We start from the raw sequence: 114,945 nt of genomic DNA, 5'->3' as shown, positions 1-114,945 counted from the left end.
CGCCCACCCGGCAGCGAGCCGCCCGCTACCCCAGGCGCGGCTGCCTGCGGCCTCTCCGCCGGCCCGGCCCCCGCCGGCCGCCCATCCACCTCCGGGCCACCTGCCCGCGCGGCCTCCACCGGCCCACCCGGCAGCGAGCCACCCGCCGCCTCGAGCTCGTCTGCCTGTCGGACCGCCGCCCACTCGCCCAGCCGTAGCTCCCGTTCGGCCGCGGCCGGTCCGCTCCGCCGCGCCTCCGCCGGAGGGACCACCGCGACCAGGCCCGTCACGTGCCGGCCGCCTTCGTGGCCGGCCAGTGCGCCCCTCGCCGCCGCCACCGCGGCGCCCGTTCGGTCACCCGGGCCCGGCCACTCCGCCGGGCCGGGTTCGTGGGCCGCGATCACCACCACTCCGCTCCTCGTGAACACCAGCGCGTCCACCCGGCGCGGCCCCAGGCGGCTCTGCAGGGTGATCCCGGCCAGCGCCAGCCCCGTGAGGTGCTGCGGGCCCGGGCCCCACGATCGCAACACCGCCACCAGGTGCTCCGCCGCCGGTGGGAGCGGATGGTCTTCGCCGGTTCGCTGGAGGGCCACGAGCACGCCGGTCACACCTCCCACGACGCCTACGGCGAGCACTCCCTCGACGGTAGGAGGCAACCCCGCCTCTCCCCCAGCAGCCGAACGAGTGGTCGATCACCACCGTGCGTAGCCGGGACAGCGGCGGCCCCGGCCCGCCAGACCGTCCACAGTGGATCGCTAGGGCCGCGGGGCGTTGCGCAGGTTGGCCCGCGCCAGGTCGACCATCTTGCCGACGCCGCCGTTGAGCACCGTCTTCGTCGCTCCCAGCGCGAACCCGCGCACCATCTCACCGGTGATGCGCGGCGGGATCGACAGCGCGTTCGGGTCCGTCACCACTTCGACCACCGCCGGGCCGGGGTGCGTGAACGCCTTCTCCAGCGCGCCGCGCACGTCGTCCGGGTCCTCGACCCGCTCGGAGTACACGCCGCAGGCCGCGGCGATCGCCGCGAAGTTCACCGGGGCGTGGTCGGTGCCGAAGTCCGGGAGGCCGTCGACCAGCATCTCCAGCTTCACCATGCCCAGCGTGGCGTTGTTGAACACCACCACCTTCACCGGGACGTCGTAGGCCGGCAGCGTCAGCAGGTCGCCCATCAGCATCGCGAGCCCGCCGTCGCCCGAGAGCGACACCACCTGGCGGCCCGGCTGGGCCAGCTGGGCGCCGATCGCGTGCGGCAGCGCGTTCGCCATGCTGCCGTGCCGGAACGAACCCAGCACGCGGCGGCGGCCGTTCGGCGTCAGGTAGCGCGCGGCCCAGACGTTGCCCATGCCGGTGTCGACGGTGAACACCGCGTCGTCCGCGGCCACCTCGTCGAGCACCGAGGCGACGTACTCCGGGTGGATCGGGCGGCGGTGCTCGATCTTCGTCGTGTACGCGCCGACGACCTTCTCCAGCTTCCGCACGTGCTCGCGCAGCATCCGGTCGAGGAACGCCCGGTCCGTGCGAGGCCGCAGCAGCGGGAGCAGGGCACGCAGCGTCTCGCGCACGTCGCCGTGCACCGCCAGGTCCAGCGGCGTGCGGCGGCCGAGGCGCGAGGCGTCGTGGTCGAGCTGGATCGTGCGCGCCTGCGGGAGGAAGTTGTCGTACGGGAAGTCCGTGCCCAGCAGCACGATCCGGTCGGCCTCGTGCATCGCGTCGTAGCAGGCGCCGTAGCCGAGCAGGCCGCTCATGCCGACGTCGAACGGGTTGTCGTACTGGATCCACTCCTTGCCGCCGAGCGAATGCCCGACCGGCGCGGCGAGCTTCTCCGCCAGCGCCATGACCTCGTCGTGCGCGCCGCGGACACCCGCGCCGGCGAACAGCATCACCTTCTCGCCGGAGTTCAGCAGGTCCGCGAGCTCCTGGACGACCTCGGCCGTCGGCACGGCGGGCGACGGCGTCACCAGCGGGAGGCGCTCGGTCAGCGGGCCGGTCGCCTTGCGGTCGGCGAGGTCGCCCGGGATGGTCAGCACGGCGACGCCGCCCTTGCCGACGGCGGCCTGCGTGGCGATCCGCAGCAGGCGCGGCAGCTGCGCCGGGTCCGCCACGACCTCGCTGAAGTGGCTGCACTCCGCGAAGAGCCGGTCCGGGTGGGTCTCCTGGAAGAACCCGGTGCCGATCTGGTTCGACGGGATGTGCGACGCGATCGCCAGTACCGGGGCACCCGAGCGGTGGGCGTCGAAGAGGCCGTTGATCAGGTGCAGGTTGCCCGGCCCGCAGCTGCCCGCGCAGACGGCGAGCTTGCCGGTGACCTGCGCTTCGGCCGCCGCGGCGAAGGCGGCGGTCTCCTCGTGGCGGACGTGCACCCACTCGATGCCGCCGGTGCGGCGGACCGCGTCGACGATCGGGTTCAGGCTGTCCCCGACGATGCCGTAGATGCGCTCGACCCCGGCGTCGCGCAGGGTCCTGACCAGTTGTTCTGCGACGGTAGCCATACCTCCAGCCTGAACCCGGATGATCGATGCGTCCAATGCCTGATTGGCTGAAAATCCATACACTGGAGGCATGGACGTCCAGACGCTGCGGCTCTTCCGCGAGGTCGCGGCCGGCGCCACCGTCACCGAGACCGCCGCGCGGGCGCACCTCACCCAGCCGGCGCTGTCGCGGGCGCTGCGGCGGCTCGAGCACGACACCGGAGCCGAGCTGTTCCGCCGGTCCGGCCGGGTGCTGCGGCTGACACCGGCCGGGCACGCGTTCAAGCGGCACGTCGACCTCGTGCTCGACCAGCTCGACCAGGGCCTGCGCGAGGTGGGCGAGATCGTCGCGCCGGACACCGGGGTCGTCCCGCTGGCGTTCCTGCACACGTTCGGCACCTGGCTGGTGCCCGCGGTGCTCACCGGCTTCCTGCGCGAACACCCGGGCACCCGGTTCGAACTGCGCCAGCACGGCGAGGCCGGGCTCGAGGCGGAGCTCCTCGACGGCACCGCGGACCTCGTCATCACCAGCGGCGACCCGGGGCACGCCCAGCTGCGCTGGTCCCGCCTGCTCGTCGAACCGCTGCGGCTGGCGGTGCCGCCGTCCCACCGGCTCGCCGGGCGGCGGCGGGTGCGGCTCGCCGACGTCGCGGACGAGACGTTCATCCTCCTGCGGCCCGGTTACGCCCTGCGCGAAACGACCGAGCGGCTGTGCGGCGAGGCCGGGTTCGTCCCGCGGGTCGGGTTCGAAGGGGACGAAGTGGAGACGCTGCGCGGGCTCGTCACCGCCGGGCTCGGGGTGTCCGTGCTGCCTTTGCCGCACACGGCGGCGTTTCCGGCACCGCACCTGGAACTGACCGATGTGGACGCTGCCCGCGACATCGGGCTCGCCTGGGCGGTGGGGCGGAATCTCCCGCCACCCAGCGAAACCTTCCGACGGCACGTCCTCGCCACCGTGCCCACCGCCTTCGACCGTCCACATCGGACTACGCCGGAAATGTGAGAATTCCGGCACGAGCACGCACGGTGACCGGCGGTGTGCGAGGGTGGAGGCATGGTCGCCGCGCTGAGATCCTTCCTGCTGTCCTGGACCTCCGTCACCCCGGTGCTCGGGGTGCTCGTGCTGGCGCTCACCTGGGGGCGCGACCTCGGCCCGGTCTTCGTGGCCGTCGTCGCCGTCGCGCTGGGGGCGACCGTGCTGGCCGCGGTGCACCACGCGGAGGTCGTCGCCCACCGCGTCGGGGAACCGTTCGGCTCGCTGGTGCTCGCGGTGGCGGTCACCGTCATCGAGGTCGCGCTGATCGTCACGATGATGGTGTCCGGCGGCCCGGAGGCCGGTTCGCTGGCGCGGGACACGGTGTTCGCCGCCGTCATGATCACGACGAACGGCATCGTCGGCATCTCGCTGCTCGTCGGCGCCCGCCGCTACGGCTCCACGCTGTTCAACTCCGAAGGCAGCGGCGCGGCGCTGGCGACGGTCGCGACCCTGGCCACGCTGAGCCTGGTGCTGCCGGCGTTCACCTCCAGCACGCCGGGGCCGGCCTTCTCCCCCACCCAGCTGACGTTCGCGGCACTGGCGTCCCTGGTGCTGTACGGGACGTTCGTGCTGACGCAGACGGTGCGCCACCGCGACTTCTTCCTCCCGGTGGCGGCCGACGGCGCGGTCAAGGCCGACGACCACGCCGAACCACCGTCGAACCGCGCGGCGCTGGGCAGCCTGGCGCTGCTGCTCGTGGCGCTGATCGCGGTGGTCGGGCTGGCGAAGGTCGAGTCGCCGGCGATCGAGGCCGGGGTGCGGGCGGCCGGGTTCCCGCAGTCGTTCGTCGGCGTGGTGATCGCGCTGCTGGTCCTGCTGCCGGAGACCCTGGCGGCGGTCCGCGCGGCCCAGCGCGACCGGATGCAGATCAGCCTCAACCTGGCGTACGGCTCAGCGATCGCGAGCATCGGCCTGACGATCCCGGCGATCGCGCTGGCGTCGGTGTGGCTGCCGGGCCAGCTCCTGCTCGGCCTGGGTTCGACGCAGATCGTCCTGCTCGCGCTGACGGTGGTGGTCAGCGTCCTGACGGTGGTCCCCGGCCGAGCCACCCGCCTCCAGGGCGGCGTGCACCTGGTCCTGCTGGCGGGCTTCCTCGTCCTGGCCATCAACCCTTGACCGCGTGTCGTCCCCGCAATCACGCGTGATGCCCCGGCAATCACGCGAGATGCCCCGCGGAACACGGCCGATGCCCGCCTCGGTCCGCCAGTCTGCGGCCGGGCAAGAAGCCCCGCCCGTGCGGGAGGGGACATCACCCGTGATCAGGGGGGCATCGCGCGTGATTGGAGGGGCATCATGCGTGATGGGAGGGGCGACACGGGTCAGGCGGTGGTGACCTCGATGCCCACCACGCAGGTGTCGTCGTCGGTGTCGGCCGTGCTGTAGGTCAGGAGCCGGTCCAGCTGGTGCTCGAGGCCGCCGTCGTGGCCGTCGACCAGCGTCACCAGGCGGGACACCGAATCCTGGACCGGGCGGTCGCGGCGCTCGATCAGGCCGTCGGTGTAGATCAGCAGGATGTCGCCTTCCGCCAGCTGGAGCTCGTCCTCCTCGTACGTCACGTCGCGGACCGCGCCGAGCAGCGAGCCGCGGATCAGGGGCAACGTCGTCGCCGTGCCGTCGCGGTGGCGGACGATCGGGGGCAGGTGGCCCGCCCGCGCCCAGCGCAGCTTCCGGTGCGCCGGGTCGTAGACCGCGGTGACCGCCGTTGCCGTGACGTGGTCGGTCAGGTGGTAGGCCACCAGGTTCAGCCACGTGAGCAGCTGGGCCGGACCGGCGCCGGTCGCCGCGAGACCGCGCAGGGCGTTGCGCAGGCTCACCATCCCCGTCGCCGCGTCGATACCGTGGCCGGCGACGTCGCCGACGCACAGCAGGACCTCGCCGGTCGGCAACGCCACCGCGTCGTACCAGTCGCCGCCGACCAGGTGCTCCTTCTCCGCGGGCCGGTACCGGACGGCCGCGCGCAGGCCCGGCATGTCGATCGGGCCCTTGGCCGGCGGCATGATCGCGTGCTGCAGCTGCAGGGCGAGCCGGTTGCGCTCGATCGCCTGCTGCTCGGTCTCGGCCAGCCTGTCCCGCGTCGCGGCCAGCGCCACCTCGGTCCAGTGCTGCGACGAAACGTCCTGGTAGGCGCCCCGGACCGCGACCAGCTCGCCGCGGCCGTCGACGACCGGCTCGGCGACCACCCGGATGTGCCGGGCCACGCCGTCGGAACGCTGCAGCCGGAACGCCGTCGACGACGGGCGCTTGTGGTGCAGCACCGCGCGCAGGAACCGGCCGATCGCCGGCGCGTCGTCGGGGTGGGCGTTCGCGGCCAGGTCGTGCAGCGACAACGGCGTGGCGGTGGGCGGCAGGCCGTACAACGAGAACAGCTCGATGTTCCAGGTGATCGCCCCGGTGACGACGTTCTCCTCGAACCCGCCGATGCGCCCGAGCCGCTGGGCGTGCTGCAGCAGCACCGCCAGCTTCGCCGCGTCGTCCTGGATGCGCAGGATCAGCAGGACGTTGCCGGCGAAGCGGGTGACGCTGACGTCGGTGAGCACGGTCAGCGGCACCTGGTCCACCAGCGTCGTGACCGCCATGCTCTCGGCCCGGAACGGCTCCCCGGTCGCGTAGACGCGCTGGATCTTGTCGAGCAGGCCGCTCTCTTCGGCGGCCAGCGGGTACGACTCCAGCAGCCGGGTGCCGACGATCCGGCTGCGCGGCCGCCCGCCCGGGTCGGCGAACCGGACGTTGGCGTGGTGGATGCGGAAGTCGTTGAGCCGGTCGCCGCCGTCGACGCACGGCGACAGCAGCACGGCCGGGTCGTGCAGGCCGTCGATGAAGTCGACCAGCTCGCCGAGGAAGTCGCCGCCCGCCACCGGCGCGACCACGCCGTCCCAGGTGTCGAGGGTGTGCGCGCAGAGCTCGGCGAGCGCCTCCAGCTGACGGCGCTGCCGCCCCGGTTCCGCGGGCAGCGGCTCCGGCCAGCACATCTCGACGACGCCGATGATCCGGCCGCCGGTGCCGGTCGGCACCGTCACCCGGCCGCCGCCGGAGAGCGTGTGCTGCCCGATCGACGGCAGCCCGGCCGCCGCGAGCGCCGGGAGCCAGACGGTGTCGCGTTCGATCAGCGCGCTGCGGGCGGGTGTCGCCACGCCGGGCGGGACGTAGCACCAGCGCGCCGCCTCCTCGGCGGAGAACCCGGCCGAGCCGGCCAGCGTCAGCGACCCGTCCGGCCCGGCGAGCCACACCGCGACCGCGGTCGCGCCGAGCGGCCGCAGCGCGTGCTCCAAAATGGACTCCGCGACGCGCTGGGTGTCCCCCGCCGCGAGCACCCCGCTCTCGGCGGTCCGCAGCCGCACCGCGACGGACTCTTCGTCCTCCGCACGGGCCAGGAACTCCTGCGTCACCTCGGTGATGCGGTCCTCGGCCGCCTCGCCGACGACGTCCGCGGCGAACTCCAGCGGCGTCATCCCCGAGCGCTCGGCCAGCGACTCCAGCTGCTTCGCCGCGTCCGACGGCGTGCAGTGCAGGCGTTCCATCAGCACGCCCTTGGCCAGCTCGATCAGCCCGCGGCCGTCGGCGACGGCGTGCGCGTGCTCGACCTCGCCGCGCAGGCGGGCGACGGTGTCGGCGAGCCGGGCGAGGTTGGCCGACACCTCGGCCGGCGGGGGCAGCACGGTCTGGTCCTCGGCGGGCAACCGGTCGTCGCCGATCACGCCGTCACGTGCCGCTTGATGCGGGTGATCAGGTCGTCCGCATCGACCGGTTTCGTGACGTAGTCGGTCGCGCCCGAGGCGAGGCTCTTCTCCCGGTCGCCCGGCATCGCCTTCGCCGTCACCGCGACGATCGGGATCCCCGCGTGCTCCGGCATCGCGCGGATCTTCGCGGTCGCGGTGTAGCCGTCCATCTCCGGCATCATCACGTCCATCAGGATCAGGTCGATGCCCGGGTGCGCCGCGACCGTCTCGACGCCCTTGCGGCCGTCCTCGGCGTGCAGCACGTGCATCCCGTGCAGTTCGAGGATCCCGGTCAGCGCGTAGACGTTGCGCGGGTCGTCGTCGACGATCAGCACCGTGCGCCCGGCCAGCGTGGTGTCGACGTCGGCCGCCCGCACCGGCGCGGCCGGCTCGTCCTGGCGGACCAGCGGCAGCACGGCGCCGGGCTCCTCCGCCGACAGGTGCAGCGCGATCCGCTCGCGCAGCTCGTCGAGCCCCGAGAGCACTTCCAGGGACGGCACGTCCGCGCGGGACTGCACCAGCTGTTCGAGCTCGCCGTCGAGCCGGCGGCTGTTGTGGGCGAGCACCGGGACCAGCCGCAGCGCGCTGTCGCCCTGCATCGCGTCGAGGAAGGTGAACGCGGTCCGGTCCGGCAGGTCCAGGTCGAGCACCACGCAGTGGTAGGCGTCGGTGGCGAGCGCGGCGGCCGCCTCCTGCGTGCCGACCGCCGTCACGACTTCGACGTCCGCGGGCGACAGGCCGATGTCCCGGCTGTCGGCCAGGTCCGCCGCCGCGCTCTCGGCGACGAGTGTCAGCAGCCCGTGCTGGCGTTCCTCGACGACCAGCAGCCGCCGGTGGGCCCGCGGGCCCGACGCCGGGACCGGGGTACCGGGCTCGGTCGTCGCCAGCGCGGTACCGGGGTGCTCCCCGGCGGGCAGCGGCGCGAAGTCCGGGCGCGCGACCGGCAGCGTGAAGGTGAAGGTGCTGCCCTCGCCCAGGATGCTTTCGGCGGTGATCACGCCACCGAGCAGCTGGGCGATTTCGCGGCTGATGGACAGGCCGAGCCCGGTTCCGCCGTACTTGCGGCTGGTCGTGCCGTCGGCCTGCTGGAACGCGCCGAAGATCGATTCGAGCTGGTGCTCGGCGATGCCGATGCCGGTGTCGGTGACCCGGAAGGCGACCGCGGGCCCGTGCGCGCGCAGCGGCCGCGGCAGGGTGTCCGGGTCGACCGCCTCGATGTGCAGCTCGATCCCGCCGACCTCGGTGAACTTGACCGCGTTGGACAGCAGGTTGCGCAGCACCTGCCGCAGCCGCGAGTCGTCGGTGAGCAGCTCGGCGGGCGAGCCGGGCGCGACGGTGATCCGGAAGTCCAGGTTGCGCTGCGAGGTCATCGGCCGGAACGTCGCCTCGACGTAGTCGATGAGCTGGCGCAGCGACACCTGCTCCGGCGTGACGTCCATCTTGCCGGCCTCGACCTTCGACAGGTCGAGGATGTCGTTGATGAGCTGCAGCAGGTCCGAGCCCGCGGAGTGGATGATGCCCGCGTACTCGACCTGCTTCGCGGTGAGGTTGCGGGTCGGGTTCTGGGCGAGCAGCTGGGCCAGGATCAGCAGGCTGTTGAGCGGGGTCCGCAGCTCGTGGCTCATGTTGGCCAGGAACTCCGACTTGTACTTCGACGCCAGGGTGAGCTGCTGGGCGCGGGCCTCCAGCTCCTGGCGGGCCTGCTCGATCTCCAGGTTCTTCGTCTCGATGTCGCGGTTCTGCGTGACCAGCAGGGCTGCCTTCTCCTCCAGCTCGGCGTTGGAGGACTGGAGTTCCTCCTGCCGCGCCTGCAGTTCCTCCGAGCGGGCCTGCAGCTCCGCGGTCAGCCGCTGGGACTCGCCGAGCAGCTCGTCGGTGCGGGCGTTGGCGACGATGCTGTTGACGTTGACGCCGATCTGCTCCATCAGCAGCTCGAGGAACGCGCGGTGCACCGTGGTGAAGCCGTGCACCGACGCCAGCTCGATGACGCCGAGCACCTGGTCCTCGACCACGATCGGCAGCACGATCAGGCTGGCCGGCGCGGTGCTGCCCAGCCCGGAGGAGATCGTGGCGTAGCCCGGCGGGACGTCGTCGACCGCGATCGCGCGGCGGCTGCGGGCGGCCTGGCCGACCAGCGACTGGCCGACCCGGAACCGCACGGTGGGGCCGTCGCCGACAGCGCCGGACTCGGGGTGGCCGTACGCGCCGACCAGCCGCAGCTCGGGCACCTCGGCGGTGTCGTCGGCCAGGTAGAAGGCGCCGTACTGGGCGTTGACCAGCGGGACGAGCTCGTCCATCACCGCGGCCGCGACGACGGCGAGGTCACGGCGGCCCTGCATCAGCCCGGTGATCGTGGCGAGGTTCGACTTGAGCCAGTCCTGCTCCTGGTTCGCCCGCGTGGTCTCGCGCAGCGACTCCACCATCGAGTTGATGTTGTCCTTCAGCTCGGCGACCTCGCCGGAGGCGTCGACGGTGATCGAGCGGGTCAGGTCGCCCTCGGCGACCGCGCTGGTGACCTCGGCGATCGCGCGGACCTGCCGGGTGAGGTTCCCGGCCAGCTCGTTGACGTTCTCGGTCAGCCGCTTCCAGGTGCCGGACACGCCCTCGACCTCGGCCTGGCCGCCGAGACGGCCCTCGCTGCCGACCTCGCGCGCCACGCGCGTGACCTCCGCGGCGAACGCGGAGAGCTGGTCGACCATCGTGTTGATCGTGGTCTTGAGCTCCAGGATCTCGCCGCGGGCGTCGACGTCGATCTTGCGGGTCAGGTCGCCCTGGGCGACGGCGGTGGTCACCTGGGCGATGTTGCGGACCTGCCCGGTGAGGTTGTTCGCCATCGAGTTGACGTTGTCGGTGAGGTCCTTCCAGGTGCCGGCGACGTTCGGCACGCGGGCCTGGCCGCCGAGCATGCCCTCGGTGCCGACCTCGCGGGCCACGCGGGTGACCTCGTCCGCGAACGCCGAGAGCGTGTCGACCATCGTGTTGATGACGTCGGCCAGTGCCGCGACCTCGCCCTTGGCCTCGACGGTGATCTTGCCCGAGAGGTCGCCGCGGGCGACCGCGGTGGCGACCTGCGCGATCGAGCGGACCTGGCCGGTCAGGTTGGACGCCATCACGTTGACGTTGTCGGTCAGGTTCTTCCAGGTCCCGGACACGCCGCGGACGGTGGCCTGGCCGCCGAGGTTGCCCTCGGTGCCGACCTCGCGCGCCACCCGGGTGACCTCGTCCGCGAACGCGGACAGCTGGTCCACCATCGTGTTGATGGTGTCCTTCAGCTCGAGGATCTCGCCGCGGGCGTCGACGCGGATCTTCTGCGACAGGTCGCCGCGGGCGACCGCGGTGGTGACCTGCGCGATCGAGCGGACCTGCGCGGTGAGGTTGTCGGCCATGACGTTGACCGACTCGGTGAGGTCCTTCCAGGTGCCGGAGACGCCCTTGACGTCGGCCTGACCGCCCAGCCGGCCCTCGGTGCCCACCTCGCGCGCCACCCGGGTGACCTCGTCGGCGAACGCGGACAGCTGATCAACCATCGTGTTCAGCGTGTCCTTGAGCTCCAGGACCTCGCCGCGGGCGGTGACGTTGATCTTCTGCGACAGGTCGCCCTTCGCCACCGCGGTGGCGACCTGGGCGATGTTGCGGACCTGGTCGGTCAGGTTCCCGGCCATGAAGTTCACCGAGTCGGTGAGGTCGCGCCAGGTGCCCGAGACACCCTTGACGTCGGCCTGACCGCCCAGCCGGCCCTCGGTGCCGACTTCTCGCGCGACGCGGGTGACCTCGTCGGCGAAGGACGACAGCTGGTCGACCATCGTGTTGATCGTGTTCTTGAGCTCCAGGATCTCGCCGCGGGCGTCGACGGTGATCTTCTGTGACAGGTCGCCCTTCGCCACCGCCGTCGTCACCTGGGCGATGTTGCGGACCTGGTCGGTCAGGTTCCCGGCCATGAAGTTCACCGAATCGGTGAGGTCGCGCCACACGCCGCCGACGCCGGGGACCTGGGCCTGGCCGCCGAGGCGGCCTTCGCTGCCCACCTCGCGCGCCACCCGGGTGACCTCGTCCGCGAACGACGACAGCTGGTCCACCATCGTGTTGACGGTGTCCTTCAGCTCGAGGATCTCGCCGCGGGCGTCGACGTCGATCTTCTGCGACAGGTCGCCCTTCGCCACCGCGGTCGCCACCTGGGCGATGTCACGCACCTGGGTGGTCAGGTTGCCGGCCATGGCGTTCACCGAGTCGGTGAGGTCCTTCCACGTGCCCGACACGCCGGGGACCTTCGCCTGCCCGCCCAGCTGGCCCTCGCTGCCGACCTCACGGGCGACGCGGGTGACCTCGGAGGTGAACAGCGAGAGCTGGTCGGCCATGCCGTTGAACACCGTGGCGATCTCGCCGAGCAGGCCGTCGGCCCCGCCGGGCAGCCGGATGCCGAAGTCACCGTCCCGGACGGCGGTCAGGCCGGCCAGCAGCCGGCGCAGCTCCTGCTCCCCGGCCTCGCCCACGCCTGCGACTGCGACTCCGGCACCCGGGCGCGTCCCCTCGACCATTGCCCCACCCATCCGCCACCCGTTTCTCCGTTTGCCGGCGCCGCGGCGCCGTCCCGCCGCCTGCACACCGGGTGGCTCAGCATAGTGCAGCTGCACTATGCTGAGCGGCAACGGTTGAGCAACCAGCCGCGCCCGTGTCCACGCGCGCTCACCAGGCGGTGCTCGAAAGCCTTTCCTTCTCCCCCAGGCCATCCGGCCACGTTGACCCGTTCGGCTGAACGCCGCGGCGGGGTCCGGTGACGAGCGCGCGGCCGCCGTCGCCGCGCTTCGCCGTGCCCGGAATCAGCGTCCGGTGTGGACACTCCATTGTGGATCGGAAAGGCCCCGGCTCAGAGCCAGTCCTTGCGTTTGAACAACGCGTACAACCCGAACGACAGCACCACCAGCAACACCGCCGACGTCCAGAACCCGCTCGGCGCGCCGCTGCCCGGGTACGGCACGTTCTGGCCGTAGAACCCGGTCACCGCGGTCGGCACCGCGATCACCGCGGCCCAGCCGGTGACCTTCTTCATGATCAGGTTCAGCCGGTTGCCCTGGAGGTTCAGCTGGGTCTCCCGCACGGTCGCGATCAGCTCGCGCAGGGCCTCGGTCTGCTCGGCGGCCTGCCGGGCGTGGTCGTGGACGTCCTCGAAGTACGGACGGGTCAGCTCGTCGGCCAGCCGCAGGTCCGGGCGCATCAGGGAGCTGATGACCTCGCGCATGGGCAGCACGACCCGGCGCAGCGCGGTGAGGCTCTTGCGCAGCCGGAACGAGCGGCGCTGCAGTTCCGAGGAGTCCGGCCGGTCGGCGAAGACGAGGTCCTCCAACGCTTCCACCTCGTCGTCGAGTGCCTGCACGGCCTCGTACTGCCCGTCGACGACGTGGTCGAGCAGGCCGTGCAGCAGGAACGGCACGCCGGACTTCGCCAGCTCCGGCGTCCGGTCCCAGGCACGCACGACCGGTTCGATGTCGAAGCCGTCGTCCTTGCGCACGGTGACCATTGCCCGCGGCGTGACGAAGGCGCCGAGCTCCGCCGTGGTGACGACGCCGGTGCCGGCGTCGAACCGCACCGCGTAGGCGGCCAGGAAGGCGTGGCCTTCGTAGCGGTCGAGCTTGGGCCGCTGGTGTTCGGACACGGCGTCCTCGACGGCGAGCCGGTGCAGGCCCAGTTCCTCGGCGAGCTCGGCCAGGTCCGCTTCGGTCGGCTCGCAGAGGTCGACCCAGACCGCCGTGTCGTCTTCGGCCAGGAACTCCGACACGTCCTCGACCGGGAAGTCTTCCTTCTGCAGCACACCGTCGCGGTACACCCGGGTTCTGGTCATCCCCCTCGGTTACCCCGCGGCGGCGGGGTTCAAGCTAGCCGAGGAAGCGGGCGAACCAGGCTCGGCTGCGGTGCAGGAAGTCGAGCTGGTGGCCGCGTTCGCGCAGCGAGTGGCCCTCCCGTGGGTAGACCACGAACTCGTGCTCGCGGTCGCCGAGGGCGTGGTGCAGGAGTTCGGCCTGCGAGAGCGGGACGTTCGTGTCGTCCTCGCCGTGCACGATGAGGACCGGGGTCGCGATCCGGTCCGCGTGGGTGATGGGGCTGTTCTCCCGGCCGCCGAGCGCGGATTCGAACCGGGAGTGCTCACCGGTCGCGGCGAGCAGCGGCCAGTCGATCACCCCCGCGCTGACGAGGGCCGCCTTGAAGCGGTCCGTGTGCCCGACGGCCCAGGCGGCCATGAACCCGCCGTGGCTCCCGCCGCTGATCCCGAGCCGGTCCGGGTCGGCGACGCCTTCGGCCACGAGGAGGTCGATGCCGGTGAGGAGGTCGGTGAACTCCGCGCCGCCGACGTCCCCGGCGACACTCGCCGCGAAGGCGTGACCGTGGCCGAGGCTGCCGCGGGGGTTCGGGTGGAACACCGCGAACCCGGCCGCGGCCAGCCACTGACCGCAGCGGAACCAGTTGAGCTGGAACCCGTCGGCGTGGCGGTCGTACGGGCCGCCGTGCACCAGGGTGATCAGCGGGAAGGGCCCGTCGGCGCGGGTCCGGCCGGGCGGGAGGACCAGGAGGCCGTCGAGGTCCAGACCGTCTTCGGCCCGGTAGGACAGGCGTTCCTGGGCGCCCCACCGGATCCCGCGCAGCCGCGGCTCGCCGAGCCGGGTGCGCGGGCCGCCGGCTGGTCCACAGTGGACTGCTTCGGGCTCGGTGGCGGTGCTCCCGACGACGGCGACGCGGCCTCCGCCCGCGCTCAGGCCCTGCAGGCTGCCGGTCGCGCGGTCGAGCTCGGTGAAGGCGCCGGAAGCGGGGTCGAGGCGCCGGATCGTGGTGTCGAGGCCTTCGGCGAACAGGGCCAGCAGCGAGCCGTCGCCGGCCCCGGCCAGTTCGATCGGGCAGCCGCTCAGCCCGGCGGTGCGGTTCCGGTGGCCGGCGGCGTCGAAGACCGCGGTACCGCCGATCAGGCCGGGCGGGGTGAGGCCGAGGTAGGCCAGGTGCCAGCCGGCGTCGTCGCGCCACCAGGTGAGCGACCCGGCCTCCAGCGCCGGGGCGCCGAGCTCCTGCCGGGCACCGGTGACCGGGTCGACCAGGTGAAGACGGGGGTCGAAGAGCCCGGGCTCCCGATCGGCGACGGACCAGGTGAGCACGGCGAGCGTGTGGCCGTCCGGCCGGACGGCGGCTTCCACGACGTGCCGGCGGCCGAAGTCGGCGAGCGGGCGGACGGCGCGGGTCGAGGTGTCGAGCAGCCAGAGCCGGCCGGGCGGGGCGGCGGTGTCCCAAACGGGCGCCTCGGCCGCGCCCGGCCGTACCACGCGCACCCGGGGGTCGGCCGTCGCTTCCTCCTCCGGCGCGACGAGCACCACCGCACCGCCGCCGGGGAGCGGCCGGTGATCGCCGACTCCCGCGCGCCGGTCCGTCAGCCGCTCCGGTGCGCCGCCTTCGGGACCGACGCGGTGCAGCTGCGCCGTCCCGCGTTCAGCCCGGTCCGAGAGGAAGTACACCCACGCGGAATCCGCCGACCACCTCGGTTCCCGGTCCTCCGCCGGCGCGGCGGCGAGCTCCCGGGGCGGCGCGCTCCCGTCCGCGGGCGCGATCCACAGCCCGCTTTCCGGGTGCTCCCCCGCGCGCCCCACCGGCGCCTCGACGAACACCACCCACCGCCCGTCCGGCGATACGCGCGGCGTCTTCGGTACCTGCCGGTCGACCACGGCCTCCGCCGTCAGCTCCCCCACGCCCCCAGTCTGGCATCACCCGGCGCCTTCGCCGGGAACCGGCGAGCCCGCGTCCGGGTCGTCCGCGCGGACCGCCGCCAGGAAGCGGACCACCGCACGGGGTTCGGGGAAGACCTCGCCGCCCAGGTGGGTCAGGACCGTGGCGCCCGCGGCGTCTTCGATCGCCGCCGCCCAGCCGTGGGTTTCGTCCCAGACCAGGGCCAGGTCGTGACCCGGGAAGCGGGACAGGCGCCAATCGAGGGCGATGTAGGCCGCCGCCGGACTGCCCGCGTCGAGCGTGCAGGACTCGAACCCCACCCCCACCGCCCGGGCCACCGACCCCACGTAGTCGCGCAACCGCCGCTCGAACGAGAACTCCGTGTCGCGCTCGAAGTCGATCAGAATGCTCAACGCCGCCTCGCTTTCCCCGTCCCGCCGCGGGATCCTCCGCGGTCGCCCGATCGGGTACCCCACCCCCGTGTCCCTCAATCCCGCCCGATCCCGGCGAACCGGACAGCGATTGTCGTCCACTCGGTGACATTTCACTTGTCATCGTTTGGATGACATGTTAGAACCGCGGTATCCGAAGAGAAAGGTGAAGCACCCCCGTGACCGCATCGATCGAACTCCCGACCGGTTACCGGCACCCCGCCGTCCCCGCGCTGCTCGAGTACCTCCGCGACGTCACCGCCGAGCTCGGGATCGGCCTCGAGTCCTGCACCATCGACCACGACCGCCCGGTCTCGGCCTACGTCGCCCTCGACACCCGGCTGCCGCACTACCCCGACCGCGACCTGGCCCTGCTGTGGGACGAAGAACGCGGCTGGGCGGCGGCGATCGAGACGCACTCCGGCGAGGACCTGATCGTCCTGCGCCACCTCGGCGGACCGGCGGTCGCCCCGGCACCGAGCCGGGTCGCGAAGTTCGTCACCGCCCTGCACGAAGGCGACCACTCGATCGGCCGACCCGACCCGGTCCGCCTCCGCACCGCGGGCGACGCCGCCGCAATCGCCGCCCTGCTGCGCCGGCCGGCCCTGACCCGGTGACGAGCTGCGCACGGCGGCTCGAACAGGCCAGGTCCGGCAACGCCGGGCCGCGGGCTCGAGCCGGCCGCCGGTGCCGCGGCTCCGGACGATCGACGCGTTCCGGGCAGCGCCGGCCGGGCCCCGCGAAGCGGACACCCGCCTGAACCGTTCCCACCACCCGGGACGGGCCGGAAAACCGGGCCCCGGCGGCGCAGTGCGTCCGCCGTCGGCGTGAGGCAGGATCGACTTCGTGACCATCGATCAGGCCGGGGCGCCGGAAGCCCCGCCGTTCCCCGAACACGAAGCCCGCGTCGACGCGCTGAGACGGCAGCTCACCGCGATCGACGGCGAAGCGACCGTCCGGCTGGCGAAACGGACCTCCAACCTGTTCCGCTCCCGGGCCGCCGCGAAACACCCCGGGCTGGACGTCTCCGGCTTCACCCACGTGCTGCACGTCGACCCCGCGACCCGCACCGCCGACGTCGAAGGGATGGTCACCTACGAGCAGCTCGTCGACGCCACCCTGCCGCACGGGCTGATGCCGCTGGTCGTGCCGCAGCTGAAGACGATCACCCTCGGCGGCGCGGTGACCGGCCTCGGCATCGAGTCCTCGTCCTTCCGCAACGGGATGCCGCACGAGTCGGTCCTCGAGCTGGAGATCCTCACCGGGGACGGGCGGATCGTCGTCGCCACCCCGGACAACGAGCACCGCGACCTGTTCCACGGCTTCCCCAACTCCTACGGCACCCTCGGCTACGCGCTGCGGCTGAAGATCCTCCTGGAACCGGTGAAGCCGTTCGTGAAGGTGCGGCACGTCCGCCACCACGACCGCGAGAAGTTCTTCGAAGCACTGGCCGAGGTCTGCGCGAAGAGCGAGCACGACGGCGAGCACGTCGATTTCGTCGACGGCACGGTGTTCGGCCCGGACGAGTTGTACCTGACCCTGGGGACGTTCACCGCCACCGCGCCCGCGACGAGCGACTACACCTGGCTCGACATCTACTACCGCTCGATCCAGCGGCGGCAGACCGACCACCTCACCGTGCGCGACTACCTCTGGCGCTGGGACACCGACTGGTTCTGGTGCTCGCGCGCGTTCGGCGTCCAGCACCGGTTGCCCCGGCTGCTGCTCGGCCGCCGGTTCCTGCGGTCCTCGGTGTACTGGAAGGCCGTCGCGCTCGACCGCCGGTTCCGGATCGCCGAGCGCCTCCTGAAACTCCGGCGGCTGCCGCCGGAGGAGACGATCGTGCAGGACATCGAGGTGCCGGTCGGCCGCGCCGCGGAGTTCCTGGCGTTCTTCGAGCGGGAGATCCCGATCAGCCCGGTCTGGATCTGCCCGCTGCGCCAGCGGCCCGGCGGCGTCCGCTGGCCGCTCTACGAACTGGACCCCGAACAGCTCTACGTCAACTTCGGGTTCTGGTCGGCCGTGCCGCTGGACCCCGGCGAGCGCGACGGTGTGCACAACCGGATGATCGAGGCCGAGGTCACCCGCCTCGGCGGGCACAAGTCGCTCTACTCGGACAGCTTCTACACCGAAGACGAGTTCTGGCGGCTCTACAACGGCGACGCCTACCGGGCGCTCAAGCGCAGCTACGACCCGCGCGAGCGGCTGCTCGGCCTCTACGAAAAATGCGTCCGCCGCCGGTGAAAGGAACGAACGTGACCCAGGAAAACATCACCGTCGGCGCCGTCTTCGAGCGGCTGCTCGGCCCGCGCGCCGAGGTCTCGATCACCGCCTACGACGGCAGCCGCAGCGGCCCGGCCGACGCGCCGGTGGCCTTCGAGGTGCGCTCGCCGCTCGCGCTGGACTACCTGATGTCCTCCCCCGGCGACCTCGGCCTCGCCCGCGCGTACGTCGCCGGCGCGCTCGAGGTCGAGGGCGACCTCTACACGGCACTGCACGCGCTGGCGGCCCAGGTCGACCAGCTGACCCCGGCCGATCGGCTGTGGCTGCTGCGCAAGCTCGGCCCGCGCCACCTGCGCCTGGTCAAGCCGCCCGCCGAAGAGCACCCGAGCCGGTTCCGGCGCGGGCTGACCGCGCTGCGGCACTCGAAGCAGCGCGACAGCGAGGCCATCGCGAGCCACTACGACGTGTCAAACCGGTTCTACGAGCTGGTCCTCGGCCCGTCGATGGCCTACACGTGCGCGGTGTTCCCGCACGAGGACGCCACGCTGGAGGAAGCGCAGGCGAACAAGTTCGACCTGGTCTGCCGCAAGCTCGGCCTCAAGCCCGGGATGAAGCTGCTCGACGTCGGCTGCGGCTGGGGCGGCATGGTCGCGCACGCCGTCCGGCACTACGGCGTCGAGGCCATCGGCGTCACCCTTTCGCGCGAACAAGCCCAGTGGGCGCAGAAGAACGTCGTCGCGCTGGGGATCGCCGACCGCGCCGAGATCCGCCACCTCGACTACCGGGACGTCACCGAAACCGGGTTCGACGCGATCTCGTCGATCGGCCTGACCGAGCACATCGGCGCGCGCAACGTGCCGGGCTACTTCCGCTTCCTGGCCGGCAAGCTCAAGCCGCACGGGCGGCTGCTCAACCACTGCATCACCAACCCGGACACCAGCGTCGCCCACCGGTCGCGGGGCTTCATCGACCGTTACGTCTTCCCGGACGGCGAGCTGGAGGCACCCGGCGAGCTGATGACGGCCATGCACGACGCCGGGCTGGAGGTGCGGCACTCGGAGAACCTGCGCGAGCACTACGCGAAGACGCTGGCCGGCTGGTGCGCCAACCTCGACGAGCACTGGGACGAGGCGGTCGCCGAGGCCGGTGCCGGGCGCAGCCGGGTGTGGGCGCTCTACCTGGCGGCCTGCCGGCTGGCCTTCGAACGGCGCGAGATCGAACTGCACCACATCCTCGGCGTGCGGACCGACAGCGAGGGCGGGATGGGCATGCCGCTGCGACCCGATTGGGGAGTTTGACCACCGGGGGTGGCCACGCGGGGCGGGTGATGCGAGGATGGTGGGGAGACCGGGTGTCCGAATGGGACATCCAGGCTCACAACAAAGAGTAGGTATGGGTATGGCTCAGGGCAGTGTCAAGTGGTTCAACGGCGAAAAGGGCTTCGGCTTCATCGCGCAGGACGGCGGGGGTCCGGACGTGTTCGTCCACTACTCCGAGATCCAGGGCAGCGGCTTCAAGTCGCTCGACGAGGGTCAGCGCGTGGAGTTCGAAATCGGCCAGGGCCAGAAGGGCCCGCAGGCCCAGCGCGTGAGCGTCATCTGAGCCACGAGGCACCCTAAGGCCCTCGCCCCGCTCCGGGGCGGGGGCCTTGCCCGTTTTCCGGGCCCCTCGCGAGTAGGCCGATCAGGCGGTCCCTCTCGACCACACTGCGGGTTCACAACGATCAGGTAACGTGAGTGGTGGCGAGAGCACCACGTACGCCGGCGTCCCCGCCGGCCCCACTCTCACCGCGCGGCCACCGCGGCAGTTCACCGGCAGGAGCGGTGACGCGCCCGGCCACCGCAGTCCCCTTTTCGCCGGGTGTTCCCGCTCCCCGGCCTTCCGCGCCCGCGCGCGGCGCCGAATTCGAAACGAGTAGTGCATGACCGCCTCCGTGAAGGCAGCCCGGCCGGCCCCGAAACCCGTGCTCTCCGGCAAGCAGACGATCCCCGAGCTCATCACCATCCGCACGTTCCTGCTGGTCCCGTTCGTGGCGCTGGCCGTCGCCGTCCCGGTGTTCTGGGGCTGGGGCATCAGCTGGGTCGACCTCGCGATCGGCGCCGCGTTCTTCGTGGTGTCGACGCTGGGGATCACCGTCGGCTACCACCGCTACTTCACGCACGGCGCGTTCCGCGCGAAGCGGGCCCTGCGGATCGCCCTCGCGATCGCCGGCGGCCTCGCCGCGCAGGGCCCGGTGCTCGTCTGGGTCGCCGACCACCGGCGGCACCACGCCTTCTCCGACCGCGAGGGCGACCCGCATTCGCCGTGGCTGTTCGGGACGTCGCCGGTGGCGCTGGTCCGCGGCTTCTGGCACGCGCACATGGGCTGGCTCTTCGGCCGCGACAAGACCAACGTCGACCGGTTCGCCCCGGACCTGGCCGCCGACCGCGACCTGCGCGTCGTCGACCGGCTCTTCCCGCTGTGGGTGGTGGTGAGCCTGCTGCTCCCGCCGTTGCTCGGCGGGCTGATCACCCTTTCGTGGTGGGGTGCGCTGACCGCGTTCCTGTGGGCGGGTCTGGCCCGGATCTCCTTCCAGCACCACGTGACGTGGTCGGTGAACTCGATCTGCCACATGATCGGCGAACGCCCGTTCGCCAGCCGCGACCGCTCGGCGAACTTCTGGCCGCTGGCCATCCTGTCGATGGGCGAGTCCTGGCACAACACCCACCACGCGGACCCGACGTCGGCCCGCCACGGCGTGCTGCGCGGCCAGCTCGACGTCTCCGCCCGGGTGATCTGGGTGTTCGAAAAGCTGGGCTGGGCGTGGAACGTCCGCTGGCCGACGGCGAAGCGGCTGGCGGCACTGGCCCGCTGAGGCCCGAAAGCCGGCCGAAAGTCCTTGACCGCCGCCTCCGTGCCCGGTGATCTTGGAGCGATGGACACGGTCGCGCTGACCTTCGACGACGGCCCGTACCCCGAGACGACCCCGGCCCTGCTGGCCGCGCTGGGCGGCACGCGGGCGACGTTCTTCCTGTGGGGCGAGCACGCCGCGGCCCACCCGGACCTGGTCCGGGCGATCGCCGCGGCGGGGCACGCCATCGGCAACCACACGTGGACCCACCCGCAGCTGACCACGCTGGCCGACGACGCCGACCGCGACCGGGAAGTCCGGCGCACGCAGGACCTCCTGACCCGGCTGACCGGGCTCCGGCCGACGCTGTTCCGGCCGCCCTACGGCGACACCGACGCCGCGGTGGCGTCGACGATCGCGGTCCACGGGCTCACCGAGGTGCTGTGGAGCGTCGACACCCGCGACTGGGCCGGCTGCACCACCGACGAGATCGTCGCCGCGGCCGGGGACGTGCAGCCGGGCGGCGTCGTGCTGATGCACGAAGGCCGCCCGGCCACCGTCGACGCGGTTCCCCGCATCCTCGCCGCGCTCACCGCGCGCGGGCTGCGTCCCGGTCCCGTCAGGGGTTGAGGGCGAAGTACGCCGGCTTCGGGCGCAGGTTCTCGTCGAAGAGGCAGGCCGCGCCTTCGCCGGGGAAGACGTCCGGGACCCACGAGTGCCGGTCCGTGAAGCCCCACGTCGTGAACTCGACGCACTTGCGGACCGCGTGGCAGCCGTCCCAGAGCTGCCCGAAGTAGCTCGCCTGGGTGGCGAGCTTCGCCGGGTCGGCCGGCGTCGGGATCCGGACGTCGGCCTCGGTGACCGCGGTCTCCACGCCGATCCTGGCGAAGCGGGCCAGGTTTTCGCGGTACTGACCCGGGAAGCCGTACTGGATCGACAGGTGGCCCTGGATGCCGACGCCGTCGATCGGCACACCCTGCCGCCGCAGCGTCTTCACCAAGTCGTACACCGCGTCGCTCTTGGCGTTGATCCCTTCGATGTTGTAGTCGTTGAGGTAGAGCTTCGCGTGCGGGTCGGCCGCGTGCGCCCAGCGGAAGACGTCGGCCACGAAACCGTCGCCGAGCTTCTGCCGGAAGACCGTGTCACGCCGGGTGCCGTCCTCGTTGAAGATCTCGTTGACGACGTCCCAGGCGCGAATCTTTCCCTGGTACCGCTTGACTTCCGTGGTGATGTGGTCGCGCAGGACCCGGCGCAGCTCGTCGGCGGGCAGCGTACCGACCCAGTCCGGGAGCTGGGAGTGCCAGACCAGCGTGTGGCCGCGGACGGTCTTGTGGTGCGTCCGCGCGTACTCGACGATCGCGTCCGCGCCCGACCAGTCGTACTGGCCCCGCACGGCTTCGACCGTGCCCCACTTCATCTCGTTCTCCGGCGTCACGTTGTCGAATTCCCGCGTGAGCACCGCCCGGTAATCGGTTTCCGCGGCCAGGTAGGCCGCGGCCACCGCGCTCCCGACGTAACGGTTCGTGGTGTATTGCAGCGGCGTGTGCGCGGATGCCGCAGGCGCCTGCCACACCGCAATACCCAGCGTGGCCGCCACCGCCAGCAGGACGCGTTTCTTAGGAATTCTTCCCGGCATCTTCATCCTCCACGAGACAATGGTGCTAACGATGCTCCGAAACTTTCCAACAGTTTCAATTCAGGTTTCGATGACCTAGAATCTCCTTCATGACAACGAAGTCTGACGAGCTCGAGCCGACCGAGTCGCGGGTGACCATCGCCCGGATCGCCGCCGAGACCGGTGTCTCCGTCCCGACAGTTTCGAAAGTGTTGAACGGGCGCCCCGACGTCGCCGAAAGCACGCGCGCCCGCGTCGAAGCCGTCATCGGGAAATACGGGTACCGGCGTCGTGCCGACGAACGGTCCCGTCGTTCCCGGCTGCTGGAGCTGATGTTCCACGAACTCGAAAGCACGTGGGCACTCGAAATCATCCGCGGGGTGGAGTGCGTCGCCCGCGAAAACGGAATGGCGGTGGTGCTGGCGGAATCGTCGGGCCGGCACACCCCCGGGCAGAGCTGGCTGGAGAGCGTCCTCGCCCGCCGGCCGGTCGGGATCGTTTCGGTGTGCTCGGACTTCACCGGCGGGCAGCTGGCGAAGCTCCGGGCGCGGGACATCCCGCTGGTGGTGGTCGACCCGGCCGGCGCGCCCGGACCGGAGACGCCCTCGATCGGGGCCACGAACTGGCAGGGCGGGCTGACGGCCACCCGGCACCTGATCGACCTGGGCCACCGCCGGATCGCGATGATCGGCGGGCCGGAAGGAGTCCTGTGCAGCCGGGCCCGGATCGACGGGTACCGCACGGCGCTGGAGACGGCGGGCCTGGCGTTCGACCCGGCGCTGGTGCGCCGCGGCGACTTCCACGTCCGGGCCGGTTACCGTGAACTGGCTTCACTGCTCACCCTCCCGGACCGGCCGACGGCGGTGTTCGCCGGCAGCGACCTGCAGGCACTCGGGGTGTACGAGGCCGCTCGGGACGCGGGTCTGCGCATCCCGGACGACCTTTCCGTGGTGGGCTTCGACGACCTGCCGATCGCCCGCTGGCTGACCCCGGAGCTGACCACGGTCCGCCAGCCCCTGCAGGAGATGGCGGCGGCCGGTGCCCGGCTGGCGATTTCGCTGGCCCGCGGGGTCGATCCGGAGAGCCACCGGCTGGAGCTGGCGACCAGCCTGGTCGTCCGGCACAGCACGTCGGCGCCGGCGCACCGGGGTTACCGGGTGCTGACCGGCGGCGCGAGGTAGGACACGCAGCTGATCCACGGCCGGCGGGCGCGGCGCCGGCTGTCGTTCAGCGACCTCCGGGCGCCGGAACTGCCGGTGCCTGCCGGTAGCGTGGAAAACGGGGGGCACCCCCGGCGGGCGCGGTCTCGTCGCCGCTCTCACCACGGCCACCGCAGGCTCTCCGGCGGCCCCAGGTAGCTCGGCCGCAGCCCACCGGTGTCGATCACCAGCTTCTGCACGACCACCGCCGGGTCGACCATCCAGAACTTGAGCACGTGCGGTCCCGGCGCCGCGATCACGTGCCGGGTCGACGTCAGGTTCACGTTGTCCGAAGTGGTCCGCTCCCACTGGCGGTTCATCGCCGTGTCGTCCGCGCCGGTGGCCGTCGTGATGTTCACGACCTGCGGTTCCGCGTCGTCGAACGACACCGCATACCTCAGCCCGTCACCTTGCAGGACGTTGCTGCGCGGGGACAGGTACGCCCACAGCGTCACCGGCCCGGCCGTGAACAGCGTCGTCCGGTACTCCAGGCGAGGCCCCGCTCCCGGTGCGCGGCTCCCCGCCGTCACCGGGAACGGGGTCATCCCCGCGCCGGTTCGTCCGATGTCCGGGATCCGCCGCCAGCCGGCCTCCGCCGTCGCGATGGCGGCGCTGCAGTGTTCCGCCTCCATCGACACGTACCCGCCGGCCTCGACGAACCCCCGCCGCCACGACGGCGGCAGCTCCGGGTTGCGCACGACCGCGTCCACCACCACCGAACCACCCGCGCCCGACACAGTCAGCGGGACGGTCGTGGTGCCCTTCGGGGCCCGGGCCCAGTCGATCCGGACGGTCATCCGCAGCTCCTCGGTCACCCGGCCGCCGCGCGGTTCGACCTGCACCCACGGCGCACCGGCGGAGACCGTGCAGCGGAACGGTTCCCGGCCGCGGTTGAAGACTTCGACGTACTGCGGCGGCGCGCTCTGGTACGGACTGAACTCCGGCAGCACCGGCTTCCCCGGCGCGCCGGGCCACGACTGCTCGGAGCCGTCGACGGCCACCCCCAGTGAAGCCGCCGACGGCAGGTCGAGGCGCTTCACCGCCGGGAAGATCACGTCCGGCAGGGCGACGTTGTCCTTCTCCGGCTGCTGCCACGGAGCGTTCGGGCCGTACCGGGCGATGTCGCCGTAGTCGATGTGCGGCTGGGTCTGGAAGCCCTGCCACTTGCCGCCGGCGATCCCGGTGTTGTACTCCTCCGCCAGCGCCAGGTCGTCGGCGAAGCGGGCTTCGGTCACGGCGGCCAGCGCGTTCGCCGAAGCCCGGCCCTGGGCCGCGTGGAGCAGGTTGTTGAACTCGGCGCGCCGCAACGCATACAGGTTCGCCGTCGCTTTCGTCGCGTACAGCACCAGTTCGTAGAAGGCATCGCGGTAGTGCGCCGGCAGCCGTGCGGAGATCTTCCCGGCCCGGGTCGCCAGGTCCTGCCACTCCTGCGTGACCCGGTCCAGCTCGCCGTGGTTGACCAGGCTGAACGGCGTCATCTGGTCGTCGTAGGCGATCGTGCCCGCGGCGTCCACCGTGATCCGCCGGTTGAGCAGCTCCGGCTTGCGCCGGGACTGCAGGCGCCCGTAGTCGTGCAGCACCCCGGCGATCTCCGCCGCCAGGGCCGCGCCGAAGTTCTCCGCGGCGAACTCCCGCTCCCAGGTGGACAGACGCTCGACCGGCAGCGCCGCCGGATCCCAGGCGTAGTCGAGGAAGAACTGCAGCGGCAGCTCGTTGCCCTTCATGTCCCCGACGTTGGCCACCCACAGCCGGTCATTGCCGTAGGCGTACGCCTGGTGCAGCTGCTCCCACGTGTTCGGCAGCAGCGCGGTGTCGACCCACTTGTAGTTGCGGCCGCCGCCGACGTAGTCGAAGTGGTAGTAGAGCCCGTACCCGCCCGGGTGCGGCGGCAGCGACAGGTCGGGCATCTTGCGGATGTTGCCCCAGTTGTCGTCGGTGAACACGACGATGACGTCGTCCGGCGGGCGCAGGCCCTTGGCCCAGTACCGCTGGACTTCCTTGTAGAGCGTCCACACCTGGGGCACGTCGGTGCTCAGTTCGCGGGCCAGGATCTCCCGTTCGGTGGCGATGATCTCGCGCATCAGCTCGATGCCGTCGCCGTCGGGCAGGCCGACGTCGCCGTTGCCGCGCATGCCGAGCGTGACGACCCCTTCGAAGTCCTCGCGGGCCATCCGGCGGATCCCGTCGGTCCAGTAGGCCTTGATCGCCTCGCCGTTGCGGCGGAAGCTCCACTCCCCCGTGCCGCCGTACGGGTCGTGGCCCGGGGTGGTGATGTTCCCGGCCGCGTCGCGGACCGCGGGCACCGCGTGCCGGTTCCACTCCTCGATGCCGCGCATCATCGGCGCCTCGTGCGAGGTGCCCATGACGATGCCGTACTCCTTGGCCGTCGCGTGGTTGAGCGGGTCGTCCTCGGCGAACGCCCGTCCCCACACCGCCGGCCAGAGGTAGTTGGCCCGCAGCCGCAGCATGGTCTCGAAGACCTTGGCGAAGAACAGGTGATTGAAGCCGTTCGGGAACCCCGGCGCCTTGCCGGGCCCGAAGTAGGCCGGGGCCCAGGTGCCCAGCGCCGGGTTCTCGTCGTTGATGAAGAAGCCGCGGTACTTCACGTGCGGGGTGCCGAGGCTGAACCGCTCGCGCGGCAGGTGCAGCTCGGCCTGCCGCCGCGGCGGGACGTCCGCCCACCAGTACCAGGGCGAGACGCCGATCCGCCGCGACACCTCGTAGACGCCGTAGATCACCCCGCGCTGGTCACTGCCGGTGAGCACCAGCCTGCCGTCGACGACCTGGCTCAGCGACGTCTCCCACTTGCCCGCGATCCCGGTGACGTCGAGCTTCCCGGCCGAGACCAGCCCGTCGACCAGGGGGCTGTGGCCCAGGGTCCCGACCACGACGACCGGGCCCTGCGCGGGGACGGTGTCGGAGACCACCGCGGGACGCACACCGGTGACGCGTTCGACGTCGGCGGCCAGGTCGCCGGCGACCCGCCGCACGCCGGGGAGGTCCCCCGAGCCGACCACGATCGTCGCGGCCCTTCCCCGCGACACCAACGGGAACCCGGTCCCGGCTTCGGCGAGGCCCGGCCCCGTCACGGACCCCGCCGCACCGGCCACGGCGAGTAGTTGCAGGAAGGTACGGCGATGTACCTCGGACGGCACGGGAGACCTCCTGAGTCAGCCCTTCACGGATCCGGTCAGCCCGCCGACGATGCGCCGTTCGGCGAGCACGAAGAACGCGAGCGCCGGGATCGCCGACAGGGCCGTGAACGCGAGCACCCGCGCGGTGTCCTGGGAGAACTGGGACTGGAACATCGCGACGCCGAGCGGCAGCGTGAAGTGCCCGGAGTCGTTGAACACCAGCAGCGGCAGCAGGTAGGCGTTCCAGCTGGTGACGAAGGCCAGCACGGCGACCGTGGTCAGCGCGGGCGTCGACAGCGGCAGCAGGATCCGCCAGAAGAACCCGAGCCTGGTGGCGCCGTCGAGCACGGCCGCGTCCTCGATCTCGCCCGGGATCGCGTGCATGAACGGCCGCAGGATCACGATCGTCACCGGCAGCGAGAACGCCGCCTCGGGGATCGCCACGCCCCAGAAGCTCTCCAGCATGCCCAGCTGGCGCAGCCACAGGTACAGCGGCAGCGTCGCCACCGTCAGCGGGAACAGCAGACCGATGGTGAACAGCGTGTACAACGCCTCGCGGCCCTTGAACTGGTACCGCGAAAGGGCGTACCCGGCCATCGACCCGAGCGCGACCGCGAGCGCGGTCGCGATCACGGCGATCAGTGCGCTGTTGCCCAGGAACGTCCAGAACGCGCTCGAGCCCAGGACCGAGGCGTAGTTGTCGGTCACCCACGGGCCGGGCAGCCCGGCCGGGTCGGTGTTGATCTGGGCGTTGGTGCGGAACCCGCCGAGCACGACGAACAGCAACGGCACCACCGTCACGCCGACGATGACGATCGCCGCGAGGTAGCCCATCGACAGGCCGAACTTGCCGGACCGCATCAGCCCACCATCCTGGTCAGGGCGCCCTGGGTGTCCCGGCGCAGCGCGAACCGCTGGTACAGCAGGGCGAACAGGAAGCAGATGACGAACAGGATCACCGCCACCGCCGAGCCGAACCCGAACTCGTAGCGCTTGAAGCCGTGGTCGATCAGGTAGGTCGCCATCGTCGTCGAGGCGTTCGCCGGGCCGCCGGTGGTCATGATCCAGACGACGTCGAACAGCTGGAGCGAGCCGATCACCGACAGGAAGATCCAGATCCGGATGGTCGGGCCGAGCAGCGGCAGCACGACGTGCCGGGTGGTCTGCCACGCCGAAGCGCCGTCGAGCGCCGCGGCTTCGCGCAGCTCGGCAGGCACGCCCTGCAGGCCGGCGAGCAGCAGGATGATGCCGAAGCCGATGTACTTCCAGGTGATCACCGCGAACATCGTGTAGAGCACGATGCCCGGGTCGGCCAGCCAGTTGTGCACCAGCCCGCCGAGCCCGGCGCTCCTGAGCACTTGGTCGACGAAGCTGTTCGGCTGCAGCATGAGCGACCAGATGACCGCGGTGATCGCCTCGGACAGCACGTAGGGGGCGAATACCAGAGCTCGCAGCACGGCGCGGCCCCGCAGCTTCCGGTTGAGCAGCATCGCCAGGCCGATCGACAACGGCAGCTGCACCACGACCGACAACCCGGCGATGATCAGGTTGTGCACGATGGCGCTCTGGAACACCGTGCCGTTGAACGCGTCGGCGTAGTTGTCGAAGCCCACGAAGTCGTCGAGCGGGCCGAAGCCGTTCCACTTGAACATGCTGTAGAAGCCGGCGATCCCGATCGGCACCAGGACGAACCCGACGAACACCAGCAGGGCCGGCCCGAGCAGCACCGCCAGCTCCAGGCGTTTGCCGAGACCGGAGCGTTTCGCCCGGGCGCGGACCGCCGGTGCGGGCGGCCGCGCCGCCGCCCGCACCGGGGTCGTCGCCGTGGTCACTTGTTGCCCGCCGCGGCCTGGTTGACGGCGGTCACGATGCCTTCGGGGGTGCCCTGGCCGGCGAACATGTTGGCCACCGCGTCGTTCAGCGCGGCGCCGACCGCCGTCGGGAACGCCCGGTCGAAGTACATCTGCACGTACGGCGCCTTGGTGCCGTAGTCGTTGACCTGCCGGAGCACGTCGGTCTTCAGGGACTTCGCCGCCACGGAGTTCACGGGCAGGCCGGTCCCCTTCGCGGCGAGCTCGGTCTGCACCGGCTCGCTGACCAGGTACTGCAGGAAGGCCGTGCAGGCCTTGGAGGCCCGGGTGGTGCAGGCGAACCCGTCACCGCCGCCGAGCGCGGCCGCCGGGTCGCCCTGGCCACCCGCCACGGTCGGGAACGGGAACCAGCCGATCTTCGAGTCCAGGTCCTTGTCGTCGGTCAGCGACGACATCGTGCCGGGCTCCCAGTCGCCCTGCAGCTCCATCGCGGCCTTGCCGTTGGCGACGAGGCCGGCGGAGCTGCCCGCGCCCTGCTGGGCGGGCGTGCCGGCGAAGCCGGTCTGGAACGGCTCGGTGGCCAGGAAGTTCTTCAGGTCCTGGCCGGCCTTCGTCCAGCACGGGTCCTCGAGCTTGACCGCCTTCACCGACTGCTGGAGCACCGCGGTCGAGCATTCGCGGATGGCGAAGTAGTTGAAGTAGAAGGCATCCGGCCAGCGGTCCTTGCCGCCGACCGAGATCGGCGCGATGTTCTTGGCCTTCAGCGCCGTGACGGCGGCGTTCAGCTCGTCCATGGTCTTCGGCGGGGTGGTGATCCCCGCCTGCTGGAACAGGTCCTTGCGGTACCAGAAGCCGACGAAGTGCTGCGTGAACGGCACGCCGTACTGCTTGCCGTCGACCTGCCACTTCTCGCCGAACTTGCCGGTGGCCTGCTCGATCCACGACTTGGTGTCGCCGGTGATGTCGGCGACCTTGCCCGAGGTGATCTGCCCGGCCAGGTCGCCCGCGCCCCAGGATTGGTAGATGTCCGGTGGCTCGGGCGACTGCAGGGCCAGCGGCACCTTCGTGTTGAAGTCCTCGTTCTGCAGCGGCTGGGCCTTGATCGTGACTTCGGGGTGCGCCTTCTGGTAGTCGGCGACGACCTGGGCCCAGACCGACTTGATCGGGTCGGTGGTGCCGTTGTGCCACCAGGTCAAGGTGACCGGGCCGCTCGGCTGCGCGGGGGTTTCGTTCCCCCCGCTGCACGCGGCCAGCGCGAGCGGGACGACGGCCGCCAGTGCGGCGAGAACGGTGATCCGGCGTTTCACAAACATCGTGGGTCCACTCCTGACGACTTCGGCCGAGTTGGACGGGGCGGCTTCCGCGCCCGGGTTGGCGAAGAGTCTGCTCCCGGGACAAATGCCGTGTCAATCGTTGTCGATAACGTTTTCTATGGTTAGTCTGAGCCGATGCAGCCCAGTTCCAGGGTGACCATCCGTGACGTCGCCGCCCGGGCCGGCGTCTCGGTGGCCACGGTTTCGAAGGTGATCAACGAGCGCTACGGCGTCTCCGCCGCGACGCTCGCCCGAGTCCGCGCCGTGATCGAAGAGCTCGGTTACGAAGCGAGCCTGGTGGCGCAGAGCCTGAGAAACCACCGGACGAACGTCATCGGCATCCTGGTCGCCGACCTGGAGCCGTTCTCGACCGAGCTGCTCAAGGGAGCCGCGGACGCCATCCGCGGCAGCGGTTTCGAGCTCGTCGTCTACTCCGCGGGCGGGCGCACCGGCGACCCGATCGGCTGGGAGAAGCGCTACCTGTCCCGGCTGAGCGGCACCCTCGTCGACGGCGCCGTGCTGGTCACCCCCACCGTTTCCCTGGAGGTCGTGCCGGGCACCCCGGTCGTCGCCGTCGACCCGCACACCGGGCCGTCGCACCTGCCGACGATCGACTCCGACAACCTGCGCGGCGCGCAGCTGGCCACCGAGCACCTCCTCGACCTGGGGCACCGGCGGATCGCCTTCCTCGCCGGCCGGCCGGACCTGCAGTCGGCCGAACTGCGCAAGACCGGGTACCTGCGGGCGTTGACGGCCGCGGGCATCACGCCGGACGAAGACCTCATCCGGATCGGTGCCTACGACCCGGAGGTCTCCGCGGCCTCGGCGCACGCCCTGCTCACCGGCCCGGACCGGCCGACCGCGGTGTTCGCCGCGAACGACATCTCGGCCATCGCGACCGTGGGCGCGGCCCGCGAGCTCGGGCTGGCCGTGCCCGACGACCTTTCCGTGGTGGGCTTCGACAACGTGCCCGAGTCGGCACTCTGCAGCCCGCCACTGACCACAGTGGACCAGCCGATCCGCGAGATGGGGCACCGGGCGATCCGGATGCTCATCGCGCTGATCAACGGCGACGAGGTCGAGCGGACCCACGTCACGCTCGACACCGGCCTGGTGGTGCGGCACTCCACCCGCGCCCTCCCCTGAACCGGTTCCACCTCCTCACTCCTCCCCAGACGAAGGGCGGCCCAGCCTTGACCACGCAGCCCACCACGGCCGGAGAGCCGTGGCGCGACCCCGCTGCCGACCCGGGCGACCGCGTCCGGGCCCTGATGGCCAGGATGACCCTGCGCGAGAAGCTCGCCCAGCTCTACGGGGTCTGGGTCGGCATCGACTCCGGCGGCGAAATGGCGCCGCACCAGCACGACTTCGTCGACGCGGCGGTCGACCTCGACGACCTGGTCAAGCACGGCATCGGGCAGCTGACCCGCGCGTTCGGCACCCGGCCGGTCGACCCGTTGATCGGGGCGCACAGCCTCGCCCGCACCCAGCGGCAGATCGTCACCAGCAGCCGCTTCGGGATTCCCGCCGTGGTGCACGAAGAATGCCTGACCGGGCTGGCCGCGTGGCAGGCGACGATCTACCCGGCCCCGCTGTCGTGGGGCGCCACCTTCGACCCGGACCTGATCCGCCGGATGGCGGTGAAGATCGGGCGGACCATGCGCGAACTCGGGGTGCACCAGGGGCTCGCGCCGGTCCTCGACGTGGCCCGCGACCTGCGCTGGGGGCGGATCGAGGAGACCATCGGCGAGGACCCCCACCTGGTCGGCACGATCGGCAGCGCGTACGTCGCCGGGCTCGAATCCGCCGGCGTCGTCGCCACGCTGAAGCACTTCGTCGGGTACTCCGCCTCCCGTGCCGGGCGCAACCTGGCGCCGGTTTCGGCAGGCCCGCGCGAGATCGCCGACGTCCTGCTCCCGCCGTTCGAACACGCGCTGCGGGCCGGCGCCCGGTCGGTGATGAACGCCTACACCGACACCGACGGTCTCCCGTCCGCCGCCGACCCGGCCCTGCTGACGGACCTCCTGCGGGACACCTACGGGTTCGACGGCACGGTGGTCGCCGACTACTTCGCGGTGGCGTTCCTGCACCGCCTGCACGGGGTCGCGGCCGACCGCGCCGACGCCGCCGCGCAGGCGCTCACCGCGGGCATCGACGTCGAGCTGCCGACCATGGACTGCTACGGCGAGCCGCTGCTCGCCGCGGTGGAAGGGGGCGCGGTCGACGTCGCCGCCGTCGACCGCGCCCTCGAACGCGTGCTGCGCCAGAAGTGCGAACTCGGCCTGCTCGACGCCGATTGGGCGCCCGAGGTCCCCGACGAGATCGACCTCGACGACGCCGAATCGCGGGCGCTGGCCCGCGAGGTGGCCGAGCGCTCGATCGTGCTGCTGCACAACGACGGCACGCTCCCCCTCTCCCCCGGCACCCGCGTCGCCGTGGTCGGACCGCGTGCGGACACCCCCGGCGCGATGCTCGGCTGCTACTCCTTCCCGCTGCACGTCGGTGTCCACCACCCGGACGTCCCGTTCGGTGTCTCGGTGCCCACGGTGCTGGAGGCACTCGGCTCGGCCTACGACGTCACCTACGCGCTGGGCTGCCCGGTCACGGGCGGCGACGACGAAGGGATCGCGCAGGCCGTGGCGGCGTGCGCGGACGCGTCGGTGTGCGTGGCCGTGCTGGGCGACCGGGCCGGGCTGTTCGGCGGCGGGACGTCCGGCGAGGGCTGCGACGCGCCCGACCTGCGGTTGCCGGGCCGCCAGGAGGAGCTCCTGGACGCGCTGCTGGACACGGGCAAGCCGGTGGTGCTCGTCCTGCTTTCGGGGCGGCCGTACGAGCTGTCCCGCCAGCTCCCGCGGCTGGCCGCGGTGGTCTGCGGGTTCTACCCGGGCGAAGAAGGGGCCGGCGCGCTGGCCGACGTCCTGAGTGGACGGATCAACCCGGCCGGCAGGCTGCCGGTCAGCTTCCCCGGGGCCGGGGCCAGTCAGCCCTCGACGTACCTCGCCGCGCCGCTCGGCCGGCGCAGCGAGGTGTCCACAGTGGATCCTTCGCCGCTGTTCCCGTTCGGGCACGGGCTGTCCTACGCGCCGGCGACCTGGCTGGACGTCAGCGCGACGGGATCGCTCTGGCCGACCGACGGCGTCTGCCGGGTGCGGGTGACGCTGCGCAACGACCACGCGCGCGAGGCGTCCGAAGTCGTGCAGGTCTACCTGCACGACCCGGTGGCCGAGGTGGCGCGGCCGGAGCGCCAGCTCATCGCGGCCCGCCGGGTTTCGGTACCCCCGGGCGAAACCTGCGTCCTGGAGATCGGCCTGCACGCCGACCTGACGTCCTACACCGGCCGCGCGCGGCAGCGCCAGGTCGACCCCGGCGACGTCGAGCTGCGGGTGGGCACCTCCAGCGAAGAGATCGTCACGACCCTGCACTGCACGCTGACCGGGCCGCGCCGGATCGTCGGCGTCGACCGGGTCCTGACCCCGGAGTTCTCGTTGTGAGACGCCCTCTGGTGATCGCCTTCCTGGCCGTGCTGACCGTGCTCTTCGTCGGTGCGTCCGCCCGTCCCGCGCCTTCGCACTGGGTGGCGACGTGGACGTCGATGCCCCAGCTGACCGAGCCGGGCAACCTGCCGCCGGCCCCCTTCACCGGAACCGACCGGGTGCTCGACAACGCGACCCTGCGCGAGACCGCGCAGGTGACCGTGGGCGGCCCGAGGATCCGGCTGCGGTTCTCGAACGCCTTCGGCGGGTCACCGCTGCCGCTGACCTCGGTTTCGGTGGCGCGCCCGGTGTCCGGCGCCGCCGGCGTCTCCTCCGTCGTCCCCGGCAGCGTCGTCCCGGTGACGTTCCACGGCAAGCCGTCGACGACGGTCCCGCAGGGCGCGCAGGTCGTGTCCGATCCTCTGCCGTTCCCGGTGCGGTCACTGGAGAACATCGCCGTGACGGCCTACCTGGCGCACGGCCAGGCGACGACGTCGATCACCTCGCACCCGGGCTCGCGGACGACGTCGTACCTGCTGGCGGGCAACCACGTTTCCGACCTCGAGCTGCCGGGGGCGACGCCGGTCGACCACTGGTACTTCCTCAGCGGCATCGAGGTGCTGTCCCCGGCTTCGGCGGTGGCGGTGATCGGCGACTCGATCTCCGACGGCCGCGGCTCGACGACCAACGGCAACAACCGCTGGCCGAACGTGCTCGCCGCGCGCCTGCACGGGGTGTCCGTGGTCAACCAGGCGGCGGGCGGTAACCGCGTGCTGCAGGACGGCCTCGGCCCGAACGTGCTGGCCCGCCTGGACCGCGATCTGCTTTCCACCAGCGGGGTTTCGTGGGCGATCGTGTTCGAGGGCGTGAACGACATCGGCACGGCCACCCCGGCCGCCGCCGCCCAGACCGCCGCCGACCTGATCGACGCCTACGACCAGATCATCACCCGGGCGCACGCCCAGGACATCCGGGTCTACGGCGCGACGATCACGCCCTTCGGCGGCAACACCGCCTACGACGACCCGGCCCGGGAAGAGGCCCGGCAGCAGGTGAACGCGTGGATCCGCCTGCCGGGGCACTTCGACGCGCTGCTCGACTTCGACAAGGTGGCCCGCGACCCGGCGGCCCCGGCCCGGCTGCTGCCCGCCTACGACGTCGGCGACCACCTGCACCTGAATCCCGCGGGCTATCAGGCGCTCGGTTCGAGCGTTCCCGCCGTCCTTTTCCCCCACGCCGGCTAGAAATGGCGCCGCGCCGAAAAGAAGACAATTCCAGGACGTGATTCCCGGCCGCCCGATCACCGACCGCCGAACGCGGTCTGACGGACGGTGATCGGGCGGATATCTGTTGGGACACAAGCGAGTCTCGAAGGCAGGGGGTCCGTGACGCGGGTCACGGCCCGTCCCCTAGCATGTCGCCGTCTGCTGTCCCCACAGGTGTTCGTCGCTCCCGGAAAGGGAACCCATGTCCGACGTCATGAACAGCATCTTCGGCCGCTCCAAGAACGAGACCGCCGGCTCGGGCGGGTACGCCTACGGCACCGTCGAGCCCAGCACCGTCGAGCCCGCACCCGAGGTCGCCGAGGCGCCCGCCGAAAGCGCTCCCGAGACCGCCGAGACGGGTGTCCTCGAGGAGACGGAATCCGCGCCCGAGACGGAAGCCGCCGTGGAAACCGAGGAAGAGGACGCGGTCGACAGCGACGAGGACGAGACGAGCGACGAGGACGTCACCGCGACCGACGAGGAGGCGGCCGCCGAGGAAACCGAAGAGGACGACACGGACGCGGCCGAGGTCGAAGACGCGGCCGAGACCGAGGCCGAGCCGGTCGACGAAACCGCGGACGCGGAACCGGTCGCCGAAACCGAGCCGGTCGCCGAAGCCGTGGAGCCGGAGGCGGACGCCGAGCCGGTCGTCGCCGAGGCCGAGCCGGTCGCCGCGCCGGTCACCGAGGACGAGCCCGCCGCCGAAGCCGACGCGGCCGCCGCTCGTCCCGCCGCGGGCAGCCGCGGCAGCACCACGGTCGCCGACGGGGTGGTCGGCAAGATCGTCGTGCGGATCGCCGCCCAGACCGAGGGCGTGCACAGCGTCGCCGAGGACGGCGTCACCGTCGAACTCGCCGACGAGGTCGCGTGGGTCACCATCCCCGTGGTGGTCGAGTTCGGCCACGCGGTCAAGGCGGTCGGCGAGCAGATCCGCGTCGCGGTGATCGACGCCGTCGAGCAGTACCTGGGTCTCGACGTCGAGGTCGTCGACGTCCACGTCACCGACATCCACTTCCCCGAAGCGGGCTGATCCCCGGTGCCCGGTCCCGCACGCGGGGCCGGGCACCCGGCCGGCTGCCGATTTCTCCCCCGCCGGGGTGAAGCGTCCCGAGACGCCACCCCGCGGCCGCCCCGGCCGCCCGCCGGCACCCGTTGCGTTCGGAGATCATCCGCCACCCCTTCGAGTGGATCACTCCCGCCGACCTTCACCACGAGCGGCGTGCGGCGTCACCCGATGTCGATCTTCCGCTGCTGGTAAAGGTTTTCCCGGCCTTGTCGCCATCATCGGTCCGGTGTCCCCGTGCCCTGTTACCGTTCCGCCGCCCTGGTCCGGACCACACGCACCCACCGGACGGGGCCTTCTCCCGGGCGGCTTCCCGTTGCCGTCCGGCACTTCCGGAGAAAAGGCGACACTTGACACCCCTGAACCACCCCGGCGCACCCGCGCCCGAAACGCCGGACTGGCACGTCACCGCGTTCCTCGGACCGAAGCCCGGCGAGGACGGCGGCCCGCTGCTCGAGGCCGTCCGCGCCCTGCGCGCCCGCATCCTGTTCGACCACGGCCGCCGCCCGGCCTTCCTCCGTGCGGACGGCACCCACGCCGACGACCAGGACCTCGACTTCGGGGCCTGGCACTTCATCGCCCGGCGCAGTCCCGGCGGGCCGCCGCTGGGGTACATCCGGCTGTCCACACCGGACACGAGCGCGCTGTTCCAGTCCCGTGACTTCCTCGGCGACGAGCCCTACCAGGAGCTCCTGGCCGCCGAGGGCTTCGGCGACGGCGACGTGTTCGAGCACAGCAGGCTCGTCGTCGAACACCGCGCCCGGAAGCTCGGGCTCGGGCTGCACTTGAACGCCCTCGCGATCGGCGCGGCCCACCACCTCGGCGCGCGGGCGATGATCGGCACGTCCGGCACGAAGGACGGCCAGGACCGGTTCCACGAGCGGTTCGGCTTCCGGCCGGTTCCCGGCACCCGCCGGTACGTCCCGCAGTACACCGAAGATGTCGTGATCATGCTGCACCGCGTCGCCGACGGCGGCGGGCGGCACCACGACCTGGTCACGCGGCTGCGCGACGAGTTCCCCGTCATCGCGGCGGCGGGCGCGGCACCGCTGCTGCCCGTGCCGCCGGTGCGCCGGACCGCCCGGGTGACCCTGGCCGGCGCCCCGTCGCCCGACCGCGACAGCTGGCAACCGGTGCTCCACACCGCCGACGGCCTCGAAGCCCTGCTCGCGTCCGGGAACGTCCGCGAAGTGCACGACACGATCGACGAGCAGCTCACGGAACTGGTCCGCAGCCGCGAACCGGCGTGCCGCGACGCGGTCGAGGTCGAACGCCGGAAGCGGGACCAGCTGGCCGGCGCGGAGCCGTGGGAGTACGGCACCTGGGCGTGGTACCCGTGGTCGGGGCGGCTGGTCCACGTGCTGCCGCGCGAGGAGTTCCGGCTGGTCCGCACCGACCGCAACCGGGGCCGGATCGAGCGGGCCGACCAGCGGCGGCTGTTCGGCAAGCGGATCGGCGTCATCGGCCTGTCGGTCGGCAACAGCGCGGCGCTGACCTTCGCGCTCGAAGGCATCGGCGGCGCGTTCCGGCTGGCCGACTTCGACGATTTCGGGCTGTCCAACCTGAACCGGCTGCGCGGCGGCCTGCACGACCTCGGTGTCAACAAGGCGGTGCTGTCGGCGCGGCAGATGTTCGAGATCGACCCCTACCTCGACATCCGGATCGAGCGGGCGGGCCTGACGCCGGAGACCATCGAGCGCTTCTTCGCCGGTGGTCTCGACCTGCTCGTCGAGGAGTGCGACACGCCGTGGGTGAAGATCGCGGCCCGCGAGTACGCGCGCGAGCTCGGCATCCCGGTCGTGATGGACTGCAACGACCGCGGGATGCTCGACGTCGAGCGCTTCGACCGCGAACCCGACCGCCCGCTGCTGCACGGACTGCTCGGCGACGTGAAGTCGGTCGACGTCCTGGACCTCACCTCCCAGGCCAGGACCGAGCTCATCCTGGCCATGGTGGACGCGGGCCGGATCAGCCCGGAGCTGGCGGCGTCGTTCGGCGAGCTGGGCCGCACGCTGAGCAGCTGGCCGCAGCTGGCCTCCGGCGTGGCTCTGGGCGGCGCGCTGTGCGGGGAGGCGGCCCGGCGCATCCTGCTCGGCAGGCCGTGCGAGTCCGGCCGGTTCTACACCGACCTCGAGCGGCAGCTGCACCCCTCGCGCGACGTCTACGCCGGAGGACTCGCGTGAGCGCGCTTCCCGTTCCGGTGGCGATCACGGGCACCGGGGTGCACCTGCCACCGGAGGTCGTCACCAACGCCGAACTGGCGTCGACGCTGGACACCTCGGACGAGTGGATCGTCGGCCGCACGGGGATCCGGACGCGCCGCCGCCTGGCGCCGGACCGCGCGACCTCGGACATGTGCGTGGCGGCGGCCCGGCCGGCCCTGGCCGCGGCCGGGGTCGGTCCCCGCGACCTGGACGCGATCATCGTCGGCACGTACACCTACGACCAGCCGTTGCCGTCCACGGCGTTGATCGTCAAGGAGCTGCTCGGCGCGGACCGGGCCTTGCCCCTCGACGTCACGCAGGCGGCGTGCGCCAACGGTGTCCAGGCGCTGTTCCTGGCGGCCCACCTGCTGCAGACGCCGGCGGCGCGCACGGTCCTGGTGCTGGCGGCGGACTGCGCGTCCCGCGTGACGGACCCGGCGGACCGCACGACGCGGGTGTTCTTCGGCGACGCGGCGGGAGCGGCGGTGCTCTCGCGGGCCGCTGCGGGCGCCGGGTTGCTGGGCTGGGACTTCGGCTCGGAGCTGTCGTACGACGTCGAGATCCCGGCGCCGGGTGCGTACCTGAAGATGAACGGCCGTGCGGTGTGGAACACGGCGACGCGCTGCCTGCCGGACAGCATCCTGCGCGCGGCGGACGACGCGGCGGTGCCGGTGGAGGAGGTCACGCACTTCTTCCTGCACCAGGCGAACCTGAACATCCTCACCGCGGCGCTGGAGAAGCTGGGCATTCCCCCTTCGCGGGCCCCGATCACGGTGGACAGCCTGGGCAACACGGGATCGGCGGGGGTGTTCACGGCCCTGCACGCCGGGTTCGGCCCGGGCGCGGTCCGCCCGGGCGACACGTACGTGGTGTCGTCGATCGGCGCGGGCTTCCAGTGGGGCACGTTGTGCTTCCGCCACGGCTGACCTGACGGTGGCTCCGGCCCCCGCGCCGGAGCCACCGCGGTCACTGCCCGGCCCGCGCCCGGGCGAGCACCTCCTCCAGCCGCAGCGGGCCTGCCGGGTGGTGGGACAGGCACAGCGGCGTCGCCACCTGGCGGAACCCGAAGGCCTCGCCCGCCACGTAGAACTGCGCACGTTCGAGACGGGAGATGTCCGCGACCGGGCTGCCCTTCGCGCGGGCCAGTTCGTTGGCGGCCGCGATCTGGGCCGGGCTGTTGAGGCGGCCGAAGAACTGCGTCATCGCGTTGCCGACCACCTGGTTGTGCAGCCCCTTGGGGGCCTGCGTGGCGAACAGCAGCCCCAGGCCGTACTTGCGGGCCTGCGAAGCGAGCACGATCGTGCTGCGCGTGCTCGCCGTGAGGCTCCCGGACGACGCGAGCGTCTGTGCCTCGTCCATGACGAACAGCGCGCCCAGCGGCCGGTCGCCCGCGGGGTGGCGTTTGATCCAGGCGAACAGTTCCATCTGCAGCTGGTTGACGAAGTTCTGCCGCTGCCCTTCGGCGGGCAGCCCGACGAAGCTGATCACGGAGACGCGGGCCCGTTTGCCGCCGGCCGGGGTGAGCAGCGTGCCGGGATCGACCGGCTCGCCGCCGCCGGCGAAGAGCGGGTCGTTGACCATCGCGGCCTTGAGCACCTCGGCCAGGTCGGCGGCGATGCGCTTGGCGTCGTTGAGGTTGCTGACGTCCTCCGGCAGGTCGGACATGAGCTCGACCAGCTCCGGCAGGCTGCGCGAACCGGTCCGTGCGTGGTGGACGACGGCCTGCCGGAGCACGGCCAGCCCGATGTTCGCCTTCGCGGTGCTCCCGGTGAGCCGGGCCTGCGGGGCCAGTGTCGCGACGGCCACCTCGACGGCGGCGGTGAATTCGTCGGCGTCGTCGAGCACCCCGCCGAAGTCGGGCAGGGGCCGGAAGGCCAGCGGCCGCCCGGTGGCCCGCCCCGGCGTCCAGACGACGACGTCGGTTTCGGCGAGGTATTGCTTGGCAAGCGCGGCGTCACCGTCCTTCCACCCACCCGGCGGCTCGGGCCAGGCGTCTCCGAGGCGCGCGAGGTCGTTGTTGGGATCGAGGACGATCGCGGAGACGCCGAGAAGGGCGCATTCCTCGATGATCCGCCGCAGCAGCACGGTCTTCCCCGACCCGGAACCGGCGAAGACGGCGGCGTGCTTGCGCAGGTCGGCCAGTTCGATCCGCACCGGTTCCCCCGAGCCGACGACGGTCCCGAGCGTGATTTCCCCTTCGGCGGGCGGAGAAACGGTGACGTTGCCGGACTGCTTTTCCGACGGCTTCTCGGGGAGTACTGCGGACAGCAGCTCGGACCGGCTGGCGGGCCGGCGGTCGATCAGCCACTCGTGCAGCTCTCGGCCCCCGTTGGCGAGCATCTTCTGCAGCGCCCAGAAGGTGCGCACGTCGGCGTCCGAAAGCCGGATCGTCCGCCCACCCGCGGCGGTGAACTTCTCGACCTCCTGTTTCGTCTTGATCCCGCCCTGCCAGGCCTCCCGCAGGATGATCAAATGGCGATTGGCCGCCCCCTGTAGCTGTCCCGCCGCCGAGCGGGCCTTCCGGAACCGGCTCAGCGCCGCCCGCGGATCGCGGGCCGCGATGGCACGGAACGCCCAGTGCTCCTCGAGGTCCGCGGCCTCGTCAAGGGTTCGGGACAGCCAGGCGTGCACCTCGCTCCGCCCGTTCTGACGTTCGCACGTCCATTCCAGCTCGTCGTCCCCGACCTCGGTGACCCAGCACCGCAAGGCCGCGGACAGGAGATCCGGCATGACCCTGTCCACGGCCTTCTCAGCGAGCAGCGCGCCCAGGTCGGCTTCGGCCTGCAGCTTCTCGAATTCGGCGTCGAGCTCGGCGAACCGGTCGTGCGCCACCTCGGTCCGCGCGGGGGCAACGGGAATGGGCGCCTTCTCGTCGAAGGAGATGAGCTCACTGGCCTGCCCGACTCGCAAGCACAGTTCGATGTGGGCTCCAATGCGCTTCAGCAGCTGCCGTGGGGTCCACTGTTCCCAGGGCTCGTCGAAGGCCGCGGGCGCCACCGGCCAGGTCGGGTGCGGCGGGGTGAATTCCATGGCCTGATACGCCACGCCGAGCCGCTTCTCCACCAGTGCCCGCCCGAGGCCGGCGTCGGTGATCCGGCCAAGCGCGACGAAGTCGCGGAAACGGTCCGGTACCGTGCCCGCTGCCTTCGTGCTGATCTGCTCCCACGTACCGGGCAGGCAGGCGAGCACGGTGAGGGTCTTGTGGGTGACTTCCCGCAGCCTCATGAGCCCGTCGGCGATTTGCGCCACGAGCAGGTCTTCCTCGGTGCTGTCGCCGATCTCCTGGGTGCGCTTGGCCGATGCCGCGAGCAGGGTGTCGAGCTGGTCCACGGCGATCACCACCGGCCCGGTGAGGGCGAGCAGCCGGGTGATCTCCTGCACGAGGACACGCGAGGGCTTCGGCCGCGAGTAGATGTTCCACTTGCGGGCTTCGGAGGTCAGCTCGGTATCGCCGTCCAGGTAGTCCTCGCCGATGTACTTCGCGGCCGGATCCCGGCTCGCGATCAGCACGAGGGCGCGCGCGGTGTCCGCGCACTCGTCGGCGACCACCTCGTCGAGGGACGCCACCCCCTCGACGAACGCCTCGACGTCCTCGGCCGTAAGCCCACGCCCGCGCCTGATCGTCGCTTCGACCTCGGCGTCGACCTGGGCGCGTAGGCACACCCGCAGCAAGAACCGCTTCAGCTGCGACTCGCCCGAATCATCCGGGCGGGCCAGCCCGCGACGCAGTGCCTCGGCTGTGTTTTCCCAGAAAGCGTCGGCCGCGGTGACGTCGTCGAGGAAGAAGTATCCCCGCGCCCGGTGCACCCGGCGGCGGACGAGGCCCAGCAAGTGGGTCTTGCCGACGCCTTTCAGCCCACGCAGGACAAGCCCGATCGGGCTCGGCCCATCGCTGGTTACCGCGTCGCGGATGCCGGAGTCGAGTGCGGTGAGTGCATCGGCGTGCAGGCCGTCGACGTGGTACGGCGAATCCCGCCAGACGTGGTCGGGGGTGTCCGCCCAGTTGAAGCTCAGTGCCGCCAGTGCTCTCAGCTCGTCCATCGCTAAGCCTCGATCGAAAGCAGGTGGTTGTCCTCGCCGCCGATGCGGATCGCGGCCTCGTGGTCGGCCGCGGTGAGGGCCTTGCGGTTGTCTTCGGGGACCAGGTGGATCTTCCCGGCCCGGCTGAGCTCCTTGAGCACGGCGTCGACCTCCGCGGCCGGGGCGCCGAGCTTCGGGCGCAGGTCCACCAGCCCGACCCACCCGCGCGGTTCCCGGACGAGCTCGCGGTAGGCGACCCGGATGCGGGTTTCGAGGTCTTCGGCCGGGCCGGGCGGTGCCGGGGTGCCGAACACGTCGGCCAGGCGCAGGTTCCGGTGGCGGCGGAAGTCGTCGAAGCCGCCGAGGACCAGGTACAGCACCGAGCAGAGGGTGCTCTGCGGCCGGGGCGGCGGCGGCTTCTTCGCCCCGAGCTCCTGCTCGCACCAGGCCCAGCCGCGGTCGGTCAGCTGGTGGACGAAGGTGCGGCCGGCCTTCTCGCTGGTCACGTACCCGTCGTCGTTCAGCTGCGTGCGCTCCTTGCCGGTGAGGGTGAACCCCACCCGCTCCTTCAGCTCCGGGTTGGGCACTTCGCGGCCCAGCACCATGAGCGTGAACATGGCCGCGGTCTGCCGGTGTCCCAAGCGGTCGGTCATCCGAGATCCTTCCGGTGCTGCGTCGTGGTTTGGGCGCGGGTGTCGAGGGCGCGCAGGAGCCAGTCGATCGACCGGCGGACCCCCGGCGGTGCCGGGTGGTGGTCTTCGCCGTCCGGGGAGCGTGGTCTCACCGCCACCGCCAGGTCCGCCGCGAGGTCGCGGGTCCGCCCGCCGTCACCCGCGCCCACCGCCGGCTGCAGGGCCGTGACCAGTTCGTCGACCAGGTCCCAGCGCGACGGGCGCAGCCGGGATTCGCGGGCCTGGCCGAGCAACGCGGGCAGGTCGAAGTCGTCGTCGGTGTCGACCAGCGGTGACTGGCCGCGCAGCTGGCCGACCAGGTCGCGGGCCACCTCGGCCGGCCCCCGCGAACCGCTCAGGCGCAGGTAGCGGAGGTTTCCGACGTAGCCCGGCAGCGACGACGCCTCGGTGCCGGCCGTCAGGATCGGGATGACGCGCCGGTCCTGCCCGAGCGTCCGGTGCAGGAAGAGCTCGACCTCGGCCGCCTGCCAGCGGCTGACCTTGCCGTCGACGAGCAGGCACAGGTGCCGCGCGTCGTCCTCCGCCCGGGCGAGCAGCGAGCGGTCGCCCGAGAGCGACTTCACCGCGCGGACGTCCCGCTTCTCGAGTTCGGCGACCAGCTCGTTCGCCGTGTGGAAGGTCGTCCGCGGGGTGCTGACCCGCAGGTCGTGCCGGAACTCGCGCCGGCTCGACCGGACGGCGGCGACGTAGGCGTCCCGGTTCTCGGCCAGCAGGTCCGTGCGGTCGAGCCGGCAGGCGACCACGGCCGCGACCGTCTCGAGCGCGAACCCGATCTGGTCGGCGCTCGGCGTCTGTTCCGACAGCACCGGCAGCTGCTCGCCGAAACTCCAGTAGGACACGTACGGCAAGGTGAGGTGCCGGGCCATCGTCGACGGCTCCACCGTCTGGTCGAGCCAGGTCCGGTAGAGCTCGGCCGTCTCGTCGACGACGGTGCGGCGCCAGGCCTCGGACCGGTCGTACTCCTCCCGGTTGTCGAACCGCGACAGCACCGGCAGCACGGTCAGCCGCGAGCGGTCGAACGGCAGGCGGTTGCGCGCCGCGTCCGCGCGCCGGGCCGCCTCCACCGCGCCGAGGATGCTCTGCCGGTTCGCGGTGAACAGCAGGACGAGGTGGTCCGGCAGGTGCGCCGTGCAGATCCCGCCGATGTCGGAGATCCCGGTGCGGCTGTCGACGAGGACGAAGTCGTAGCGGGCGACCCAGTGCTCACGGCACCGCTCCAGGTATTCGCCGAAGCCGTCGTCGTACAGGCCGGCCCAGTCGATTTCCTGCACCTGGGCCACGTAACCGCCCTCCTCGCGGCCGGCCGCGACGAAGTCGAGCACACCCACGTCGGTCAGCCGCTGGACGTGCGCCTCCGGCGCGAACCGGTCTTGCCGGAAGGCGTCGACGAGGTCGACCACGCCGCCGCTCGGCCGCGCGGGCAGCCGCGGCCGGAAGTAGTCGCCGAGGCCGGGGGCCTCGAGGTCCCAGTCCAGGCAGAGCACGCGGTGACCCCAGCGGGCGAGCAGCACGGCGACGTTGGCCAGCGTGAAACTCCGGCCGACCCCGCCCTTGTAGGAGTAGAAGGTGAAGATCGTCCCCGGCATCGGTCAGAACCTCGGCATCCGCGCCCGCTTCGGCGGTTCCGGGGCCGGGGTGCGCACCGGCCAGTCGTCCCGCCATTCCGGCGCCCGGTCGATGAGTTCCTCCAGCTCCACGGCGATCTGCTTGATCTGCTGGTGGAAGTCGAGGTAGGCCGGCGCGGTCTGGAAGTGCTCGAAGGGGTGGTTCCACTGCTGCAGGTCACGCGGCCGCCGCGCGTGGGCCCAGTCGGGGAAGTGCCGGGAGTCGCAGAAGATCACCGGGTAGATCAGGGGCCGCCGTCGCTTTCCGGGCAGCGCGGCGGTCAGCACCTCCCGCTCCTCCATCGAGGCCCACTCGGCCAGGCACCATTCGTTGCGGAAGTACTTCGGCGAGCAGACCGGAACCAGCACCCGAGAGCGCTGCAGCGCCGAACTCAGTTCGGCGGGCCAGCTGGCTCCGACGCGGACCTGGTCGTCGAAGAAAATCCGGACGTCGTCGTACCGGTTGTTGTCGAGCACTTCCAGGAGCCGCGGGTGGAAATGGTGGCGAATCCACGCCGATATGTCGCTCGCGGTTCGCAGGTAGCTGATGAACACGTCGTACTCGTACACGCGTGTCCTCGCTCCTTCGCCGCTCCCGCCAGGGGAATCGATCCTAGAACCGCTGGTGGCCACCGAAGAAGACGGGAAACCTGACAGATTCTGGACAATACCTGGCCATGATCGGAGCCCGCCGGGAAATGCACACTTGACACTGCACGAAGCGGCGGATATATGACAGGCGAACACGGAGCACGAGGAGCCGAATCGTTTTGCGGAAAACCGATCTCCCGGATCGGTGATTCACCGACCGATCCGAGGGGAAGCCGATGTCCGAGCCCGAGCCACCGCGGGTGTTCTTCAGCTACTCGCACGACACCCCGGAGCACAAGGACCTGGTCCGGCGGTTCGCGACCTTCCTGCGCAGCCGGATCGGCCTCGAGGTCGTGCTCGACCAGTGGTACGACAACGTCCGCATCGACTGGTCGCTGTGGGCCACCCGGCACCTGAAGGCCGCCGACTTCGTGATCGTCGTGGCGTCTCCCCGGTACCGGGAGCGAGCCGACGGCGAGGCGCCGCCGGACGAGGGCCGCGGCGCCCAGTTCGAGACCGCGATCCTCCGCAACAAGCTGACCAGGGACCTCGAAGAGGGCACGCGCCGCGTCCTCCCGGTCGTCCTGCCCGGCCGGTCGATCGACGAAATCCCCGAGTTCCTCACCCCCTATTCCGCGACCCGGTACGAGATCGCGGAGTTCACCGACGAAGGCGTCGCCGACCTGCTCGCCGCGATCACCGGCCAGGGGCCGCACCCGATGCCCCGCCGCGGGGTCTGGCGCGGCGGGGCATCGCAGCCGCGGCGGGTGCTCGCCGGTGAACTGCCGTGGCCGTGTGCCGGCCCGGGGGTGCGGCGCGGCGAGGCGTGGATCGACGGCCTGCACTACGAGAACAGCATCGTCCTGCGGCCGGGCGGGCCCGCCGCCACGGGGCCGGGCTTCGTCGAGCTGGAGCTGGGCGGGCACTACCAGCGGTTCACCACCGTCGCCGGGGTGCTCGACGACGCCACGGACCCGTTCCAGGTCGGCCGGATCCGGGTGGTGCTCGACGGGGTCCCGCGGTCCGAACACGACGTCTCGGCCGGGAAGCCGGCGAAGATCGACCTCGACGTCTCGGGCGCCCGGCTGCTGCGGCTCGAGCTGTCGCGGCCGGGCGCTTCGGCGTCGCCCTTCGGGTCCGCGGCCGTCGTGGTCACCCGGCGGGGGCGCCCACCCGAGCTCGCCCTCGGCGATCCGGTCGTGACCTAACGCGCTGCCGCCTCACGGCAGGCCGGGAGGTCGGTCTGGCGTAGCGCCGCGCCCACCCCCGCCAGCGCCACCGCGTTCATCGACAGCGACGTCACGCCCAACCCCACCAGCGCCGGCGCCAGCCGGGGGTCCGCCGCCGCTTCGCCGCAGACGCCGACCGGCTTCCCGGCCGCCGCGCCCGCCTCCGCGACCATGCCCACCAGCCGCAGCAACGCCGGCTGGTGCGGGTCGTTCAGCGCCGCCACCGCACCCAGCTGGCGGTCCGCCGCGAAGACGTACTGGGCCAGGTCGTTCGTGCCCAGCGACACGAAGTCGACGACAGCCAGGATCGCCTCCGCGCACAACGCCGCCGCCGGGATCTCGATCATCACGCCCACCCGGGCGATCCCCGCCGCGCGGGCGCGCCCGGCGAACCAGGCCGCTTCCGCTGCCGTGGCCACCATGGGGGCCATCACCGACAGTTCGGCGCCGGTGTCCGCGGCCGCCGCCGCGATCGCCGACAGCTGGCGGTCCAGCAGCTCCGGGCGGTCGAACGCCATGCGCAGGCCGCGGACGCCCAGCGCCGGGTTGGGTTCCTCACCCATCGGCAGGAACGCCAGCGGCTTGTCGGAACCCGCGTCCAGCGTCCGGACCACGACCGGCTTGCCCGCGAACGGCGCCAGCACGGCCGCGTAGGCCGCTCGCTGCTCGGCTTCCGTCGGCTCCGAAGCCGCCGAGAGGTAACAGAACTCGGTGCGGAACAGGCCGACCCCCTCGGCGCCGGCCGCCGCCGCGGCCTCGGCGTCCGCCGCCGATCCCACATTGGCCAGGAGCTTCACGCGGTGGCCGTCGGCGAGCCGGCCGACGCCGTCCCACGTCGGCCGGGCGGTCCGGGCCGGCGCCCGTACCGTGCCGTCCGAAGGAGCCACCGTGCCCGCGGACCCGTCCACCGCGAGCCCCGGGCTGTCCAGCTCCAGCACGCCGGCGCACGCCACCACGGCGGGAATCCCCAGCGCCCGCGCCAGGATCGCGGTGTGGCTCGTCGGGCCGCCTTCCGCCGTCACCAACGCCAGGACCAGGTCCGGGTCGAGCCCGGCGGTGTCGGCCGGGGCGAGGTCGCGGGCCACCAGCACGCTCGGCGAAGTCAGCTCCGGCACGCCCGGCGGGGCCACGCCCAGCAGGCTCGCGACGATCCGGTCGCGGACGTCGGCGACGTCCCGGGCGCGTTCGGCCAGATAGCCACCGGCGCCCCGCAACGCGGTGATGAACTCCGCCGCGGCCTCCCACACCGCTCGCGGCGCCGGGAGCGAGCGGGCGAGGACGAGCTTCTCCGCGGACGCGGTCAACGCCGGATCGCACGCCATCGCGGCCGTGGTCTCGAGGACCGACCGGGCATCTCCGGACACGGAACGGGCACGATCGGACAACGCGGCCGCCACCGCCGCGGCCGCCTGCCCGATCTTGCCCGCTTCGGCCTCGAGGTCCTCGGGAGCGGGCGAGGCAGCGGGTTCGGGCAGGTCAGCGGCCACGAGGACGCGGGGGCCGTCGACCCGGCCAGGGCTGACTCCGACTCCGGACAGCGGCATTTCAGGACCTCCAGGAGCAAAGGATCTCGTAACTGGGGATTGACAGTACGGTAACAACGGGCACAATCAAACGGCAACGGGCAAACATCGGAGAGGAACGGGCATGTACGCCGCCGAACGGCACCAGCTCCTGGCGCAACGCGCACGACGTGACGGCCGCGTCGACGTCGGTGACGTCGCCGCCGAACTCGGTGTCGCCCCCGAGACCATCCGCCGTGACCTCGGCGTCCTCGAACGCCAGGGCGTGGTCCGCCGCGTCTACGGCGGCGCGGTCGCGGTCGAGCGGCTCGACTTCGAGCCCGAGGTCGCGCAGCGGGACCAGACCAACGCCGCCGAAAAGGACGCCATCGCCCGGGCCGCGCTGGACCTGGTGCCCGATCGCGGCTCGATCCTCCTCGACGCGGGTACCACGACCAGCAGGCTCGCGACGCTGCTCCCGGCCGACCGCGAGCTGACCGTGATCACCAACTCGATCCCGATCGCCTCGATCCTCGCCACCCGCCCCGGCATCACCCTGCACATCCTCGGCGGGCGCGTCCGCGGGACGACGCTCGCCGCGGTCGAAGCCTGGACGCTGCACGCGCTCGACGGCCTGCTCGTGGACGTCGCTTTCCTGGGCGCCAACGGCTTTTCGGCCGAGCACGGCTGCACGACGCCGGACATGGCCGAGTCCGCCGTGAAGGCCGCGGTGGTCGCCGCCGCCCGCAAGCGGGTGCTGCTGGCCGACCACAGCAAGTACGGCACCGACCAGCTCAGCCGGTTCGCGCGGCTGGCCGAGATCGACGTCCTGGTCACCGACAGCGGCATCGACGCGGGTGCGGTCGCCGAACTCGAAGAAGCGGGCCCGGAGGTGGTGCTGGCGTGATCGTCACCGTGACCCCCAACCCGAGCCTCGACCGGACGTTGCGGCTGGCCGAGCTGCGCCGCGGCGAGGTGCTGCGGGCGTCCGCCGTCCGGCTCGACCCGGGCGGCAAAGGCGTCAACGTCGCCCGCGCGCTGGCCGCCGCCGGTACCCCGACCGTCGCCCTGATGCCCGCCGGCGGCCCGGTCGGCGAGCGGCTGGGCGAACTGCTCGCGCCCGAAGGCGTCCCGGTCGTCGCCGTGCCGATCGCCGGGTCGACCCGCAGCAACATCACGCTCGTCGAGGCCGACGGGACCACCACGAAGATCAACGAGCCGGGCCCGGAGATCTCCCCCGCCGAGCTGGCCACGCTCGAACGCCGGGCCGTCGAGCTGGCCGCGCGCGGCGAATGGCTGGTGTGCTGCGGAAGTCTCCCGGCCGGCGTGCCCGGCGACTTCTACGCGCGGCTGACGAAGCTCGCCCGCGAAGCCGGGGCGAAGGTCGCCGTCGACTCCTCCGGCGCGCCGCTCGCCGCCGCCTGCGAAGGCGGCCCGGACCTGCTCAAGCCCAACCTCGACGAGCTGGTCGAGCTCGCCGGCCGCCCGCTCCCGCTGCTCGGCGACGTCGTCGCGTTCTGCCGGGAACTGATCTCCGGCGGCGTCGGCCGCGTGCTGGTCAGCCTGGGCGCGCGGGGTGCGGTGCTCGTCGAGGAGACCGAGACCTGCCACGCGCTCGGCCCGCTGGTGGCCGTGCGCAGCACCGTCGGCGCCGGAGACGCCGCACTCGCCGGTTTCCTCCATGCGGGAGGAACCGGCCCCCGAGCCCTGCGGACCGCGGTCGCCTACGGCACCGCCGCGGTCACGCAGGAGGGCAGCCGCATGCCCACCCCGCAGGACGTGCACCCCGACCAGGTGCGCGTGCTGGACGTCGATCCTTCCTTCACCCTCAGCGGAGCCGCCGCATGACCACCCCAGACCTGATCACCGCCGACCTGGTCGACCTCGGCCTCGACGCCGCCGACAAGCAGAGTGCCGTCCGCGCGCTCGCCGAGCGGCTCGTCTCCGCCGGGCGGGTGACCGACCTCGACCTGTTCCTCAAGGACGTCGCCGCCCGCGAGGAGCAGATGGCCACCGGGCTCGAAGGCGGCATCGGCATCCCGCACTGCCGCTCGGCCGCGGTCACCGCGCCGACGCTGGGCTTCGGCCGCAGCGAAGCCGGCATCGACTTCGGCGCGCCGGACGGCCCGGCGAAGCTGATCTTCCTCATCGCCGCCCCGGAGGGCGGCGGCAGCGACCACCTGAAGGTCCTCGCCGCCCTCGCCCGGCGGCTGGTCCGGGCGGAGTTCAAGCAGCACCTGCTGGACGCCGCCGACCCCACCGCCGTCGCCGAGTACATCCGCCAGGAGGTGTCCCCCTCATGAAGTTCGTCGCCATCACCGCCTGCCCCACCGGGATCGCCCACACCTACATGGCGGCCGAGTCGCTGGAGCAGACCGCCAAGGCCAACGGCGACGAGATCGTCGTCGAGACCCAGGGGTCGGCCGGGTCCGAACCGCTGTCCGCCGAGGACATCGCGACCGCCGACGCGGTCATCTTCGCCGCGGACCTCGCCGTGCAGGGCCGGGACCGGTTCGCCGGGAAGCCGATCGTCGAGGCGCCGGTCAAGGCCGCGATCAGCGACGCCGCCGGGCTGTTCGAACGCGCCAAGGCCGCTGCCCGCGAGCCCGTCGCCGCCGCGCCGGCCACCCCGGAGCTGACCTCGAAGGTCGGCGCGAACGACAAGGCCGGGACCAAGGTCCGCCAGTGGCTGATGACCGGGGTCAGCTACCTCATCCCGTTCGTCGCCGCGGGCGGCCTGCTCATCGCGCTGAGCTTCGCACTGGGCGGCTACAAGATCGTCGACGCGCCGAAGGTCACCGAGCACTTCGACGCCGGTTCGGTGGCCGGCTGGGCCGCGCTGATGTTCCAGATCGGCAGCGCGGCCTTCGATTTCCTGGTGCCCGTGCTGGCCGGGTTCATCGCCTTCGCGATGGCCGACCGCCCGGCCATCGCCCCCGGTTTCGTCGGCGGCGCGATCGCCGTCACCGTCGGCGCCGGCTTCCTGGGCGGCCTGGTCGCCGGCCTGCTGGCCGGTGGCGTGGTGCTGTGGCTGAAGAAGATCCAGGTGCCGAAGGCGATGCGGGGCATCATGCCGGTGGTCGTGTACCCGCTGCTCGGGTCCATTGTGGTCGGTGTCCTGATGTACGTCGTGGTCGGCAAGCCGATGGCGGCCGCGACGAGCGGGCTGACGAACTGGCTCAACAGCCTCAGCGGCGCCAGCGCGCTGCTGCTGGGCGCGCTGCTGGGCCTGATGATGGCGTTCGACATGGGCGGCCCGGTCAACAAGGCGGCCTACACCTTCGCCGTCGGCGGCCTGACCACCGGCGCCACCGGGTCGCTGCAGATCATGGCCGCGGTGATGGCGGCAGGCATGGTGCCGCCGCTGGCACTGGCGCTGGCTTCGACGGTCCGCAAGAAGCTGTTCACCGAGGCCGAGCGCGAGAACGGCCGCGCGGCCTGGCTGCTCGGCGCGTCGTTCATCACCGAGGGCGCGATCCCGTTCGCCGCGGGCGACCCGTTCCGGGTGATCCCCTCGATCATGCTCGGCTCGGCGGTCACCGGCTCGCTGTCGATGGCGTTCGGCGCCACGCTGCGCGCCCCGCACGGCGGGATCTTCGTGCTCCCGCTGATCGGCAGCCCGCTGCTGTTCCTGGTGGCCCTGATCGCCGGCACCGCGGTGGCGGCCGGGTCCGTGATCGCCCTCAAGCAGGTGCGCTTCCGCGCCGCGGAACGCTCCGCCGCCGTCTCCGGCCGGCCCGTCAACGCGTGAAGGAGTCCACTGTGTACCAACGCCGCACGCTCGTCGCCAGCAGCGTCGGGCTCCACGCCCGGCCCGCGGGCCTGGTCGCGAAGACGGCCGCCGGCCAGCAGGCGAAGGTGAAGATCGCGAAGGTCACCGGCGGGGTGGCGGGCGACCCGGTCGACGCGGCCAGCGTCCTCGGCCTGATGACCCTGGGCGCGGCCCACGGCGACGAGGTCGAGCTGACCGCCGAGGGCGACCACGCGCAGGCCTCGGTCGACGCGCTGGCCGAGCTGATCGCCCAGGACCTCGACGCGTAAGCAGCTCCACGAGGAGGGCGCGGCACCCGGGTGCCGCGCCCTCCTCGTGCGTTCAGGCGCGGATCCCCTCCAGCTGGAGGTCGAGCAGCCGGCGCCACCGGCCCTCCCCCGCCATGTTCGCCATCGCCGCGCGGGTGACCAGGACGAAGTCCCCGGGGCCGAAGTCGGCGCGCAACCGGCCGGCTTCGACGGCGCGCCGCACGATCCGCTCGACGATCGCCGAGAACGCGACCTTCTGCTCTTCGATGTCGGCCCAGCTCGGCTCTTCCGGGCCGAGGAGGGCGAACCGGAACGCGGCGTCGGGTTCCGCCGCTTCCAGGTAGCCGTAGAGCAGCGATTCGAACGCCGTCCAGGGGTCCGCCGCCGCTTCGGCGGCTTCGGCGAGGAAGGTCATCTCCTCGAACCGGCGGCCGATGATCGCCGCGCGCAGGGCCTGCTTGTCGGCGAAGTGCCGGTAGAGGGTGCCGACGCCCAGGCCGGCGCGGTCGGCGATCTCCTCCATCTGGACGGCGTCGCCGCGCTGGGCGAACAGCTCGCCGGCGGCGTCGAGGATGGCGTCGCGGTTGCGCCGGGCGTCGGCGCGCAGCACACGTCGGGAAGCGGTCATGGTCGCCCCAGCGTACTTGACGGCGGCGGCTTCCGGGCTATATTCGGAACCGGAATTCACCTTCATTTTAGGAGCCTCCATGATCGTCGTGACCACCCCGACCGGGCAGGTCGGCCAGCGGCTCGTCCGGCAGCTGCTCGCCGGGGGCAGCAAGATCAAGGTCGTCGTCCGGGACGCCACCCGCCTGGCCGACGACGTCCGCGAACAGGTCGACGTGGTCGAGGGAACCCACGACGACCCGGCCGTGCTGGACGCGGCGCTGTCCGGCGCCGACGCGCTGTTCTGGCTGGTGCCGCCGAACCCGGCCGCGGCGAGCGCGGAAGACCACTACCTCGCCTTCGCCCGGGCCGGCGGTGCGGCCGTCCGCCGTCACGGCGTCGGGCACGTCGTGGCCGTGAGCAGCGCCGGACACGGGTGGGCCAAGCCGGCCGGCGTCCTCTCCGCGGCCTTCGCCATGGACGCCGAACTCGAGCGGTCGGGTGCGGCCTACCGGGCGGTGTCCCCGCCCTTCTACATGGAGAACCTGCTCGGCCAGCTCGCCGCGATCCGCGACCGGGGCGCGTTCTCCCTGACCTGCGCCGGCGACCGGCCGCTGGCCACGATCGCGACCCGGGACATCGCCGCCACCGCCGCCGGCCTGCTGACGGACCGCTCCTGGACCGGGCAGGCCGACGTTCCCCTGTTCGGCCCGGACCGGCTCACGCCGGACGGCATGGCCGGGGTGCTGAGCGAAGAACTCGGCCGTCCGGTCGGCTACCAGCGCATCACCTTGGCCGGATTCGCCGCCTTGCGCCGGTCCCACGGGGCGAGCGAACGGGTGGTGGCGGACGCCGTCGAGATGTTCGCCGCCCAGGACGAGGGCATCTACGACGCGGACTGGGCGAGGGCGGCGATCGCGCCGACGAGCTTCCGGACCTGGTGCCGCGAGGTGCTCGCGCCCGCCCTTTGACAAGGGCGCGCGAGGGTGGTCACCCTGTGGGCTCGGGCTTGGGGAGGAGCTCAGCGGTGACGGAGAACAAGCGGCTTCGGGCGGCTCGGGAACGCACCGGGTCGCGGCACCACCCCGGTGAGTGCCTTTCGCGGCGGGAGCTGGCGGAACTGGTCAACGCCCACCTCTGGGACCACGGCCGGCGGCGGGCGGCCCTGGACGACAACTACGTCGCCAAGCTCGAGCGCGGCACCATCCGGTGGCCGAACGCCCGGTACCGGGAAGCGTTCCGCGCCGTGCTGGCCGTCGCCTCCGATGCGGAACTGGGGTTCGCCAACCCACGCCGGGCCGCGGCTCCCGTCACCGAGAGCCGTCCGGTGCCCCACCAGCTTCCCGCGCCACCCCTGCGGTTCACCGCCCGCGAGGACGAGCTGGCCGAGCTGTCGGCCGCTGGTGCCGGCCCGGCCGGTTCCGTGCTGGTCGTCTCGGCGGTCGCGGGCGCCGGCGGGGTCGGGAAGACGGCACTGGCGCTGCACTGGGCCCACCGCGAACTGGCCCGGTTCCCGGACGGCCAGCTCTACGTCGATCTCTACGGGTTCGACCCCGCCGGGCCGCCGATGCCGCCCGAAACCGCGATCCGCGGCTTCCTGGACGCCCTCGGTGCCGCCCCGGCGGCGGTCCCGGCCGGTCTGCCGGCGCAGGCCGCGTTGTACCGGACGCTGGTCAGCGGGAAGCGCATGCTGATCGTCCTCGACAACGCCCGGGACAGCGCCGCGGTCGAACCGCTGCTGCCCGGCGGTACCGGCTGCACGGTGCTCGTCACCAGCCGCAACCACCTGACCGGGCTCGTGGCGCGCGGCGCGCACGCGATGCGGCTGCCGATGTTCACCCCGGCCGAAGCCGGTGAGCTGCTCGTCAAGCACCTCGGTGCCGCCAAGGTCGGCGCCGAGGCCGACGCGACCGCCGCGCTGGTCCGCTTCTGCGCCGGGCTGCCGCCGGCCCTCAGCGTCGTCGCGGCCCGGGCCGGCGCCAACCCGGAGTTCCCCCCTGGCCCTGCTGGCCACCGAACTCGCCGACGAGACGACCCGGCTCGACGGGCTCGACGCCGGCGAAGCGTCGGCGCGGCTGTCTTCGGTCTTCTCCGCCTCCTACCGCGCGCTGGACGACGAAGCCGCGGACCTCTTCCGGCACCTCGGGCTGGTGCCGGGCACCGACATCCCGGCCGTGGCCGTCGCCGGCCTGGCCGGACGGCCCGCCGGCCGGATCCGGTCGGCGCTGCGCACCCTCGAGCACGCCCACCTGCTCCGGCAGCACCGGCCGGGCCGGTACCGGATGCACGACCTCGTCCGCCTCTACGCCCGCGACCGCGCGCGGACCGACCTGTCCGCGACCGCGCGGGAGCAGGCGCTCCGCCGGCTCGCCGGCTTCTACCTGCACACCGCCTTCGCCGCCGAGCGCCTGCTCGACGACCACCGCCCGGCGATCGACCTGCCGCCCCCGCCGCCCGGGTGCCACCCCGTGGCCCCCGCCGACCACACCGCGGCCGTGCGGTGGTTCACCGACGAACACCCGAACCTGCTCGCCGTCCAGCAGTGCGCGGCCGGACGCGGCTGGACCGGTGAGGTCTGGCGCCTCGCGTGGGTGATGAGCACCTACCACCTCCGCCACGACCGCCGGGACGACAACCTCCGCGCCTGGCAGGCCGCGATCGACGTCGTCACGGACATCCGCGAGCGCTCCGACCAGGCGGACGTCCACCGCCTCTACGGCTGGGCCCGGATGATCGCCGGCGAGCACGCGACCGGGATGACCCACCTCGGCCGGGCACTGGACCTGTTCGGGCAGGACGGCAACATCGCGGGCCAGGCTCGCGCCCACGAGGCGCTCGCGGCGGCCTGGGAGCAGCTGGGTGACCACGAGCGTGCCCTCGCGCCGGCGCTGGAGGCGTTGACCCGGTACGAAGATCTCGGCCACCCCGCCCGGATCGCGAACGCGCTCAACACGGTGGGCTGGCAGTACGCGCGCCTCGGCGACCTGGACCGGGCCACCGCGTACTGCACGGCCGCGGTGGCGCTCCTCCGCCGGCTCCGCTACCTGGATGCCGAAGCCTATGCCCTGCACAGCCTCGGCTACATCGACCACCAGGCGGCCCGGCACCCGAGCGCGGTCCGCCACTACCGGCGTGCGGTGAACCTCCTGCGCGGGGCGTGCGATCCCAAGCAGGAGGCCGTCGTGCTCGCCGACTTCGCCGAGGTGTACGCCTCGGCCCGCCGGTACCACCGGGCGCGCCTCCTGTGGCTCGACGCCCTGGCGCTCTTCCGGCAGCAGCACCGGGAATCCGACGTCGAACGGGTCGAACGCCGGCTCGCCGCGCTCGCCTGACCCGCGGCCGCGAAGGATCCCGCGAATCCTCCCTCCCCCGGAACCCCCACGCCTGTCAGATTGGTCTTGCGCAGCGCCGGCGCTGCCGGCAAGGGGGAGGTGGTGGCGGCACCCGCTCGCGGGAGCCGCCACCAGCCGTCACGCCGGGCCGAGCAGCGCGACCGAAGCGCGCACCGCGACCTCGGTGACGTCGACGGCCCGGCCGCCGTCCTCGACGGTGGTCGCGATCAGCTCGCGCAGGCCGCCCAGCAGCATGATCGACAGCTGGCGCGACGGCGGGCTGATGCCCACCGCGCGCATCTCCGGGGTGTCGGTGAGGCGGTGCGTCATCGCGATGAACCCTTCCATCGCGTCGCGCTGGAGGTCCCGGGCCGGGGCGCCGAGCGCGGGCACGTCGCGGATCCAGCTCAGCGTGATCGCCGGCTCGGCCTCGGCGCAGGCGATCCACGTCTCGATCGCTTGGCGCACCTGGACTTTCCACGGCGCCTGCGGGTCCACCGCCTCCGAGATCTGCTGGATCATCGACCGGTTCGCCTCGGCCAGCAGCGCGATCAGGCACTCCTCGCGGCTGGCGAAGTGTTCGTAGAACGTCCGGCGGGACGTGCGGGCGCGGCGGACGACATCGGCCACCGTCGTGTCGCGGAAGCCCGTCTCGGTGATCGACTCGGCCAGCCCGTCCAAGAGGCGCTGCCGGTGCGGGCGGGTGTCTACGTCCACTGACGTCACGCTAGTCCCTCCTCTTGAAAACGGATGGTACACCGGCGTACCGTACCGACGGTACGTTCGCGTACCACCTTTCCGGGAGGGTCGATGACGACCATGACAAGCCCCGCGACGCTGCCGCCGGGGCCCAGTGCGCCGCGAGCCGTGCAAGGCGTCTACGCCCTGACGCAGCCGCTGCGGGGCATGCGGCGGCTCAAGGAGCGCTACGGGGACGCCTTCACGGTGAACGTGCCGATCTTCGGCCGGGCCGTCGTGATCAGCAGTCCCGCCGAGATCAAGCAGCTGTTCACCTCCGGGCCCGAGCTCGTCGACAACCTGGAGGTCAACCTGGGGCGCGTGCTCGGGCCGCGGTCGATGTTCGCCCTCTCCGGTGACGAGCACAAACGGCAGCGGAAGCTGCTCGTGCCGCCGTTCCACGGCCGGCGCCTGGCGGCGTACGAGAAGATCGTCGAAGAGGAAACCGTCCGCGAACTCGCGACCTGGCCGGAGGGCAAGGCCTTCGCCACGCTCCCGTCGATGATGCGGATCACGCTCAACGCCATCCTCCGCGCGGTGTTCGGCGCCGAAGGGGCCGAGTTCGCCGAGCTGCGCGAGCTGCTGCCGCCGTTCGTCACCCTCGGCTCGCGGCTGGCCGTCGCGCCGATCTCCAAGAAGGGCCGCTTCAACCCGTGGCGCCGCTTCGAACGGATGCGCCGCGAGTACGACGCGATCGTCGACCGGCTGATCGCCAAGGCCCGCGCCGGCGGCGAAGACCGCGACGACGTCCTTTCGATGATGCTGCAGACCCGCTACGACGACGGGTCGGGGCTGAGCCGCGAGGAGCTCTCCGACCAGCTGCTCACCCTGCTCACCGCCGGGCACGAAACCACGGCGACGACGCTGGCCTGGGCGGTCGAACGCCTCCGCCGCCACCCCGCGCTGGTGACCGAACTGCGGGACGGCGACGCGAAGCTCCTCGACGCCACGATCCTCGAGGTCCAGCGCACCCGCCCGGTCATCGACTTCACCGCCCGGCAGGTCAAGCAGGACGGCTTCCGGCTGGGCCGGTGGACGCTGCCGAAGGGGTATGCGGTCCTCGTCAGCATCGCGCTGGTCCACGACGACGACGCCGTCTTCCCGCACGCGGCCACGTTCGACCCGCACCGCTTCGAAGGCGCGCGCCCGGACCTCTACCAGTGGATCCCGTTCGGCGGCGGCACCCGCCGCTGCCTCGGTGCCGCCTTCGCGACCATGGAGATGACCGTCGTGCTGCGGACCCTGCTGCGGGACTTCACGCTGGTACCGACCCGGGAGCCGGGCGAACGCTGGCATTCGCGGGGCGTGGCCTTCGCCCCCGCCAAGGGCGGCCGCGCCGTCGTGCGCCGCCGGAACACCGGAGGGAACGAGTGACCGAACGGATCGCCGAGGTCGGGCGGGGCATTTCCCTGGCCTACGAACGGATCGGGGACGACGGCGCCGAGCCGCTGGTCCTCGTCGCCGGGCTCGGGCAGCAGCTGCACAGCTGGCCGGACGCCTTCTGCGCGCGGCTCGCCGGGCGCGGGTACGAGGTCATCCGGTTCGACAACCGCGACACCGGACGCTCGACGCACCCGCGGTTCCGGCCGCCGAGCCTGCTCGGCATGCTCGCGGGCCGGTTCCCCGCGCAGCAGTACGACCTCACGGACATGGCCGCCGACACCGCCGGTCTGTTCGACGCACTGGACCTCGAGACCGCCCACATCGCGGGCGTGTCCATGGGCGGCATGATCGCCCAGACCACCGCCGCGCTCCACCCGGACCGGATCCGCACCCTGACGTCGATCATGTCGACGACCGGGTCGCGCCTGCTCGGCCGCCCGGCGTTCTCGACGTTGCGGATGATGGGCGCGAAACCGCCGAAGTCCCGCGAAGAGGCGGTGGCGAGCGCCGTCCGGATGTTCCGGCACATCGGTTCGCACGGCTTCCCGTTCGACGAGGCCTTCGTGCGCGAGCTGGCCGGGACGGGCTGGGACCGCGACCCGACGTCCGGTGGCGTCGGCCGCCAGCTCGCCGCGATCATGAAGTCGGGCAACCGGACGCCGCTGCTGCGGAAGATCACCGCGCCCACGCTGGTGATCCACGGCGACCGCGACCGGATGGTCCACCCCACCGGCGGCGCCGCCACCGCGCGGGCCATCCGCGGCGCCCGGCTCGAAACCGTCCGCGGCATGGGCCACGACCTGCCCGAAGGCGCCTGGCCCACGATCCTCGACCTCATCGACGAGCACGCGAGGAGCAGCGATGTCACGGCCCCGTGAACGGCACGGCATCACCGGCCGGCCGGTGGTCATCACCGGCGCGGCCTCCGGCATCGGCCGCGCGCTGGCCACCCGGCTGTCCCGGCTCGGCTCGCCGGTCGCCCTGGCCGACGTCGACGAAGACGGCCTCAAGGCCACGGCGGCCGCCCTGCCCGGTCGCGTGCTGACCCGCGTCCTCGACGTCCGCGACGCCGAGGACCAGCTGCGGTTCGCCGCCGAGGTCCGCGAGTGGCTCCCGGCGCCGCTGGCCGCGGTGTTCAACAACGCCGGTGTCGCGGTCACCTCGAGCGTCCTCGACGCGGTCCCCGAGGACGACGAGTGGCTGCACGACATCAACTTCCACGGTGTCGTGCACGGGACGCGGGCGTTCCTGCCGATCCTCGTCGAGCAGGGCGAAGGCGCGATCGTGAACACCTCCAGCGTGTACGGCCTGCTCGGGGTGCCGTACCAGAGCGCCTACTGCGCGGCGAAGTTCGCCGTCCGCGGCTTCACCGAGTCGCTGCGGCAGGAGCTGCGCGGCACCGGCGTCCGCGCGGTGACCGTCCACCCCGGCGGCATCACGACGAACATCGCGCGCAACGCCCGCGTGCGCCGCGACCCGGAGGGCCGGGGCCGCACCCACGAGCAGATGGCCGCCCAGTTCGAGGCCATGACCATGACGTCGCCGGACAAGGCGGCGGCGATCATCCACGCCGGCGTCGACCGCGGCAAGGCCCGGATCCTGGTCGGCCCGGACGCCCACCTGTTCGACGCGCTCGCCCGGATCACCCCCACCCACTACAACGCCGTGCTGACCCGCGTCCTGCGACGACGGCGGACGGAGGCCCTTCGATGACCGAACACGTCGAAGTCCTCATCGTCGGCGCCGGGCTGTCCGGGGTCGGCGCGGCCCACCACCTGCGGACGGCGTTCCCGCGCAAGAGCTACGCGATCCTCGAGGCCCGCGACGCGATCGGCGGCACGTGGGACCTGTTCCGCTACCCGGGCGTTCGGTCCGATTCGGACATGCAGACCCTCGGCTACCGGTTCCGGCCGTGGACCGACGCGAAGGCCATCGCGGACGGCCCGTCGATCCTGAACTACGTCCGCGACACCGCGGCCGAGGCCGGGATCGACCGCCACATCCGGTTCGGGCACAAGGTGGTCCGCGCCGCGTGGTCCACGGAGGACGCACTGTGGACGGTCGTGGCCACGCATGACGGGCGGACCGTGGCGTTCACCGCGAAGTTCCTCTACCTGTGCAGCGGCTACTACGACTACGCGGCCGGGCACACGCCGGTGTTCCCCGGCATCGAGGACTTCGGCGGCACCGTCGTCCACCCGCAGCACTGGCCCGAGGACCTCGACTACACCGGCAAGAAGGTCGTCGTCATCGGCAGCGGCGCGACCGCGGTGACCCTCGTCCCGGCGATGACCGACCGCGCCGCGCACGTGACGATGCTGCAGCGCTCCCCCACCTACATCCTGTCGTCGCCGTCGGAGGACGCGCTGGCCAACCGGCTGCGCGGGCTGCTCGGACCGAAGCTGGCGTACCCGATCGCGCGCTGGAAGAACGTCGCGGTGAGCACGCTGATCTACCAGCTCAGCCGGCGGCGGCCCGGGCTGGTCAAGGCCGTGATCCGCAAGGCCGCGATGAAACAGCTGCCGGCCGGGTACGCCGTCGACACCCACTTCAAGCCGCGCTACCAGCCCTGGGACCAGCGGCTGTGCCTGGTCCCGGACGGCGACCTGTTCCGGTCGATCCGCCGCGGTACCGCCTCGATCGTCACCGACCGGATCGCCACCTTCACCGAAGGAGGCATCCGCCTGGAATCGGGCGACGAGCTCGAAGCGGACGTCGTCGTCACCGCGACCGGGCTGCGGCTGCTGGCCTTCGGCGGGATGCAGCTGTCGGTGGACGGCAACCCGGTCGAACTGCCGGAAACCATGGCCTACAAGGGCATGATGCTCAGCGGGGTGCCGAACTTCGCCTTCACCATCGGCTACACGAACGCGTCGTGGACGCTCAAGGCCGACCTGGTCGCCGAGTACGTCGTCCGGCTGCTGCGCCACCTCGACCGGCACGGCCACGACCAGTGCGTGCCGGTCAACGACGACCCGTTGGTCACCGAGCGGCCGCTGCTCGACTTCGACGCCGGCTACGTGCTGCGGTCGATCGACGAGTTCCCGAAGGCGGGTTCGCGGGCGCCGTGGCAGCTCGGCATGAGCTACGCGCACGACGTCGTCAAGCTCCGGCACGGCCGGATCGACGACGGCGCGCTGCGCTTCTCACGGCGACCGGCGGCGAGAGCGGGCAGACTGAGCGCATGACGCTCTCTTCGTCCCTCCGGGACCGCTGACATGCACTCCGCGGGACTCGTGCTGCACCCCCGCCGCGACTCCGCGGCCGCCGTCGAAGCCGTGCTCGGCTGGGCGGGCAACCGGAACATCGAGATCCTCGGCATCGCCGACGAGATCGTCCGGCTGAACTGCGCCGCGGAGGGGGTGTCCGCCGAAGAGCTCGGGCGCCGGGCCGACCTGCTGGTCAGCCTGGGCGGCGACGGCACGATGCTGCGGGCCATGCGGCTGGCCGACGGGCAGCGCGCGCCGGTGCTCGGGGTGAACCTCGGCAAGCTCGGCTTCCTCGCCGAGGTCGACGTCCCCGACCTGCCCGGCGCGCTCTCCGCCATCGACGACCACCAGTTCACGGTGGAGCCGCGGCTGGCCGTGGACGCGGTGCTGCAGGGGCGCCGGATCACCGCGTTCAACGACATCGCGGTGGTGCGGGTGCCCGGCGACGGCAGCGCGGTGGTCGCGGTCCGGGTCGGCGGCCAGCAGTTCGTGAGCTACTCGGCGGACGCGGTGGTGGTGGCGACGCCGACCGGCTCGACGGCGTACAGCTTCTCGGCGGGCGGCCCGATCACCAGCCCGTCGGTGGAGGCGCTGCTGGTGACGCCGGCGGCGCCGCACTCGGCGTACAGCCGGGGCGTGGTGCTCTCGGTGCACGACGAAGTCACCTTGGAGCTGCTGCCGACCAGCGGCAGGCTCGCGGTGGAGGTCGACGGCCAGGTCGAGGGGTACGTCTCCCCCGGCGAACGGCTCGACCTGCGCGCCCGGCCGAGCGCGGCGCGCGTGGTCCGGCTCGGGATGACGACGTTCTACCAGCGGGCGCGGCGCAAGCTGCGGCTCACGGACTCGGCCGAGATCCCGCAGGACGGCGACCACTGACGGTGTCCTGCGTCACAGCTCGGGCGCGTCGGCAATGGTCACGGAAAGGTCACGGGTAGCGTCCGCGCCTGCGCCTGAACCAGCCGAACCGTCCCGGAGTGTTTCCCCACATGCTGTGTCCCGCACCCGTCCGTCCCCGCCTGCGCGACCGCTTGCTCGTGCCCGGAGCGCTCGCCGCCTTCGCCGGCGCCGTCGTGCTGCTCGCCGTGCTGCACGTCGATCGCCGCCTCGCCCCGCTCGACCCGGTCAGCACGATGCTCAGCGACTACGCGCTGAGCCAGGGCCGCCTGCTGTGGGACGGCGCGCTGCTGCTCACCAGCAGCGGGTCCGCCCTGCTGCTGGTCGCGCTCTACCGCCGTGGCCTGCTGGCCAACCCGGCGCTGGTGGCGGCGAAGGCGCTGTGGTGCGTGAGCCTCCTGGCGGTCGCGGTGTTCGCGAAGGATCCGCAGGGTGGCGCGATCACCGCGACGGGCAAGATCCACCTGTACGCCTCGGCGGTGACGTGCCTGAGCCTGCCGGTCGTCGGCTGGGCGATGGGCCGCCGCCACCGCGACGACCCGCGCTGGCGGCGGTTCGCCACCTGGTCCCGGCGGCTGGCCCTGGCGGCGATCCCGTTCTACCTGCCGTTCATCGTCCCGTTCGCGGTGAACGTCGTGCTCGGCGGCCACCTGCCGACGGTGGCGACCGGCCTGGTGGAACGGTTGATGATGCTGCTGGAGATCGCGCTGCTGGGCGTGCTGGGGTACTGGGCGCACCGGGCGATGCCGACCGGCGTCCGGTTCCGCCCGGCCGCCTCGCCTGCCTGATCGAGCCCGGCCGGAAGCCGTACCTCGCGTGATCGGGGCCGTCTCCGGCGTGATTGGAGCCGGAACTCGCGAGTTCCGGCTCCAATCACGCGAGTTCCGGGCCTGATCACGCGAGTTCCGGTGCGCGAACCTGGTCGCCGCCCGGCTGGTCGCGGGTGCGGTGCAGGAGCCAGTCGCGGGTGGTGCGGATCAGGGCGTACCGCACCGCGCCCGCCCGGCCGTGCAGGGTGAACAGGATGCGCTTGGCCGTCCGGTCGTGCTCTTCCCACCAACCGGTGTCGGCGATCTTCTTCGTCTCGTCCTCGTAGGCGAGGTGGTCGAGGGCGTGGTCGGGCACGGCCACGGCGAGCCGGTCGGCGCCGGGATCCGGCGGGAGGCCGCGCGGGACCGCCCACGACCGCAGCACGCCGTCCTCCTCCAGCCGCAGGTCGAAGTGGTGCCGCGGGCGGAAGTGCTCGTGCAGGACGAAGGCCGGTCGCCGGTCGATCACCTCCGTCACGATGCCAGAACCCGGCCCGGCTAGGTTGGAGCCCGCAGGGGGAATCCAGGGAGGCCGGGTGGACGTCGCCGGGACGGTGCTGCCGGTCGCCGCGGGGGTGGCGCTCGTCGTGTTCGCCGTCCGGCTGGCGCGCGAGCCGCGGCGGCTGGGGAACGCCGTGTGGCTCGGCGTCGCGCTGCTGCTGACCGCGCTGTGGCTGCTGCGCGCGGCCCTGCACCTGGAGTGGCTGACACCGGTGCTGCTGGGGCTGCTCGGCGTCGTGGCCGTGCTCGTCGCCCTGGTGCTGCCGGCTGCGCTGATCGCCAACGGCGTCCTGATGTGGCGGCGGGAAGGGCGCAGCGCCGGCAACCTGCTGTCGCTCGGCCTCGGCGCCGGGCTGGTCACGCTGGAGGCGCTGGCTTTCGCGCCGCTCGGCCGGTGGGGTTCGGCGCTCGTGGCGATCGCGGCCGTGCTGGCCGGCTACTTCGGGTTCCTGTTCCTGTCGCTGCTGGTCTATTCCGTGGTGTACAGCCGGATCGGGCGCCGCAGCGGGTTCGACGCGGTCATCGTGCTCGGCTGCGGCCTCGACGGCGAGCGCGTGCCGCCCCTGCTGGCCGGGCGGCTCGACCGCGCGATCCGGCTCCACGCCCGCGAGGCGACGCCGCCGCTGCTGGTCGTCTCCGGCGGGCGCGGCCCGGGCGAGACGGTCACCGAAGCCGAGGCGATGCACGGCTACCTCCGGGACCGCGGCGTCCCCGAGGAGCACATCCGGCGTGAGGACCAGGCCCGCACCACCGAAGAGAACCTCCGGTTCTCGGCCGCGCTGCTGCCCGCCGGCGCGCGGCGCGTGGTCGCGGTGACCAGCAACTACCACGTGTTCCGGGCCGCGGTGGAGTGCCGTCGGCTCGGCCTGCCGTTCCAGGCGAAGGGCGCGCCGACGGCCCGGTACTTCCTGCCGAGCGCCCTGCTGCGCGAGTTCGCGGCGCTGGTCCTGCACTACCGCCGGACGACGATCGCGGCGTGCGCCGTGATCATCGGTGTGGGCCTCCTGCTGACGGTCTTGGCCTGACCGGCCGGTCGAGCGCGTGACCGCTCACCCCGCACGCAGCAGCGAGCAGGCGCGGGCCACGCCGTCCTCGGCTCGCAGACGCGCGCCGACATACTGTGCGCCGCGACGGAACAGCGGATTTTCGGTCAGCTCCCGGAGCCGCGCGGCCAGGGTTGCTACGTCGAAATGCCTCAGCGGCAGCGGTTTCGGGCCCGCGCTCAGCCGCGACACCCGGTCGCCCCAGTAGGGCTGGTCGGAGAAGACGGGGCAGACGAGCGACGGCACCCCGGCCCGCAGCCCGGTGGCAGTGGTGCCGGCGCCACCGTGGTGCACGACGGCGGCGACGCGCGGGAACAGCCACTCGTGCGGCACGTCCGCGACGACCAACAGGTCATCGTCCTCGGCTCCGGTGCCGAGGACGCCCCGCAGCCCGGCCCGGCGCAACGCCGTGCGGACGACGTCGAACGTCCTCTCGGCGGCGGCGGGCTGCATGCTGCCGAAACCGACGTACACCGGCGGCGGTCCCGCGGCGAGGAAGTCGCGCAGCCGCGGGTCGCCGGGCGGAGGTGCGGTGTCGAGGAACCAGTAGCCGGTGACGTGCACGCGGGCGGGCCAGTCCGGCGGCCGCGGCACGACGGCGTCGGAGAACCCGCACAGCACGGCCGCCCGGCGCCGCGGTCCCCGTGGCCCGGCCTTCGGCAGGCCGAGGGTTTCGACGCGCCAGCGGTCGATTTCCGGCCGGAGGACCTGCCAGGCGAGGGCGTCGACGGCGGTGAAGCTGAGCTGCCGTCCCCACGGGCCGAGCCGGGTGGCCTGGGGCAGGAGCGGGTGGGCGAAGGCGCGCGTCGGCACGCTGGGCTGGTAGTGCAGTTCGACGTCGGGGACACCGAGGTGGGCGCCCAGGTGCGCGCCGAGGAAGCCGAGCGACGGGGCCAGCACGAGGTCGGCCCCGGCGGCACCGGCGTGGACGTCGGCGAGGAGCCGGTCGAGCACCGGGCGGAGGACGGCCCGCACCCCGGAGAGGAACCGCCTGCCGCCGGTCCACGCTTGCCCGACGGCCGAGCCGAGGAGGGCGGTGGGGTCCGCGGAGAGGGGCGCGAACCCCAGGCGATGGGATTCGACCAGCCCCCGGAACGCGGGGGCGGCGAGGATGCGGACCCGATCGCCTTGGGCGGCAAGGCCACGGCCGAGGGCGACGCACGGTTGGACGTCGCCGCGCGAGCCCGGCGCGACCACCACGACCAGGCGCCTCATCGCTTTGCTCCGACGACGGGGCAGCCGGGGAGATCCTCCGGCGGACTCGGCCACCCACCGGCGGAACGGCCCCTCATCGCTTCGCCGCCGTCAGGTGGTACCTCAGGCGGAACGGCAAGCTCGCCAAGACCGCCGCCAACCGGGCGTCCGGGCCCACCAGGTAGCGCGGTGCCGGGTGGCGTGCCGTCAACGCACGCACCACCGTCTCGGCCGCGCGGCGTGGAGGTACTCCCGTGCGTGCCGAGCGGGCCGCGCTGCGTTCCGCCGCCTCCAGCTGGGGGCCGTACCGCTCCAGCGCCGCCGGCGACAGGCCCGCCCGGACCTGCTCGGCCGCCGCGCGGGCTCGGGGCCAGATCGGCGTCGCCACCGCTCCCGGCTCGACCAGGACCACCCGGATCCCCTCCGGGGCCAGCTCCGCGCGCAGGCTGTCGGTCAAGCCGACCAGCGCGAACTTCGACGTGTGGTACGGCCCGACCATCGGCCCCGCGATCCGGCCGCCGATCGAACCGATCGTCACCACCCGCGCCGATTCCGCGCGCCGCAGCGACGGCAGCATCGCGCGGGTCACCGCCAGCTGGCCCGTGACGTTCACCTCCAGCTGCTCCCGGAACGCCGCCAGCGGCACGTGTTCGAGCGGCCCCGGCCGCGCCAGCCCCGCGTTGTTCACCAGGCCCCGCACCTGCCCGGCCGCCGCGACGCGCGCTCCGCACCGGGCGATCGAGTCCTCGTCGCGCAGGTCCATCCGCAGCACCGTGACCGCGTCGCCGTACGCGCGGCCGAGGTCCGCTTCGTCCGCGTCCGCCCGCACGGTCGCCCACACGTGGGCGCCCCGCCGGACCAGCTCCGCCACGCACGCCCGGCCGATCCCGCCCGCCGCCCCGGTGACCACATAGGACGGTTTCACGACGCCAGCACCCGCAGCATCCGCGGCCACGTCTTGTGCAGCTGCTCCTGCCAATACGCCCACTGGTGCGTACCCGGCCCGTAGAGATCGGCCGTCACCGGGACGCCGAGCTCGCGCAGCCGTCCGGCCATCGCCGTGGTCTGGGCGCCGCAGAGGAACTCCAGGAGCATCGCGCCGGGCAGGACGTCGATCGGCAGCTTGGCGTCGAGCGGGCCCGGCAGCCCGTTGCCCGCCGAGAGGTACAGCTCGGTGCCGCGCAGGCGGTCCGCGTTCACCAGCGGGTCGTGCGCCTCCCAGCGCGCGGCCTCCCGGCGCCGGTCGCCCCACAACGCCTCCGGGTCGAGGTGCGCCGAGGCGACGATCGCGCTGGTCAGGAGTTCGCCGTCCGGTCCGGACGGGTTGAGGTTGCCGCTGAAGGAGGCCGCGTACCGGAACACGCCCGGGCGCCGCGCGGCCAGTTCGAACGCGCCGTACCCGCCGAGGGACAGCCCCGCGGCCGCGCGCCGGCCGTCCCCGCGGTAGCCGCGGTCGATCAGCTGCGGCAGTTCGACGGCGGTGAACGTCTCCCACTGGTTGAGCGCGATGTCCTTGCCGTAGTTCCACCAGTCGCTGAAGAACCCGGCGGTTCCCGAGCCGGGCATGACGACCAGGACCCCGGCGTCGTCGGCGAGCTGCCGGACGTCGGTGTTCGCGCTCCAGCCGCGGTAGTCCTGCAGCCGGGTCTCGCCGGCCAGCAGGTAGATCGACGGCCAGCGCCGGTCCGCCCAGTGCTCCGGCAGGATCAGCCGCACCATCGCGTACGCCCCGACGCCGGCCGAGCGCACGGTCAGGTCGAGCACCCGGGCATCACCGTCCACAATGGTCTGGGCGACGACGTGCGAGCCGTCGTCGGCGCGGGCGTCCGGCACCCCGGCCGTGGCCGGGGCGGCGGTGCCGGGCAGCACGCACATCGCGGCCACCAGGGCCGTGGACCACCTCACAAAAGGGTGCATGCGTTTCCTTTCCCGGTCGTCGAAGGTGCCGCCAAGCTAAAGGAATCGAGCTCGCGAGCGCAATTGTCCTGTCCACGATGTGAGCGGACAATGTGAATTCCGGGAAAACAAACTCCCCCGTACGGGTGAGCCGACAGTCGCACAGCGTGACCACTCTCGCACGCCCGTGCCACAACCCGGGACCGAACTCGTCAGTAACCTGCAATTCGGCAGCTCACACGCTGTACACGGAGATGTTTACGGCATCTTGAGGTGCTTCCGGCAACCGATTTCCCGGCGTAGCCTTCGCCGTGCCGCCGGGATCGGACGTCGCTCGACGCGTCCCCGGCGAAGGGTTCCGGCGCAGGGGCCGCACCTCCCTCGAGAATACTCCCGGAAGGGTTTTTCATGGCTGCCCGAATTCGCTTTCCCCCGGCCGCGCTCCTGATCGCCGCGGCCGCACTGGTCACCATTTCTCCCGCAAAACCGGCCGCGGCGGTCCCGGCTGCCGCCCCACCCGCGGTGCCGCCGTCCGCACTGCTGCCCGCCGAGGCGATCCCCGGCCGTCCGGCCGCGCGCGAGGTGTTCGACGTCGCCACCGCACTGTCCACTCAGGACCGCAGCGCCGCCGAAGAGTGCACCGACGTCGTCCACGGCCGGCTCCTGCGCCCCGGCGCGGCCACGGGCCAGGGCTTTCAGGCGGCGGTACCGGGCGGGCAGCTGTCCGAACTGGTCGCGCGCACCCCGCAGCCGCCCGACCTCACCGCCTGGGCCGCGCAGGCCCGCGGCTGCGCGCGCGTCACGACCGACGACCAGGACCTGCCGGCCGAGTCGATCATCACCGTCGGGACCGGACCCGCCGTTCCCGGCGCCCAATCCCTTTCCTACCAGCAGGTCCTCACCCTGCCCGGCCGGCCGGAGACCCGGCCCGGCCTGCGCCTGCGCACCGTCGCCATCGCCGCCGGCGGCGTGCTGGTCCTGCTCCGCGACGCCGGAGCGACCGACCTCGACCTCGACGCCCTCGCCGTCGCCGCGTGGCAGCACGCCGCGCCCCGGCTGGGCCGCTAGCAAGGAGACCCCCATGTCCCACGAGAACTTCCCGGCGGTCGGCGGCGACACCCTGACCGCGTGCCTGCGCCACTGGGCGGCGACCACCCCCGACACCCCCGCCCTCACCTTCGCCGACTTCGCCGCCGACCCCGCGGGACGGCGCCGCAGCCTCACCTGGCGGCAGCTGGCCGAGCGCGTCGACGCCGCCGCGGGCGCGCTGCCGGTGTCGCCGGGTGACCGGGTCGCCGTGCTGTGCCCGCAGGGCCCGGACTACGTCGTCGGGTTCCTCGCCGCGATCGCCGCGGGCGCGATCGCGGTGCCGCTGTTCGACCCGGGCCTGCCCGGGCACGCGGGACGGCTCGCCGCGGTTCTCGCCGACTGCGCGCCGTCGGCCGTCGTGACCACCGCCGCCGCCCGGTCGGGTGTCGAAGCGTTCCTCGGCCGAGACGCCGACGCCGTCGTCGTCGCGGTCGACCGGCCGGAACCGGCGCGGACGTGGCCCGCGCCCGCCGCGGCCCCGGACGACGTGGCGTACCTGCAGTACACGTCCGGATCGACCCGCAGCCCGGCCGGCGTGGTGCTGACCCACGCGAACGTGCTCGCCAACGTCGGCCAGGCGGTGCGCGGCCTCGGCCTCGACCCGGCCACCGCCACCACGGTCTCGTGGCTGCCGCTGTTCCACGACATGGGTCTCGTCCTCGGCCTGCTCACGCCACTGGCGCTGGGCCTGCGGTCGGTGCTGATGGACCCGCTGGCCTTCGTCGAGCGGCCGGTCCGCTGGCTCGAACTGCTCGGCGACCACGCGGGCAGCTGGAGCGCGGCCCCGAACTTCGCCTTCCACTACTGCGCGACCCGGATCCGCGAGGCCGACCGCGCACGGCTGCGGCTGGGCCGCGTCGCCGCGATCGTCAACGGCGCGGAGCCGATCAACCCGGACGTCCTCGACCGGTTCCACACCGCCTTCGCCCCCGCCGGCTACCGCCCCGAGCTGACCCGCCCGGCGTACGGGCTGGCCGAGGCCACCGTGTTCGTCACCACCGGCCCCGCCGCGGCCCCGCGCGTCACCACGTTCGACCGCGACGCGCTCGCGACCGGTACCGCGCGACCGGCCGGGGACGGCGTCCGGCTCGTCGCGTGCGGCACCCCGGCCGGGCAGCTCGTCGCCATCGTCGACCCGGAAACCGCCGTCGCGCTGCCCGACGGCTCGGTCGGCGAAATCTGGGTGCACGGGCCCAACGTCGGCGACGGGTACTGGCAAAAACCCTTGGAGAGCGCCGAAACGTTCGGCGCCCGGGTGACCGGCGACGGACGGCGCTGGCTGCGGACCGGCGACCTCGGCGTCCGCCACGACGGCGAGCTCTACATCGCGGGCCGGATCAAGGACCTGATCATCGTCGACGGGCGCAACCACTACCCGCAGGACGTCGAAGCGACCGCCGCGTCGGCCGACCCCGGGATCCGCCCCGGCAGCGTCGCCGCCTTCGCCGTCGCGGGCACCGACACCGAAGCCGTCGTCGTGGTCGCCGAACACCGCGGCCACGCGGACCTGGCCGAACCCGCCGAGCGGGCGCTGGCCGCGGCGATCCGGCGGCTGCTCTCCGACGCCCACGGCCTCGCGCTGCGGGAGGTGCTCCTGGTGCCGCCCGGGCGGGTCCCGCGCACGTCCAGCGGCAAGATCGCCCGCGGTGCCTGCCGCGACCGCTACCTCGCCGGCGACTACGGAAAGGCACTGGTGCGATGAGCGAGCCGACCACCGAAGCCCTGCGCCGCTGGCTCCTGGCCACCGTCGCCGAGCACACCGGCGTCACGGCCGAGCCCGACCACCCGCTCGGCGACTACGGCCTGTCCTCCCGCCAGGCCGTCGGCATCGCCGCCGACCTCGAGGAACGGCTCGGCCGTCGGCTGCCGCCGACCCTGCTGTGGGAAAGCCCGACCATCGACCACCTCGTCCGCAGCCTGACCGGTGCCGTCGAGCCGGAGGTTCCGCGGAGCACGGACCGCCGTCGTCCCGACCCGGTCGCTGTCGTCGGCCTGGGCTGCCGGTTCCCGGGTGCGGACGGGCCCGCCGAGTTCTGGGACCTGCTGAGCAGCGGGCGGGACGCCGTCCGCACCGCACCGGCCGGCCGCTGGGACGCCGACGCGGCGCCGGTGCTCGGCGGGTTCCTCGACGACGTCGCCGGGTTCGACGCCGAGCACTTCGGCATCACCCCGCGCGAAGCGGCGACGATGGACCCGCAGCAGCGGATGCTCCTGGAGGTCACGTGGGCGGCGCTGGAGGACGCCGGGATCGCGCCGTCGTCGCTGCGCGGCAGCCGGACCGGCGTGTTCACCGGGATCGCCACCCACGACTACGGCCACCTCACGATGACCGGCGGCGAGCCGGACCTGTGGACGGCCACGGGCGCGGCGGGCAGCATCGCGGCCAACCGGCTGTCGTACGTCTACGACCTGCGCGGGCCGAGCATGGCGGTGGACACGGCGTGCTCGTCTTCGCTGGTCGCGGTGCACCACGCGGTGCGCGCCCTGCGCGACGGCGACGCGGACCTGGCGCTGGCGGCGGGGGTCAACCTGATGCTGCTCCCGGGCCCGGCGGCGGCGTTCGCGGCGGCGGGCCTGCTCGCGGGCGACGGCCGCTGCAAGGCGTTCTCGGCGGCCGCGGACGGCATCGCGCGGGCCGAGGGATGCGGCGTCGTGGTGCTCAAGCGCCTGGCGGACGCCGAGTGCGACGGCGACCGGGTGCTGGCGGTGATCCGCGCCTCGGTGGTCAACTCCGACGGCCGGTCGAACGGCCTGGCGGCGCCGAACCCGCTGGCGCAGCAGGCGATGCTGCGGGAGGCGTACCGCGGCACCGACCCATCCACTGTGGACTACGTGGAGGCGCACGGGACGGGGACGCTGCTGGGCGACCCGATCGAGGCCGGGGCGCTGGGTGCGGTGCTGGGCACGGGGCGGGCTTCGGAGACACCCCTGCTGATCGGCTCGGTGAAGACGAACATCGCCCACGCCGAGGCGGCGGCGGGCATCGCCGGGTTGATCAAGGTGGTGCTGGCGATGCGGCACGGAACACTGCCGCCCCAGCTGCACTTCGCGGCACCGAACCCGCACATCGCGTTCGGCGCGCTGGGGTTGAAGGTGGTGACGGAGCCGACGCGGTGGCCCCGCCTGTCCGGCCGCGCGACGGCGGGGGTGTCGGCGTTCGGGTTCGGCGGGACGAACGCGCACGTGGTGCTGGAGGAACCGGCGCCGCCGGCCCACGTGGGTGATGGGTCCGGCGCGCGCCGGGCGGGGTACGGCGGCAGTCAGGCGACCGATCGGCCGCCTTTCGCCGCCGCGGCGGGCCGGGGTGGTGACCGACCGGCCGGAGCCGGTGGACGCACCGCCGGGCAACCCCTCGCCGCCGGGGCGGGCCCGGGTGGCGATCGACCGACCGGAAGCGGCGGGCACCTCGCCGGCAACCCGGCGACCACCGGGCAACCCCTCGCCGCCGCAACGAGCCGAGGCGACGACCGACCGACCGGAGCCGGTGGGCGCCCCGCCCGCAACCACGCGACCACCGGCCAGCCCCTCGCTGCCGCGACGAGCCGCGGCGACGACCGACCGACCGGAAGCGGCAGGCACCTCGCCGGCAACCCGGCGACCACCGGCCAGCCCCCCGCCGCCGCGACGGGCCCGGGTGGCGGGGAACCGGCCGCAGGCGGCGGGGTCCGGATCGGCCTGCTCTCCGCCCGGACCCGTGACCGCCTCGCCGAGCGGGCCGCCCAGCTGGCCGCTTGGCTGGACTCCCCCGCCGGGCGGCGGAGTTCGCTCGCCGACGTCACCCACACCCTCTTCCGGCGCGACAACTCCGGCCCGCACCGGGCCGCCTTCGTCGCCGGGGATCACCGGGAGCTCGCCGCGCTGCTGCGGGCCGTCGGGGAGCGGGCCGATCCGTTGCCCGCCGGGGCCTTCAGCGGTGCCGCCGCCGGTGGGGAAGGTCCCGTCTTCGTCTTCTCCGGGCACGGGTCGCAGTGGGCCGGGATGGGCCGCCGGCTGCTGGCCGCCGAGCCCGTCTTCGCCGCCCAGGTCGACAAGCTCGGCGATCCGTTCACCGAGCACGCGGGGCGATCGCTGCGCTCGCTGCTCACCGGCGCCGCCGCGGGGTCGCTGGCGGAAACGCAGCTGGCGATCTTCGGGACGCAGGTCGCGCTGGCCGCCCGGTGGGAGTCGCTCGGGGTGCGGCCCGCGGCCGTCCTCGGGCACTCGCTGGGGTCCGCGGCCGCCGCCGTCGTGGGTGGGGCGCTGACCGCCGACGAGGCCGTCCACCTCGTCGCCACCCGCGCTCGCCTGCTCGGCACCGTCCGGGCGGGCGGCGCGATGGCCGCGGTGGAACTGACTCCGGGCGAACTCGCCGCCCACGCGGGTGTCGAGCTCGCCGTGGACTCCGCGCCGGGCCAGGTCACCGTGGCCGGGGACGCCGAGGTGCTCGACCGGCTCGTCGCGGAACTGGAGGCCGCCGGCCGCAGCGCGCGGCGGCTGCCGGTCGGGGTGGCCGGGCATTCGGCCGGGGTCGAGCCGGTCCTCGGCGCCCTGCGTGACGCGCTCGCCGAGCTGGGCGGACGGCGGCCGCTGGTGCCCTGGTACGACACCGTGCTGACCGATCCGCGCGAGCTCCCGGACTTCGACGCGGGCTACTGGGCCGCCCACCTGCGCCGCCCGGTGCGGTTCCGCCAGGCGGTCACCGCGGCGGCCTCGGACGGGCACCGCGTGTTCGTGGAGATCTCCCCGCACCCGATCCTGCGGGGCTCGCTGGCCCGCACCCTCGAAGCGGCCGGAATCGCGGACGCGGTGGTGACGGGCACGCTCCGCCGCGGCCAGGACGAAGTCCGCGCGTTCGCGGCAGCGGCGGCGACGCTGTACTGCGCGGGGACGCGCATCACGCTGACCACCCCGGACGACGACGCCCGGCTCACGGACGTGCCGCCCATGCCCTGGCGCCACGAGCGACACTGGTACACCGACGCGGACCACAGCGGGCACGCTGCACCACCGGAACCGGGCGGAACCCGCCGGTCCGCGGCCACGCCACGCCAAGCCGCCCCGCCCCCGACCGCGAGCACCGCCGCCACCGAACCGGCCGAAACCTCCCGGCCCACAGTCATCGCGGCCGCCCCACCTTCAGCCGCGGCGACCGCCGCCGCGGAACCCGGCGAAGGCTCCCGACCCCAAACCGCGGCCGAGGCCACTTCGGGCGACCGGCTCGCCCGGATCGTCGCCGCGATCATGGGGCTCTCCCCCGAGCGCCTCGATCCCCACGTCCCGCTCGTCGACCTCGGGCTCGACTCGCTCATGGCGAACCGGATCCGCGAAGCCGTCCGGCGGGAGCTCGGCACCGATCCCGATCCCGCCGCCGTTCTCCGCGGGGCCACCCTCGCCGACCTCAACCGGGACCTCGCACCCCGCGGCGACGAACCCCCGGCCCGCGGGCGCGCCTGGGACGCCGCCGACCGCCTCGTCCTGCGGCTCTGGCGGGAGCACACCGGCACCGACGCCGCCAGGCCGCACGTCCGGCTGACCAGTGCCGGAGAACCGCAGCAGCTCGCCCGGCTGCTCGCCGACGGCCTCACCGCCGAACTCGGCACCCCCGTCGACCCGGCCGACCTCCTCCGCCACGACTCCCTCGCCGCCGTCGCCGAGGTCGCCAGGGCCGTGCTCGACACGCGCGAAGAACGCGGTCCCGTCCACCTCCTCAACCCCGGCGACGCCGGCACCGCCCCGCTCCTGCTGTTCCACCCCGGCGGCAGCACCTGCACCGCCTACCGCCCGCTGCTCGACCGCCTCCCCGCCGGCGTTCCCTGCGTCGGCTTCGAACGCGTGCCCGGCGCCGGTATCGAGGACCGCGTCGAACGGCTCCTGCCCCTCGTCCGGGCCCGCCTGCCCCACGGGCCCTACCGGCTCGCGGGCTGGTCCTTCGGCGGCGCCCTCGCCTACGGCCTCGCCACCCGGCTCGCCGAAGAAGGCGAACCCGTCGAGCTCGTCGCGCTCCTCGACACCATGCTGCCGCTGCCCGAGCCGGACCTCGATCCGCGGGCGTCGTCGGCCCGGCGGTTCCTGCGCTTCACCGGCTACGTCGAAGGCACCTACGGCCGGGCCGTCCGGCTCGGCCACGACGAACTCGCGCCCCTGCCCGAAGAAGCGCAGATCGAGCTCACCATGCGCCGGGTCGCCGAAGCCGGGCTGCTGAGCCCCGGCGTGCTCCGGCACCAGCGGCAGTCCTTTTTGGACACCCTGGCCGCCGAACGCGGGACACCGCGGCCCTACGACGGCCGCGTGGTCCTCTACCGGGCCACCGAACCGTACGCCGCCGGGCTCGCGATGGAACCGCGCTACTCCCGCACCGACCTCGCCGCCGGGTGGGCCGAGCTGTGCCCGCGGCTGGAAATCGTCCCCGTTCCGGCACACCACCTTTCGATCGTCGACCCGCCGCACGTCGACGTCGTCGCACGGCACCTTTCGGACCTGCTGTGGCCGTGACCGTCCGGACCTGGCCGCCGCTCACCGTGCTCGGCGCCGGCCTCTTCCTGGTCGCGGTGGACGCGACCGTGCTGCACGTCGCGCTGCCCGACCTCGTCCGGCAGCTGCGGCCCGGCGCGGCCGCCCAGGTCTGGATCGTGGCGATCTACCCGCTCACCGCCGCCCCGCTGCTCCTGCCGTGCGGCACCCTGGGCGACCGCTTCGGACGGCGGCGCGTGCTCGTCACCGGCTACGCGGTGTTCGGGACGGCGTCACTCGCCTGTGCCCTGGCCCCCGGTGTCCCGGCTCTGCTGGCGGCCCGTGCGGCGCTCGGCGTCGGCGGCGCCCTGATCATGCCGGTGACGATGTCGCTGCTGCGGGAGATGTTCCCCGATCGCCGTCAGCGCCGCACGGCGATCGCGGTGTGCAGCGGCATCGCCGGGACCGGCTCGGTGTTCGGGCCGGTCCTCGGCGGCCTGCTCGTCGAAGCGTGGGGCTGGCGGGCGACGTTCCTGGTCAACCCGCCGGTCATCCTGGCCGCGGTGGCCGCGGCGCCGCGGTGGCTGCCGCGGAGCCCGCCCGGGCGCGAGCCGTGGGACGCGCTCAGCGCGCTGCTCGCGGCCGGCGGGGTGCTCGGGATCGCCGCCGCCGTCGGGCCGTCGGGGGGCGGCTTCGCGGCGGGGGCGGCCGGCGGCGTCCTTCTCGGCCTCTTCGTGCGCCGCCAGCGGCGGGCGGAGACACCCCTGCTGGACCTCGCCCTGTTCCGGCGGCCAGGGGTGCCCGGCGCGGCCGCCGGCGTGCTGCTGGTGATGAGCACGCTGGTCGGGCTCGGTCTGCTGCTCGCCCAGTACCTGCAGGTGGTGCTCGGGCTCTCCCCGGTCGCGGCGGCGACCCGGCTGCTGCTCGTGCTCGGCGCGTCGGCGGTGGGCAGTGTGGTGGCGCCGGCGCTGCTGGAACGCTTCGGCAACGCCCGCGTCCGCACGGCGGGATTCGCACTGGCGGCGGCCTCTCTGGCCGTCCCGGCGGCGGGTGGCCTGCCGTCGCCGTGGTGGCTCGGCGGCGCGCTCGCGGGGTCGGGTCTGGGCATGGCTCTCGCGTTGACGTCGAGCACCGACACGCTCCTGACCGCCGCCCCACCCGACCGGGCCGGCGGCGCGGCGGCCGTCGAGAAGACCGGCTACGAACTGGGCGCGGGCCTCGGCACGACCGCGTTCGGCTCGCTCGCGGCCGCCGTCTACGCGGCTCGCCTCGCCGTGCCGCCCGGTGTGCCGGACGCGGCGGCCCGGCTGGCTTCGGCCGGTCCCGCGCAGGCCGAAGCCGCGTCCGGCGGCTTGGCGGCCGGTGCCGAACTGCTCGCCGCGGCCCGCGCGGCCTGCACGGCGAGCGTCGAGGTGGCCGCGGCCGTCGCGTGCGGGCTTTTCGTCGTGGCCACAGTGGTTTCGCTCCGCAGAGGTGCCGTATAGGTCGTTATACGATCAGAACTGCTCGCGCCGGGCTTCCTGGGCGACGACTTCGGCGCGATCGGCGAGCCGCTCGAGTCCGCTCAGGGGCTGCCGCATCCGGTGGTTGCCGCGCAGCCGCTCGGCGTTCCGGTCCAGGAACGCCCAGTACCCCGCCGTGAACGGGCACGCGTCCGGCCCCGTCCGCTTCTTCGGGTCGAAGACGCAGCCGCCGCAGTGGTCGCTCATCCGGTTGAGGTAGGCACCCCCGGCGGCGTACGGCTTGGTCGCGACGATCCCGCCGTCGGCGTACTGGCTCATGCCGATCACGTTGGCCGGCATCACCCAGGGGAAGCCGTCGACGAACGCCGTGGCGAACCAGCGGTTCAGCGCGGCCGGGTCGTAGCCGCGCTGCAGCCCGTGGTTGCCGAGCACCATGAGGCGTTCGATGTGGTGGGCGTAGCCGCGGTCGCGGACCCCGGCCAGCGCGGTGCGCAGGCACGCCGCCTCGACCGCGTCGGCGTCCAGGGTCCGCCACCACGCCGGCAGCTCGCGGTGGGCCCGCAACGCGTTGCGGCGCAGGTAGCCGGGTCCCTGGTGCCAGTAGAGGTGCCACACCCATTCGCGCCAGCCGAGCACCTGCCGGACGAACCCTTCGACGCTGCTCAGCGGCGCCTCCCCCGCCCGGTACCGCTCCTCGGCCCGGCGCACGACGTCACGCGGGTCGAGCAGCCCGAGGTTCAGGGGCACCGAAAGGAGCGCGTGCGCCATCGCCCAGTCGTGGGTGAGCATCGCGTCCTGGTGCGGGCCGAACGAGGACAGCCGGTGGTCGAGGAACCGGCGCAGCGCCCGGAGCGCCTCCTCGTGCCCGACGGCGAACTGCCGCGGCCCGTCCACGCCGACCGGGTGGATCTTCCCGGCGCGCTCGGCCGCGTCGAGTTCGGCGCGGACCCGCTCGTCGATCTCGTTCTCGCGCGGGTGCCACGGGGCCGGGACACCGAGCCGGGTGGTCTTCGGCGGTGGCTGCCGGTTGTCGTAGTCGTAGTTCCAGTGCCCGCCTTCCGGCTCGCCGTCGGCTTCGAGCAGCACGCCGAACTTCCGTCGCTGGTCGCGGTAGAAGTCCTCCATGACGAACCGGGTCCGGCCGGCCGCCCACGCCGAGAAGTCCTCTTTGGACAACACGAACCCGGGCGTGGGCCGGATGTCCGTGACGACGCCTTCGTCGCGCAGCCGCCGGACGAAGGCGTCGGCCGCGTGCGACGTCGGCTCGTGGACCACGACCGGCCGCCCGAAGCGGCGCAGCCCGGTGCGGTAGTCGGGGGCGTCGATCAGGGTGACGCGGTCGCCGAGGTCGGCGGCCAGCCGGTGCAGCGCGGCCTGGACCAGGTGCAGCTTCTGCCGGTGGAACGGTTTCGCGGCGAAGGCCGCGGCCGACCGGATCAGCAGCACGTCGCGTCCGCGGTGCTCGGGCGTGCTGTGGAAGTGCGGCCCCAGCTGGTCGGCGAACAGCCACAGCGCGGGCTCGTCTCGCATGCGCGGAACGCTAACCCGCTTCCGGCGGCTCCGCAGCGTAAGCACGGAGGACCTCCGTGGTGTCGCCGAGGAACCGGGCGACGACCTCGGCCTGCTCCGGCGGCAAGGCGTCCGTCAACCGGGTGATGGCGCCGACGAGCGGGGCCAGTGCGGCCCGGACCTCGACCCGGGCCGCCTCGCTGACGACGAGGGTGACCCGCCGCCCGTCGCGCGGGTGCGGGTCGCGGCGGACGTGGCCGGCGGCTTCCAGGCGGTCGACCAGCACCGTCGCCGACGCGGAGCGGATCTTCAGCGCGTGCGCGAGGTCGACCGTGCCCATCGGCGTGCCGGCCGCCAGGTGCTGCAGCGCCTGCACGTCGGTCGCGCCCAGGCCGAGCCGCCGGGCCAGGGCGACCTGGACGTCGTGGGCCAGCGCGAGCAGCTCGCGCAGGGCGAGGTTCACGCGGAGCGCGACAGGACTGTCTTCCACCTGGTCATTCTAGGTTAGCTAGACAATCTAGCTAGTTTTGCTACCGTGGAGCCCGTGGACGTCCGAGCGATGAACGCCGAAATGACCGCCAAACTCATCGACGCCCCCGGCGAAGCACCGCCGGAAGGCGGGTACGCGTTGCGCGTCGTCGAGACGCGCGGCCGCCGCACCGGCGAGCCGCGGCGCGTGCCGCTGGCCGTGGTCGCGCACGACGGCGGCCACTACCTCGTCTCCCCCGTGCGCGACCGGGACTGGGTGGAGAACCTCCTGGCCACGCCGGAGTGCGCGCTGCTCTCCGAGGGCCGCCGCGAAGACCGGCGGGCCGGCGAAGCCGGCGAGGAAGCGGCCGCAGTGGTCGCCACCTACCTGGCCGCGATGTCGGTGCCGTGGGCGATCCGGGCCTTCCCCGTGCCCCAGGACGCGACCCCCGCGCAGATCCTCGAGCACCTGCCCGGCATGGCGGTGTTCCGGCTGACCGCGAGGGACACGCCGTGAGCGTCGCGATCGCCGGCGGCGGGCCCGGCGGGCTGCTGCTCGGCTATCTCCTGGCCCGCGCCGGGATCGAAGTCACCGTGCTCGAGTCACGGGCGGACTTCGACCGCGACTTCCGCGGCGATTCGCTGCACCCCTACACCCTCGAGCTGCTCGACCGCCTCGGCCTGGCCGGCGACCTGCTGGAACTCGACCACTTCAAGGCCCGCTCGTTCCGCTTCCACACCCCGCACGGCGTCTACCGCGCCGCCGACTACGACCGCCTCCGGACGCCGTTCGGCTACATCGCGCTGATGCCGCAGGTGCGGTTCCTCGACTTCCTCGCCGACCGGGCCGGCGAGCTGCCGACGTTCACGCTGCGGACCGGCGCGAAGGTGACCGGCCTGCTCGAAGACGCCGACGGCACGGTGACCGGCGTCCGCCACCGCGGCGGCGAGCTCGCCGCGTCCGTCGTCGTCGGCGCCGACGGCCGGTTCTCCACGGTCCGGCGCCTGGCCGGGCTCGAAGCCCGGCCGCTCGGCGCGACCACCGACCTGCTCTGGTTCCGCCTGCCCCGCTCCCCCGGCGACCCGCCGGACGCGGACCTCGACCTCTACTTCGGGCGTGACGCCTACATCGGCGTCCTCGGCGGCGTCCGCGACTGGCAGGTCGGCTACAGCATCGAGAAGGGCTCGTACCCGGCCTTGCGCGAACGCGGGGTCGAGCCGATCCGCGCGTTCGTGCGCGAGCGCGTGCCGTGGCTGGCCGACCGGGCCCACCTGCTCACGGATTTCGCGCAGACCACGCTGCTGTCGGTGGACATCTCCCGGGTGGACCGCTGGTACCGGCCGGGCCTGCTGCTGCTCGGCGACGCCGCCCACGTCATCTCCCCGGTCGGTGGCAACGGCATCCTGATGGCGGTGCAGGACGCCGTCGCCGCGGCGAACCGGCTGGTCCCGGCCTTCCGCCGCGGCGGCGTCACGACCGCGGACCTGGCGGCCGTCCAAGCCGACCGGATCCGCGCGATCGAACGGGTGCAGGCCGACCAGGTGCGGGTCGAACGGCGGGCGGCCGCCGCACGGGCCCGCGGCCGCGGCACCGCGCCCCCCAAGCTGCTCAAGTACCTCTTCGCGCTGCCGGCGGTGCGCACCCGCGGCGCCCGCGGCAACGCCTACGGGCCGTTCCCGCCTCAGCTCGACGTGTCCCTCTTGTCGTCGTAGGAGGTCCAGCCGCCCTGGCCTTCGGCCGCCTCGACGTCGGCGTCGGCGGACGCGGCGTGCGTCATCGCCGCGACCGTGCGCTCCAGGCCCTGCTGGACTTCGCCCCCGTCGGCTTCGCGGACGCTGTGCAGGGTCACGGTGATCTCCGAGGACGCCGGGCCGTCGTCGCGGATGCGCAGCTCGCCGTGGTAGTCGTCCGGGCCTTCGGCGCCCCAGGTCAGCGACCGGGTCGCCGGGTCGGTGTGCAGCCACGCCTCGCCGGCGACGCGCTCGCCGTGCACCTCGGCCTCGACGTGGACGCTGTCCCCGCCCTTCGGCTCGGCGACCTTCATCTCCGGGAAGTACCGGGGCAGGTTCTCCGGGTGGCTCAGGAACGCGAACAGCTCGTCGGCGGGGATGTCGGCGGTCGCGCGGTGGCGGTACTCGGTCATCGTGGGTCTCCTCCTCGGCGGTCCGGTTCGTCCGCGGATACCCGTGATGCGGTGCATTAAAAGGGTTCGGGCGGGGAACCCCGAAGGCATGACGGCCACCGACCCCGAGACCAGGGCGCCCCGGCGGGGCCCCGCCCCCGTGCAGGGCATGGGCATGCTGATCGGCCTGCTGTTCCTCGTCCTCGCCGCGCTGGAGCTGATGGCCGGGGTCCCGGCCGGCGGCGGCCCGCGCGTGCTGTTCGGCGTGCTCGCCGTGTCCGGGGTGTGGACCCTGGTCCACCTGCTGACCGGCGCCACCGCCGTGTTCTGCACCCGCTCCTCGCGCTGGGCCGCGCGGTTCCTGGTCGCCGCCGGTGTCTGCTACGTCGTGGTCGGCTTCGCCGGGCTGCTCCCGCTGCCGTCCGCGATCACCGAAGCGCTGCCGCTGAACACCGCGGGCATCTGCCTCGACCTGGCACTCGGCACCGCGATGCTCATCCTGGGAGCGGGCTGGCTCCGGCGCGGACCGGCCCGGCAACGCTGACGAGGTCGTCCCGCCGCGGGAACCGCACCAGCACCGCCGTGAGCAGCACCGCGAGTCCGAAAAGGACATAGCCGTTGCCGGTCAGCTGCTGGACGAAGTTCCAGTGCCGTTCGGCTTCCCCGCCGCGCGGCCACCACCACTGCGGCCCCGCGACGAAGAGCACCGCGCCCGTCCCGGCCAGGACGGCGAACCCCCGCCGCCGGGTCCGGCGGGCCAGTTCGGCCCAGCCGAGCAGGACGACCACGGCCCAGACCCAGTGGTGGGTCCAGGAGATCGGGGAGACCAGCAGCCCGCCCACCGCGTTGAGGCCGAGCGCGATCACCGGCTCCCCCGCGTTCAGCGCGCGCCGCACACCCCACGCCGTCAGCACGAGCACCACCGCCACCAGCGGCAGCCACCACGCCGTCCGCGCCTGGACCGGCACGCCGGCCCTGGCCAGCAGCCCGAGCAGCGACTGGTCGCCGGCGTAGGTCGGCTCGCCGACGCGGCCGGTGTCCCACAGCGCGCTCGTCCAGTACCGCACCGAGTCCGCACCGGCGAGCAGGAAGCCCAGCGCCGTCGCGGCCAGGAACGTCACCACGGCGGTCACCGCGGCCCGGGTGTCGCGGCGGAACAGGAAGTACAGCAGGAAGACCGCGGGCGTCAGCTTGATAGCGGCGGCGAGCCCGATCAGCAGGCCGCGTGGCAGGCGCGGGTCGTCCACCAGGACGTCCAGCACCACCAGCGCGAGCAGCAGCAGGTCGAGCTGCCCGGCGTACAGCGTGCGCAGCACCGGCTCCAGCACCTCGGCGGCCAGCAGCAGCACCGCCACGCGCGGCCAGTCACAGCGCGCGCCGAGCGCGCGCAGCACCGTCACCAGGACCACCGCCAGCACGCCGAGCGTGAGCAGGGTGAGCGTCAGGCAGGCGGCCCAGTACGGCAGCACGGCCAGCGGGGCCAGCAGGATCGCCGCGAACGGCGGGTAGGTGAAGAGCAGCAACTGGCCGTCGCCGGTCGGCGGCAGCGTGCCGTACAGGGCCTCGCCGTGCAGCAACGCCGCCGAGCCGAGCCGGTAGACGTCCAGGTCGACCCGGTAGGCCGGGAACCGCCAGCGGCCGCCGTTGTACGACACGAGCAGCGCCACCAGCACCAGCACCTGCGCGCCGAACAGCACGTACTTGTTCCCCAGCTTGGCCCGCACCCCTGCTCCCCCTCCGGTCACCCCCCGCATTCTGTCGGGTCCCGGCCCGGGCACCATCCGGGAAACCCCCGAGCCGCCCCCGGGAAAACCGGTTGCCGCGCGTGCCACCCTGGGCGGATGGGGACACCGCAGGGCTTCGCCTACCGCGACGAACGCGGCACGGTGACCATCACCCACCACGGCCGTCCGGCGGGCACGCTGCGCGGGGCCGCGGCCGCCCGGTTCCTGGCCGCGGTGGACCGGGGTGACGACCAGCAGCTGCTGATGGCCCGGGTGACCGGCAACTACAAGCACGGCAACGAGCGCCAGGCGCGTCAGCACCCCCGCAACCGCTGAGGTCACGGCCGTTCGGCGCCGCCCGCCGCCGTCCGCCGCGGGGATCTTGAGGCGGACGGCACGCGTTGGGCATGCTGGCGCCGTGACCTACGACGTTCAGACCATTCGAGCGCACTTCCCGGCCCTCGACGGCGGCGCCGCCCACTTCGACGGACCGGGCGGCTCGCAGGTCCCCCGCGTGGTCGGGGAAGCGGTGGCCGGGACGCTGTGCGCGGCGATCGCCAACCGCGGCGTCGTCACGGCGGCCGAGCGCCGGGCGAGCGAGGTCGTCGCCGAAGCCCGGCTCGCCGTCGCCGACCTGCTCGCCGCCGACCCGGCGGGCGTCGTCTTCGGCCGCAGCATGACGCAGCTGACGTACGACTTCTCCCGGACGCTGGCCCAGAAGTGGGGCCCGGGCGACGAAGTCGTCGTGACCCGCCTCGACCACGACGCGAACATCCGCCCGTGGGTCCAGGCCGCGGCGGCGGCCGGCGCGGCGGTCCGCTGGCTCGACTTCGACCCGGCCACCGGCGAGCCGGCCCCGGTCGCCGGGCTGCTGTCGGAGCGGACGCGGCTGGTCGCGGTGACCGCGGCCTCGAACCTGCTCGGCACCCGCCCGGACATCCCGGCGATCGCGGCCCAGGTGCACCGGGCGGGCGCGCTGCTGTACGTCGACGGCGTCCACCTGACCCCGCACGCCCTGGTGGACATCACGGAGCTGGGGGCCGATTTCTACGCGTGCTCGCCGTACAAGTTCCTCGGGCCGCACCTGGGCGTGGTCGCGGCGGCGCCGTCGTTGCTCGAGACGCTGCACCCGGACAAGCTGCTGCCGTCGACGAACGCGGTGCCGGAGCGCTTCGAGCTGGGCACGCTGCCGTACGAGCTGCTCGCCGGAACGACCGCGGCGATCGGCTTCCTCGCCGGGCTGGTCCCGGGGACGGGCTCCCGCCGGTCCCGGCTGGCGGCGTCGATGACGGCGCTGGAGGCGCACGAGAACGCGCTGCTGGCCCGGCTCGACGGCGGGCTGGCTGCCTTGCCGGGGGTTACGCGGTACGGGGCGCCCGAGCGGCACCGGACACCGACGGTGCTGTTCTCGGTGGAGGGCGTCGCGTCGCAGGCGGTGTACGAGCACCTCGGTGCGCAGGGCGTGAACGCTCCGGCGGGGAGTTTCTACGCGATCGAGTGTTCACGGCGCCTGGGGCTCGGTGACGCGGGAGCGGTCCGGGCGGGCATCGCGCCGTACACCACCGAAGACGACGTGGACCGCCTGCTGGCCGGAGTGGCATCCCTGCCGCGGGACTGAGCGCCGGTTGCGTGGCCGGCTCTCTGCTCACGGGTCAGGAGGGTGGTGGGGCCACCACGCGGAGCTGGAGCATCGCCGCGAACCTCGCCTCCGGGTCCGTCACGTCGAAGCCGCCGACCTCGGTGAGGCGGCGCAGGCGGTAGCGGAAGGTGTTCGGGTGGACGTGGACCGCCGCGGAGGCCGCGATGACGTCGCCGAACGCGTCCAGCCAGGCCCGGAGCGTCTCCACCAGGTGGGCGTGGTGCTGGGCGTCGTAGTCGAGGAGGCGGGCCACCGCGCCGGTCGGGCGGTCGCCGCGCGCGGCCACCAGGTCCTGCAGCTCCAGCAGCAGGGCCTCGACGTGCACGTCCCCCAGCAGCGCGACGCGCCGGCCGGCGCCGCTGCCTGACCGGAGCACGCGCAACGCCCGGTCGGCGCTGCCGCGGGCTTCCGGCAGCTCGGCCGCGTTGCGCGCCACCGGGCCGATGCCCACCACCGCGCGGACGCGGTCGCCGACCCGGTCCAGGAAGTCCTTGGCGATCCGCAGGGCGCGCCGCTCGGCGTCGGTGTCGCGGGTCACCGGTACCAGCCCGTACGCCGTGTCGCCGACGAGCGCGGCGGCGCACCGCGGGTGGACCGCGCTCAGGTGCATCGCCAGCCCGTCGCTGAGCCGCTGCCGGTCGGCGGCGAGCTCGGCGTCGGCGGCTCCGGACCCCAGCACCGCCAGCGCCAGCACGACGACCGGCTGGTCGGCCAGCCCGAGCCGGCTCAGTGCCTCGCGTGCGCCGGCCCCGCCTTCGAGGGCCGTGCTCAGCAGGTCCGCGCGCAGCCGCCGTTCGACGTCGGCACCCGCCCGCACGCGCAGCAGGTGCAGGGCCACCACCCGGGCGGCGTCGCGGAGGGCCTGCGTCCGGTCGGGGGTCAGCGGTTCGCGCACCGCGGCCCAGATCGAGCCGAGGACCTCGTCGCCGGCCCGGACCGCGACCGCCACCCGCGGGACCAAGATGCCTTCCGGGTTCTCCGGCGACAGGTGCACGTAGACCGGCTCGTCGCTGCGGTAGAGGTCGCGGAACACGCCGCGCTCGGCGAGCATGCGGGCGAACCGCTCGGGCACCTGCCTGCCCAGGATGGTCTCGACGCGCGAAGGGTCGGCTTCGTCCTGACGTCCGGAGAACGCCAGCACGCGGGAGCGCCGGTCCTCGATGGTGACAGGCGCGTCGATCAGCGCGGCGATCGCGTTGGCCGCGGCGAACAGGTCACCCGACGGCAGCCCGGCCAGCGTCTCCGGCTGGGCGTCGCCGACGTCCCCCTCGGCCAGCAGCGACCGCAGCATCGCGGCGAGCTGGGCCCAGGACGCGCCCCGGGCGAGGCCCAGCAGGGCGACGCCGGTCTCCTCGACGGCGGCGGAAACCGCGGCGGTCACGGTGACCGGGGCGCGCAGCACGAGCCCGGCCGCGTCGTGGCGGGCCAGCGTCCGCAGCTGCCGCACGACGTCCTCCGGGTCGGCGAGGCCGACCCCCAGCACCAGGGCGTTCTGCGGCAGCGCGGGCTCGTCGAGCGGATCGTGGATGGCGACGCCGCCGATGCCGCCCGGGCGTTCGCCGTCGCCGAGGACGAGGTCCAGGAGCGTGCCGCCCAGGTCGTCGAGGACCCGGCCGAGGCCGGCGTGCGGGCGCAGGTTCACGGAAACGAGCACCTCCTGAAGCTAGGCGCGACGCCCCCAGCCTAGTTCGTCGCCGCGGACGAAATCAGCCTTCGATTCGGTCGGCGGCGACCAACTCCTCCCACGCCCGCGGCGGCCGGGTCCGGCGAAAACCGCGGCTAACTCAGCTTCGCCGCCACGTTGTACGCCTCCACCAGCAGCTTCGCGTTCGGCACCCGCCGCCGTGGCTCGACCCGGATCGTGCGGCTCTCCCCCGGCAGCAGCCAGAAGTAGTTGTCGCCGTAGCGGGTCGGGAGCACGCGGTCGGTGCCGTTGCGCTCCCGCAGCGACAGCCGGATCATCGCCGCCACCGTCCGGCCGTCGTTGCGGATCGTCGCGGTGTAGGCGTCGCCGTCCGCGCGCAGCGACGTCGTCAGGCGCGCGCCCGGGAGCTGGTTCAGCGCCCGCATCGCCGCGTCCGTCCGGTAGCGCCAGTACGTGTTCTCCGACAGCACCGTGCCGCGGCCGTCGGTCAGGGTCAGCCGGAGCAGGTGCAGGTCCGGGAGCCCGTCGGCGAACGGCACGGTGAACGCCGCCGCGGCCGAAACCGGGGCCACGTCGAGCTGCTGCTGCACCGGGGCGCCGAGCGAGGCGCCGTCCAGGGCGAACAGGCGCGCGGTCGCGGTCACGCCGGCCAGCGCGCCCGGCGTGTGGTTGACCACCCGGACCTGCCACGTCGTCAGGTCGGCCTGCACGTGGTGGTGCTCGCAGCCCTTGCGCGCGCCGTAGTAGCTGCCGTTGACGTCGAGGTCGTAGTCGTAGGTCTGCCAGACCGTGCTGTGCCAGGCCGGGTGCGACATCCACAGCAGCACGCCGGTGGCGTCGTCCCACAGCTTCGCGTTCCAGGCCTCGAAGATCGCGCGCATGCTTTCGTAGTTGACGAACTGGGCCTTGCGGCAGAACTCGGCCAGGCCGGTCGACGGCGCCAGCCGGGCGTCGATCGCCGCGAGGTAGCTCTGCGGGGACTGGTTGCCGTTCGTGGACCAGTCGTGCAGGAACCACGGCGCGCCGATCGGCCAGCCCGGGTCGTCCGGCCCGGCCAGGTTGCGCATGCTCTCGACCACCGACACCGTCGGCAGCCCGATTTCGCTCCAGAACCCGTACTTGCCGCCGGTCGCCTCGCCGGTGAAGTACCGCTTCGGGTCCTGCCAGAAGTACGGGCCGTCGCCGGTGATCACGCCGCCCGCCGAATTGCCCTGGTAGAGCAGGTCGGTGTTCGAGTGGACCAGTTCGCGCAGTGCGTTGTCGATCACGGCGGGCGGGGTGCCCTCGTTGCAGCCGAACCAGACGGTCGCGCAGGCGTGGTGGCGGTAGCGCAGCACGGTGTCCTTCGCCTGCGCCAGGAAGATGTCGTGGTTGGCCGGGTCGGTCGACCAGCCGTCCCAGAACTCGTTCCACAGCAGGATGCCGTACTTGTCGCAGGCGTCGAACAGCTCCGGCCGGTACGACGACCCGACCCAGTTGCGGATCAGGGTGAAGTTCATGTCGCGGTGCATCGCGACCACGGCGTCGGCCCGCTCGGCGGGCATCCGGCGCAGCAGCTCGTCCCAGCCCCAGCTGCCGCCGCGGGCGAAGATCTTGACGCCGTTGACCAGGAACGTCAGCGGCTTCGGGCTGTTGTCCACCGAGGCGGCGTCGGTCCAGGTCCCACCGTCCTGCGACACCTGGATCTTGAAGGTCGCCGCGTACGCGGTCTCCCAGGTCAGCACGACGCGGTCGAACGCCGTCGCGGCACCGAGGTCCACCTGCAGCCACTGGTTGTCGCTGTACTCGGACGTCCAGCGGGTGTTCGGATCGCCGTCGAAGGCGCGCTCGGGCGGGTTGCCGTCGGCCACCGACTGCGCCGCCGACGGCTTGCCCTGGGCGAGGTCGGGGCCCGAGCCGTCCTGCACGGACATCGTCCAGAGCGAGAAGCCCCAGCCGGTGGCGCGCCGGAGGCCCTGCATGCGGACGAACCGGGCGTTCTGCGGCGGCAGTTCGACGGTCTGGGTGGCCCGGCCGTCGGCGATGACGATCGGCAGGTCGTAGCGGTAGCCGATCTCGCGCAGGCCGATCCGGACCGTCCGGCGGTCGCTCGTGGCGGCGCCGATCGCCGCGGTCAGCGTCAGGTCGTACAGGTTCGGGTCGCCGTAGCCGTTGGGCCACCACAGCTTCGCGTTCTCGACCCGCTGCCGCGGGAACACCACGTCGGTGGACTGCCCGGCCGGGACCGTGACCGTCGCCGTCAGGTTCACCGGGCCGAACGCGGCCGTGACCTTGACGCGCTGCGCGGTCGGGGCGGCGTTGCGCACCGGGACGGTGAGCGTCACCTCGGCGGTCTTCGCGTCCGGCACCTTCGTGTCGACGCGAACGTCGCCGAGCACGGCGGCGCCGGTGGAGCGCAGGCGGACGTGGTCCCAGAGGCCGGCCGCGCGGTCGCGCACGGCGGGCATCCAGTCCCAGCCGGAGACGGCGAGGTAGGTCGGCGAGTTGTCGAACATCGTGCCGCCCGCGTCGACCCACGAACTGCCGTCGGCCCCCTTGTCGCCGGGGCTGCCCGGCCGCGGCATCGGCGAGATCCGCACGGCCAGGACCTGCTCGCCGGTGCGGCGCAGCGCCGCGGTGACGTCGTGGACGCCGCGGCCGAAGGGGTGACTCTGCGTGGCGATTCGGGCGCCGTTGAGCCAGATCTCCGCCTCGTGGTTGACGCCGTCGAACTCCAGCCAGACGTGCCGTCCGGGCGAGGTGTCCAGGCCGCGTGGGACGGTGAACCGGCGGCGGTACCACCACGCGTGGCGCGAAAGCGCTTCCGGGACGTGCAGGTTGTTCATCCCGGACACCGGGTCGGGCAGCTGGCCCTGCTCGACGAGCGAAGCCAGCACGGTGCCGGGCACCGTCGCCGGGAGCCAGCCGCGGGTGTCCACAGTGGTACCCGAAAGGGACTGGCCGTCGCCGGTCGGCGCCCAGTCGTCCATGGTGAGCACCCAGCCGGATTCGAGCGGCACGGTGCCGTCGGGCGCCACGGAGAGCGCGGGCGGGTCGTCGTTCGGGCGCACCGGGAAGCTCGTCCAGCCGCGGACCGCCGGCCGGGTCTCGCGGCAGGTGCCGAAGACCTGGAAGCCGTTGAGCCCCAGCGGGTTCGTCGTCGAGCGCCGGCTCGCGGTGAAGCGGACCCAGCGCGCGGTGACGGCCAGCGGGATCGTGACGACGCCGCCCGTGCCCGTCTCGGTGTGGTGCACGGTGCGCCAGGCCTTGCCGTCACCGGAGACGTCGAGGTCGAACGCCGTCGCGTAGCTCGACTGGATCTCGAAGCCGCTCGTGCGGGAGCGGGAGGCGCCGGCGTCGAAGGCCGGGTCGCCGGGCCGGGCTTCGAAGGTGAGGACGACGGATTCGATGGCGCACGGAGCCTGCAGGTCGACGACGATCCACTGGCCGTCGCCCTGGGCGGCGCGCCATCCGGACCCGCGGACGCCGACCTGGGCGAGGCCGTCGACGGCGAACCCGGCCGGGGTGGCGGCGTAGGCGGTCGACGAGACCTGGACCGGCCGGAACAGGGCGAGGTCGCTCTTGCGGCTCTCCGGCGCGGCCGGCTCGGCCGACGCGACACCGGGCAGGACGGCCGCGAGGCCGAACCCGGCCAGCAGGCCGGTCCCCGCGGTCAGGACGTGCCGACGGGACATCCCGGCCACCTCCGCGCGCTCGTTCTCCTCCGCCATGCGGGCTCCGTTCTTCAAGCGGCGACCGGGACCTGGCGGGGTGTGGCGCCGAGCGGGTGACAACGTTGCCAGGAAGCTTCCGCCGCGGCCGTCGACACCGTCAAGAAGACAAGGAGGACAAGAATTCGGATAAATGACATCGATGTCTTCGCCCGGTGCCGCCGAGCAGCGCAAGGTAAGATTGCAACGAACTTGCAGCGATTTACGGAGGCTTGAGTGGTCCAGGTCGAACGCACGGTCACGGTGGGCGCGCCGATCGGCGCGGTGGCGGAGTACCTGGCCGACTTCGCGCACACGGAGGACTGGGACCCGGGCACGATCTCGTGCACCCGCACCGACCCGGGCCCGATCGCGGTGGGCGCGCAGTGGCACAACGTGTCGGAGTTCCGCGGCCGGAAGACGGAGCTGGACTACCGGCTGACCCGCCGCGAGCCGGGCAAGGTGACCTTCGTCGGCGAGAACAAGACGGCCACCTCGACCGACGACTTCACGCTTTCGGCGGCCCCGGAGGGCACGCTGGTCCGGTACCGGGCCACGATCGTCTTCCACGGCTGGGCGAAGCTCGCGAGCCCGCTGCTGAAGCGCGAGTTCGAGCGGCTGGGCGACGAGGTGGTGCCGGAACTGCGCCGGGTGCTCGGCGCGTTGGCCTGACCGGCGCCGGTCCTCAGTCCTCCGCGTGTTCCACCGCGAGCTCCACGGCCGAGGCCAGGTCGTTCACCCGCCGGAAGCCGCGGTCGCCCAGGTGCGCCCAGCCGGGCCCGGCCGTGCCCACCTCGCACCCCGAGGCGCGGATCCGGGCCGCCAGGAGGTCGTCCGCGGTCGTCGGGGCCATCGACCACAGCACCACCAGCACCGGGTCCAGGCGGGTTGCCAGGTCCGCGACCGTTTCCGCCGGGACCAGCTGCCCCAGGTACGCGACCGGGACCGCCGCCTCGGCCAGTACCGCCCGCAACGCCTCGATCGGCAGCGAGTGCCGTTCCGCCGGGCAGCAGGCCAGCAGCACCGGGCGGCCCGGCACCGCGGCCGGGAAGCGGCGGCTGAAGCGCTCGAGCGCCAGGGAGATCTCCGACGTCAGCGCCCATTCCGAGGCGAAACAGCAGTCGCCGCGCTGCCAGCGGTCGCCCAACCCGCGCAGGACCGGGGCCAGCACGTCCGTCCAGGCCGCCGCCGGGCCCAGCGTGGCGAGCGTTTCGTCCAGCAGCCCCGCCACCGACGCGTACCGGAGCTCGTCCGCGGCGTCCGTGAGCTCGCGCGCGCGGCGGGACGCCGGCACCTCGAGCCCGGCCGGCATCCGGCCGAACGCCGCTTCCGCCGCCTCGCGGACCGGCATCCCCCGCCCGACCAGCCGCTGCATGTGCTGCAAGCGGCGGACGTCCGCGTCGGAATAGCGGCGGTGCCGCCCCGCGCCGGCGGGCGGGCCGATCCCGTAGCGCGCGCTCCAGCTGCGCAGCGTCACCGGCGAGACCCCGAGCAGCTCGGCCACCTTGCCGGGTGCCCAGGCACCGGCGACGGGAAGCGCGTCGTTGTCGGGTTCCACCGTGCCCCTTCACCTCGCGGACCGTGAACTGCCGAAGTTTAGCGATGTCCGCGTCGGCCGAACGGCGAAGACACGCAGGCCCCGGCGGGGCGGCGCCCCGCCGTGACCACCCCCGTAACAGGGGTACCCGCCGCCACCCGGAGCCACACTCGCATCGCAACGCTTGCGCATCGGTACCTCCGGGCGCAGCCACCCGCCGCACGAGTGATCTTGACCGGTGGCGGGTACCCGCCACCTGGGAGGAAGGAACCGATGACCGATCACCACCCCGCGTCCGGCGTCGCCAGCACGACCGACGCCGGCGTCGTGACCGTCCACTGCGCGGGCGAACTGGACCTGGAAAGCGCCCCGGAACTGCGGGATGCCCTGCTCGGGCCCATCCACGCCGGCGCCCGCGGCGTCGTCGCGGACCTCACCGAGACGACCTTCTGCGACTCGACCATCTTCAGCGTGCTGGTCGAGGCCTACCGGGCCGCCACCGCGCGGAACGTGCCCTACGCCATCGCGGCCGGCGAGACCGCGGTCGTCCGCCCGCTGCAGATCCTGGGCCTGGACCGGCTGCTGCCGCTGCACACCGGGCCCGGCACGGCCCAGGAGGCCGTCGCGGGCCGAGCGACGAGACGCGACGACCCGCCCGGGACGAGCACCCCGCGGTCGTGACGCGCGGGCGTTGATCACCCCGTCGGCCCTGGTCCGGCGCCTCCGCGTTCGCTAGCTTGACGGTGATCGCAGTCTTCTGCGCCATCGCCGGGCGGCGCCGCGGGGAGCCGCCGGTCCGGCCGCTTCCAGGGGGACCCACCGTGTCCAGAACACCCCTGCGCGGGGTGAGACGGCTCTTCGCCGTGCTCGCCACCGTGCTCACCGCCGGCGCGCTCACCGTGCCGGCCGCCCACGCCGACAACCCCGCGCTGGTCATCACGGCGTCCGTCGGCGCCGAGCCCCAGCTGATCGGCAAGCCCTTCCCGGTCACGCTGACGCTCACCAACCCGACCGACCAGCCGCTCACGAAGGTCACGGTCTGGGACGAGCACCTTTCCGGCTCGTGGCTCTCGGTCCAGGACTGGGCGGGCCTCGGCGGCAGCCAGCAGGCCGGCGTGCCGCTCGACGCGGGCGCCACCCGCACGTTCACCATCACCGCCGTCGTCTGGAACTGGAACTCCGACGTCCCGCACGAGCGGTTCCGCGCCGACTGGTCCCAGGGCGGCGACCTGGCCGTCCCGCTGCTCGACCCGACGACGACCCACGGGTCCGCCTCGGGTGTCGTCTACGGCGACCGGAACGAGAACGGCGTCTTCGACGCGGGCGAGGGCCTCCCCGGCGCCATCGTCTACGTGTCCGGCTCCGGCGGTTCGATCGAGACCACCACGGACGCCGACGGGCGGTACACCTTCACCGACCTGCCGGCCCGGCGCTACTGGATTTCCGCGTACAACCTGCCGGGCGGCTGGGTGCCCGAGTCCGGCTCCCCGCAGTACGCCGACGTCGACGGCAGCGACCCCGGGCCCGCGGTGCCGCTGCGCGGGCTCCGGCCGTTCAGCGAGAAGGTGCACGCGACCGGCTCCTTCGACCGCACCACCTACCAGGTCGGCGACCCCGTCCAGGTCACCTTCACGCTGACCAACGTCAGCGGCAGCGACGTGCACGGGATCAGCCTGGGGTGTGACCGCTTCGGGTCCGCCGACCACCTGCTCGGGTGGACCGGCTGGGCCGACATCGCCACTCCCGGCTCGTTCGACCTGGCCGCGGGCCAGACGCGGACGTTCACCGAGACCGGCACGGTTCCCACGGTCGCGCCCACCTACGGCTCGTTCTACCTGGCGTGTGACTTCGGGCCCGAGCCCGGGGGCGGCGAAGGGCTGCCCGCGGTCACCCTCTTCGCCCACGTCCCGGCCCCGCCGGCCGGCACCGCGGGCCTGATCTACCACGACGACAACAACAACTACACGGTCGACCCGGGCGAACCGATCACCGGCGCCACGGTCGAGCTGGTCGACCGGGTCGACGGCTCGGTGACCGCGACCGCCGTGTCGGACGAGCAGGGCCACGTGGCGTTCGGGAGTGTCCCGGCGGGCCCGTACGACGTGCGCGTCGACGGCTGGCAGCCGGTCGACGGCGAGGGCGGCACCCTCTTCGTCGGCACCTGCTCGAACTGCGGCCAGGAGTGGGACCTGCGGTACCGGCACTGAACCCGCCGGAGAGCGGACCGGCCGGCCCCTCCGGTCCGGTCCGCTCTCCGCGGTGCCGGTCCGTCCGGGCACCGCGATCACCCGGCAGTGACCGAAAACTCGCGGAATTCCCCTGCCCGCCAGACTGCGCCGCGGGCCGGTCAGGCCCTAGGGTTCGCATCATGAAGGTCGGCCTGCTCACCCGCGAATACCCGCCGGAGGTCTACGGCGGCGCCGGGGTCCACGTGGAGTTCCTCGCCCGGGAGTTGCGACCGCTGGTCGACCTCGACGTGCACTGCTGGGGCGCGGACCGCCCGGACGCGACCGGGCACACCGATCCGCACGGCTACCGGCAGCCCGCGTTCACGACCATGGACATCGCCGTCTCCATGGCGAACGCCCTCGAAGGTCACGACCTCGCGCACAGCCACACCTGGTACGCGAACCTCGCCGGGCACCTGGCGAAGCTGACCCACGGCATCCCGCACGTGCTCACCGCGCACTCGCTGGAGCCGCTGCGGCCGTGGAAGGCCGAGCAGCTCGGCGGCGGCTACCGCGTCTCGTCGTGGATCGAACGCGAGGCCTACGAAGCCGCGGACGCGATCGTCGCCGTCAGCGGCGGCATGCGCCGGGACGTCCTCGCCGCCTACCCCGCCGTGCCGCCCGAGCGCGTGCACGTGATCCACAACGGCATCGACACCACGCTCTACCGTCCCGACCCGGGCACCGGCGCGCTCGCGAAGCACGGCATCGACCCGGATCGGCCGTACGTGCTGTTCGTCGGCCGGATCACCCGGCAGAAGGGCGTCCCGCACCTCGTCCGGGCCGGCGCTTCGCTGGACCCCGGGGTCCAGCTGGTGCTGTGCGCGGGCGGCGCCGACACCCCCGAGCTCGACGCCGAGTTCCGCGGGCTGGTCGCCGAGCTGGAGAAGACCCGCACCGGCGTCCACTGGATCCCGGAGATGCTGCCGCGCGAGGAGGTCGTGCAGCTGCTGACCCACGCCGCGGTGTTCGCCTGCCCGTCGGTCTACGAGCCGCTCGGGATCGTGAACCTCGAGGCGATGGCGTGCGGCACGCCGGTGGTGGCCAGCGACGTCGGCGGCATCCCCGAGGTCGTCGACGACGGCCGGACCGGGCTGCTGGTGCACTACGACGAGCAGGACCCGCAGGGGTTCGAGGCGGGCCTGGCCGCCGCGCTGAACGAAGTGGTGGGCTCCCCGGAACGAGCCGCCGCGATGGGTGCCGCCGGCCGCGAGCGCGCGGTCGGCGAGTTCGGCTGGAAGGCGATCGCCGAGCGGACGGTCGCCCTCTACGAGGCGTGTGGGAGGTCGCTGTGAACAGCGAATGCCATGTCCTGGGCATCGTGCTCGCGGGCGGCGAGGGCAAGCGCCTGATGCCGCTGACGGCGGACCGGGCGAAGCCTGCGGTGCCCTTCGGCGGCACGCACCGGCTGATCGACTTCGTGCTCTCCAACCTCGTGCACGGCGGCATCCGGCGGCTGTGCGTGCTGACGCAGTACAAGTCCCACTCGCTCGACCGGCACATCTCGACGACCTGGCGGCTGTCGTCGCTGACCGGCGAGTACGTCACGCCGGTGCCCGCGCAGCAGCGGCTGGGCCCGCGCTGGTACCAGGGCAGCGCCGACGCGATCCACCAGAGCCTCAACCTCGTCCACGACGAGAACCCCGAGTACATCGCGGTGTTCGGCGCGGACAACATCTACCGGATGGACCCGCGGCAGATGCTGGAGGCGCACATCGCCTCCGGCGCGGGCGTCACCGTCGCCGGCATCCGCGTCCCGCGCAAGGAGGCGAGCTCGTTCGGGGTCATCCGGACCACCGACGGGCTGCTGATCGACGCCTTCATGGAGAAGCCGGCCGACCCGCCGGGCCTGCCGGACTCGCCCGAAGAGGCGTACGTGTCCATGGGCAACTACATCTTCACGACGAAGGTGATGCTGGAGGCCCTGTACGCCGACGCCGAAAACGCCGCGTCGCACCACGACATGGGCCGGGACATCATCCCGGCGCTGGTCAAATCGGGTGAAGCCGCCGTCTACGACTTCAACACCAATGTGGTACCCGGCGAAACCGCGCGCGACCACGGTTACTGGCGTGACGTCGGAACCATCGACAGCTACTACGACGCGCACACCGACCTGATTTCGACGCATCCGATCTTCAACCTCTACAACCGGCGGTGGCCGATCCTCGCCCACCCCGGCCAGCGGGCCGCGGCGAAGTTCGTCGAGGGCGGCTCGGCGAACCAGTCGATCGTGAGCAACGGCTGCATCATCTCCGGGGCCCAGGTCGTCGACTCGGTGCTCTCCCCCGACGTCATCGTCGAGCAGGGCGCGGTCGTGCAGGGCTCGGTCCTGCTCGACGGCGCCCGCGTCGGCCGCGGCGCGGTGGTGCGGCGGGCCATCCTGGACAAGAACGTCGTGGTCCCGGCGGGCGCCCACATCGGGGTCGACCTGGCCCGCGACCGCGGGCACTACCACGTCAGCGAGGGCGGGATCGTCGTGCTGGGCAAGGGGGAACGCGCGATCTGAGCCCGGTCAGCGGCGGGTGGCGGCCGAGATCCGCTCGACGACCTGCCGGGGGTCGATCCCCCAGCGTTCGGCGAGCTCGGAGATCGACGCTCCCGCCGCGTACTCGGCGGCGATCATGCTGTTGACGACGCCGGCCACGGCTCACTCCTCGGCCACGGGTGTCGGGCACCCGGGATGCCACCCGTTCGTCGCGGACTTCGATCAAGGTGCGGCCGGCCGGCGGTGGCGCTCACCGCCCGGATTTGCCCGGCTCACGCGGCGCTTTCGGATTGTTGGCCTTCGCGCGCGTCGCGCTGAACACGGCATCGAAGATCGGCGTCGGCTCACCGTCGTCGCGCTTCGGCCGTTCGTCCCCCGAAGTACTCTTTTCCTCTCCCACGCGCCCAGTTTCTGCGACGGCGGCCGATTTCGCTGACGCGAGCACCGAAAATCGCCCGCCCGGGGGATCCCGTTTTCGCGCTTTCCCGGCGTCGAAAAACGATTTCACGGCGTGCATTTCCGCGGCCGGCGGGAATATCCCGGCCGGTCCGCGGATTGCACCGGGCATGAAGGCAGTCGTCTACCGCCGCCACGGCGGACCCGAGGTGCTGGAGCTGTCGGAGCGGGCCGTCGCGGACCCGGGACCGGGCGAGGTGCGCGTCCGGGTCGTGGTGTCCGCGGTCAATCCCACGGACTGGAAGGCCCGCAGCGGCCTGCGCGCGGAGCCCGGGGCCGAGGTCCCGGAAACGGTCCCCAACCAGGACGGCGCGGGCGTCGTCGACGCGGTCGGCCCGGACGTCACCGGGTTCGCGCCCGGCGATCGCGTGTGGCTGATCGTCGCCGGCGCGTACGGGCCCGCGTCCGGCACGGCGCAGGAGTACACGGTGCTGCCCGCTTCGAAGCTGGTCCGCCTGCCCGACGGGGCCGGCTTCGACGACGGTGCCGGGCTCGGCGTCCCGGCGCTGACGGCGCACCGGGCGCTCACGGTCGCCGAGGACGGGCCGTCCCGCCTCTCCCCCGGCGCGCTGGCCGGCCGCACGGTCCTGGTCAGCGGCGGCGCGGGCGCGGTCGGCAACGCGACGATCCAGCTCGCCCGCTGGGCCGGGGCGACGGTGATCGCGACGGTCAGCAGCGACGCGAAGGAGGCGCTGGCCCGGGCGGCCGGCGCCGACCACGTGCTGCGGTACCCGGACCCCTCGCTGGGCGCCCGGATCCGCGCGGTCGCCCCGGACGGGGTGGATCTGGTGGTCGAGGTCGCGATGGGGGTCAACGCGAAGCTGCACACGGAGGTCCTGCGCCCCCGAGGCACGGTGGCGACGTACGGCGACGACCGCGGGACCGGGAAGGTGACCCTGGACTTCGGGCCGAACCTGTGGCTGAACGCGCGGTACCAGTTCCTGGTGCTGTACACGGTGGGCGAGGACAAGCTCCGCGCCGGCGCGGAGGACGTCACGGCGGCGATGGCGGACGGCGCGCTGGGGGTCGGTGAGGAGCGCGGGGTGCCGCTCCACCGGTTCTCGCTGGAGGACACGGCGAAGGCCCACGCGGCCTCGGAGGACGGGATCACCGGGAAGGTGCTGATCGACGTGGGTGCGGCGGACTGAGCTCCCGCTGAGGTCTGCGCCCCAAGGCGGCCTTGGTTGCGTCTGACGCACCCAAGGCCGCTTTCGTTGCGTCCCACCCACCCAAGGCCGCCTTCGTTGCGTCCCACCCACCCAAGGCCGCCTTCGTTGCGTCCCACCCACCCAAGGCCGCCTTCGTTGCGTCCCACCCACCCAAGGCCGCTTTCGTTGCGTCCCACCCACCCAAGGCCACATTGGGGCGCTGGTGCACCTGGCCAAGCCGGACCTTTCGGCCTGTCCGGACAGCTCCGCCCGGACAGGCCGGCTTTCCTGTCGCCGGACAGGAAAGCCGGGTCAGGACAACGCCGCCTCCGCCAAGCCGATCTCCTCCTGCACCGCCCGGCCCGCCCGCAGCCGGCGCTCGGCCTCCGCCGGCCGGCCGAGCGCCGCGTCGGCGGCGGCCAACCCCAGCAGCGCCCGCGCCTCCTGGGCGCGGTAGCCGATCCGGCGCGCCGTCGTCAAAGCCAGGCCGTGCGCCGAGGCCGCCGCGGCCGGGTCGCCGGTCGCCCGGCTCGCCGCGCCGAGGCTGTTCGCCGCCATCATCAGCAGGAGCGGGTGGTTCAGCCCGCCGAGGATCGCGCAGGCCCGCTCGGCGTGCTCGCGCGCCTCCGCCGGGCAGCCGTCGACCAGCAGCACCTCCGCCGCGTCGATGCGGCTCCACGCCTCCCCGAACGCGTACCCGGCCTCGACCGCCGCCCGCACCGCCTTCGACGCCGTCGCCCTCGCCTCCGGCAGGCGGCCGAGGCGGGCCAGCACCAGGGCCAGCTGGGCACTCGCCAGGATCGCGCCGCGCGCGTCGCCGAGTTCCTCGCGGATGGCGCGGGCGCGCGCGGCCGACGTCAGCGCGTCGTCGTAGCGCCCGAGCACCTCCTGGGCGTTGCTGAGGTTGCCCCAGGCCACACAGGCCACCGCGTGGCTGCCCGTCTCCCCGGCCAGCAAGAGCGCCTGCCGGTAGAGCCGGACCGCGTCCGCGTACCGGCCGAGCATGCCGTGCACCGCGCCCATCCGGGCCAGTGCCGCCGCCTCGGCCGCGCGGTCGCCCGACTCGCGGACCAGCCGGAGCCGCTCCGCCGAAGTTTCGACGGCTTCGGCCAGCCGCCCGGTCTCCCAGTGCGCCGTCGTGAGGTTCGCCAGGCCGAGCTGCCGGGCGTGCGGGTCGCCCAGCCGGTCGGCGGCCGCCGCGCCCGCGCGGGCCAGCGCCGTCAGCTCGTCGCGGTGCCCCTGCTCCCGCAGGGCGGCCACCGCGCGGTCGGCGATGCGCCAGGCGTGCTCGTCGTGCCCTTCGAGCGCGGTGACGGCGACCAGGTTGGCGCGCTCGGCGGCGAAGGAGAACTCGCCGTCGCGGTAGTGGTCCAGGAGCCGGGCCCGCGCCGCCGCGGTCTCGCCGGTGTCCGCGACCTCCCGCGCGTGCTCGGCGATCAGGTCGTGGAAGCCGTAGCGGCCCGGCGCCGGCTGCCGGAGGAGGTGGGCGTCGAGCAGGTCCTCGAGCAGCGCTTCGGCCTCGGTGACGTCCGTGCCGTACAGCGCGGCCGCCGCAGCGGCCGCGAAGTCGCCGCCCGGGTGGCTGCCCAGCACCCGGAACATCCGCCGCTGCGGCGGGGTGAGGTCGCGGTAGGACAGCGCGAACGCCGCCGCGACGTCCCGGCCACCCGCGCGCAGCTCCCCCAGCCGGCGCCGTTCCGAGCCCAGGCGCGTCACCAGGTCCTCCACCGTCCACAGTGGACGCGCCTGCAGCCGGGCGGCGGCGATCCGCAGCGCCAGCGGCAGGTACCCGCACAGCCGCGCGACCGCGGCGCCGGGCCGTCCGCCGGCCGCCGCCGCGAACAGCGCCTCGGCTTCCGGTGCCGGCAGCACGTCGAGGGAGAGGGCGAGCGCGCCGTCCACCGCGGCGAGCCGCCGGCGGCCGGTCAGCAGCACCGCGGCGCCGCCCGGCAGCAACGGCACCACCTGGCTCGCGGAGCGGGCGTTGTCGAGCACGACGAGCAGCCGCCGCCCGGCCACGCGCGAACGCCACAGCGCGGCACGCTCGTCGAGCCCGTCCGGCTGGCGGCCGGCCGGCACGCCGGTCTGCATCAGCAGGGCGGAGAGCGCGGCTCCGGCCGGCAGCGGGTCGCGGCCCGGCGTGTGGCCGTGCAGGTCCACGAACAGCTGCCCGTCCGGGAAGTCCCCGGCCAGCCGGTGCGCGACCCGGACCGCGAAGGCCGTCTTGCCGACCCCGGCCATCCCGTCGACCGCCACCGGCCGCCCGGTGCGCAGCGCTTCGGCAGCCTCGGCGACGGCGGCCGCGCGCCCGGTGAAATCCGGGACGTCGTAGGGCAGGAAGCAACGGCCGGGCGCGGGCTCGTCGTGCAGCAGGCGGTCGTAGGCCGCCCGCAGCGGCGCGCCCGGCGAGATCCCGAGCTCGTCGGCCAGGCGTCGCTTCGCGCGCTGGTAGACGTCGATGGCGTCGGCCTGGCGGCCCGCCCGGTGCAGCGCCCGCATGAGCAGCCCGACCAGGCCTTCGCGCAGCGGGTGCTCGGCGACCAGCGCGGTCAGCTCGGCGACGGCGTCAGCGTCACCGGCGTCGACCTCCGCGGCCAGGCACTGCTCCAGCACGGCCAGCCGCCGCTCCTCCAGGCGTCCGGCGTCCGGGCGCAGCGCGGCGCTCTCGACGCCGGCGAGCGCGGGACCACGCCAGCAGGCCAGGGCCGCCCGGTACTCGCCGCGGGCGGCGAGGTCCTCGAACCTGTCGAGGTCGAAGGTGCCGGGCCGCAGCGTGAAGCCGGGCCCTTCGGCGGTGAGGACGTCTTCGCCGGCGCCGGCCGCGACGAGCGCGCGTCGCAGGGCCGTGGTGAGGTTGCGGATCTGGCGCACCGCCGTCGCCGGGGGGTCGCCGTCCCACACGACGTCGACCAGCCGGGACACCGGGACCACCCGGCCGGCGCCGAGCAGCAGCGCCGCCAGGATGCGTTCCTGGCGCGGCCCCGACGGCCCGATCGGCCGCCCGCCGCCGAGCACTCGCACCGGACCCAGGACGCGGAACTCCATCGCTCACCCCGTGGCCGAGGTTAACCACCGCCGCCGCGGCGGCGGTGCGGAAGTGATGCAGCTGTGATGCACCGCCGCGGCAGCGTCGGGGCTCCGATCACGAGCCCGGCGGAGGGAATGCAGATGCGCAAGTGGGGTTATGCGGCGTTGAGTACCGCGCTGGTGGCGGGGGTGCTCGCCACCCCGGCCGCGGCGGCGGGCGACCCGGCCGGTGGCGGGCAGCAGCACTGCCGGCAGGCGTTCGACCACGCCGTCTGGGAGGACATGGACAGCTACAACAAGCGCGACGCCGCCCGCTACCGCGCGATCATCCACCGCGACATGGTCACCGTCGGCCGCCGGGGCAACCTGTACATCGGCTACGACGCGAACGTGAACCCGGTGCTGGAGCAGTTCAAGGTGCCCTACGAGTATTCGATGCCGTGGACGGTGACGCACACCGTCGTCGAGGACTGCAAGATGGGCTTCGCCATCCTGGACGCGCACTACCTCGAGCCGTCGCACGGCATCGATCGCCACTACACGATCAGCCTGACCCTGGTGCGCGAGCACGGCCGGTGGCAGGTCGTCAAGGACACCGTCACCGAGGTCGTGGCCTGACGTTCAGCCGAGCCCGCGCCGCAGGGCGTCCAGTTCGTCGGCGAACATCCGGCGGGAGATCGCGGCCGTCTCGACCAGGCTGGAGCCGTGGAAGGTGCCCGGGTAGTGGCGCAGGTCGACGGGCACGCCCGCGTGCGCGAGCCGCTGGGCGTAGGCGATGCCTTCGTCGCGGAGGGGGTCGAACTGGCAGGTCGTCACGAAGGCGGGCGGCAGCCCGGTCAGGTCGGTGGCGCGGGCCGGGGCGGCGTAGGGCGAGACGTCCGGGCCGCCGGGCTCCGCGCCGAGGTAGCTCGTCCAGCTGTGCACGGCGTTCGGGCGGTTCCAGATCGGCGTGTCGGTGTAGGCGCGCATCGACGGGGTGTCCAGGCGGTCGTCGAGTTCGGGGATGCCGAGGTACTGGAAGGACAGCCGCGGGCCGCCGCGGTCGCGGGCCAGCAGCGCCACCGCGGCCGCGAGGCCACCGCCGGCGCTTTCGCCGGCCACGCCGAGGCGGGCCGGGTCGATGCCGAGCTCGGCCGCCTTGGCCGCCACCCAGGTCAGTGCGGCGTAGCAGTCCTCGACCGGGGCCGGGAACGGGTGTTCGGGGGCGAGCCGGTAGCCGACCGAGACGATCACGATGCCGAGCTCGTCGACCAGGCGGAGGAGGTGCGCGTCGAAGGTGTCGAGGTCGCCCATGACGAACCCGCCACCGTGGATGTAGAGCAGGCCGGGAACGGCGGTGGCGAGGTTCGCCGGGGCGTAGACGCGCACCGGGACGTCGGGGGCGTCGGACGGACCGGGGACGGCGGTGTCCCGGACGTCGAGGGCGGTCTTGGGTTCGTAGGCGGGCAGGACTTCGCTGAGCTGCGCCATCGAGGCGCGCGCGGCGAGCAGGGACTCGTGATCGGTGAGGGTCACAGCCGGGAGCATGTCCAGCCAGGGCAGCAGCTCGGGATCGATCGCGTAGGTCATGCCCCGATCATCGGCGGCTGAAGGTGACGGCGGCCACCGCCACGCGGCGGGCGTTGCGGCACGAATCCTCGCCACCCGGCGGCTCCGGTGCTCGCCATCCGGCGGGCGTTCGCCGAGCGCGCCCACGGGGCGAGGGTCATCGCCGGGCGGCGGCGCACCTTCGGCGAGCCGGTCTGTGGCACCGCCGGGCCGAGCCGCTCCGGTGCTCGCCATCCGGCGGGCGTTCGCCGAGCGCGCCCACGCGGCAAGCGCCCGAACCTGCCCACCCGGTGGGCGCACCTTCGGCGAACTGTGCCGCCGCCGCGCCAGGCCGCTCCGATGCTCGCCATCCGGTGGCGGGCCTTCGCCGAGCCGGCCCTGCCAAGCCGATCTCCGCCACCGCCGTGCCAGGCTTGGCCGCTCCGGTGCTCGCCATCCGGGGGCGGGCCTTCGCCGAGCCGGCCCTGCCGAGCCGATCTCCGCCACCGCCGGGCCAGGCCGCTCCGATGCTCGCCATCCGGTGGCGGGCGCGCCTATCGTGGCGGGATGAAAGGCCTGCTGCTGCGGCTGTCCGGGCTCGATGCCGACGCCGAGAACGCCGTGCGGGTGATCGGCTTCTTCGACCGTCTGATCGCCGGCCGTGCCGGGCTGGATGCTCTGGTGCGCAGCACCGCCGAACTGGCCGGCTGCCCTGTCGGCGTGCACGCTCCCGGCCAGGGGCTGTCACTGCGCGCCGAGCCGGGAGCCGGCGTCGTCGCCCCGGCCGCGCCGCCCGCGGGGGCCACCACCCGGATGCTCGAAGGCGGCGTCGCCGTGTGGGTGGCCCGGGCGGGCGCGCCCGCCCCGCTCGACGACATGCTGCTCGAGCGGTTCGCGATCGCCACCGCCATCCTGCTGGAGCACTCCGGCGTGCCGCGGCCCGAACTCGGGGACCCGGCGCTGGTCGAGCTGGTGCTGTCCGAAGACACCGGCACGGCCGAGCGGTCCCGGGCTCTGCACCTGCTCGGCTTCGGCCCGGCGACCCGGCTGCGCGTGCTCGCGGGCACGGGCGTCGACGCGCTCGCCGGCCGCTCGGCCCGGCTCGGTGGCGTGCGGGCGGTCCTGCTCCCGGGCGAGGTGGCTTCACTGCCGGACGGCGCCCGCGCGGGCATCGGCCCCGACGGCCCGGCGATCGAAGTGGCCCGCTCGTGGGCGGCGGCCCGGACCGCCCTGCGGTTCACCTCGGCGGCGGAGCCGGTGGTGTGGTGGGAACGGCTGGGCGGCCTGGCCGTGCTCGCGGGCAAGCTCGAACCCGCGGAACTCGCGGAACTGGCCGACGTCCGAGCACTCGACCACCTGGCGGCCGAACCCCACGGAGCGGACACGTTGGCGGCGCTGGACGCGTTGTGCGCGACGGGTTCCGCCCGCAAAGCGGCCGCGGCCCTGCACCGCCACCACAGCACGATGCCCGCCCGGCTCGCCCGCGCGGAAGCGGTGCTGGGATTCGAGGTGGACTCGCCGTCGGGCCGGTTCCGCCTCCACCTGGCGTTGGTCCTGCGACGGCTGCGGGACAACACCGACGCCGGCTGACCGTCCCGAGTGGACTTGGCGCGGCCCGGTCACCGCGGCGGGTGCTGTCCCGGCCCGCGATCCGGCCACCCGGCTGGCTCGACGCGCCTTCCGTGACCGGCGGGCACACCCGAGAGAGAGTTGCCCGGCGCACCCGGAGGGTCGGCTCGCGTACCCGGAAGGTCGGCCGCGCAACTGATCGGTCGGCGAGCGCACCGAAGGCCGGGGCCAGCGACCCAGCCGGTCGGCGGTCGGCGTAGCCGGAGGGTCGGGCGGCGCTGGGCTCAGGTGACCGTCGCCGGCTCGCGTGATCGCCAGACCAGGTCGGTGGCTGCGGTGGGCCAGCTCGGGTGGGCGAACTCGAATCCTGCCTCGATCAACCTCCCGGGAACCACCCGGCGGCTCTTCAACAGCAGCTCCGTGTCGCTGCGGAGGACGAACGCGCCGATCTCCGCCATCCACTTCGTCGCCGGGAGGCCCACCGGGACCCCCGCCGCCGCCCGGAGGGTGCGCAGGAATTCCCGGTACGGCAACGGCTCCGGGGCCGCCAGGTTCACCGGGCCGCTCAGGTCGTGCTCGATCAGGAAGCCGATCGCCCGGATCAGGTCGTCCTCGTGGATCCACGACATGTACTGGCCGCCGCCCGCGACCGGGCCGCCCAGGCCCAAGCGCGCCAAGCGCAGGAGCATCGCGAACGCTCCCCCTGGCTCCGGGCTCATCACCATCGCCGTGCGCAACGCGACCTTGCGCGTGTCCGGCGTGGCCGCCAGCCGCTGCTCGCGCTCCCACGCCTTCGCGATGTCGACGCTGTAGGACCAGTAGGGCGGCACCCCCGGCTCGTCGCCGCCGAGGACGCCCGTGGTTTCGTCGTTCGCGGTGCCGAACGTGTGCGCGTAGATCGTCGCCGTGCTCATCTGCAGCCACACCTTCGGCGGGCGGGCCGCGCGGGCGATCGCGCCGCCGACCACCCTGGCCGAGTCGACGCGGGAGTTCAGCATCTCGCGCAGGTTCGCCGCGGTGTACCGGCAGTTCACCGACCGGCCGGCCAGGTTGAGCACGACGTCGCTGCCGTCGATCTCCGCCGTCCACGGGCCCGGGCCGCGGCCGTCCCAGTGGACGTGGCGCACCCCCGGCTCCGCGCGCGCCTCCCGCCGGGTCAGCACCACGACCTCGTGCCCCTGTTCGACCAGCGCGCGGCTCAGCACCCGGCCCAGGTGCCCGGTGCCGCCCGGAATCACGATCTTCATGCAACCCCCTTCTCGATCCCCCTTCCGAGGGTAGCGCAAGAGTTGAACGCGTTCAATTATTACGAACCGTCATCGCCGGAGACTCGGGTCCGATCAGGCCCACCGCGGCCGCCAGAGGCCCCCAAGGACCCCCGGCGGAAGATCACGGGACGGTCTCCGCCATTCGGCCGAACGGGTCAGAAAAGCCGCAGGTCACGGTCCCGCATCGGAACTTTTTCGCGGTGAAACGTCGGCGCCGTGGCCCGATCCCGCGCGCGTAACACGCCGGGCGGCGGATGACAAGGGACCTCGGTCCTTCGCAGTCAGGCCGGTCGCCCGGGGTGAAGATCGCCCTCGAATTCGCACACTCTTCGTGACGGTCCTCACGGACCAGCCGGACCGAGACCGGGCACCGGCCTTCCCCGATGAAACAGCTTCCAGGAGAACCCCATGCGCAAGATCAGCAAGCGGTCCGCCGTCGTCCTCGGTGCCGCCGGAGTGGTGGTCGTCGCCGGTGTCGCCTACGCGGCTTGGACGAGCACCGGCGCCGGCTCGGGTTCGGTCACCGCGAAGACGGCGGTGAACTCGGTGATCCAGGCGGGCTCGGGCACCGGTCTCTACCCGGGTGGCAGCACCTCGTTCACGGTCACGATCGACAACCCGAACGACTACCCCGTGAAGGTCGACTCGATCAGCGCCGGGACTTCCAACGCTGTTCCCGACACCGCCTGCGCCGCGAACACCGTCACGAGCGACGCGTCCCCGAACGCCGGGACCATCGCGGCCCACGGCTCCACGACCTTCACCCTCCAGGCGCACATGATCGCCAACCCGGACAACTCGTGCCAGGGCAAGACCTTCACGCTGCCGCTCACCGCCGCCCTCTCCTCGAACGCCTCCTGATCGCGGCGGGGCGGCGTGCCAACCGCTGCCCCGCCCTTCCCCGGAAGGACCTCGATGTCCAGGTGGCGGATCGGTGTTCCGGTCGGCGCGCTCGCGGCCGTCGTGCTCACGTCGTTCGCGAGCGGCCCTGCGCCGGTGGCGAACACCGCGAACGGCAACGGCATCAAGCAGTTCGGCATCGCCGACGTGGCGGGCCAGGCCACCGCGCTCTCTCCCGGCGCGACCGGGAACCGGTGGATCCGGCTGGCCAACGCCGAAAACTTCCCCATCCTCGTCCAGACCGTGACGGCCACGGTCGGCAAGCCCGTCGACAGCCGGGGCCGCGCCGTCCCGGCCTGCCCGGCCTCCTCGGTCGCGGTCGACGCGCTCGCCCGGCCGGTGACGGTGCCCGCCGGCGGCACCGCCGACGTCGCCCTCACCACGCACATGCTGCCCGGCACCCCCGACGCGTGCCGGTCGGTCACCTTTCCCCTGACGTACACAGGAACGGCGGTCAAGCCATGAAGAACCCGACCCTGCGCCGCGTGCTCGTGGTCACCACGGTGGTCGGCGCGACGCTGGGCGGCGGGATCGCCGTCGCGGCGTGGACGAGCTCCGGTTCCGGCACGGCCGGCGCAAAAGCCGGAACGGCGGCCGCCCCGACAACCGGCGCGGTGGACACCTCGGCGATCACCACGGGTCTGCTCTACCCCGGTGTCAGCGGTGATGCCCTGATCCGGATCACCAACCCCAACCCGTACTCCGTCAAGGTGAGCGACGTCGTGACCAACGGCACCGCCACCGTGTCCGGCAACAGCGGCACCTGCGCGGGCAGCACGGTGACGTGGAACGCGAAGCAGCCGAACACCGTCTTGGCCGCGGGGGCCACCTCGACGATCACGGTGGCGGGCGCGGTCTCGATGGCGTCAACCGCCCCCGACGGCTGCCAGGGCGCGGTGTATTCGCTGCCGGTGACCGTCACGGTGGTGAGCCAGTGAGCGCGAACCGGGTGGTCTTCGCGGCGTTCCTGGTGGCGGCTTCATGGACCACGGTGATCAGCGGCCTGGTCGCGGTGGGCGCGGCGAGGGCCGAAGCTGCCTGGCTGAAGTCCGGCACGGGCACGGGATACGCGGCGGGGCTGAAGCTGCAGACGCCCGGCCAGCCGGTCGTCGATTCGGCGAAGTGCAACAGCAGCAACGGCGGTCCCTCGGCCACGCTCCACTGGGATTATCCGACGCCGCTGCCGCCCGGGTTCGAGCTCTTCACCGCGACTTCGGCGGGTGGCCCCGTTTCCACCGCGGGCACCACCACAACCGCTTCGGCCACCATCCCCTTGCCCGGCAACAACAAGGTCTACGTGAGCGTGCGCGCCACGGCCGGTTCCTGGAAGGGGACCCGATCTCCGGAGGTGCTCGCCTGCTGATTCCGGAACACCCCTGAAACCCCTGCAAGGCAAAGGAAAGAACCATGCTGGAAAGATTGCGTGCCGCCCGCTCCAACCAGGACGGCTTCACCCTCATCGAACTGCTGATCGTCGTCGTCATCCTCGGTGTGCTCGCCGGGGTCGTCGTGTTCGCCGTGCAGGCGTTCAACGGTGACGGCAAGGCCGCCGCCTGCAATGCCGACTGGAAGGCCGTCGAGACCGCCAACGAGGCGCTCTACGCCAAGACCGGCGCCTACGCCGCCGACCCGGCCGAGCTCAAGACCAAGGGTTACCTGAAGGACGAGCCCTCGACCAGCAACGGCTACACGATCTCCATCGCCTCCGGCGTCGTCAAGGCCGCCGGCGCCTGCACCCACTGATCCACTCCGCGGGGTGGGGCGACCCACCCCGCGGGACCACCTCGCCCCGGAGGGAACCCATGCTCACCCAGATCGGCAGCCGCGTCGACGGCCTGCTCGAGGCGCTGTGGCAGGCGCGCGGCACCGACCTGCTGCTCACCGCCGGACTGCCGCCCCAGCTGCGCGTGCACGGCGACCTCTCCGCGGTCCCCGGCCACCCCGTCCTCACCGGTGAGGACACCCGCGCGCTGCTCGCCGAGCTCCTCACCGACGACCAGGCCCTCGCCTGGCGCAGCGCCCGCGAGTTCGACTTCTCCTTCGGCTGGCGCGACGAAGCCCGCGTCCGCGGGAACGCCTTCACCCAGCGCGGGGAGACCGTCGTCGCGCTGCGGATGATCCCGCGCCGGATCCCCGGCATGGCCGACCTCGGCCTGCCGCCCGTGCTGGCCGACTTCGCCCGCCGCCACCAGGGTCTCGTGCTCGTCACCGGGCCGACCGGCTCCGGCAAGTCGACCACGCTCGCCGCCGTCATCGACCGGATCAACAGCGAACGCGCCTGCCACATCCTCACCGTCGAAGACCCCATCGAGTACGTCCACGAGCACCGCCGCTCCGCGGTCAACCAGCGCGAGGTCGGCACCGACACCGAATCCTTCCGCGCCGCCCTGCGCAGCGCCCTGCGCGAGGACCCCGACGTCCTGCTGGTCGGCGAAATGCGCGACCTCGAGTCGATCCGCTTCGCCCTCACCATCGCCGAGACCGGGCACCTGGTCTTCGCCACCCTGCACACCAACGACACCGCGCAGTCCCTCGCGCGGATGATCGACGTCTTCCCGGCCGGGCAGCAGGAGCAGGTCCGCGTCCAGCTCGCCGCGGCGCTCACCGGGATCGTCTACCAGCGGCTCATCCCCCGAATCGGCGGCGGGCTCGTCGCCGCCTTCGAGGTCCTGGTGGCCAACACCGCCGTCCGCAACCTCATCAAGGAGGGCAAGCCGCACCAGCTGCGCAACGCGCTGGTGACCGGGCGTCGCGAGGGCATGGTGACGCTGGAGCAGTCGCTGTCCCAGCTCGTCGCCGCCGGGCTCGTCACCCCCGCCGACGCCGCCGCCCGCAGCCTGCACCCGCAGGACATCGACCCGCGCCCGCTCCCCCGGAGCGTGCCGGCATGAGACTCCGCACCCAGCCCCGCACCGTCGACCTCCGCACGGTGACGCCGGACCGCGCCGCCGCCGACCTGCTCGGCGAGGCGAAGGCCCGCGAGCTCTGCGCGATCCCCCTGACCGTCCGCGAAGACACCGTGCTGGTCGCGGTGGCCGACGCCGCCGCCGCTCCCGCGCTGCAGCAGGCGCTGGGCCGACCGGTGACCGTCGCCATCGCCGACCGCGCGGACATCCTCGCCACGATCGGGCGCACCTACCGCGCGCTCACCGGCGTCGACCAGCAGGTCAAGGCGTTCGAGGCGCGCGACGCCGTGCGGCGGGACGCGGCCCGCACCGAGGCGCCGGCCACCGCGAACGACGACGCGCCGGTCGTGCACGTCGTCGCGCTGATGATCAAGCAGGCGCTGCGCGACCGCGCCTCCGACATCCACGTCGAGCCGCAGGCCGAACGCATCCGCGTCCGCTACCGCATCGACGGCGTGCTCCACGACGTTCTCGACCTGCCCGGCTCGATGGGCCCGGCGGTGACCAGCCGGATCAAGATCCTCGCCGGCATGAACATCGTCGAGCGCCGCCGCCCGCAGGACGGCCAGATCAGCATGGACGTCGAAGACCGGCCGGTGGACATCCGGGTGGCGAGCACGCCGGTCGTCGGCGGCGAGAAGGTCGTGCTGCGGCTGCTGGACAAGAGCCGCCCGCTGTTCCGGCTGCGCCAGCTCGGCATGCCGGAGGAGATGGCCGCGCGCTACACGGCGGTGCTGCAGTCGCCCTACGGCATGGTGATCTGCGCCGGGCCCACCGGCAGCGGCAAGACCACGACGCTCTACGGCTCGCTGGGCGAGCTCGACAGCAGCGAACGCAACATCATGACCATCGAGGACCCGGTCGAGTACACCATGTCCTCGATCAACCAGATCCAGATCAACGAGCAGACCGGCGTCACCTTCGCCGACGGCCTCAAGTCGATCCTGCGCCAGGACCCGGACGTCATCCTGGTCGGCGAGGTCCGGGACGTCGACACCGCGCGCATCGCCGTGCAGTCCGCGCTCACCGGCCACTTCGTGCTCTCCTCGCTGCACGCCACCGACGCCGCGTCGGCGCTGCACCGGCTGCTGGACATGGGGATCGAGAACTTCCTCGTGGCGTCGTCGGTCACCGCGGTGCTCGCCCAGCGGCTGGTGCGGCGGATCTGCCTGCGCTGCCGCGAGTACTACGCGCCCTCGGCCGAAGAACTGTCCTTCATGGACTCCCTCGGCGCGGACGAGCCGGCCGGCGGGTTCGTCCGCGGCGCCGGCTGCAACTTCTGCGCGCAGACCGGGTTCCTCGACCGCACCGGCGTCTACGAGCTGATGCCGGTCAGCGAAGGGATCCGGACGCTGGTGCTGGAGAGCGCGCCGCACCGCGAGGTGCACGAGCTGGCCCGCAAGGAAGGCATGCGGACGCTGCAGGACGAGGCGCTGCGGCTGGTGGCCGAGGGCGTCACCACCCCGGCCGAGGTGCTGCGGTCGATCTACCTCACCGGAGGGGCGCGATGAACCGGTACGCCTACGTCGCCACCGGCCCGGACGGGCAGCGCACCCGCGGGGTGCAGAAGGCCGCCGACGCCGATTCCGCCGTCCTCGCGCTGTACGAACGCGAACTGCGGGACATCGAGGTCACCGAGAAGAAGAGCGTGCTGAGCCTGGAGCTGACCGCGCCGCGGGTCAAGCGCGAGGTCGTCATGCACCTCTCGCGCCAGCTCGGCGCGTTCGTCCGGGCCGGGCTGCCGCTGATCGACGCCGTCCACATCCTGGGCGAGGAGGCCGCGAACTCGTCGGTGGCCCGGATGCTGCGGGACGTCGAACAGGGCCTGCGCGGCGGCGACCGGCTCTCGGACTGCGTCGACCGGCACCCGAAGATCTTCCCCGAGTTCTACCGCGAGATCCTGCGCTCGGCGGAGCTCACCGGACAGCTCGACAAGGTCCTCGACCAGCTGGCCGACTACCTCGAGCGCGACCTCGAAGCCCGGCGCAAGATCAAGGCCGCGCTGATCTACCCGGCGATGATCGCGCTGATGTCGGTCGTCACGGTGGTCGTGCTCGCCACCTTCGTGCTGCCGCGGTTCAAGTCCTTCTTCGCCAGCCTGAACGCGAAGCTGCCGCTGCCGACGCGGATGCTGCTGGCCGTCACCGACTTCCTCGGCCAGTGGTGGTGGGCGCTGCTGGCCGGGCTGGTGGCCTCGATCGCCGGGTACCTCGTCGCCGTGCGCACGCCCGCCGGCCGGTACGCCCGCGACCGGGCGCTGCTCGGCGTCCCGGCGATCGGCCCGACCGTCCGGCACGCGCTGGTCGAGCGGTTCTGCCGGATCCTGTCCTCGATGGTGAGCGCCGGGGTGCCGCTGCCGGAGGCCCTGCGGGTGGCGACGGACTCGCTGCGCAACCGCGTCTTCATGCGCGCGCTCGGCCGGGTCGCCCAAGCGGTGCTCAACGGCGAGGGCCTGGCCCGCCCGCTGACCGGCTCGGGGCTGTTCCCGGTGACCGCCGCGCAGATGATCCGCGTCGGCGAGGACACCGGCACGCTCGACACCCAGCTCGAAGTCACCGCCCAGTACTACGAAAGCGAGCTGGACTACCGGCTCAAGAAGCTCACCGCGCTGTTCGAACCCGCCGTGATCGTCGTGATGGGGCTGGTCGTCGGGTTCGTCGCGGTCGCGCTCGTCTCGGCGATGTACGGGATCTTCGGCCAGGTGCACGTCTGATGGACACCGACGACCGGGGCGAGAGCCTCCTGGAACTGCTGGTCGCGGTCGCGATCCTGGGTGTGGCCGTCCTCGCGATCGTCGGCGGGATCGGCGTGAGCGTGCTCATGTCCGACGTCCACCGCAAGCAGGCGACGGCCGGTGCCGGGGTGCGCGACTTCGGTGAAGCCGTAGAGAACCAGGTGCAGGCGGGCGGGTACGTCGCCTGCGCGGCGCCCGCGAAGTACGCCGCCCCGGCCGGGTTCACCGTGCCGGCCGGCTTCACCAGCTCGGTGACGTCGGTGAAGTACTGGACCGGTTCGGCGTGGTCGGCGACCTGCGGCACCGACAGCGGGCTGCAGCAGGTGACCCTCCAGGTCGCCAGCGGCGACGGGCGGGCGGGCGAGCGACTGGAAGTCGTGGTGCGCAAGCGGTGCGGGCTCGGGGAGGCGCTGTGCTGAGCCGCCGGTCCGATGCCGGGTTCACGCTCATCGAGCTGCTCGTCGTCATCGTCATCCTCGGGGTGGTCGCCGCGCCGATCGCCAACGCGGTGATCGTCTCGATCCGCAACACCGACGCGACCTCCGCCCGGCTGGCCGTCTCCCACGACGCCCAGCAGAGCGCCGCGTTCTTCGCCCAGGACGTCGCCGCGGTCGGCCTGCGCGACTACTCGGGCCAGGTCGCGAACGGCCAGGTCCCGTACTCGCCGTCGATCCAGCTCGGCGCCGCCTACGACAGCGGCGGCCAGGTCTGCGGCACGGCCGCGACGCCGGTTTCGGTGGTGCGGCTGCTGTCCGACGACTGGGACACCGGCACGCCGTCCGCGACCCGGCGCACCGTGCTCGTCGCCTACTACCTGGCCGGCACCGAACTGCACCGCCTGCGCTGCCTCGATTCCGCCACGGTGTCGGACTCGGTGGTCGCGCACAACGTCGACCCGGCCACGCCCGCGGTCACCTGTTCCAGCGCGTGCACCGACAAGGCCGTGCCGCTGTGGGTGAAGCTCACCTTCACCGCGGTCGCGCGCAACGCCGACCCCTACCCCATCACCCTGTTCGGGCAACGGAGGCAGACATGAACCGCCGGTGGAAGGGCGACGACGCCGGGGCCGCGCTGCCGCTGGTGCTCATCCTGGTCACGGTGATCGCGGTGGTGCTCGGCGCGCTGCTGTCCTTCGCCGACACCAGCGTCCGCACCACGGTGAACCTGCGCGACCAGGCGGCGTCGGCCTACACGGCCGACGGCGCGCTGCAGGCGGGGATCAACGCGATCCGCAACGGCAAGTTCACCGGCGCGGCCGGCGAGCACTGCTTCGGCGCGTCCGACACGCTGACCCTGCCGAACTTCGGCGGCACCGGCTCGGCCGCCGTGTCGTGCACCGCCGATCCGGCGAAGGTGCAGATCCAGTGCCCGTCCCTGAGCGTGTGCAACCGGCCGGGCAACGCGATCCTCACCCTCGGCACCGGCGGCGAGGACGGACTCAACATCCAGCAGCCGACCGGCTCGTCGTTCCGCGTCCACGGCGTCGTGTACTCCAACTCGAACATCCGGGTGGTCAACGGCTCGCTCGACACGAACACCGCGGTGTACGCGCGCGGCGCCTGCGCGGGCACGATCCGGAGCGCACCCGCGGCGTCGTGCGGCTACGGCGGGTCGAGCCTCGGCGCGGACCCCGGGTACGCACCGGCGTTGACGTCCGTGCCGCCGCGCCAGTCGCTGCCGCCGTGCACGAAGGCCGGTTCGCTGGTGACGTTCCAGCCCGGGTTCTACGACGACGCGGCCGGGCTTTCGGCGATGATGTCCAGCAGCAGCAAGTGCAAGGACAGCACGTTCTGGTTCACGCCGGGGACGTACTACTTCGACTTCCGCAACAGCGCCGCGATCCGGCCGCCGTCGCTGGCCGCCGGCCCCGACGAGTGGACGGTCGACAACGGCTACCTGGTCGCGGGCACGCCGGTGGACGGCAGCGGGCGGATCATCGCCAAGCCGCCCGTCCCGGCGCAGATCCCGGGGGCCTGCGACAACCCGATCGACGACGCGAAGGCCGTCGGCGTCCAGTTCGTCTTCGGCGGGGACAGCCGGCTGGCGGTGAAGGCGGGCCAGGTCGAGATCTGCGGGACCTACAGCGCGGAGCGGCCGCCGGTCGCGGTGTACGGGCTGACCTCGGGCGCGGAGACACCGGTGACGACGACGCTCGCCCCCGCCTCCGTGACGGGTGACTTCACCGGCGGAACGACGGCAAGTCTGTCCAAAGTGGATAAATCGGGCGCCACTTGGGTCGCGCCCGGCAAAACCGGGGGCACCGCCACGCTGACCGCCACCGGCTTCACCCCCGCAGCGGCCCCGCCCGCCGGAACCATCCTGACCTCGGCGAAGGTGCGGGTGGTCCACAGCAACGACCAGGGCGCGAGCAAGGACGCGCACACCGCCCAGTTCACGCCCTCGGGGAGTTCGCCGATCCCGCTGAGCTTGTCATCCCCCAACGACGGCACGGCCGCTTCCGACGAATTCGACGTGACGAAGCAGCTGACCCAAGCGGTCTACGACGGCACCTTCTCCGGCGGCCAGCTGAGCTACACCGTGGACCTCAAGCACGAAGGCACGGAACTGGTGGATGCGCTCCAGCTGGTGCTCGACTACACCCCGCCCGCGCTGCGGGCGGAGAGCGGGTGCACCCAGCTGCTGTACACCAGCAGTGCCGCCTGCGCGCTGGTCACCGCGGTGAACAACTCCGGCAACCGGTTCTACGTGCAGGGGACGACGTACGCGCCGAAGGCCGTCCTGGACGTCACGCTGAACAACGCGACCGAACCGATCTTCCGCTTCGGCGTCATCGCGCGGTCGTTGTGGGTGAAGGAGACCGGGAGCGTGACGTTCACCGGGGCGGTCATCGAGGTGCCGGACGACTCCCCCGGCTTCGTCTTCGGCGTCTACCTGTCCGCGTACGTGTGCCCGGGTTCGGCCACCTGTGCGCCGGGTGGCACCCCGGCCGCCCGGGCCAGGGTGGCGTATGTGGACGGTGACCCGACGAACCCGGTGCCGGGGGCGCGTCAGGTGTCGGTGCTGAGCTGGTCGGGGAACCGGTGACCGCTCAGGCCAGGCCGGTCAGCCGCTGGTAGGCCTGGCCGAGCGGGCCGGCCGCGAAGACCGCGACCAGGGCGGCGGCGATCATGAACGGCCCGAACGGCAGGGCGGTCTTGCGGCCGCCCTTGCCGGTGGCCAGCACCACCACGCCGGCGAGCGCGCCGAGCAGGAACCCGCCGAACGCCCCGATCAGCAGGGCCGGCCAGGAGAGGTAGGCGAGGATCCCGCCGAGGATGCCCGCGAGCCGGACGTCACCGAAGCCCATGCCGGCCGGGTACGCCAGGGCCAGGAGGAGGTAGAAGGCGAAGAGCGCGAGACCGCCGATGCCGGCCCGGGCGAGCGACCACCAGTCCCCGCGCCACCAGGCCGACGCCGTCAGCAGGACGGCCAGCACGGGGTACGACGGGAGCACGATCGCGTTCGGCAGGCGGCGGCAGTCGAGGTCGATCAGGGCCAGTGCGATCCCGATCGCGCCGAAGTACAGGAACGCGGGCAGGTCCGGCGGGTCGAGCCGCAGGGCCAGCAGCGCGAACAGGACGCCGGTGCCGAGCTCGACCAGCGGGTATCGGACACTGATCCGGGCACCGCAGCCCGCGCACCGGCCGCGCAGGACCAGCCAGCCGAAGACGGGGACGTTGTGCCGGGCCTTGATCTCCTGCCCGCAGTCCGGGCAGCGCGAGGCCGGCCGGACGACCGACTCGCCCCGCGGCACCCGGTGGATCACGACGTTGAGGAACGACCCGACGAGCAGGCCGAGCACCGCCGCCACCACGACCAGCACCGCCATCGGCCTCCTTCCGACCACCGCAGATCTTGCCGGACCCGCCTCCCACCCGCGACCGGACGTCCCCCGTACCCAGACAGACGACTCGCGTACCTGGAGGGACGACTCGCGTACCGGGATGGACGACACGACGGCCGAGTCGCTCGACGCCGTCCACTGGGCCGCGCGCCTGCGGGCGGCTCCACCTGGTCCGCACCACCGCGTAAAGGGGAAGCGGAACGGAAGCCGGACCGGGCAGGATGGCGGGCGAACCAGAGGGAGGACGACAGATGAAGACTGCGATACAGGCCGGCCTGGTGGCGCTGGGGGCGCTCGCGGCCGGCGCGACGGTGCTGGTGGCCCCGGCACAGGCGGCGACCATCCAGCGGTCGGCCGTCTGCCGCGCGGGCGAGTTCAGCGGCGCGCTGACGCTGCGCTACGAGAACGTCGGCTTCGACTTCCGCATCGTCGGCGGGTACACCACGTCGGGACCCTACATCGGCGACGTCGCCGGCAAGGTGTCCCTGCGGATCTCCTACCGCGCCGGCTCGACCACGCACACGGTGTTCTCCCAGACGTCGGCGACGACCGGGAACACCGCCTTCACGATTCCGACGACCACGAGCGTACCGACCACGGCCGCCGGCTCCGCGGCGGCGACCTTCGACAACGGCACGAACTCCTGCACCGCGACAGTGCCGATCAGCTAGCTGAGTAACGCGTGACCGGTTGGTGGCCGGATGATGCCCTCAGATCACGGAGCTGGGTGGTCATCCCGTCGCCTGAGGCCGTCAAATCACTTTGAGCCGGGCCCGCAACCCACAGACCAACGCGACCAGACGACGCAAGCTTG

General features: G+C 73.0%; 95 protein-coding genes. 60 read left to right on the top strand and 35 right to left on the bottom strand.

Translation table 11 applies throughout. The features are described 5' to 3' along the window. Positions 1–734: 734 nt before the first annotated feature. Positions 735–2,468, bottom strand: a complete 1,734-nt coding sequence (locus ACWEGE_RS00475; RefSeq protein ID WP_449658300.1) for a pyruvate dehydrogenase — start codon at positions 2,466–2,468, stop codon at positions 735–737. 70 nt (positions 2,469–2,538) lie between these two features. On the opposite strand from ACWEGE_RS00475, the gene ACWEGE_RS00470 reads away from it, so the two are divergent. Beyond that, the gene (locus ACWEGE_RS00470; protein ID WP_449658299.1) at positions 2,539–3,450 is read left to right on the top strand and encodes a LysR family transcriptional regulator; all 912 of its coding nucleotides are present in this window, start codon (positions 2,539–2,541) and stop codon (positions 3,448–3,450) included. A 51-nt stretch (positions 3,451–3,501) separates the two neighbouring features. Beyond that, a complete protein-coding gene (locus ACWEGE_RS00465) occupies positions 3,502–4,599 on the top strand; it encodes a calcium:proton antiporter (protein ID WP_449658298.1) in 1,098 nt (365 codons plus the stop codon). Between the two features lie 203 nt (positions 4,600–4,802). On the opposite strand, the gene ACWEGE_RS00460 is transcribed toward ACWEGE_RS00465, so the two are convergent. The 5 genes from ACWEGE_RS00460 to ACWEGE_RS00440 form a co-directional block, all read right to left on the bottom strand. Then, positions 4,803–7,178 (bottom strand): SpoIIE family protein phosphatase, encoded by a 2,376-nt coding sequence (locus ACWEGE_RS00460; protein WP_449658297.1) that lies wholly within the window; start codon positions 7,176–7,178, stop codon positions 4,803–4,805. Next, positions 7,175–11,734, bottom strand: coding sequence for a HAMP domain-containing protein (locus tag ACWEGE_RS00455; RefSeq protein ID WP_449658296.1), 4,560 nt, complete (start codon positions 11,732–11,734; stop codon positions 7,175–7,177). Before ACWEGE_RS00455 ends, ACWEGE_RS00460 begins: the two co-directional genes overlap by 4 nt. 329 nt (positions 11,735–12,063) lie before the next feature. Then, on the bottom strand, positions 12,064–13,035 hold the full coding sequence (locus tag ACWEGE_RS00450; RefSeq protein ID WP_449658295.1) for a magnesium transporter CorA family protein: 972 nt from the start codon (positions 13,033–13,035) through the stop codon (positions 12,064–12,066). A gap of 34 nt (positions 13,036–13,069) precedes the next feature. Next, positions 13,070–14,920 carry a S9 family peptidase gene (locus ACWEGE_RS00445; protein WP_449658294.1) on the bottom strand — a complete coding sequence of 617 codons (1,851 nt, stop codon included), beginning with the start codon at positions 14,918–14,920 and terminating at the stop codon, positions 13,070–13,072. 15 nt (positions 14,921–14,935) lie between these two features. Next, complete coding sequence (locus tag ACWEGE_RS00440) at positions 14,936–15,310, bottom strand: DUF6292 family protein (RefSeq protein ID WP_449658293.1); 375 nt, start codon at positions 15,308–15,310, stop codon at positions 14,936–14,938. A gap of 197 nt (positions 15,311–15,507) precedes the next feature. On the opposite strand from ACWEGE_RS00440, the gene ACWEGE_RS00435 reads away from it, so the two are divergent. The 6 genes from ACWEGE_RS00435 to ACWEGE_RS00410 all read left to right on the top strand — a co-directional run bounded on the left by ACWEGE_RS00435 (position 15,508) and on the right by ACWEGE_RS00410 (position 21,011). After that, entirely contained in the window at positions 15,508–15,945 is a 438-nt protein-coding gene (locus ACWEGE_RS00435) for a DUF6292 family protein (RefSeq protein ID WP_449658292.1), read from the top strand. Positions 15,946–16,174: 229 nt separating this feature from the next. Further along, positions 16,175–17,572: an FAD-binding oxidoreductase gene (locus tag ACWEGE_RS00430; protein WP_449658291.1), complete on the top strand. Its 1,398-nt coding sequence runs from the start codon at positions 16,175–16,177 to the stop codon at positions 17,570–17,572. Next, on the top strand, positions 17,554–18,849 hold the full coding sequence (locus ACWEGE_RS00425) for a class I SAM-dependent methyltransferase (RefSeq protein WP_449658290.1): 1,296 nt from the start codon (positions 17,554–17,556) through the stop codon (positions 18,847–18,849). The genes ACWEGE_RS00430 and ACWEGE_RS00425 overlap by 19 nt, the downstream gene beginning before the upstream one ends. A 100-nt stretch (positions 18,850–18,949) precedes the next feature. Next, positions 18,950–19,153 (top strand): cold-shock protein, encoded by a 204-nt coding sequence (locus ACWEGE_RS00420; protein ID WP_004558414.1) that lies wholly within the window; start codon positions 18,950–18,952, stop codon positions 19,151–19,153. Positions 19,154–19,472: 319 nt separating this feature from the next. After that, a complete protein-coding gene (locus ACWEGE_RS00415) occupies positions 19,473–20,405 on the top strand; it encodes an acyl-CoA desaturase (protein WP_449658289.1) in 933 nt (310 codons plus the stop codon). A 60-nt stretch (positions 20,406–20,465) separates the two neighbouring features. Beyond that, positions 20,466–21,011 carry a polysaccharide deacetylase family protein gene (locus tag ACWEGE_RS00410; protein WP_449658288.1) on the top strand — a complete coding sequence of 182 codons (546 nt, stop codon included), beginning with the start codon at positions 20,466–20,468 and terminating at the stop codon, positions 21,009–21,011. On the opposite strand, the gene ACWEGE_RS00405 is transcribed toward ACWEGE_RS00410, so the two are convergent. After that, entirely contained in the window at positions 21,001–22,017 is a 1,017-nt protein-coding gene (locus ACWEGE_RS00405) for an endo-1,4-beta-xylanase (protein WP_449658287.1), read from the bottom strand. The genes ACWEGE_RS00410 and ACWEGE_RS00405 overlap by 11 nt on opposite strands. Before the next feature lie 89 nt (positions 22,018–22,106). Between ACWEGE_RS00405 and ACWEGE_RS00400 the strand changes: the two genes are divergently transcribed. Further along, the gene (locus ACWEGE_RS00400; protein WP_449658286.1) at positions 22,107–23,177 is read left to right on the top strand and encodes a LacI family DNA-binding transcriptional regulator; all 1,071 of its coding nucleotides are present in this window, start codon (positions 22,107–22,109) and stop codon (positions 23,175–23,177) included. Positions 23,178–23,314: 137 nt separating this feature from the next. Here the strand turns inward: ACWEGE_RS00400 and ACWEGE_RS00395 are convergent, their stop codons facing one another. Genes ACWEGE_RS00395 through ACWEGE_RS00380 form a run of 4 tightly spaced genes read right to left on the bottom strand, consistent with a single transcriptional unit; the run spans position 23,315 to position 29,453 of the window. Beyond that, positions 23,315–26,350, bottom strand: coding sequence for a glycosyl hydrolase 115 family protein (locus ACWEGE_RS00395; protein ID WP_449658285.1), 3,036 nt, complete (start codon positions 26,348–26,350; stop codon positions 23,315–23,317). 15 nt (positions 26,351–26,365) lie between these two features. After that, entirely contained in the window at positions 26,366–27,190 is an 825-nt protein-coding gene (locus ACWEGE_RS00390) for a carbohydrate ABC transporter permease (RefSeq protein WP_191309490.1), read from the bottom strand. Next, positions 27,190–28,161: a carbohydrate ABC transporter permease gene (locus tag ACWEGE_RS00385; RefSeq protein ID WP_449658284.1), complete on the bottom strand. Its 972-nt coding sequence runs from the start codon at positions 28,159–28,161 to the stop codon at positions 27,190–27,192. Before ACWEGE_RS00385 ends, ACWEGE_RS00390 begins: the two co-directional genes overlap by 1 nt. Continuing rightward, entirely contained in the window at positions 28,158–29,453 is a 1,296-nt protein-coding gene (locus tag ACWEGE_RS00380; RefSeq protein WP_449658283.1) for an extracellular solute-binding protein, read from the bottom strand. Before ACWEGE_RS00380 ends, ACWEGE_RS00385 begins: the two co-directional genes overlap by 4 nt. 135 nt (positions 29,454–29,588) lie before the next feature. Between ACWEGE_RS00380 and ACWEGE_RS00375 the strand changes: the two genes are divergently transcribed. The 6 genes from ACWEGE_RS00375 to ACWEGE_RS00350 all read left to right on the top strand — a co-directional run bounded on the left by ACWEGE_RS00375 (position 29,589) and on the right by ACWEGE_RS00350 (position 38,384). Then, on the top strand, positions 29,589–30,599 hold the full coding sequence (locus tag ACWEGE_RS00375) for a LacI family DNA-binding transcriptional regulator (RefSeq protein WP_449658282.1): 1,011 nt from the start codon (positions 29,589–29,591) through the stop codon (positions 30,597–30,599). Between the two features lie 47 nt (positions 30,600–30,646). Further along, the gene (locus ACWEGE_RS00370; RefSeq protein ID WP_449658281.1) at positions 30,647–32,944 is read left to right on the top strand and encodes a beta-xylosidase/alpha-l-arabinosidase; all 2,298 of its coding nucleotides are present in this window, start codon (positions 30,647–30,649) and stop codon (positions 32,942–32,944) included. Further along, positions 32,941–34,170 (top strand): SGNH/GDSL hydrolase family protein, encoded by a 1,230-nt coding sequence (locus ACWEGE_RS00365; protein ID WP_449658280.1) that lies wholly within the window; start codon positions 32,941–32,943, stop codon positions 34,168–34,170. The genes ACWEGE_RS00370 and ACWEGE_RS00365 overlap by 4 nt, the downstream gene beginning before the upstream one ends. Before the next feature lie 223 nt (positions 34,171–34,393). Next, positions 34,394–35,221, top strand: a complete 828-nt coding sequence (locus ACWEGE_RS00360; protein ID WP_449658279.1) for an Asp23/Gls24 family envelope stress response protein — start codon at positions 34,394–34,396, stop codon at positions 35,219–35,221. A gap of 383 nt (positions 35,222–35,604) precedes the next feature. Then, positions 35,605–37,437, top strand: coding sequence for a ThiF family adenylyltransferase (locus tag ACWEGE_RS00355; RefSeq protein WP_449658278.1), 1,833 nt, complete (start codon positions 35,605–35,607; stop codon positions 37,435–37,437). Further along, positions 37,434–38,384, top strand: coding sequence for a 3-oxoacyl-ACP synthase III family protein (locus ACWEGE_RS00350; protein WP_449658277.1), 951 nt, complete (start codon positions 37,434–37,436; stop codon positions 38,382–38,384). Before ACWEGE_RS00355 ends, ACWEGE_RS00350 begins: the two co-directional genes overlap by 4 nt. Before the next feature lie 40 nt (positions 38,385–38,424). Here ACWEGE_RS00350 and ACWEGE_RS00345 read toward each other — a convergent pair whose 3' ends face one another. Genes ACWEGE_RS00345 through ACWEGE_RS00330 form a run of 4 tightly spaced genes read right to left on the bottom strand, consistent with a single transcriptional unit; the run spans position 38,425 to position 44,344 of the window. After that, on the bottom strand, positions 38,425–41,499 hold the full coding sequence (locus ACWEGE_RS00345) for a helicase HerA domain-containing protein (protein WP_449658276.1): 3,075 nt from the start codon (positions 41,497–41,499) through the stop codon (positions 38,425–38,427). Between the two features lie 2 nt (positions 41,500–41,501). Next, positions 41,502–42,131, bottom strand: coding sequence for a hypothetical protein (locus ACWEGE_RS00340; protein ID WP_449658275.1), 630 nt, complete (start codon positions 42,129–42,131; stop codon positions 41,502–41,504). Next, entirely contained in the window at positions 42,128–43,756 is a 1,629-nt protein-coding gene (locus tag ACWEGE_RS00335) for a CATRA system-associated protein (RefSeq protein ID WP_449658274.1), read from the bottom strand. The genes ACWEGE_RS00340 and ACWEGE_RS00335 overlap by 4 nt, the downstream gene beginning before the upstream one ends. Before the next feature lie 3 nt (positions 43,757–43,759). Then, positions 43,760–44,344: a TIR domain-containing protein gene (locus ACWEGE_RS00330; RefSeq protein ID WP_449658273.1), complete on the bottom strand. Its 585-nt coding sequence runs from the start codon at positions 44,342–44,344 to the stop codon at positions 43,760–43,762. Between the two features lie 257 nt (positions 44,345–44,601). Between ACWEGE_RS00330 and ACWEGE_RS00325 the strand changes: the two genes are divergently transcribed. Further along, on the top strand, positions 44,602–45,573 hold the full coding sequence (locus ACWEGE_RS00325; RefSeq protein WP_449658272.1) for an SEFIR domain-containing protein: 972 nt from the start codon (positions 44,602–44,604) through the stop codon (positions 45,571–45,573). Here the strand turns inward: ACWEGE_RS00325 and ACWEGE_RS00320 are convergent. Continuing rightward, the gene (locus ACWEGE_RS00320; RefSeq protein WP_449658271.1) at positions 45,570–47,138 is read right to left on the bottom strand and encodes a phosphoenolpyruvate--protein phosphotransferase; all 1,569 of its coding nucleotides are present in this window, start codon (positions 47,136–47,138) and stop codon (positions 45,570–45,572) included. The genes ACWEGE_RS00325 and ACWEGE_RS00320 overlap by 4 nt on opposite strands. 103 nt (positions 47,139–47,241) lie before the next feature. Here ACWEGE_RS00320 and ACWEGE_RS00315 point away from each other — a divergent pair, with 103 nt between their 5' ends. The 5 genes from ACWEGE_RS00315 to ACWEGE_RS00295 are packed head-to-tail and all read left to right on the top strand — an operon-like array spanning position 47,242 to position 51,137. Beyond that, a complete protein-coding gene (locus ACWEGE_RS00315; RefSeq protein WP_449658270.1) occupies positions 47,242–48,003 on the top strand; it encodes a DeoR/GlpR family DNA-binding transcription regulator in 762 nt (253 codons plus the stop codon). After that, entirely contained in the window at positions 48,000–48,944 is a 945-nt protein-coding gene (pfkB, locus tag ACWEGE_RS00310) for a 1-phosphofructokinase (protein ID WP_449658269.1), read from the top strand. Before ACWEGE_RS00315 ends, pfkB begins: the two co-directional genes overlap by 4 nt. After that, a complete protein-coding gene (locus ACWEGE_RS00305; RefSeq protein WP_449658268.1) occupies positions 48,941–49,399 on the top strand; it encodes a PTS sugar transporter subunit IIA in 459 nt (152 codons plus the stop codon). The genes pfkB and ACWEGE_RS00305 overlap by 4 nt, the downstream gene beginning before the upstream one ends. Continuing rightward, on the top strand, positions 49,396–50,847 hold the full coding sequence (locus ACWEGE_RS00300; protein WP_449658267.1) for a PTS fructose transporter subunit IIC: 1,452 nt from the start codon (positions 49,396–49,398) through the stop codon (positions 50,845–50,847). The genes ACWEGE_RS00305 and ACWEGE_RS00300 overlap by 4 nt, the downstream gene beginning before the upstream one ends. An 11-nt stretch (positions 50,848–50,858) precedes the next feature. Further along, on the top strand, positions 50,859–51,137 hold the full coding sequence (locus ACWEGE_RS00295; protein ID WP_449658266.1) for an HPr family phosphocarrier protein: 279 nt from the start codon (positions 50,859–50,861) through the stop codon (positions 51,135–51,137). Between the two features lie 52 nt (positions 51,138–51,189). Here the strand turns inward: ACWEGE_RS00295 and ACWEGE_RS00290 are convergent, their stop codons facing one another. Continuing rightward, on the bottom strand, positions 51,190–51,744 hold the full coding sequence (locus ACWEGE_RS00290; protein WP_449658265.1) for a TetR/AcrR family transcriptional regulator: 555 nt from the start codon (positions 51,742–51,744) through the stop codon (positions 51,190–51,192). Between the two features lie 79 nt (positions 51,745–51,823). On the opposite strand from ACWEGE_RS00290, the gene ACWEGE_RS00285 reads away from it, so the two are divergent. From ACWEGE_RS00285 to ACWEGE_RS00275, 3 genes are all read left to right on the top strand, one after another. Beyond that, a complete protein-coding gene (locus ACWEGE_RS00285; RefSeq protein WP_449658264.1) occupies positions 51,824–52,693 on the top strand; it encodes an NAD(P)H-binding protein in 870 nt (289 codons plus the stop codon). Positions 52,694–53,289: 596 nt separating this feature from the next. Continuing rightward, entirely contained in the window at positions 53,290–54,294 is a 1,005-nt protein-coding gene (locus tag ACWEGE_RS00280; protein ID WP_449658673.1) for an NB-ARC domain-containing protein, read from the top strand. After that, entirely contained in the window at positions 54,191–55,054 is an 864-nt protein-coding gene (locus tag ACWEGE_RS00275) for a tetratricopeptide repeat protein (protein ID WP_449658263.1), read from the top strand. The genes ACWEGE_RS00280 and ACWEGE_RS00275 overlap by 104 nt, the downstream gene beginning before the upstream one ends. Positions 55,055–55,192: 138 nt before the next feature. Here ACWEGE_RS00275 and ACWEGE_RS00270 read toward each other — a convergent pair whose 3' ends face one another. Continuing rightward, on the bottom strand, positions 55,193–55,780 hold the full coding sequence (locus ACWEGE_RS00270; protein WP_449658262.1) for a TetR/AcrR family transcriptional regulator: 588 nt from the start codon (positions 55,778–55,780) through the stop codon (positions 55,193–55,195). A gap of 84 nt (positions 55,781–55,864) precedes the next feature. On the opposite strand from ACWEGE_RS00270, the gene ACWEGE_RS00265 reads away from it, so the two are divergent. The 6 genes from ACWEGE_RS00265 to ACWEGE_RS00240 all read left to right on the top strand — a co-directional run bounded on the left by ACWEGE_RS00265 (position 55,865) and on the right by ACWEGE_RS00240 (position 62,066). Then, complete coding sequence (locus tag ACWEGE_RS00265; protein WP_449658261.1) at positions 55,865–57,166, top strand: cytochrome P450; 1,302 nt, start codon at positions 55,865–55,867, stop codon at positions 57,164–57,166. Next, on the top strand, positions 57,163–58,053 hold the full coding sequence (locus ACWEGE_RS00260; protein ID WP_449658260.1) for an alpha/beta fold hydrolase: 891 nt from the start codon (positions 57,163–57,165) through the stop codon (positions 58,051–58,053). Before ACWEGE_RS00265 ends, ACWEGE_RS00260 begins: the two co-directional genes overlap by 4 nt. Next, positions 58,037–58,888 (top strand): SDR family NAD(P)-dependent oxidoreductase, encoded by an 852-nt coding sequence (locus tag ACWEGE_RS00255; RefSeq protein ID WP_449658259.1) that lies wholly within the window; start codon positions 58,037–58,039, stop codon positions 58,886–58,888. The genes ACWEGE_RS00260 and ACWEGE_RS00255 overlap by 17 nt, the downstream gene beginning before the upstream one ends. Continuing rightward, entirely contained in the window at positions 58,885–60,363 is a 1,479-nt protein-coding gene (locus ACWEGE_RS00250; RefSeq protein ID WP_449658258.1) for a flavin-containing monooxygenase, read from the top strand. The genes ACWEGE_RS00255 and ACWEGE_RS00250 overlap by 4 nt, the downstream gene beginning before the upstream one ends. A 30-nt stretch (positions 60,364–60,393) precedes the next feature. Then, a complete protein-coding gene (locus tag ACWEGE_RS00245; protein WP_449658257.1) occupies positions 60,394–61,260 on the top strand; it encodes an NAD(+)/NADH kinase in 867 nt (288 codons plus the stop codon). A 110-nt stretch (positions 61,261–61,370) separates the two neighbouring features. After that, the gene (locus ACWEGE_RS00240; protein WP_449658256.1) at positions 61,371–62,066 is read left to right on the top strand and encodes a DUF998 domain-containing protein; all 696 of its coding nucleotides are present in this window, start codon (positions 61,371–61,373) and stop codon (positions 62,064–62,066) included. Between the two features lie 106 nt (positions 62,067–62,172). On the opposite strand, the gene ACWEGE_RS00235 is transcribed toward ACWEGE_RS00240, so the two are convergent. Further along, positions 62,173–62,556: a DNA polymerase ligase N-terminal domain-containing protein gene (locus ACWEGE_RS00235; RefSeq protein ID WP_449658255.1), complete on the bottom strand. Its 384-nt coding sequence runs from the start codon at positions 62,554–62,556 to the stop codon at positions 62,173–62,175. A 67-nt stretch (positions 62,557–62,623) separates the two neighbouring features. Between ACWEGE_RS00235 and ACWEGE_RS00230 the strand changes: the two genes are divergently transcribed. Continuing rightward, positions 62,624–63,613, top strand: coding sequence for a YdcF family protein (locus tag ACWEGE_RS00230; protein ID WP_449658254.1), 990 nt, complete (start codon positions 62,624–62,626; stop codon positions 63,611–63,613). A gap of 24 nt (positions 63,614–63,637) precedes the next feature. Here the strand turns inward: ACWEGE_RS00230 and ACWEGE_RS00225 are convergent, their stop codons facing one another. The 3 genes from ACWEGE_RS00225 to ACWEGE_RS00215 form a co-directional block, all read right to left on the bottom strand. After that, positions 63,638–64,846 carry a glycosyltransferase gene (locus ACWEGE_RS00225; protein ID WP_449658253.1) on the bottom strand — a complete coding sequence of 403 codons (1,209 nt, stop codon included), beginning with the start codon at positions 64,844–64,846 and terminating at the stop codon, positions 63,638–63,640. A 73-nt stretch (positions 64,847–64,919) separates the two neighbouring features. After that, the gene (locus ACWEGE_RS00220) at positions 64,920–65,750 is read right to left on the bottom strand and encodes an SDR family NAD(P)-dependent oxidoreductase (protein ID WP_449658252.1); all 831 of its coding nucleotides are present in this window, start codon (positions 65,748–65,750) and stop codon (positions 64,920–64,922) included. Next, on the bottom strand, positions 65,747–66,742 hold the full coding sequence (locus ACWEGE_RS00215; RefSeq protein ID WP_449658251.1) for an alpha/beta hydrolase: 996 nt from the start codon (positions 66,740–66,742) through the stop codon (positions 65,747–65,749). Before ACWEGE_RS00215 ends, ACWEGE_RS00220 begins: the two co-directional genes overlap by 4 nt. Before the next feature lie 387 nt (positions 66,743–67,129). Between ACWEGE_RS00215 and ACWEGE_RS00210 the strand changes: the two genes are divergently transcribed. The 4 genes from ACWEGE_RS00210 to ACWEGE_RS00195 are packed head-to-tail and all read left to right on the top strand — an operon-like array spanning position 67,130 to position 75,723. Next, positions 67,130–67,789 (top strand): hypothetical protein, encoded by a 660-nt coding sequence (locus ACWEGE_RS00210; protein ID WP_449658250.1) that lies wholly within the window; start codon positions 67,130–67,132, stop codon positions 67,787–67,789. Positions 67,790–67,802: 13 nt separating this feature from the next. Then, a complete protein-coding gene (locus ACWEGE_RS00205) occupies positions 67,803–69,512 on the top strand; it encodes a fatty acyl-AMP ligase (RefSeq protein WP_449658249.1) in 1,710 nt (569 codons plus the stop codon). Beyond that, a complete protein-coding gene (locus ACWEGE_RS00200) occupies positions 69,509–74,281 on the top strand; it encodes a beta-ketoacyl synthase N-terminal-like domain-containing protein (protein ID WP_449658248.1) in 4,773 nt (1,590 codons plus the stop codon). Before ACWEGE_RS00205 ends, ACWEGE_RS00200 begins: the two co-directional genes overlap by 4 nt. Further along, a complete protein-coding gene (locus tag ACWEGE_RS00195; RefSeq protein ID WP_449658247.1) occupies positions 74,272–75,723 on the top strand; it encodes an MFS transporter in 1,452 nt (483 codons plus the stop codon). The genes ACWEGE_RS00200 and ACWEGE_RS00195 overlap by 10 nt, the downstream gene beginning before the upstream one ends. A gap of 12 nt (positions 75,724–75,735) precedes the next feature. Here the strand turns inward: ACWEGE_RS00195 and ACWEGE_RS00190 are convergent, their stop codons facing one another. Next, positions 75,736–77,232 carry a cryptochrome/photolyase family protein gene (locus tag ACWEGE_RS00190; protein WP_449658246.1) on the bottom strand — a complete coding sequence of 499 codons (1,497 nt, stop codon included), beginning with the start codon at positions 77,230–77,232 and terminating at the stop codon, positions 75,736–75,738. A 10-nt stretch (positions 77,233–77,242) separates the two neighbouring features. Continuing rightward, positions 77,243–77,701, bottom strand: a complete 459-nt coding sequence (locus ACWEGE_RS00185; RefSeq protein ID WP_449658245.1) for a MarR family winged helix-turn-helix transcriptional regulator — start codon at positions 77,699–77,701, stop codon at positions 77,243–77,245. A 54-nt stretch (positions 77,702–77,755) separates the two neighbouring features. Here ACWEGE_RS00185 and ACWEGE_RS00180 point away from each other — a divergent pair, with 54 nt between their 5' ends. Continuing rightward, positions 77,756–78,196, top strand: a complete 441-nt coding sequence (locus tag ACWEGE_RS00180; RefSeq protein ID WP_449658244.1) for a nitroreductase family deazaflavin-dependent oxidoreductase — start codon at positions 77,756–77,758, stop codon at positions 78,194–78,196. Continuing rightward, positions 78,193–79,392: an FAD-dependent oxidoreductase gene (locus ACWEGE_RS00175; protein WP_449658243.1), complete on the top strand. Its 1,200-nt coding sequence runs from the start codon at positions 78,193–78,195 to the stop codon at positions 79,390–79,392. Before ACWEGE_RS00180 ends, ACWEGE_RS00175 begins: the two co-directional genes overlap by 4 nt. Here ACWEGE_RS00175 and ACWEGE_RS00170 read toward each other — a convergent pair. Continuing rightward, complete coding sequence (locus tag ACWEGE_RS00170) at positions 79,362–79,823, bottom strand: SRPBCC family protein (protein ID WP_449658242.1); 462 nt, start codon at positions 79,821–79,823, stop codon at positions 79,362–79,364. The genes ACWEGE_RS00175 and ACWEGE_RS00170 overlap by 31 nt on opposite strands. A gap of 88 nt (positions 79,824–79,911) precedes the next feature. Here ACWEGE_RS00170 and ACWEGE_RS00165 point away from each other — a divergent pair, with 88 nt between their 5' ends. Continuing rightward, positions 79,912–80,346 carry a DUF4383 domain-containing protein gene (locus ACWEGE_RS00165; protein WP_449658241.1) on the top strand — a complete coding sequence of 145 codons (435 nt, stop codon included), beginning with the start codon at positions 79,912–79,914 and terminating at the stop codon, positions 80,344–80,346. On the opposite strand, the gene ACWEGE_RS00160 is transcribed toward ACWEGE_RS00165, so the two are convergent. Further along, positions 80,297–81,526 carry a glycosyltransferase 87 family protein gene (locus tag ACWEGE_RS00160; protein ID WP_449658240.1) on the bottom strand — a complete coding sequence of 410 codons (1,230 nt, stop codon included), beginning with the start codon at positions 81,524–81,526 and terminating at the stop codon, positions 80,297–80,299. The genes ACWEGE_RS00165 and ACWEGE_RS00160 overlap by 50 nt on opposite strands. A gap of 117 nt (positions 81,527–81,643) precedes the next feature. On the opposite strand from ACWEGE_RS00160, the gene ACWEGE_RS00155 reads away from it, so the two are divergent. Both ACWEGE_RS00155 and ACWEGE_RS00150 read left to right on the top strand, forming a co-directional pair. Further along, positions 81,644–81,862: a hypothetical protein gene (locus tag ACWEGE_RS00155; protein WP_449658239.1), complete on the top strand. Its 219-nt coding sequence runs from the start codon at positions 81,644–81,646 to the stop codon at positions 81,860–81,862. A gap of 82 nt (positions 81,863–81,944) precedes the next feature. Continuing rightward, positions 81,945–83,144 (top strand): cysteine desulfurase-like protein, encoded by a 1,200-nt coding sequence (locus ACWEGE_RS00150; RefSeq protein ID WP_449658238.1) that lies wholly within the window; start codon positions 81,945–81,947, stop codon positions 83,142–83,144. Between the two features lie 34 nt (positions 83,145–83,178). Here the strand turns inward: ACWEGE_RS00150 and ACWEGE_RS00145 are convergent, their stop codons facing one another. Further along, the gene (locus tag ACWEGE_RS00145; RefSeq protein WP_449658237.1) at positions 83,179–84,819 is read right to left on the bottom strand and encodes a PucR family transcriptional regulator; all 1,641 of its coding nucleotides are present in this window, start codon (positions 84,817–84,819) and stop codon (positions 83,179–83,181) included. Between the two features lie 125 nt (positions 84,820–84,944). After that, positions 84,945–88,520 carry a discoidin domain-containing protein gene (locus ACWEGE_RS00140; RefSeq protein WP_449658236.1) on the bottom strand — a complete coding sequence of 1,192 codons (3,576 nt, stop codon included), beginning with the start codon at positions 88,518–88,520 and terminating at the stop codon, positions 84,945–84,947. Positions 88,521–88,736: 216 nt separating this feature from the next. On the opposite strand from ACWEGE_RS00140, the gene ACWEGE_RS00135 reads away from it, so the two are divergent. Beyond that, positions 88,737–89,171 carry an SRPBCC family protein gene (locus ACWEGE_RS00135; RefSeq protein WP_449658235.1) on the top strand — a complete coding sequence of 145 codons (435 nt, stop codon included), beginning with the start codon at positions 88,737–88,739 and terminating at the stop codon, positions 89,169–89,171. Between the two features lie 13 nt (positions 89,172–89,184). On the opposite strand, the gene ACWEGE_RS00130 is transcribed toward ACWEGE_RS00135, so the two are convergent. Further along, positions 89,185–90,057 (bottom strand): MerR family transcriptional regulator, encoded by an 873-nt coding sequence (locus tag ACWEGE_RS00130; protein ID WP_449658234.1) that lies wholly within the window; start codon positions 90,055–90,057, stop codon positions 89,185–89,187. A 252-nt stretch (positions 90,058–90,309) separates the two neighbouring features. On the opposite strand from ACWEGE_RS00130, the gene ACWEGE_RS00125 reads away from it, so the two are divergent. From ACWEGE_RS00125 to glgC, 4 genes are all read left to right on the top strand, one after another. Further along, on the top strand, positions 90,310–90,717 hold the full coding sequence (locus tag ACWEGE_RS00125) for an STAS domain-containing protein (protein WP_449658233.1): 408 nt from the start codon (positions 90,310–90,312) through the stop codon (positions 90,715–90,717). A gap of 140 nt (positions 90,718–90,857) precedes the next feature. Then, positions 90,858–92,243, top strand: a complete 1,386-nt coding sequence (locus ACWEGE_RS00120) for an SdrD B-like domain-containing protein (RefSeq protein ID WP_449658232.1) — start codon at positions 90,858–90,860, stop codon at positions 92,241–92,243. A 161-nt stretch (positions 92,244–92,404) separates the two neighbouring features. Continuing rightward, on the top strand, positions 92,405–93,559 hold the full coding sequence (gene glgA, locus ACWEGE_RS00115) for a glycogen synthase (RefSeq protein WP_449658231.1): 1,155 nt from the start codon (positions 92,405–92,407) through the stop codon (positions 93,557–93,559). Further along, the gene (glgC, locus tag ACWEGE_RS00110) at positions 93,556–94,773 is read left to right on the top strand and encodes a glucose-1-phosphate adenylyltransferase (protein WP_449658230.1); all 1,218 of its coding nucleotides are present in this window, start codon (positions 93,556–93,558) and stop codon (positions 94,771–94,773) included. Before glgA ends, glgC begins: the two co-directional genes overlap by 4 nt. Positions 94,774–94,779: 6 nt before the next feature. Here the strand turns inward: glgC and ACWEGE_RS00105 are convergent, their stop codons facing one another. Then, complete coding sequence (locus ACWEGE_RS00105; protein WP_449658229.1) at positions 94,780–94,911, bottom strand: hypothetical protein; 132 nt, start codon at positions 94,909–94,911, stop codon at positions 94,780–94,782. A gap of 91 nt (positions 94,912–95,002) precedes the next feature. Beyond that, positions 95,003–95,320 carry a hypothetical protein gene (locus ACWEGE_RS00100; protein ID WP_449658228.1) on the bottom strand — a complete coding sequence of 106 codons (318 nt, stop codon included), beginning with the start codon at positions 95,318–95,320 and terminating at the stop codon, positions 95,003–95,005. Between ACWEGE_RS00100 and ACWEGE_RS00095 the strand changes: the two genes are divergently transcribed. Beyond that, entirely contained in the window at positions 95,319–96,356 is a 1,038-nt protein-coding gene (locus tag ACWEGE_RS00095; protein WP_449658227.1) for an NADPH:quinone reductase, read from the top strand. The genes ACWEGE_RS00100 and ACWEGE_RS00095 overlap by 2 nt on opposite strands. Positions 96,357–96,668: 312 nt before the next feature. On the opposite strand, the gene ACWEGE_RS00090 is transcribed toward ACWEGE_RS00095, so the two are convergent. Continuing rightward, complete coding sequence (locus ACWEGE_RS00090; protein WP_449658226.1) at positions 96,669–99,401, bottom strand: BTAD domain-containing putative transcriptional regulator; 2,733 nt, start codon at positions 99,399–99,401, stop codon at positions 96,669–96,671. 123 nt (positions 99,402–99,524) lie between these two features. Between ACWEGE_RS00090 and ACWEGE_RS00085 the strand changes: the two genes are divergently transcribed. Beyond that, positions 99,525–100,001, top strand: coding sequence for a hypothetical protein (locus ACWEGE_RS00085; RefSeq protein WP_449658225.1), 477 nt, complete (start codon positions 99,525–99,527; stop codon positions 99,999–100,001). A 3-nt stretch (positions 100,002–100,004) separates the two neighbouring features. Here ACWEGE_RS00085 and ACWEGE_RS00080 read toward each other — a convergent pair whose 3' ends face one another. Beyond that, a complete protein-coding gene (locus tag ACWEGE_RS00080; protein ID WP_449658224.1) occupies positions 100,005–100,952 on the bottom strand; it encodes an alpha/beta hydrolase in 948 nt (315 codons plus the stop codon). 525 nt (positions 100,953–101,477) lie between these two features. On the opposite strand from ACWEGE_RS00080, the gene ACWEGE_RS00075 reads away from it, so the two are divergent. Continuing rightward, positions 101,478–102,500 (top strand): helix-turn-helix domain-containing protein, encoded by a 1,023-nt coding sequence (locus ACWEGE_RS00075; RefSeq protein WP_449658223.1) that lies wholly within the window; start codon positions 101,478–101,480, stop codon positions 102,498–102,500. 263 nt (positions 102,501–102,763) lie between these two features. Here the strand turns inward: ACWEGE_RS00075 and ACWEGE_RS00070 are convergent, their stop codons facing one another. Beyond that, positions 102,764–103,726: a TIGR01777 family oxidoreductase gene (locus ACWEGE_RS00070; RefSeq protein ID WP_449658222.1), complete on the bottom strand. Its 963-nt coding sequence runs from the start codon at positions 103,724–103,726 to the stop codon at positions 102,764–102,766. A 429-nt stretch (positions 103,727–104,155) separates the two neighbouring features. Here ACWEGE_RS00070 and ACWEGE_RS00065 point away from each other — a divergent pair, with 429 nt between their 5' ends. Genes ACWEGE_RS00065 through ACWEGE_RS00015 form a run of 11 tightly spaced genes read left to right on the top strand, consistent with a single transcriptional unit; the run spans position 104,156 to position 113,332 of the window. Beyond that, the gene (locus tag ACWEGE_RS00065) at positions 104,156–104,608 is read left to right on the top strand and encodes an NDR1/HIN1-like protein (protein WP_449658221.1); all 453 of its coding nucleotides are present in this window, start codon (positions 104,156–104,158) and stop codon (positions 104,606–104,608) included. 54 nt (positions 104,609–104,662) lie between these two features. Further along, a complete protein-coding gene (locus ACWEGE_RS00060) occupies positions 104,663–105,112 on the top strand; it encodes a hypothetical protein (protein ID WP_449658220.1) in 450 nt (149 codons plus the stop codon). Beyond that, a complete protein-coding gene (locus ACWEGE_RS00055; protein ID WP_449658219.1) occupies positions 105,109–105,585 on the top strand; it encodes a hypothetical protein in 477 nt (158 codons plus the stop codon). Before ACWEGE_RS00060 ends, ACWEGE_RS00055 begins: the two co-directional genes overlap by 4 nt. Further along, the gene (locus ACWEGE_RS00050) at positions 105,582–106,010 is read left to right on the top strand and encodes a hypothetical protein (protein ID WP_449658218.1); all 429 of its coding nucleotides are present in this window, start codon (positions 105,582–105,584) and stop codon (positions 106,008–106,010) included. Before ACWEGE_RS00055 ends, ACWEGE_RS00050 begins: the two co-directional genes overlap by 4 nt. 44 nt (positions 106,011–106,054) lie before the next feature. Then, positions 106,055–106,390 carry a competence type IV pilus major pilin ComGC gene (locus ACWEGE_RS00045; RefSeq protein WP_449658217.1) on the top strand — a complete coding sequence of 112 codons (336 nt, stop codon included), beginning with the start codon at positions 106,055–106,057 and terminating at the stop codon, positions 106,388–106,390. A 59-nt stretch (positions 106,391–106,449) separates the two neighbouring features. Further along, entirely contained in the window at positions 106,450–107,538 is a 1,089-nt protein-coding gene (locus ACWEGE_RS00040; protein ID WP_449658216.1) for a type IV pilus twitching motility protein PilT, read from the top strand. After that, complete coding sequence (locus ACWEGE_RS00035; protein ID WP_449658215.1) at positions 107,535–109,064, top strand: GspE/PulE family protein; 1,530 nt, start codon at positions 107,535–107,537, stop codon at positions 109,062–109,064. The genes ACWEGE_RS00040 and ACWEGE_RS00035 overlap by 4 nt, the downstream gene beginning before the upstream one ends. Continuing rightward, on the top strand, positions 109,061–110,266 hold the full coding sequence (locus tag ACWEGE_RS00030; protein ID WP_449658214.1) for a type II secretion system F family protein: 1,206 nt from the start codon (positions 109,061–109,063) through the stop codon (positions 110,264–110,266). The genes ACWEGE_RS00035 and ACWEGE_RS00030 overlap by 4 nt, the downstream gene beginning before the upstream one ends. Beyond that, positions 110,266–110,706 (top strand): type IV pilus modification PilV family protein, encoded by a 441-nt coding sequence (locus tag ACWEGE_RS00025; RefSeq protein ID WP_449658213.1) that lies wholly within the window; start codon positions 110,266–110,268, stop codon positions 110,704–110,706. Before ACWEGE_RS00030 ends, ACWEGE_RS00025 begins: the two co-directional genes overlap by 1 nt. Beyond that, positions 110,700–111,323, top strand: a complete 624-nt coding sequence (locus ACWEGE_RS00020; RefSeq protein ID WP_449658212.1) for a prepilin-type N-terminal cleavage/methylation domain-containing protein — start codon at positions 110,700–110,702, stop codon at positions 111,321–111,323. Before ACWEGE_RS00025 ends, ACWEGE_RS00020 begins: the two co-directional genes overlap by 7 nt. Next, complete coding sequence (locus ACWEGE_RS00015; protein WP_449658211.1) at positions 111,320–113,332, top strand: hypothetical protein; 2,013 nt, start codon at positions 111,320–111,322, stop codon at positions 113,330–113,332. Before ACWEGE_RS00020 ends, ACWEGE_RS00015 begins: the two co-directional genes overlap by 4 nt. A gap of 4 nt (positions 113,333–113,336) precedes the next feature. On the opposite strand, the gene ACWEGE_RS00010 is transcribed toward ACWEGE_RS00015, so the two are convergent. Then, positions 113,337–114,116: a prepilin peptidase gene (locus tag ACWEGE_RS00010; RefSeq protein WP_449658210.1), complete on the bottom strand. Its 780-nt coding sequence runs from the start codon at positions 114,114–114,116 to the stop codon at positions 113,337–113,339. Positions 114,117–114,382: 266 nt separating this feature from the next. Here ACWEGE_RS00010 and ACWEGE_RS00005 point away from each other — a divergent pair, with 266 nt between their 5' ends. After that, positions 114,383–114,802, top strand: a complete 420-nt coding sequence (locus tag ACWEGE_RS00005; RefSeq protein WP_449658209.1) for a hypothetical protein — start codon at positions 114,383–114,385, stop codon at positions 114,800–114,802. Positions 114,803–114,945: the final 143 nt, after the last annotated feature.

The organism is Amycolatopsis sp. NPDC004747 (genome assembly GCF_053601335.1).
The sequence above is the reverse complement of the archived record's forward strand: the minus strand, read 5'-3'. Positions and strand labels throughout refer to the sequence as shown.

Excerpts from the sequence above, each read along its gene's own strand:
- ACWEGE_RS00475 (WP_449658300.1), bottom strand. The coding sequence starts at position 2,468 with ATGGCTACCGTCGCAGAACAACTGGTCAGGACCCTGCGCGACGCCGGG.
- ACWEGE_RS00470 (WP_449658299.1), top strand. The coding sequence starts at position 2,539 with ATGGACGTCCAGACGCTGCGGCTCTTCCGCGAGGTCGCGGCCGGCGCC.
- ACWEGE_RS00465 (WP_449658298.1), top strand. The coding sequence starts at position 3,502 with ATGGTCGCCGCGCTGAGATCCTTCCTGCTGTCCTGGACCTCCGTCACC.
- ACWEGE_RS00455 (WP_449658296.1), bottom strand. The coding sequence starts at position 11,734 with ATGGTCGAGGGGACGCGCCCGGGTGCCGGAGTCGCAGTCGCAGGCGTG.
- ACWEGE_RS00450 (WP_449658295.1), bottom strand. The coding sequence starts at position 13,035 with ATGACCAGAACCCGGGTGTACCGCGACGGTGTGCTGCAGAAGGAAGAC.
- ACWEGE_RS00425 (WP_449658290.1), top strand. The coding sequence starts at position 17,554 with ATGCGTCCGCCGCCGGTGAAAGGAACGAACGTGACCCAGGAAAACATC.
- ACWEGE_RS00420 (WP_004558414.1), top strand. The coding sequence starts at position 18,950 with ATGGCTCAGGGCAGTGTCAAGTGGTTCAACGGCGAAAAGGGCTTCGGC.
- ACWEGE_RS00415 (WP_449658289.1), top strand. The coding sequence starts at position 19,473 with ATGACCGCCTCCGTGAAGGCAGCCCGGCCGGCCCCGAAACCCGTGCTC.
- ACWEGE_RS00410 (WP_449658288.1), top strand. The coding sequence starts at position 20,466 with ATGGACACGGTCGCGCTGACCTTCGACGACGGCCCGTACCCCGAGACG.
- ACWEGE_RS00405 (WP_449658287.1), bottom strand. The coding sequence starts at position 22,017 with ATGCCGGGAAGAATTCCTAAGAAACGCGTCCTGCTGGCGGTGGCGGCC.
- ACWEGE_RS00400 (WP_449658286.1), top strand. The coding sequence starts at position 22,107 with ATGACAACGAAGTCTGACGAGCTCGAGCCGACCGAGTCGCGGGTGACC.
- ACWEGE_RS00390 (WP_191309490.1), bottom strand. The coding sequence starts at position 27,190 with ATGCGGTCCGGCAAGTTCGGCCTGTCGATGGGCTACCTCGCGGCGATC.
- ACWEGE_RS00380 (WP_449658283.1), bottom strand. The coding sequence starts at position 29,453 with ATGTTTGTGAAACGCCGGATCACCGTTCTCGCCGCACTGGCGGCCGTC.
- ACWEGE_RS00375 (WP_449658282.1), top strand. The coding sequence starts at position 29,589 with ATGCAGCCCAGTTCCAGGGTGACCATCCGTGACGTCGCCGCCCGGGCC.
- ACWEGE_RS00360 (WP_449658279.1), top strand. The coding sequence starts at position 34,394 with ATGTCCGACGTCATGAACAGCATCTTCGGCCGCTCCAAGAACGAGACC.
- ACWEGE_RS00345 (WP_449658276.1), bottom strand. The coding sequence starts at position 41,499 with ATGGACGAGCTGAGAGCACTGGCGGCACTGAGCTTCAACTGGGCGGAC.
- ACWEGE_RS00340 (WP_449658275.1), bottom strand. The coding sequence starts at position 42,131 with ATGACCGACCGCTTGGGACACCGGCAGACCGCGGCCATGTTCACGCTC.
- ACWEGE_RS00335 (WP_449658274.1), bottom strand. The coding sequence starts at position 43,756 with ATGCCGGGGACGATCTTCACCTTCTACTCCTACAAGGGCGGGGTCGGC.
- ACWEGE_RS00325 (WP_449658272.1), top strand. The coding sequence starts at position 44,602 with ATGTCCGAGCCCGAGCCACCGCGGGTGTTCTTCAGCTACTCGCACGAC.
- ACWEGE_RS00320 (WP_449658271.1), bottom strand. The coding sequence starts at position 47,138 with ATGCCGCTGTCCGGAGTCGGAGTCAGCCCTGGCCGGGTCGACGGCCCC.
- ACWEGE_RS00315 (WP_449658270.1), top strand. The coding sequence starts at position 47,242 with ATGTACGCCGCCGAACGGCACCAGCTCCTGGCGCAACGCGCACGACGT.
- ACWEGE_RS00305 (WP_449658268.1), top strand. The coding sequence starts at position 48,941 with ATGACCACCCCAGACCTGATCACCGCCGACCTGGTCGACCTCGGCCTC.
- ACWEGE_RS00300 (WP_449658267.1), top strand. The coding sequence starts at position 49,396 with ATGAAGTTCGTCGCCATCACCGCCTGCCCCACCGGGATCGCCCACACC.
- ACWEGE_RS00290 (WP_449658265.1), bottom strand. The coding sequence starts at position 51,744 with ATGACCGCTTCCCGACGTGTGCTGCGCGCCGACGCCCGGCGCAACCGC.
- ACWEGE_RS00285 (WP_449658264.1), top strand. The coding sequence starts at position 51,824 with ATGATCGTCGTGACCACCCCGACCGGGCAGGTCGGCCAGCGGCTCGTC.
- ACWEGE_RS00280 (WP_449658673.1), top strand. The coding sequence starts at position 53,290 with ATGCCGCCCGAAACCGCGATCCGCGGCTTCCTGGACGCCCTCGGTGCC.
- ACWEGE_RS00265 (WP_449658261.1), top strand. The coding sequence starts at position 55,865 with ATGACGACCATGACAAGCCCCGCGACGCTGCCGCCGGGGCCCAGTGCG.
- ACWEGE_RS00255 (WP_449658259.1), top strand. The coding sequence starts at position 58,037 with ATGTCACGGCCCCGTGAACGGCACGGCATCACCGGCCGGCCGGTGGTC.
- ACWEGE_RS00250 (WP_449658258.1), top strand. The coding sequence starts at position 58,885 with ATGACCGAACACGTCGAAGTCCTCATCGTCGGCGCCGGGCTGTCCGGG.
- ACWEGE_RS00245 (WP_449658257.1), top strand. The coding sequence starts at position 60,394 with ATGCACTCCGCGGGACTCGTGCTGCACCCCCGCCGCGACTCCGCGGCC.
- ACWEGE_RS00240 (WP_449658256.1), top strand. The coding sequence starts at position 61,371 with ATGCTGTGTCCCGCACCCGTCCGTCCCCGCCTGCGCGACCGCTTGCTC.
- ACWEGE_RS00225 (WP_449658253.1), bottom strand. The coding sequence starts at position 64,846 with ATGAGGCGCCTGGTCGTGGTGGTCGCGCCGGGCTCGCGCGGCGACGTC.
- ACWEGE_RS00215 (WP_449658251.1), bottom strand. The coding sequence starts at position 66,742 with ATGCACCCTTTTGTGAGGTGGTCCACGGCCCTGGTGGCCGCGATGTGC.
- ACWEGE_RS00210 (WP_449658250.1), top strand. The coding sequence starts at position 67,130 with ATGGCTGCCCGAATTCGCTTTCCCCCGGCCGCGCTCCTGATCGCCGCG.
- ACWEGE_RS00205 (WP_449658249.1), top strand. The coding sequence starts at position 67,803 with ATGTCCCACGAGAACTTCCCGGCGGTCGGCGGCGACACCCTGACCGCG.
- ACWEGE_RS00200 (WP_449658248.1), top strand. The coding sequence starts at position 69,509 with ATGAGCGAGCCGACCACCGAAGCCCTGCGCCGCTGGCTCCTGGCCACC.
- ACWEGE_RS00190 (WP_449658246.1), bottom strand. The coding sequence starts at position 77,232 with ATGCGAGACGAGCCCGCGCTGTGGCTGTTCGCCGACCAGCTGGGGCCG.
- ACWEGE_RS00170 (WP_449658242.1), bottom strand. The coding sequence starts at position 79,823 with ATGACCGAGTACCGCCACCGCGCGACCGCCGACATCCCCGCCGACGAG.
- ACWEGE_RS00165 (WP_449658241.1), top strand. The coding sequence starts at position 79,912 with ATGACGGCCACCGACCCCGAGACCAGGGCGCCCCGGCGGGGCCCCGCC.
- ACWEGE_RS00155 (WP_449658239.1), top strand. The coding sequence starts at position 81,644 with ATGGGGACACCGCAGGGCTTCGCCTACCGCGACGAACGCGGCACGGTG.
- ACWEGE_RS00140 (WP_449658236.1), bottom strand. The coding sequence starts at position 88,520 with ATGGCGGAGGAGAACGAGCGCGCGGAGGTGGCCGGGATGTCCCGTCGG.
- ACWEGE_RS00125 (WP_449658233.1), top strand. The coding sequence starts at position 90,310 with ATGACCGATCACCACCCCGCGTCCGGCGTCGCCAGCACGACCGACGCC.
- glgA (WP_449658231.1), top strand. The coding sequence starts at position 92,405 with ATGAAGGTCGGCCTGCTCACCCGCGAATACCCGCCGGAGGTCTACGGC.
- ACWEGE_RS00095 (WP_449658227.1), top strand. The coding sequence starts at position 95,319 with ATGAAGGCAGTCGTCTACCGCCGCCACGGCGGACCCGAGGTGCTGGAG.
- ACWEGE_RS00100 (WP_449658228.1), bottom strand. The coding sequence starts at position 95,320 with ATGCCCGGTGCAATCCGCGGACCGGCCGGGATATTCCCGCCGGCCGCG.
- ACWEGE_RS00090 (WP_449658226.1), bottom strand. The coding sequence starts at position 99,401 with ATGGAGTTCCGCGTCCTGGGTCCGGTGCGAGTGCTCGGCGGCGGGCGG.
- ACWEGE_RS00085 (WP_449658225.1), top strand. The coding sequence starts at position 99,525 with ATGCGCAAGTGGGGTTATGCGGCGTTGAGTACCGCGCTGGTGGCGGGG.
- ACWEGE_RS00080 (WP_449658224.1), bottom strand. The coding sequence starts at position 100,952 with ATGACCTACGCGATCGATCCCGAGCTGCTGCCCTGGCTGGACATGCTC.
- ACWEGE_RS00075 (WP_449658223.1), top strand. The coding sequence starts at position 101,478 with ATGAAAGGCCTGCTGCTGCGGCTGTCCGGGCTCGATGCCGACGCCGAG.
- ACWEGE_RS00070 (WP_449658222.1), bottom strand. The coding sequence starts at position 103,726 with ATGAAGATCGTGATTCCGGGCGGCACCGGGCACCTGGGCCGGGTGCTG.
- ACWEGE_RS00065 (WP_449658221.1), top strand. The coding sequence starts at position 104,156 with ATGCGCAAGATCAGCAAGCGGTCCGCCGTCGTCCTCGGTGCCGCCGGA.
- ACWEGE_RS00060 (WP_449658220.1), top strand. The coding sequence starts at position 104,663 with ATGTCCAGGTGGCGGATCGGTGTTCCGGTCGGCGCGCTCGCGGCCGTC.
- ACWEGE_RS00055 (WP_449658219.1), top strand. The coding sequence starts at position 105,109 with ATGAAGAACCCGACCCTGCGCCGCGTGCTCGTGGTCACCACGGTGGTC.
- ACWEGE_RS00045 (WP_449658217.1), top strand. The coding sequence starts at position 106,055 with ATGCTGGAAAGATTGCGTGCCGCCCGCTCCAACCAGGACGGCTTCACC.
- ACWEGE_RS00040 (WP_449658216.1), top strand. The coding sequence starts at position 106,450 with ATGCTCACCCAGATCGGCAGCCGCGTCGACGGCCTGCTCGAGGCGCTG.
- ACWEGE_RS00035 (WP_449658215.1), top strand. The coding sequence starts at position 107,535 with ATGAGACTCCGCACCCAGCCCCGCACCGTCGACCTCCGCACGGTGACG.
- ACWEGE_RS00030 (WP_449658214.1), top strand. The coding sequence starts at position 109,061 with ATGAACCGGTACGCCTACGTCGCCACCGGCCCGGACGGGCAGCGCACC.
- ACWEGE_RS00025 (WP_449658213.1), top strand. The coding sequence starts at position 110,266 with ATGGACACCGACGACCGGGGCGAGAGCCTCCTGGAACTGCTGGTCGCG.
- ACWEGE_RS00015 (WP_449658211.1), top strand. The coding sequence starts at position 111,320 with ATGAACCGCCGGTGGAAGGGCGACGACGCCGGGGCCGCGCTGCCGCTG.
- ACWEGE_RS00010 (WP_449658210.1), bottom strand. The coding sequence starts at position 114,116 with ATGGCGGTGCTGGTCGTGGTGGCGGCGGTGCTCGGCCTGCTCGTCGGG.
- ACWEGE_RS00005 (WP_449658209.1), top strand. The coding sequence starts at position 114,383 with ATGAAGACTGCGATACAGGCCGGCCTGGTGGCGCTGGGGGCGCTCGCG.